Below are 109,104 nucleotides of genomic sequence, written 5' to 3'. Positions count from 1 at the left end.
AAAAAAATCGAGATTGGCCTCCACCCCCGGGACCCTGCCTCCTCCCTGATGGTAAGTGGCGGGAAGGACCCTGTGCGCTGCCGCCCAATGTGTGCCCGCGCACACTGTGCGGAGGCGCGCATTGGACGCAGGGCCGGCGAGGGGGCGCCGGGGCCGTCCGCGCCCCCGGCTGCGCCTAATCGAACCCCGCCGCCCGCCGCGCTCAAAGCGGCTTGCGGGTTGCCTTCGGTTCTTTCGCTTGGGAATGCTTCGCACTCAGGCCCGCTTGCGCTTGGCCTGGCTTTTGACGTTGGGCTCGATCGGGCGCTTTCGGCACTGCTCCACAAGCTCAACGTGGCTGGCTTCGATGATGAGGGGCGCCAGCCCGCCGAATTTCGACGTATCGAGACGCAACGCTCGGCCGGAGTCAACCCGCTCGACGACGCCCTGTGCGCCAGCCGCGGGCCCGGCGATCAGCCTCACGACGTCGCCAAGGCGGATTTTGGTTGGCTCGACGATTGTTCCCCTGTTCGGGATTCCCTTGTAGAATTCAATCATTGCGTCAGATATGACGACAGGCCTCTCGCCATCCTTGCAGCGCATGACGCTCTGAGCAAAAGGCATGTTGGAAAGTGCGTCGCATAGCCCCTTCGTCATAGTCACGCGCACAAAAATAAGCTGCCCGAAGCGCGAAACCTTGCGAATCAACTTGTCCTTTTTCAGCACTCCCCCAGCGACGGTGCGCCGCTGCGCGCGGTACACGTCGACGAGGTGCAAGACCTCAACGTCTTTTCCGAAGGGGCCGAAGGCGGCGTGAAGCGAAACCGCCAGCTCAAACTCCTTTTCCGGGATCGCCTCGACGACATACCAGGCTGGCTCGATGGCGGCCCGCTCCCAAAACGTCTTGTTGCGAATTGCGGAAACGTCTTCCCAGCTCTTGGAACGGTCAAGGGTTCCAGCTTGCTCCAATGCCATGATGGTCTCGCATGGTTTTGTTTTTGTGGTTACGCGAAGACGCGCCGCTGAAAACCGCCCGCGGCCTGGAGGCGAAGATCTCTCGCTGCTACGCCGCAGGGCCGTCCCGCTGCCCAGGCCTGCTTGCGTCGCCCGCGGGCCGGGGCGGCCACTCGCTCGGCATGAACCTGCCAAAGCCGCGGCGCGTTTGCAGCGCGATCAGCCGAGCCCGTCCCTCAGCGTCGCGCTTGATCGAGGCCGAGCCTTGTGCGGCGAGATAGGTTTCCCATGCCCGCCACTGGGCCGAATGCGCCGCGATCCACACGCTTGGCGTCGCCGCAGTGTCGGGCGCCGCCTTGAACGCCTGCCATCCCTTGCGATGCAACCAGTTCTCGGCCGTCATGCGCTTGCGGCCCTGGCGCGCCGCCAAATCGAGATAGCTGCGCGCCCATTTCACGGCGAGTTCTTGCTCGGCCACGGTTAGGCGCGAGAATTTGCGCTGCGCCGGGTGCACCAAATCCGTGGAGTCGAAGGGCCAGATTTTTTGAAAAGCCTGGAACAGCGAAGCGTCCCCCACGCCCCCCTTGGGGGGAGGGGGGGAATATGACGGTTTAAGTGACGGTTCTTCCTTATATGCAACCCCGGGATTCCCGGGGTAACCACCCGGGATTTCCGGGGCTGCCCCCCCATAGGCAACCCCGGGATTCGCGGGGTCGCCCCCGGGGGCAACCCCGGGATTTACGGGGTTGCCCTTGCAGGCGCTCGGCGCGGCGTTTCCGTCGATTTCACTGTCGTCGTCGCTTTGATTATCTTCTACTTGCGCTATACCTTCCTGCCAGCCTGAATCGATCGCGTAGGCGCGCGCTTTATCATCGAACAGCAAGACATATTCCGACGAGCGCCGACCTCCGCCGGGCGATGACCGCCAGCGTTCGGCGCGATAGACCAGGCCCGCGGCGATCAACGCTTTGATGGCGGCGCGCACCGCGTCCTCGCCGAGCCCCGTGTCGTCTTCGATCCGCTCGATCGTCGGCCAGGATTCGCCGCGCTGTCCGGCGAAGTCGGCGAGGCGAATAAGGACCAATTTGGCGCTCCCGCGCAGCCCGCGCACCTTCCACGCCCAGGTAATGACGTCCGTGCTCATTGATCCGCCTCGTCTCCGCCTCGGGCGGGCTTGGCGCGCGTTACTCCGGTCGCCTGCATAAGTTCGCGGAGAGCCGTCTCATTGTCGCGCGCCCAATTAAGCAGCGCTTCCGTGGCGTCGAGACAATCGGCGATGTATTCACGTTGACTCTCGCTCGAGGGGGCCTTTTCGATCCCCCTCAAAACGCGCCGCGCAACGCCTATCGCCGTTACCTGCTCGCCGAGCTTAATCTTTCTTGTCATGAGACTTTTACTTTGAGGTCGAGAAGCTTTTCGAGAGAACCGAGGTCGAGATGGCGGAAGGAGGTTATCGGATAGGCCCAATGGCACTGCCGGCAACAGAAGAAGCGCCAGAAACCGGGCTCCGGTTCATAGCTCTCGCCGATGCCGTGGCCCTCGAGCTCGACGCAGGCGACGCGGCCGGTCTTCCGCGCCCACTCTTTCGAGAGCGGGAGCATGCGCGCGACCGCGTAATATTGGCCCTTCTGGACGCCCGGCAGACCGAGCATCGCTGGTATGTCGACGATCGCGGCGACGATCGTTCCGGGAGGGGTATGGGGCGAGATCATGGGCGCAGGCTCACGACATTGTCGGGGTTGTCGTCGCCGGCGGGGATCTCGTAAGCCGCGACCTCGCCATCTTCATCGCGCGTCAAGCGGACGCGCACGCCGTCCTTCTCGACCGTGATTGATCCATGGTCGGGAACGAAGTTCTTGAGCGCTTCGACAACGGATTCGCGCGCCAAAATATCCACGCCGATTTGATTGACGGCGCGAAACAAGGGCGGGTCGGTGACGATTCCGATGGCCGACAAGTAGAGATCGGTTATCGCCTGTTCGTCCTGGTAATCGCCGGCCTTTTTTTTCCGGGCCGCGATACACTTGCGGACGCCCTTCGGATCGAAGCCTTCCGCCTTCGCTTCGGCCATGACTTGCTTCTGATCGTCGGCGATCGCCGCCTTTTCCTCGGCCAGCTTCTCATAACGCTCGACGAAGTAGCGCAACCGTTCGGCGCTTTCCGAATTCATCCGGTTCGTTTCGTCCATGATCGGCCCCGTTATTTTTGGCTACGCTGCGCAAGCGCCGATCGGCCGGGCGGCGGATCGCCCATAAGCCCTGAGCCGACGTCGCGGCGCTTCGGCGGCGAGGCGTGTTTAAGGGCAGCGCCGACTTTGCTCGCGGGCGAGGCGGGGGGCGGCGGGGTCGGCTTCCCCCCGCAGAGCGCGGCGATGGCGGAGGGCATGGGAGCCGACCTCTCCGCGACCGGAGGCGCCTTGGCGGCCTTCGCGAATTCGTCCGGCAGGGTTAGGACAAGCCCCCCCTCGGTGACGCGCCACTTTGCTTCTGTCGGCTCCCGTGCCTCATTTGGCCACGACGTTACGACGCCGACCGACAGGCGCATGACGCCCTTGAATTCCGCCGCCTCATATTGGCCCCGCACAGCGTCCGCGACGATCCGCACGCCGTTTGCGCTGGAGCCGGCGATTTGGACCCTGAATCGCGGGCCGTTCGTCCGAATCCACTCTGCGGCTTCCCGGCGGAGCGAGATATAGGCGCGCGCCTTCTTTCCGGGCCCGTGCGGGCCGCGCGCCACGGAAAGCCGCACGGTCACGTCGGGCTTTTGCTCCGCGGCGTCCGGCTTTTCCAGATCCTGCCAGTCGTCGTCATCGAAATCGGTCATCTCGCGTCCTTTCGAAGGTTACAGGCCAGCCTCATTTCCCCAGGCGTCCCAACCGGGACGGGGCGGGCCACGCCGGTTGAGTTCGATCTTGGGGAGGTTGGGGAAATAGCTCTCGATGATCTCGGCGAAGAGTTCCGGCTTCGCGCTATGGGCGCCGACGGACGCATGCTGGAGCGCCGGAAATTGATCGCCCATGGCCGGCGAGGGGACATCGCCGCGCGTGGCGATCAAAAGTTCTTCGGCATTGTCGCGCACCCAATAGCCGGTGCCGATCTTGTCCTTGCCCCAGACGAAGCGGGACTTGTATTCGAAGCCCCAGGCCTCAATAAGTTTGAAGCCAGCCGCAAGCATTGGGCAAGTAACCCATAAGAAGAGAGCGCAATCGTCGGCGGCGATCGACTTGACGTCGCGCGACATAATCTCTTCGAGTGTCGACGTCGGATAATGGTTGTCGGCCGCGCGATCGAGGCCCGACTCGGCCGAGTAGACTTCGAAGCGCCATTCCGGGTCCGCGTAAATGACGCCGTAGCGTTTGTCGGGGAGGGCGCGTTGCGCCTCGGCAAGTTGTACTTCGCGCTCGGCGCGCTTCGCCTTCTTCTCCGCCTGGCGCTCGGCGCGGGAGCCCTGCATCGCCTTCGCGGCCTCGGCCTTGCGATCGGCAACGAGGCGTTCGAAGGACGCGGGGTCGACGCGGGCGAGGTCCTGCCAGCGGGCGGATTGCTTCGGTGAGACCCCAATGTCACCAAGTTTCAAAATACCCTCGGGGTATTTTGATCGTCGATTCCCGCCGCGTCGAACGCGCTCCCCGCTCTTCGCCATGACCACGAGCAGCTCGCCGGCGCGCCGCTCGGCCCGGAGCCGCAGCGCGGTCACATGTTCGAGCAGCTCCGTATCCTTGGCCTGCCTTGCATAAAGCTCGAGCGCGTGCGCCATGTCGCGAACCCGCTTCACTTCGTCGACGCGCGTCGCGGCGGCGAGGGCCTCGCGCGCGGCTTCGTAGCGGGCGAGGGCGGTCGCGCTCATGGCGTTGCCCCGCGGGTGGCGACGACGCCTTTCGCCTTGGCGCGATTGAGCGCGTCAAGCACGGCATGTTGCGAGACGCCGAGCGCCGCGGCGGTTTCGCGCTGCGACAGCCCCTTGCGGCGCAAGGCGACCGCCTCGCGCTGCGCCGGCGTCAAGACGCGCACCTCATCGTCGGCGATAAAGTCGCCGACAATGTCGCAAATTTCGTCGAAGGTGAGCGCGCCGGCCTGAGACGGCTGTTCGAACGCGGTCTGACTCATTGGCGCAAGCTTTCGTCCGTGAGGGACTCGAGATCGAGCGCGTCGAAAAGATTGTCTCGGGTGACTACGGCGAGGACGCGCCGGCGCAATTCGTCGGCGCCGATCTTCCGTTTAGCCGCGGCCGCCTTGAACGCTGTGGCGAGATCGCGAGGAACGCCGACAATTTGCCCCGCAGGCATGCGGCCTTCGCGTCTGATGGCGCGCGGGTCGTTTTCAGAGCGCGCCTTTTCGATGATGGCGCGCGCCGTGCGATATTTTACGCCGCACCGCAAGGCCGCGTCGCGACGCGACAACCCTTGCGCCGTCAGTTCGAGCATGTGCTCGCGGATGGCCATTTGGCGCGCTTTGAGATCGTCTTTTCGCACGTTGTTTTCTCCGCAGGAAAACCGGGCGAGACGATCGACGTCGCGACGGCCCGGTTGAATCTCGACTGCGACGCAACGCGCGCGGGTTTTGAACGGAAACCGCGCTTTGGAAAACCACTCTCAAAAAGGGGCCGCAGCGTTGCGCCGCGACCCAAGTTTGAGGGGAACGCCCAAGGAGGGCGGGTAGCGCGAAAACTCTGGACTGCTTTCTCGCTACGCTATCCGCGCGGGAGTGACGCCGCGCGAAACTCGACTAGGCGGCTTCGATGGCGTCTTCGGTCCACCAGACCTGTTGCTGCCGGCCATCAGCGGCCTTGTAACGGATAAGATAATCGTTCGCGGCGGCCAATGATTCAGACCGGCCGACGACCGTTCCAGACTCGCCGGATTCGACCAGTTTGACGACTTGGCGCAGGCTGTATTTGAAGCCGTTGTTCTCGCGTGCTTCACTGCTCATTTGCGATCTACCCTTTATTATTAAGGAAGCGCCCGGAATGTTAGCCGGGCACGGGGACGCGGGGACGCTACGCTGCGCTACTGAATGGGGGAGGGTGTCTTACTCGTCGACATTCTGCGTCAGTCCCTTGCCGCGATTAACGAGCGCGCGAACCGCTTCAAGGTGCGCTTGAATCTCGCGAGCTTCACAAAAATCAATGTCCCTGCGCCCTGCGCGAGCAATCGCCAATTCATTTTCGAGCTGCCTGATTTCGCCCTCTGCGGTGCGGATAAATTCGTCGCGCAGCTTCACGTGCAGCGCGAGGCGCAGGCCTTTGAGGCTGCCGCGATAAAGTCTTTCAAGCGTGCCCGGCGCCACTCTGAGGCGAGCCGCCACAAAGGGCCGCGCGTCACCCCGTCGCGAGAGCCCGCGCCTTCTCGCTTCACTTGTCTCGACAAAGTCGAGCCAATGGCGCGCCGGGGTCGTTTCGCAGTTGGACATTTTATCCATATCCTTTGGACACATTGAAAAGCGCTCCCATGGTAGAAACGAAGGCATGGGAGATCCTCTACACATTTACCCAGGTTATGATCTGATCGGCGGGCAGGCTGATCGGATCAATTCAACGTTCGGCTCACTCGGCGGACTTTGGTTGAAAAATAGTGGTAGAACGCCCGCGCGCGGCCGCCGACCCTCTAACACTTTTCAGGCGCTCGATTTGCTTGAAGTCATCAAGGGAGAAGCGCGTCTCAGGATCGGCGAGCAATTTAAGGCGCCATTCGCTAGGGACGCCGCGAGACCGCCATTTAAAGATGGCCGCGCGCGTCGCGCCGAGGCGCTCGGCGGCGGCTTCGATCCTTTCTCGCAACGAAAGCAGGTTAGAGGTCATGCCTTAAAAATTGGACAATACGTCCAAATTGTCAAGTAGGACAAATTGGCCAATTTAGATTGGACGGTATGTCTAATGACATTGGACATAATGTCTAATAATTTCAACTACATGAGTGAAGAAAACGAAGAATATGCCTTCAACGAGGCATTGCGCGCCCGTGTTAGAGCACTTCGTGATTCAAAGGGCTGGACGGCCGAGCAGATGGCCGACGCTCTGGGCATTCCGGCCGAACGGTATAGGAAATATGAAAGTCGAAGCCCTATACCTCAGTATCTTATCCCAAGGATCGCCTTGATCATGGACAGAAGCATCGAATACGTTTTGACCGGAAAGGATCGAAGGGTGCAGTCGCCCGCGCGCCCCTTTCCGGCCCAAGGAGTAAAGCGCGCCTGACGAGCGATAGGGCGCGCGGACACCGTAAGACTTGGGCTAGTTGCGAAAGGTGTCAGGCGTGGGCTTGCAGGATCAGGCTCAGTGATTCGCATTGTTTATTTCACAGAAGGCGTTTGCACCTCTGGCTGTCTGGGCCGCCCCCCAAGACGCTTGTTATGATCGCAATCTCAGTCATGGCAACAACGTTTAACGAGTCTGGGGCAGGCATTGCTGTCCTACCTGTGCGACAAGTGTGGATTCGAGACGCGCAGGGCGTTCTAGACCGTCATCATCCGCCCCAACTCTAGCCGAACAAGGCCGCGGCCCAGCCCGCGGCTTTTTCGTTGCCCAATCGCAGGATAGTTCAGGATCGCAAAAGCGTCGCCGATGTTAATTGGACAAGTTGTCCTTGACACGCTGGACAAATCGTCCAATTATTCCTCCGTTCGCTGCCCCGGCGATGGAGCTTTCACATGGGCGAGACACACCCAACCATCAAACTAACGAAGGGCCAGAGGGCCGCCCTAGCAGCGATCGCCGCGGGCTCAGGTTCTTTCCATCGTCTCATTGGTGGGCGGCTTGAGGCAATGGGCCTCGCCTATCCAATCGCCGGCCTCCAAAACTTCATCAGCAACTGCAATCAGCGAACCGCCTGGGGCTGGACGCTGACGGACGCCGGCGCGATGGCGCTGACTCCGACGAAGCCGCGGGCAAAAAGCCGCGAACCCAAGACCGACCGCTGCGCCGTCATGGCCGACGCCTGGACCCGATGGCGCGACGCGAAACGCCGCGGCTGGCATCTCACAGAAATTGACCGCTGGACCTGGCGGCGCTGCTTGAGGCTCGCCTGGGCCGCGGCGCGCCAGCGGCGAGACGAGATCGCCGCCTATCACGCCAAGCCCCGGAACGGTTGGGCGCAGGACGTTCCATTTCCGATTGTCGCGTAATTCGGTCGCGTAACGCCGCTCGCCGCGGGCGCATCGCGCGGTTTGCTTTCATTTCGCGCCGTTTCTTCTGGAGCCTGAGCTCATGTCAGCAAAAGAGTTAATCCGCCACGCACTTGAAGCCTTCATTGGCCCGCTGCGGCCGACCATCAAGGTCACGATCCTCGCGCCAGAGCTCGTCGAGTTCGTTGAAAACGAGGTTCGGCCCTTAATCGAGATTGTTGATACCGAGCGACATCTCGCCACGCGTCGCGCCGCCCTTAATGGAGCCTGGGCCGTTTTGTTCTTCGGCCTTTTGGCGACGAGTTGGGAGGCGGCGCTGCTTTGGTTCCTCGGCCCATGACCCCCGCCGTCGTCTGGATCGGTGTCGCCACCCTCGCGATCGTCCTCAAGGTCATCTTCCTTTGGGCGATTTACGAAGACGAGCGCCTCAAGCGGCAAGAGCGCCGCAACGTCAATTCCAAGAAGCCGGGCCCGCCCAAATGAACCTAGAATCGCTTCCCCTTTCCGCGATAACGCGGATTTCGCCGCTCAACCCCCGCCTCGAGGAAGACGACGTCTCGCAGCTCGCCGCGACGATCAAAGCCGCCGGCTTGCAATATCCGCTGCTCGTCATTCCACGCCCCGACGCGCCGGGAGAATATGAGGTTATCGACGGCGGCCGCCGCTGGCGCGCGCTCAAGAGTTACCTGAGCGACGCCGAGGAAATCCCCGTCGAGATCCACGAAGGCGACGAGCACTCGGCCCGCCGCGCAACGCTCGCCCTTTCGATCACGCCGCGCGCCCTGCATCCCGTCGCCGAGTTCGAGGCCTTCGCCAAACTGGTCGATGCCGGCTTCGACGTCCCGGCGATCGCCAGGGACTTCGCGCTGACCGAGCGACACGTCAAGCAACGGCTTGCGCTCGGCAACCTAGCCCCCTGCGTTCGGGAGGCGTGGCGCAAGGGCGAAATCTCGATGGACAGCGCGGAGGCTTTCACGATCGCGCCGATCGGGGCCCAGGAGGCGCTTTTCAATTCGTGGACGGGCACCGTCTACGCGACGCGCCTGCGCCAGCCTTACGAAATCCGTAAGGCGTTGCGCGGCGACGCTATGGAGGCGACGAGTCCGGTCGCGCGCTATCTCAACGCTGACCCCGCGCGGCTCGACGCCTACCGGGCCGCGGGCGGGCGGATCGACGAGGATCTGTTTTCGGAAGAGGTCGGCCTGCGCGACAAACCGATCGCCGACAAGGTTGCGCGCGAGCTGCTCCAAGCGCAGGCCGACAAGCTCGCGCGGGAAGAGGGCTGGGGATCGGCGCTTGTCGAGATCGACGGCTTTGCCCTCGAGCGCAGACAAGTGGACGCGGCCTTCGACGACGCCGTCGAGCTGACCGAAACGGAAAAGGCTTGCATCGAGAATATCGAAGCGGAAATCGAGGAGGCCGCTGGCGAGGCCGAAAGCGCAGCGCTAGAGGCCGAGCGAGACGAAATTCTCGTTGCCGCGCTGCTCCGCGAGATACCGCCGAACGAACGCGCCTCGTTGGGCGTCGCCGCGACCATTGACTGGTATGGGGTTCCGAGTTTCACGCGCGGCGTCAGGCCGCCGGCGGCAGAGTCGGGAGAGGTCCTCGAGGACGGCGCCCAGCGGGGAGAGGGTGAGGGGTCGCAGGAGGAAGACGACGAGGCTGCGGCGCCAGCGAATGCCACGGGCAAGGGCAAGGGCAAGCCGGCCCCCGGGCCCTTCGCGGAGCCGGGGAAGGCGCTGCGTCCCGTTATCGAGGCGGCCGTCTCCAAGGCCCTGCGGGACGCCACGGCGCGCCGGGTCGACCTCGCGCTCATGTTCACAGTCGCCGCTCTCGGCTCGCAATATGGCGTGAGCGGGATCTCAGGCCTTCGACCGCTCGCGATGGCCGATGACGACGACTGCGAGCTGTTGGCCCGCATTTCCGAGCAGAGCTTCGCCGAGGCGCTCGCCGAGTGCGCCGCGGCCTCGACGGCCGATCTGACCGTCGCATTCGCCCGCCTCATTGGCCATGCTTTCAATGCGGCAGGCGCGAGCATCGAGGCGATGACGGCGCTTGTCGGCGCGGCCCGCGCTCGAGGCGCCAACATGGTTTCGGCCTTCGGCGCGGCGATCGACCGCAAGGGCTTTTTCGAAGCTGCGCCGAAAGCGCAGGTCCTCAAGATCGTCGCCGGCCTGATCGGCGAAGGCGAGGCGAAGCACTGCAAGAGCATGGATCGAACCAAGCTCGCGGAATATGTGGCGAAGCTGTCTCTGGACAAAGGCCATCTGCCGAGCCCCTTCGCCGACTGGTCGCGCCTCCCCGAGCTACAGCACGCCGCCGGCGAGGCGATGTTCGTTCCCGGGGAGACCCCGCTCGCGGACGCCATGGTCCAGGCGATCGCCGCCGACGAGAAGGCGCCGAAGGCCGCCCGCGAGGCTCCCAGAAAGACGGCGGCCAGGAAGCCGGCGGCGAAGAAGCCGGCCCAGAGGACCGCGCCGAAGAAGGCCGCGGCCAAACCTTCCCGCAAAACGCCCGCGGTCAAGCGCCGCGCTGCAAAGAAAGGAGCCAGGCGATGAAGAAGCCCGCATTCCCGCGCACACCGATAGAGCGGATCGCGCCGGCGCTCGACGTGATGCTTGTGGCGTTCAGCGTCTACGTCGCGAGCTCAGTCATCTACGCGCCGCAACTGGTCGAAAAGGCCCGCGCGACGCACGCGGTCCTTAAATGCTCGGCCGCGCTCTCCTGCGAGTTTCGGATCGTGACGCAAGAGCGGAGGGCCACGCAATGATCGCGCCGGCCCCAACCGACTCGGGCGATCGTGACGCCATTGTCGCTTTGCGCCCCCGCGCGCTGGGCAAGCGCGAGGCTGCGAAATATCTCGGCGTGTCGACGCGGACAATCGAGCGCATGCTCGCCGCCGACGAGATCGAGGGCAAAGCCATGCGCGGGATTGTCTTGATTTCGGTCGAGTCGCTCGACGCATTTTTCGATCGCCTGCCCAGGGCGCGGGAGGCGAAAGAGCAATGAGCGCGAGGTCCGCGATCGAATGGACCGACGCCACCTGGAACCCGATTGCGGGTTGCTCGATCGTCTCGCCGGGTTGCAAGAATTGCTACGCCATGGGAATGGCGGCGCGGCTTGAAGCCATGTCGATCGCGCACGAGGAAAACCATGGGGGCAACCCAGGACCTCTCGCATATTATCGCGGCCTGATAGAAGAACGCACGCCGGCGCCCCGGTGTGGACCGGCAAGATCGCGATCGCGCCGGAGCCGAAGTTTTTGGAGCCGCTGCGCTGGAAGAAGCCGCGCCGCGTCTTCGTCAACTCCATGTCGGACTTGTTTCACGAGAGCGTCGCCGACGAGACGGTCGACCGCGTCTTCGCGGTGATGGCGCTTTGCCCGCAACATACGTTTCAAATATTGACCAAGCGGCCGGCGCTGATGCGGAAATATTTCGAGGGAAGGCGGAAAAATTTCTCCCGCGCCTCGGACGCTCTAATGTCGATTTCTACCGGGCAGGGCGAAGATGAAATTCAATCCGCCGCCGACTGGCTCGATATTTTTGACGCCGGCGGCCGGCCGCTCCCCAACGTCTGGCTCGGCGTCACGACCGAGCGCCAGCAAGAGGCCGACGAGCGGATTCCGGAGCTGCTCGCGACGCCGGCGGCCGTGCGGTTCGTTTCGATTGAGCCCATGCTGGGCCCTGTCGACTTGATGGATATTCCTTGGCCGGATAGCCGGCCGCGCTTCCCCGAAACGGACGATCTGTCCGACGGCCGATCGGCGCTGCACTCGGTTGAAGGCGCGCGCCTTGATTGGGTGATCTGCGGCGGCGAGTCCGGCCCGAACGCGCGACCCATGGACCCGGACTCGCCGCGCACGCTGCGCGATCAATGCGCGGCCGCCGGCGTTCCCTTCTTCTTCAAGCAATGGGGCGAATTCATCGCAGGCGAAGAGATCAAGGACGCCAGTGGGTTTCGCGTCGAGTTCGGCGACGGCAGCGCCTTCCGCGTCACGAGCGACGGTGAAGACATCCTTTTAAATTGCGCCAGAGATCACAAAGGCAAGCCCGAAAAGATTTGGAAGAACTATTTCGCGAGCGGCGACGGCCGTCTCTTACGCCGCGCGTCAAAGCATTTGCGGCTGCTCGACGGCGTCGAGCATAGCGCCTTTCCAGCTCCGTTGATGGAACCGGCGGAAGGAGCGAAGCAGTCATGACAGCGCGGAACGCATTGCTCGCCGCCTTGCTCATCGGCGCCTACTTCGTCGCCCTCTATTGGCTCGCGGACGCCGTGGATCCGCGTTGCAGAAGGGCTGTGCCCAGCGACGGCCCCGCCCTCGAAATCGAGCGGATGTTCCCCAAGGACTGCCGCGCCCGGGCAGGCGGAGCCAAATGACGATTCGCCCCGTCAGACTAAAAGTGAAGCGCGCCAAGGGCTTTAACCTGCAGAAGGCCTCGCAGTGGGCGAATGGGTTGCGCGCCGTACTCGTGACGCGGCCGGGTCCGTTTGGCAACCCGTTCTCTATTGGCGGCTTCTACAAGGTGCTACGGCCAGGCGAAGACCCGAAGTTCCCGGACTGGAAGACGGCGACGACAAGCCGAGAACGCGCCGACGCGACCTTCACACATGTACAGGACGCCGCGACGGCTGTCGCGCTCTACCGTGACTATCTCGGAACGTGGGGAGCGCCGAAGGGGATCGACCAACTCCGAGGGCTCAACCTGGCCTGTTATTGCCGCGTGTGCGAGCGGCACGCGCATAAAGGCAAGCCATTCGACGAAGATTGCGCAGATTGCGCGCCCTGCCACGCCGACGTGCTCGGGCGGCTGACCAACGGCATGCGCTGCGAAGGGCTTTAGAGAGAGGGAAGCAGATGGAGAAATCAGACATTGCGGCAAGCCGGGACAAGGTCCTCGCGAGAATCGACCAGAGGATTGCGAACGCCCCGAACGTCGAGGCTGCTTCGTGCTGCAAGCTGGCAAAGGCAATGACGAACGCCATCTTCGACGCCCTCGAGCAATATTTTGAAGAAAGCGCAGAAGGCGAGTCGGATAGCGAGACGTTCGCAAAATTCGTCGAGATCATAACGCCGCGCGCCATGGCTTTGAGCGCCATTTCGCTGGTTGGCTGTGCGACGCCGGAGCACTTCGTGGCGGAATCGGCGGCGCTGCTCAACCTGGAATTTTCCCATTTCGTGGCGGACACGTTGCGTCAGTGGACCCTGCGACAGGGCGAGGCCGGCGACGCTTTGCTCCAATAGAGAGAGGGTTTCAGCCAATGACTAACAGTCAACGGCCTTGGCACTGTCCAGCTGATGCAGGGTCCCCCGACGTCCTATATCGGGACGCAGGGAACTCGGGTGCGGGGCTTAAGGGTTAACTTTGGCCGGCGATTGTGAACATAGGAGCCACACAAGAAGAGGGGCGCTTGCCATGCTTGAGTGCACGGCCATCTACGGATGGTTTGACGACCCTACCCAATCCAAGCCCACATACGACCCACCAAGAGACGCGCCATGTCTTTTCTGCGGGCTGCCGATCCGCGCGGACGATGTCCGAACGCACAGCTTAATGTATAGCGGTGACAGCAAAAGCTACTTTTACAGAACCCACCGGACATGCGCCGAGCAAGACGGAACGCATACAGCTATGGACGGCGTTGTCCTTGACATGATTTCTAACGCTGGAAACTAAAATGCCGCCGAGCCAACTGACCCGGCGGCGCTTAGTCAATACCTCACGGGCACTCAGGGAGAGCCAACAAATTGTTGGGCTCATAACCGTCAGGCTGGGTCTTCAGGTATTTACGCCCAGCGTGAACTGCGACGATAACCCACACAGATCTCCCGCCGGTGTGCACGTAATAGCTAGTCGGATCGCGCTCGACGTTTGCGATCGCAACAGCCTCAGTATCGCTCCAGTGGTAGCCTCCAGAAATCCCACCAATGGCTTGAATGCGTTCATGTGGGTTGTAATGGCCGCTGCGTTTACGAATGCACGTCACTTGCTTCATGTGCGAGTTCTTTCTTAAAAAAAGAACCGCCTTGACTACCGATAGCCTTTGACTCACAATGAGCCGCACTAAATGCAATCGATCCGCAGGCGGTCCAAGCTACGCGGATTACAAGGGAAGCCGGGGCGGGAACCCCGGCTTTTCCTTTGCCTAAGTCGAATCGGAGTATTCGTCGGTTTTTTTTCTTCGTCAAGTTATGGTTGTGAACATTTATCGAACCATACTAGGTCTTGAATTTCGGCCTTCCGGGACTATGCGATTGCCCTGCGGCCGCTTCTCCTTCGATCCCCGCGTGCGGCTCGAGAAAACCGCTAGTTTCCCCAGAGATGAAGCTTGCGATCTCCGCACCCCACCATTCCATGAGCCGCCGGCGCTCGTCGAAATAATCCGCCCGATGATAGGCGCGCCGCACGTCGGAAGCGTCTTGGTGCGCGAGCTGGCGCTCGATCGCGTCATACGGCCAAAGGCCCGAATGATTAGCGAGCGTCGAAAACGACGAGCGGAAGCCGTGCGCCGTCACCTCGTCTTGACCGAACCCCATTGCGCGCAGCGCGACGTTAAAGGCCCCATCAGAGAGGGGTCGCCCGGGGCGGGGCGAGGGTAGGATGAAGGGCGAGGGCGGACGGATGCGGCCGTTTTCGTCGGCCAGGCGGCGGAGGATTTCGAGGGCGGGCGTCGAGAGCGGCGCCCGGTGCGGCTCGCGCATTTTCATTCGACCCGTCGGGATCTCCCACTCGCCCCGCTCGAGATCGAATTCCGGCCATTGCGCGAGCCGCAACTCGCCGGGCCGGGCCGCGGTCAGGGCGAGCAACATGAGCCCGTCGCGCACGATCGAGGGTTTTTCGCCATGATAGGCGGAGATGGCGCGCATGAGGCGGCCGAAGCCCTCCCGGTCGACGATCGCGGCCCGGCTTTTGGGCCTGGGGGCGATCAGCGCGCCCTTGAGAAGCGCCGTCGGATCGTGCTCGACCAGGCCGAGCGCAGCCCCAAACCGGAAAATCCGCGAGATCGTCGACTTGAGCCGCGCCGCCGTCTCCAGCTTGCCGAATTGCTCCCATGGCTTGAGCAAGGCGAAGACGGCAGGGGCTTTGACGGCGGCGATCGGAAGATCATCGAGCGGGCCCATTTGCGCGCAGAGCCATTGCGCCTTTTCGCGGGTCGAAAGGGCCGCGTGCGAGCGCTCGAGTTGGTCGAGCCATTGCGCCTTGACGGCCCCGAACAAGGCATCCGGCGCGGCCGCCGGCGGCGCGCCATCGGCCCAACCGCGAATGTCGACGCGCGCCCGATCGGCGGCGTCGCGGGCCTCGCGCAGACTCATGTCGGGATAGCGCCCGAGCGTGCGGCCAATGTCCTTTCCCTTGACGCTCACATAGAGCCGCCAGGTTTTGACGCCGCGCGGCGTGATCCAAAGCGCCAGGCCGCGCCCGTCAGAGAGCTTGACAATCTTTTGTGGGTCGGGCTTGGCGTTCTTGACCTGGGGGTCGGTGAGGGCCATGGCGCGTTCTCCCGCCGCTCCGGTAACACCGGTAACGAAATGTTTCGCTACCGGCCTATTACCGGGATTCCGTTGGCTTGGATAGGCGGAGGATGGCGGGGATTGGCGGGGAGTGCGGCCCAAAAATCCGGGCGAAGCGTTTGCTTTTACAATCGCTTATGGCGTGGATTGGCGGGGCTTGGCGGGCTTGGGCGAGGCTGGAAAAAAGTGGTCTTGGTGCCCCTGGCCGGAGTCGAACCAGCACTCCTTGCGGAACTCGATTTTGAGTCGAGCGCGTCTACCAATTCCGCCACAGGGGCTCAGGCGCGACCGGAATCAGCCGACCGGGGCGCGAGCGGGCGGATATTAGCGGGGCGGAAGGGGCCGTCAAGCGGCGCGCTCGCCTTCTTTAAGTTAAACTTTTCATGCTATGGCCTCTGCAAACGCGCCAGATGGCCTCGAGGAAAAATGAAAAAGCTTTACGACTGGACCATGTCGCTTGCCGCCAGCAAGCACGCGCCGCTTGCGCTCGGGGCCATCGCTTTCGCAGAGAGCTCGTTCTTCCCCGTGCCGCCCGACGTGATCCTCGTGCCGATGACCCTCGCCGAGCCCAAGAAGGCTTGGCATTACGCCATTCTGTGCACCATCGCTTCGGTCGCGGGCGGGGCCTTGGGCTATGCCTTTGGCTCGCTCTTCTACGACACCATCGGCCAGTGGCTGATCAACCTCTATGGCTATGGCGAGAAGATGGAGGCGCTGCGCGCCTTCTACGCCCAATGGGGCGCGATCTTCATTCTCGTGAAGGGCTTCACGCCCATTCCTTATAAGCTCGTGACGATCGTCTCGGGCCTGCTGGCGTATAATTTCCCGCTGTTCATCGCGCTCTCGATCATTACGCGCGGGGCGCGGTTTTTCGTGTTGGCGGCGGCGATCAATCGCTTTGGCGATCCCATCCGCGACAAGCTCGAGAGCCATTTCGGCCTCTTCGTCGGTTCGCTTGCCGTGGTGGTGGTGGCGGGCTTCGCGCTCGCCTCGAAGATGTTCTGAAGCGTGACGACGGTTTTTACGAGCCAGCGCCATCTCGCCGCGGCGATCTTTGCCGTTTCCGCCGTGACGATCGCCGGCGCCTGGACCTATGAATGGCTCGGCTCTCCGCCCTGCGAGCTTTGCGTCAAGGAACGCATTCCCTATTACGCCGCCTTCGCGCTCGCGCCGCTCGCCGCTTTTGCGGCGCAGGCGGGCAGGGCGGGGCTCGCCCGCAGCGCCTTTGCGCTCATGGCGCTGCTGTTTCTCGCCGACGCCGCTCTCTCGATCTATCACTCGGGCGTGGAGTGGAAGCTTTTTCCCGGCCCCTCGGACTGTTCCGGCGCGCTCAGCACGGCCGGCTCGATGGACGATTTCATGAAGCAGCTCAAGAGCGTCAAGGTCGTGCGCTGCGACGAGCCGGCGGTTTATGCGCTGGGCCTCACGCTCGCCAACTGGAACGTCGTCATCACGGCGGCGCTCGCCTGGCTCGCGGCGGCGGGCGCGAGATCCCGCTAGCCGATAATCCGCGCGCTGCGCTCCCAGCCGCCGTCGCCGGTGGCGGCGCGGACGATCGCCTTGGCGATTTTCTCGCCGCCCGCCGAGGAGGGTTCGATCGGGTTGGCGTAATCCGCCGCGGCGCTGCAGACGAGACGCAAGTCGATGATCGTGAGCCCATGCTCGACGCCGATGCGAATGATCGCATCGTTGAACGGCGACAGCGCCGTGCGGGCGACGTGCTGAAATTCGCGGTCGGGGAAATTGCCGGAATAGATCGTGCAAATCGACGCGTGCCGGTCGACGTGGAGGCAGCTGTCGAGCATCACGCGGTAGGCGTCCTCGAAAGTGCGCGCGGCGTCGCCGATCATCGCGACCGCCTGGACGCTCCTTGTCACCGGCGAGTCGAGCAGCGGGATGAGATCGAGCACGTCGTTTCCGCCGACGCTCACGATCAGCCGGTCGACGTCGGCCGGGAGCCGGGAGAGTTGCCCGGCGATCCCGTCGATCCTTGCGCCGTCCACGGCGGCGAGCGTCGCCCGCCAGCCAATCGGAATACGCTTCCTCACCTGCTTGATGACCGCCGGTCCGCCGACCGTATAGGCTTCGTTGTCGAAGATGGAGTCGCCGACGAGAGCGAGATGCGCCATTTCCTGTGATCGCCTTGCGCCGCCGCCCCAGCCCTGGTGACGATATAGGGCGCGCGGCGTCAGCCGCCTTCCGCAGCGAGCCGCGCTCGCGCCCGCAGCTTCTCGGTCTCGCTCTTCAACTGGCCGCAGGCGGCGAGAATGTCGCGGCCGCGCGGCGTGCGCACGGGGCTGGCGTAGCCGGCGTTGAAGACGATGTCGGAGAAGCGCTCGATCGTCTCCCAGTCGGAACATTCATAGGGCGCGCCGGGCCAGGGGTTGAAGGGAATGAGATTGATCTTCGCCGGCACGCCCTTGAGAAGCCGCACCAGTTCGCGCGCCTCGGCGGGGCTGTCGTTGACGCCCTTGAGCATCACATATTCGAAGGTGATGCGGCGGGCGTTGCTGGCGCCGGGGTAGTCGCGGCACGCCTGCAACAGCTCGGCAATGGGATATTTCTTGTTGAGCGGCACGAGTTCATTTCGCAAGTCGTCGCGGACGGCGTGCAGCGAAATGGCGAGCGCCGGACCGCAGTCCATTCCGAGCCGCTCGATCTGCGGCACGACGCCCGAGGTCGAGACGGTGATGCGGCGCTTGGAGAGCGACAGCCCGTCGCCGTCGGCCATGATCTCGATCGCCGCCATGACGTTCTCGATGTTGTAGAGCGGCTCGCCCATGCCCATGAAGACGATGTTGGAGACGGCGCGCACGCCTTCGCCTGAAGGGACGAGCCCGTCGGTCGGCCGCTCGCGCTCCGGGAAGTCGCCGAGCCGCTGGCGCGCGACGAGAAGCTGGCCGACGATTTCGGCCGTGGTCAGATTGCGCACGAGCTTCTGCGTGCCCGTGTGGCAGAAGCTGCAGTTGAGCGTGCAGCCGACCTGCGAGGAGACGCAGAGCGTGCCGCGGTCGCTCTCCGGGATGTAAACGCACTCGACCTCGGCGCCTTTATCTTGCGCATCGAGCGGAGCGAGGCGGAGCAGCCATTTGCGCGTGCCGTCGACGGAAATCTGCTCCTCGACGATTTCGGGCAGAGCGAGATCGAAAGAGTCGTCGAGCGTCGCGCGCAGCGCCTTCGAGATGTTTAGCATCTCGTCGAAGCCGCGGGCGCCGCGGAAATAGACCCAGTGCCAGAGCTGGGAGACCCGCATCCGGATTTCCCGCTCGGGCAGGCCCAACGCGCGCAACGCGTCGGCCATGCCGGCGCGGGTCATTCCGGCAAGCGACGCCTTGCCGGAGAGCTTGGCGGCGACGGCGGTGTGTGACAAAGTCATATTCGATCCCTGGAGCGTAGCGCTCTAATTTGGCTCCGGCGCCGGCGGCCGGGCGAGCCCGCGACGAAAAGATGCGCATTTCCGCCCGTTTTATCCAGGGTAAGGAATAGACGAAACTGCCTGAGCGCAAAATCCTCATAGCGACCTTCGGGTCGCTTGGCGACATCCATCCTTTCGTCGCCCTGGGCCATGCATTGGCGCGGGAGGGTTTCACGCCGGTAATCGCCACCAGCGCAGTCTATGCGGCGTATATTGCGGGCGAGGGGCTCGCCTTCGTCCCGATCCGGCCCGACGCCGAAGATTTGATGGGTCGGCTCGGCATGGACCTGAGCGACATCGCCCGCAAGATGGCGGAAGATGACAAGTTTCTGTTCGATTCGCTGATTTTTCCTCATCTTCGCGAGAGCTACCAAGACCTCCTGGCCGCCGCCGACGGCGTCGAGGCCATTGTGTCGCACAGCCTCGCCTTTGCGGCGCGCCTCGTCGCCGAGGCGACGGGGGCGCCGCTCATCACCGTGCTGCTGTCGCCGATGATGCTCTATTCGGCCTACGACCCGCCGCTCGGGTCGCGGGCGCCGCTGCGCCGCGCCCCGGCCTGGCCGATCGAGATCGCCTTCAACCGCCTGCTGTTGTGGTCCCTGGCCCAGGCCGTGGCCTTCTGGGCCGAACCGCTTCGGCGGCTGCGCCGCGAACTGGGGCTGCGCCCCCGCTACGGGCTCGATCTGTTGCTCGGGTCGAAGTCGTCGAGCGCCGTCATCGGACTGTTCAGCCCCGTCCTGGCGCCCGCGCAGCCCGATCACGGCTCGCGCACGCTGATCGCCGGCCATACCTTCCACGACCGCTATCTGGGGGCGGGGGAGCTTGCGGCGGATCTTGCGGATTTCCTTGACGCCGGGGAGGCGCCCATTGTTTTCACGCTCGGCAGTTTCGTGACCCTCGCCCGAAAGGATTACTACCGCGAATGCATGCGCGTTGCGTCGCGGCTCGGGCGACGCGCCGTTTTGCTTGTCCACGAAGACGAGGTCGCGGATCTCGGCGCCGATCTCCCCGCCGGCGCGTTCGTCGCCGCCTATGCCCCGCATTCGCGCATCTTCCCGTGCGCCGCCGCCGTCGTCCATCACGGCGGCATCGGCACCGTCGGGCAGGTGATGCGCGCCGGACGCCCGCAGGTCGTCACGCCCTTCCTCGGCGATCAGTTCGACAACGCCGAGCGGCTGGCGCGGCTGGGAGTCGCGGAGATCGTGGACGGTAAGACGGCGACGGCCGACGGCCTCTGCCGCGCGCTCTCGCGCCTCGACGACGGCCACGCGACGCGGGCCGAAGAATTGGCGGATGGCGTGCGGAAAGAGGACGGGGCCGCGGCCGCCGCCGCCCGTATTGCGGGCCTGGTGCGCAGCGAGCGTCTGACGCAGCCGCTGGCGTCATGTTGAGGGGCGCGACCCTGCTGGCGTCGATGGCGCTCGCTGGCGCGACGGCGGCGCAGGACTCGCTGCGTCTCGCGCCAGGCGCCAGCGCGGTCATCCAGTTCAAGGAGAACCCGTCGACAGGCTATGTCTGGCGGATCGACGAAGCCGCGGGCGCCGGGCTCGACGCGGTGGCGATCGTTGACGGCGGGCGCCGCCCCGGCGCCCGTCTGCCCGGCGCGCCGGGAACGCATCGCTGGACGGTCCGTGCGCTGAAGCCGGGCGTGGCGATCATCCCATTCGCCTATCAGCGGCCGTGGGAGCCGGCCCCGGTCGAAACGCGGCGCATTCGGGTCGTTATCGCCCCGTAAAGTCTATTTGCGGCGACGCAAAGGAAAGGCGCTGTCGTCGTAGAGCGGGCGAATCTGCTTGCCGAAATAGTGCGTGTCGTTGATCTCGAGCGTGGACCCCTGGAGAATTTCCGGCGCGAGGTCTTCGATGGCGAAGCGGATCGCCTCGGCCGCCTGGTCGAAGCGCCGGAAAACGAGCGCCTTCTGCTTTCGATGGGCGCTCTTGGCGTAGTAAAGCGACGCCTGCTCGAAATAGTCGCTCGCTTCCATGCAGCCTCCGGGGGATCAGCTCGCCCGTTCCAGCGCGCCTTCCAAAACGACGCGCTCCTGCCCGTCTCGTTCCGACCGAATGCGATATTGCAGGCCCTGTCCGCCGTCGGGCAGATGGCGCGTCACGCGGAAGTGGCCCCGCTCGCCGGAGGGGCTCGGCCGATACGCCACAATGACGCCGACCTCGAATTTGTGGGTAGGGACGGCGGTGGGCCGGGCCCGACGATAGCGCTCGCGCGCATTGATGTAATCAGTCGTCATTGGCCGCCTCTTTCTGTCTGGGGAGTAGGCCCGGCGCCGTCACTTCTTGGTGCGGTCCTGGGCTTTCATCTTCTCGATCGTGACCCAGGGCGCGCCGACGCTCGATGCGGGGGCGCTCCCTGTCTTCTCCTTCTTCGGCTTTTTCGCTTCGCGATTGCCGCGGCGTTGCCCTTTGGACATGTCCGCCCTGCCTTTTCATCCGAGAGACAGACGTCGGTGGAAGCGGCAAGGCCGCCGCTTCCGATGTTTGAGGCTGTCGCTTGGCAGCCCGCTCGCGCCGGCCTTAGCTCTGCAGCTGGAGCATGTCGGCGGAGAATTTGCCGCTGCGCTTGTCGACGAACAGCTCGTAGCCGACCTTCTGACCCTCCGCGAGGGACGGAAGACCGGCGCGCTCGATCGCGCTGATGTGCACGAAAACGTCCGGCCCGCCGGCTTCCGGCTGAATGAAGCCGAAGCCCTTATTGGAGTTGAACCACTTTACAGTGCCAGTTTGCATGGAACGTCCTTTCCAGGAACAGTTGTGCGGCAGCGTCCGCCGCCGCGGTAGATCGAAGTTCTGGAGAGGAAGACACAAGCCGACGCGCCAAATGGCGTGAAAGAAAGTAAGATCGTCCGGCCGAAACCCGATATATTGAATATAGACGAGGCTCCGCGGAATACAATTGCCGCTGTCGTTTTATTTTTCTCGCCAGCCTTGTGGGCCCTGATTCTTCTTGATGGCTCCCGCGATCTTGTCTGCCGCCACGGCGAAGACGCCGCGGCGACCTTAAGTGGCTGTCACCAATAGACCTGCGCCCGCGCCTCGAAGAGATTCGAATGCGCGCCGTTGATAAAGGCCCCCTGGCGCGCCGGGACGCCCGACGCAAAGAGGAAATAGTCGTTGAGCGGGGCCGAGGCGTGCAGAACGTGGGTCCAGTTGAGTTGAAAGTGGAATCCATTGTCGGGATACCAGTTCAGTCCCAGCGTGGCGTTCTCCTGGCGGCCGCCGACGACGCCGGCGTTTGCAATCGCGCTCGCGGCCGCTGGATTTGGCGCGACCAGGGTCGTGTAAGCGAGCATGTTGGAAAGACCCGTTCCCGAGTAGGGCCCGCTATTGAGATCGAGGGCGCTGAAGCGGGCGGCGAGGCCCAGGGCGCCGACGCCGCCCTCGCTCAACGGGTGTTTGATTTTGATCTGCGTGAAATTGGCGCCGATCTTGTCGCTGACGTTATAGGCGGCGGCGCGCTCCTCGCCGGTCACATACCATTGGCCGTAGACATAGTAGCCGCTGAAATAATGCGATGCGCCGCCCGGCGCGAAAGCGCCCGCGAGACGGGAGAGCGCAATGTTGGTCTCGTTGCGATTGACCCGCTGGCCGAGATATTCGGCCTGCAAAGAGAATGGTCCATGCGCGGCGGACAATTCGACGCCAAAAGCCTCGACATTGTTCACGCAATGACCCGAAGCCGCCGTCGCCACGCCCGGGAAGGCGACGGTTCCGCAGGAGAGATCGGGCGTCCCGAGCAGGCCCTGGTTGAGGATGTAATTTTCGGAGCGAATGCGGTTGCCAAGCCGCAGCACACGATCGTCGGAGAGGCCCGTCGCGCTGTTGGGCTGATGGTAGCGGCCCGAGACGCCGACATGCAGCAAGTCGTGCTCGTCCTTGATCGGCGCGTAGGTCAGGCGGCCGGTCAGGTCGAAATATTGCCCGCCGCCGGTCGCGACCCATCCCGAGCGGGCGGGGAGGCCGAAGGGCGTGGCCGTCGCCAGCGCCGGATTGGTGTTGAGGTCTTCGAAGCTGGTCGTGAAAATTCCGCCCTTCGCCGACCAATTGTCGCCATAGGCGCCGATCGCCGCGCCGAGATGGCGGCTCGGCGCGATCGCCTCCACCGCCATGGCGCGTTCGATGAAGTCGCGAAATCGAGACGAGGCGGTGAACTCGAGGCTGAACGGCTCGAAATAGCTGCCGACGTGGATGAAGGCGGGGTCCTTGGTGAAGGGCAGGTTGAGCGCGGGGTGCTGAAAGGCGATGTAGAAATCGCGGATGCCGCCCTGCACCGGCGCGTTCAACGGCGCGCCATATTGCCCGCCGGCGAAGTCGTATTGCAATTTGTAGAACCAGCATTTCGCGGCCTTTCCCTCGACTTCGAGGCGCACCTGCCGCACGCCGGCCTGTCCGGACCAGCCGTTGAGCGGCTGCGTCGCGGCGCCGCCGTCGAACTGCATGCGGCCGCCGATCTTGAAGCTGTAGGCCTTGTCCGCCGTTTCGGCGTAAAGGCCATTCTTGAAGGAGACGAAGACCGGGGGCGGTGCGGGCGATCCGCTGGCGGCGCCGGCGTTGACGACATTCGCGGCGGCCGCCTGCGCCTCCCCAGCCTGCTCCTTCGCCTTGCGCGCCTCGCGCCGCAGCTTGGCGATCTCGGCTTCGAGCGGCCGCAATTTGGAGACCTGCGACTCCAGGGCGCGCAGCCGCGCCTCGATCGCCTCTGAATCCGTGGCGGCCTGGGCGAGCGTCGAAGCGACGACTGCGCCGCCGATCATCGAAACCGACAGGCGTCTGGGCGATAGACGTCGAGCCATGCAATTCTTCTCCGAAAGACAATCCAGAGAGGAGCTATGGCAAACGGCGGCTTCGCTAGTTTTTCCGCGAAAACCTCTTTGTTTATGGGTCTTTTCTCGCCTGTGAACAGGCGAAACGCCAGCGGGGATTATGTTTCCGAAGAATGGCGGCCCGCCTTCATCGCCTCCTCGAGCCGCATCGTCGCCGAGCCGGGCTTCGCCGGCTTCTGCTGGCTTTCATGGGGCGCCCAGCCGGAAATCCAGACGATCTCGAAGCTCGCCCGCACGCGTCCGTCGGGATCGGAGAAGCGCTCGGCGTAGATTTGCGCCGCGCGCGCCAGCACGTCGCGGCGCAGCGGCTTCGACGCGCGTTTCGCCAGGACATTGGCTGCGCCCATGGCGCGCAGGTCGGCCATCAGGCCGAGCGCCGAGTCGTAGCGCAGGGTGAAGCTGTCGACGTCCGAGACCGGCAAGGCGAAGCCGGCGCGTTGCAACAGGCCGCCCATGTCCCGCACGTCGACGAAAGGCGAGACGCGCGGGCTGGCGCCGCCGGTGATCTCTTCCTCCGCCTGCGCCAGCGCGACGCGCAGCTCGACGAGGCTCGCGCCGCCCGGCAGACAGGCGAGAAACAGGCCGTCCGGCGCGAGGATGCGGCGCACCTGAGCGAGCACGCCCGGCAGGTCGTTGACCCACTGCAGCGCCATGCCGCAGACCACCAGATCGAAGGAGGCGGGCGCAAAGGGCAGGGCCTCTTCATCCGCGATCACGTCGCCGCCGTCGCGGCTCGCACGCAGCGGCGCAGCGCGTCCGCTCGCGACGATCGCCTGCGCGAAATGCTCAGCCGGCGCGCCGAGGTCGAGCGAGCGCGGGAATTCGCGTTTGACCGTCAGGAGCCGGTCGAGCAGATCGTCGGCCGCCCGCGCCACAAGAAAGTCCGGCGCCCCCCGGGCGATGGCGCGGCGCAGCCGCCGGCGCAGGAGAGCGCGGTCGAAAATATGCGGAGGCGAAGGCTGATTGGTCATGGCTTTGTCCATCGCGCTCGCCGAACAACCCGGCAAGCGCCTTGGCGCGAAGGGTTTGCGCGCTTCATCTAGGTAGATATCGGTCGGGGATCGCGCCGTCGGCGCAGCTCCCGAAGGTTTTAAGGTTAAGCCCTAACCGCAAGTTGCGGAACGCTTGGACAGCATGGAGCCAAAGCCAACATGCTGCGTTAGTCATCCGCTTCTTGCGTTCAGTAAAAGGTGTGTTCCATGCGTACCGCGTTCTCTCGAGTTATCCCTCCGCTCTTCGCCGCCGTCGCCGCGCTTGGCGCCGCCGTCCTCCCGCAATCGGCTTCCGCCCGCGACACCGTCTCCTTCTCCCCCGAGGTCGAGCCCGGCACGATCGTCATCAGCGCGAGCCAGCGCAGGCTCTTCTACGTCGTGCGCCCCGGCGTCGCCATCCGCTATCCGGTCGCCGTGCCCAAGCGCGGCAAGGAATGGTCGGGCTATGCTTCCGTGGATGGCAAATATCTTCAGCCGGACTGGTCGCCGCCGTCCATCGTGAGGGCCGATCATCCGGAACTGCCCAGCCTGATTCGCGGCGGCTCGCCGCGCAATCCGATGGGAGTCGCGGCCTTGACGCTCGACCGCGGCGAGGTCGCGATTCACGGCACCTCGGCCAAGATGCGCGCCTCGATCGGCACGGCCGCGTCGTACGGCTGCATCCGTATGCTGAACGAGGACGTCGCTGACCTTTACTCCCGCGTGAACGTTGGCTCGCCCGTGTTGATGCGGCCCTGATCGACCGCCTGGCTGGCGCGATGGAGGCTTCCTCGCGCCAGCCTGAAGTAAAGGCCGACTTCTCCAAAGATTTTTGTCGCGCCGCTTGCGTGTATCTGTGGAATGAAGCGTGCAGCCCATGGACGGGGCTGGGCGAATCCCGCAGTCTGCGCCCGAGTTGACGCGCGCTTCGCGTCTGAACCGTCACGCGTTTCTGAGGCAGGTGGAGTATATTGGCTCGAGCGCTTGATTCGTCGGCCGCGAAAGCTCTTCTCGAAAGGAGGCGCTTGTTAGCCTTTGGTCTCGTGATGCGTCGCCCCCCTCAAGTTCGTTACGTCGCCGCGTCCTGCTGACACCCCGATGAAGGTTGGCTCATGCTGATCGCTAGAGAAAAAGAAACGGAACGCGCCGAGCATCCGGTGGATGTTGTGGAGCAACTCGCCGCCACAAACGACTGGATCTTCGACCGTGAGGACGAAGACGAAATTTCCATCGCCGTCACGGGCGCCTGGACCGAATATCAGGTGGCTTTCACCTGGCTTCCGCACATCGAGACGCTACATGTCAGCTGCGCCTTCGACCTCAAGGCGCCAGAGCGGCGTCGGAGCGACGTCATGGCGCTCGTCAATGCGATCAATGAGCAGATGTGGATCGGCCATTTCGATTTCTGGCCGCAGGAAGGCGTCGCGATGCATCGTCACGGCCTGATCCTGTCCGGCGGCGCGCAGCCCTCCGCATCTCAATGCGCGGCGCTGCTCGACAACGCATTGACCGCCTGCGAACGCTATTATCAGGCGTTCCAATTCGTGCTCTGGGCCGGCAAATCGGCGCGCGAGGCGCTGGACGCCGCCAATTTCGAGACGAAGGGGGAGGCGTGAATCCGAGGCTGAAGGGCGCCTCCGTTGCATTGATCGGGGCAGGCAACATGGGCCTCGCCATGCTCGAGGGCTGGGTCAACGAGGGCCTTTCCGGCAAGGACGTCGCCGTCGTCGACCCGAACCCGTCCCAGCGCCTGCGCGATTTTTGCGCCGCCAAGGGATTCCTGTTGGCTGCGGCGCCGGGCTCTGACGCATCGCCGCGCGACGCCGTCGTTCTCGCCGTAAAGCCGCAAGCGCTGGACGCGGGGGCAGGGGCGGCCGCACCCTTCGTCGGAGAGGGTTCCGTCGTCGTGTCCATTCTTGCGGGAAAGCGCATCGAGGACATTGCGGCGCGTCTGCCCGCCGCCAAAGCGATTGTGCGCGCCATGCCGAACACGCCGGCCGCCATCGGGCGCGGCATGACGGGCGCTTTCGCCAGCGCCGCAACGCGCGAGGACCAGCGGCTGCTCGCCGACGCGCTGTTGCGCGCGGCGGGGCAGGTCGAATGGGTGGACAGCGAAGGGCTGATCGACGCTGTGACGGCGGTGTCCGGCTCCGGCCCGGCCTATGTGTTCCTTCTCGTCGAGTGCCTCGCCGCCGCGGGGGTCGAGGCCGGTCTGCCCAAAGCCTTAGCCGAACGGCTGGCGCGCGTCACGATCGAGGGCGCTGGCGAGCTGCTCCATCGCCAATCGGAAACCAGCGCCGAGACGCTGCGCCAGCGTGTGACCTCTCCCGGCGGCACGACTGCCGCCGCTCTGGGCGTGCTGATGGCCGACGATGGCCTGGCGCCGCTCATGGCCAGGGCCGTGGCGGCCGCCAGGAAACGCGCCTCGGAGCTTTCGGGCTGAAAAACATGCGCTCGGCGTGATCCTGGATCGAAAAGGACGCCAAGACGGCGCTTTTTCGCCTTGCCCCATTGCGGCCCGGCAATAGATTAGCGAAAGAGACGAAAACCGACATCGGAGACCATGATGAGCACTCGAAACAGGGTGATCGACGCCGCGCTGAAGCTTGCGGCCCGCCGCGATTTCGGGGACGTCAGCCTGACCGACATCGCCCAGGAGGCGGAGATTTCACTCGCGGATCTGCGCGACCTCTTCCCCTCGAAGGGCGCGATCGTGGGCGGCTTCTCGCGCCGCATCGACCGGCAGGTGCTGGATGAATTCTCGGGCCTGAACTCTCACGACCCGGCGCGCGACCGGCTCTACGACGTGTTGCGCAAGCGGCTCGAGGCGCTGGAGCCTCACCGCGACGCTCTTTCCAGCATCGGCCGCTGGGCGGCGCGCGATCCGCTGACCGCGGCGGCGCTCAATCGCGAGACCGTCAACTCCATGCGCTTCATGCTGGAGGCCGCCGACATCGACTGCGACGGCCCGGTGGGCTCGCTCAAGCTTCAAGGGCTCGCCATGGCGTGGGGCCGGGTGCTGGACGCCTGGTTCGAGAACGGCTTCTCCTTCGCGCTCGAGACGCTCGATCGGGAAATCGCGCGCGGCGAGCGCTACGTCGAGCATGTCGAGGATTTCGCCCGCATCACGCGGCCATTCACCGACATGGCGAACAGGCTGTTTGAATTGGGCGGCATGCGACGCCGTCACGGGCACGCGGCGGACGACGACCACCCGCACTCGCACGCCTGAAGCGGCCGCCTCGAGGCTCCTGCTCCCGGACGCGGCGAGAGGGGCGCTCGTTCAGATCGGCAGCGTCACCGTCGCCCGCAGTCCGCCCAGCGGGCTGCGGTCCAGGTCGATCTCCCCGCCATGGGAGCGGGCGATGTCGCGGGCGATGGCGAGACCGAGGCCGGAATTGCCATTGTCCTGATTGCGCGACTCGTCGAGGCGATAGAAGGGCCGGAAGGCGTCCTCGCGCCGCTCGACCGGAATGCCGGGTCCGTCGTCGTCGATGTGGATGGTCATCGTCTCTCCGTCATTCTCGAGAGAGAACTCCAGCTTCTGTCCATAACGCTGGGCGTTGCCGACCAAATTGGCGAGCAGGCGCTTGATCGCCGCTGGCCGGGCGTCGAGCGTCGGGTCGCCGTCGACCTTCATCGTCACGCCGATGCCGCGCCGTTCCGTGTCGGCTTTCAGCTCCTCGAGGATCATCCGCATGTCGGTCGCCGCCGAAGCCTCGCCGCCGTCGCCGCGGGCGAAGGCGAGATAGGCTTCGACCATCCGCTCCATTTCGTCGACGTCCGTGCGCATCTCGCGCGCTTCGTTGCTCTCGCCCATGAGCGCCAGCGAGAGTTTGAAGCGCGTGATGATCGTGCGCAGGTCATGCGAGACGCCGTTGAGCATCGTCGTGCGCTGCTCGATGGCGCGCTCGACGCGCCGCTTCATCTCCAGAAAGGCGGCGCCGGCCTGGCGCACTTCTCGCGCGCCGCGCGGGCTGAACTGCACGTCGCGGCCCTTGCCGAACTCCTCCGCCGCCTGCGCCAGCCGCAGGATGGGGCGGATCTGATTGCGCAGAAAAGAGGTGGCGATGGCGAGGATGATGATGGAGGCGATCGCCATCCACATGAAGAAAATATAGGAGTTCGAGGCGTAGGCGTGGGTGCGCGTGACCAGCATCCGAAGCGTCGCGTCGTCGAGGGCGACGCGGATTTCGATCAGATTGCCCGGCACATTCGTGTTGATCCAATAGGGCTGCAGGAGCTTGCGTGAGAGCTCCCGGCTCAGCGCCTTGTCGAGCAAGGCGAAGAGCGACGACTTCGTCACAGGCGGCGGCAGCGGCTCCCTGGGGAGGATCGACAGCTCCATGTTGAGATCGAGCGCCGCAATGCGCCGCAACTGGCTGTGCTCGGCGTCATCCGGGAAGGTCCGGTAAACATCGACAACCGCCGCCGCCTGACGGGCGACGCCCGCGGAGAGGCGATAGGTCACGACCTCCCAGTGGCGCTCCATGAAGACATAAGCGACCGCAGACTGCAGCAGCACGACAGGCAGGATGACAATGAGCAAGGCGCGCGCATAAAGGCCCTTCGGCATGCGCGCGTGCAGCCAGTCGGCGAAATTGCGCCACAGTTGGCGCGGCGCGGACAGGACGTCGTTGATCACAAGCGACATGAAAGCCTCTAGCCTTGCATTTTGAGCGGCGGCTCGACGAGCAGCCGGTAGCCTTGGCCGCGCACCGTCTGCAAATGCCGAGGCGCGTTGGGGTCGGTCTCGATCTTGCGGCGCAGGCGCGCAATCTCGACGTCGACCGTCCGCTCGGCGGCGCTGTGCTCGCAGGCGCGACTCGACAGAGTCTGCCGCGAGACAATGGCGCCGGCATGTTGAACAAGCGTCTGCAACAGGTCCCGCTCGCGCGTCGTGAGTCGAACGGGGTCGCCGGCGCGCGTGAGTTCGCCCCGCGCCGGATTATAGGCGAAGGGGCCGAAACGAACCAAGGGATCCGCCGCCTCGGCGCGCCGCGCGCGGCGCAGGATGCTCGCGATTCGCAGGGACAATTCGCGCGGATCGAAGGGCTTGGCGAGGTAGTCGTCCACGCCGGCCTCCAGCCCCTCGACGCGATTTGCGGTCTCGGCGAGGGCGGTGAGCATCAGGATCGGGGCCGAGCGCAAAGGCTCCGGCCCGTCGCGAAGCCGCGCGGCGAAGGCCGTGCCGCTCTCGCCCGGCATCATCACATCGAGCACGATGAGGTCGAAGGCGAAGTCGCGCAGCCGCTCCGACGCTTCTCGCGTATCGGCCGCCGACGACACGAGATAGCCCTCGCCGACGAGATAGCGCGCGAGCAGCGAGCGGATGCGCTTGTCGTCGTCGACGACGAGGATGTGGGCGCCTTTCGACGGAGCGGCGCGCGTCGCGGCGACGCTCATGATCGCGCGCTCCGGCCAATGTCGAGACGGCCGAGATGGGCGCGCACGCGCGCGCGCTCCTCGGGGTCGAGCATGGCGAAGAGAAACTCCGCCGCCGCGCCACGGGTCTCCGCCGGAAGCGATTCGAGCACGCGGCGGAAGCGCGCCGATTGCAGCGCGGCCAATTCGCGGGCGAGCTGGCCGCCGCGCGGGGTGGGGTAAAGCAGCCGCTGGCGCCGGTCCGCCGCGCCGGCGCGCGCCTCGACGAAGCCGGCGTCGAGGAGCTGCTTGAGGACGCGGTTCAAGCTCTGCTTGGTGATCTTGAGAATGTCGAGCAGCGAGGCGATCGTCAGGCCCGGCCGGCGGCTGACGAAATGCAGCACCCGGTGATGGGCGCGGCCGAAGCCGTAATTCTCGAGCAGCCGGTCGGCGTCGCCGACGAAGTCGCGATAGGCGAAGAAAAACAGCTCGACGAGATCGAGCGCCTCGGCGTCGTCCTCCAGAGGCGGCGCCGCGCGCGCGCCGCGGATCGGTTCGACGGCGCCTTCAGCGCCCCGCGCCGCGGTTTTTCGCTGCAAAAGCTCGCTCAAACGCCGGCTCCGGGCTGGTCTTTCCGTAACACGCCTTTACGTCAGCTATATTGACATATTTCCGACCGATGGCTAGTGCTGACGCGCAGCGTCCACGCGGCCCTTCGGCCCCTTCCGGACGTGGCATTCCCGGAGCCTGCCATGAGTGTCCCGCCCTTCGATCAGCGCGACGGATTCATTTGGTATAACGGCGCGCTGGTTCCCTGGCGCGACGCCAAGCTGCATGTTCTCTCGCATGGCCTCCATTACGGCTCCTGCGTCTTCGAGGGCGAGCGCGCCTATGGCGGCAAGATCTTCAAGTCCACCGAACATTCGGAGCGGTTCAAGCGCTCGGCGGAAATTCTCGATTTCGAGATTCCCTATTCGGTCGAGGAGCTCGACGCCGCCAAGGACGAGACGCTCAAGGCCAATAACCTCCTGAACTCCTATGTCCGGCCCGTGGCCTGGCGCGGCAGCGAGATGATGGCGGTCGCCGCCCAGCACTCGACGATTCACGTCGCCATTGCGGTGTGGGACTGGCCGAGCATGTTCGACATCGCGACGAAGATGAAGGGCATCAAGCTCGACATCGCCGAATATCGCCGGCCCGATCCGCAGACGGCGCCTTCCATGGCCAAGGCGGCGGGGCTTTATATGATCTGCACCATTTCGAAACATCGCGCCGAGCGGCGCGGCTACGCCGACGCGTTGATGCTCGACTGGCAGGGGCGGGTGGCGGAATGCACCGGCGCCAATGTCTTCTTTGTGAAGGACGGCGCGCTGCATACGCCGATCGCCGACTGCTTTCTCGACGGCATCACGCGCCGCACCGTCATCGACCTCGCCAAGCAGCGCGGCGTCGAGGTGATCGAGCGCCGCATCATGCCGGAAGAGATGGCGAGCTTCGAGGAATGCTTCATCTGCGGCACGGGTGCGGAAGTCACGCCGGTCGCAGAGGTCGGACCTTACCCTTTCGTTCCCGGCGCGCTCTCCCGCGCGCTCGTCGAGGACTACGACAAGGCGGTCAACGCCTGATCCTTCGGCGTCGATCCTGAAGATTCGAGCGGCGGCCTCGAGGGCCGCCGCATTTTTTTAGTAAAGCACGCATTGGCAGCGCTGCCGCAGCCCGCGATAGGGCGAGTAGCCGGCGTTGTAATAGCCGCCATACGCCGGGGTCGGCGCGTAATATCCGCGCGCGTAGGGGCGATAGACGGGGGAGGGCGCGTAGCGGCGCCCATAGGGCGCGGGATAGCCGCCGCTGACATAGACGTCGGCGGCGCTATAGGCGGCGCGGCGATAGGGTCCGCCGCCATAGCCGCCGGCCGGATATTGATAGCCGCCATAGTAATAGCCCTGATCGTAGCCGACCGCGCCGGCCGCGACGCCGACTCCTACCCCGACGCTGGCCCCAAGTCCCCCATAGCTCTGACCGTAGCCGCCATAGGCATAGCCGGGCGCGGGCGCATAGCCGCCGCCGAAGAAGGGCTGCTCAAAATCCTGCGCTTGCGCCGCCGCGCTCGCCGCGACGAGACCAATGACGACCGCAACCATCATGGGTTTCACACTTATTCTTGCACGCATACGACTCACTCCTGGTTGTCTCGCAATTCAGTGACGGCTGTCGCGGCGCGCGCCAGTGCGCATCCCGTGCCGATAATCGGGGAGATGGATGACGTGTGGGTTAGGCCGCTCGACTCCAGCCGCTTCGCCGGCGATCTTTCTGAACGAATATCCGTCGCCGTCTTCCGACGCGCGCGCCGGCGTCAGACGGCTGTAGCCGTCATCGCCGTAGAACACGCCGCCGCCGCCATAGAAGCCGCCGTCGCGGCGGCGGTTGTCGAAATGGTTATAGGTGAAGACATTGGCGGGGCCGCCGCCGCCCACGTAGCCGCCGCCGTACTCGCCGCCGTAATAACCCCCGCCCACGAAAGGGGCGGCGTGGGTATAGCCGCGCCAGTTGCCGCCATTCCAGCCTGCGGCGCCAACCGGCCCCTGACCGGGCGCATAAGCGCCAGGGCCGACGCCGGGAAGCGCCGATGGCGGCGGCGGCCCGCCGCCGCCATGACCGCCTTCGCCAACGCCGCCTGCCTGCGCCAAGCCGAGCCCCGGCGGCGTCAATGCGCAGGCCAGTGCGAGCGCGCGGAGTCCCAATTTAAAACACATGACCGACGCCCTTCCTGTCGGATCGAACCGAACTGGGACGCTTTGCGTCGAAACGGTCCGAAAGACGCGCGCGCGGCGCGCGCCGACAGGGAAGGGGGCAAGCTTCGTTCCCCGCGGGGCGGCGGTTAGCGGATGGCTAATCCGCTCGAGTTGCGAAAATGCATCGAGAGGCCTGCGAATCTGTTACGTTCAGGTTGGGTTGCACGCCGCACCGGCCGAGGCGCCTCGTTTGAAGGAAGCAGGATGAAAAAGGTTCTGATCATCACGGCGCTCGCCGCTTCGTCCGTTTTCGCCGCCATGCCCGACGCGGGCGCCGTGGTTTGCGCGCGCGGCGTCTATCGCGCCGGCTGCGCGGGGCCGAACGGCGCGGTCGGCGTGCGGCGGGGCTTCTACGGTCCCGCATATGGCGGAGCTGTCTATCGCGGCCCCTACGGCGGCGGAGCTGTCGTGCGCGGCCCCTATGGCGGCGCGGTTTATCGCCGTTGGTGACGCGAGGGCCGCTTCAGTTATCACACGCAATGCTGCGCGGCCGCTTGTATCGGGGGTAGGGGCTCCCCTGGAGGCGGATGCAGAGCCGCTTGCGCGTTGAACTTTTCCAGCGCCCGCCTCAAGAGCGTGTCTCCCGGTGTGCTCGTACAATGCCCCGGGAAACACTGGCGAACCTGTTGCGACAGGCTTTGCGTAACGGCGTAACCATCACCGCCAACTTACGTTGGCCCCGTTCAGACTTGTGGTTGCGCGTGAAGCCGCGCCGGCAATCACCGCGAAACGCGCGCCTTGATCGCATGTTCGGCGAGCGTCTTGCCGAGCGACCACACTGCCGAAGGAGCATTGTGCGCCTCGGCGACGACGGCGTCGAAGGAGGATTCGATCCAGTCGCAATCCGCGTCCGTAAGCGTCAACGGCGGCAGCAGCTTGATCGTGTGATTGCCGTGGCCGGCGACCTGGGTGAGCACTTTGTGGTCGCGGAACAGCGGAATGGAGATGAGCTGGCAGAACAGGCCCGAATTCACCGTCTCGAGCAGGTTCCACGCGGCCTTGAGCTTGAACGATTTCGGCGGCCCGAACTCCACGCCGATCATCAGCCCCTTGCCGCGCGCATCGCAGACGAGCTCATAGCGTTCGGCCATCTTCCTGAAGGAGGCAAGCAGGCGCGCGCCTTTCTCGGCGGAATTCTCGACCACGCGTTCATTCGCGAGGACCTCGAGAGTCGCCACGCCCGCCGCCATGGCCAGATCGTTCTTGCTGAACGTCGATCCATGGACCACGGCGCGATCCATGCGGTCGAAGACCTTGTCGAAGACCCATTTGCGGGTGATCACCGCCCCGACCGGCACATGGCCGCCCGACAAGGCCTTGGCGATGACGATCATGTCCGGCTCGACGCCGGGATAATGGTCGATCGCGAAAAATTGGCCAGTGCGGCCGAGTCCGGTCTGGATTTCGTCGGCGACGAAGAGCGTGCCGTATTTGCGGCAGAGCGCCTGCACGCCGGCGAGGTAAGAGTCGGAGGGAATGTTCACGCCCTTGCCCTGAATGGGCTCGACGAAGAAGGCGGCGATATCGCGTCCGGCGAGCGCGCGCTCGAGCGCCGGCAGATCGTCGAACGGAATTTCCTGCGCGTTGGGCAAAAGCGGCCCGAAGCCTTTTTTGAAAATATCGTCGCCGTTCATCGACAACGAGCCATAGGTGAGGCCGTGGAACGAATGCGCGCAATGCAGAATCCCGGGTCGGCCTGTCGCCGCGCGGGCGAATTTGATCGCCGCTTCAACCGATTCCGCGCCGGAATTGGCGAAGAAAACCTTGTCCAGATAGGGCGCGCGCGCGACGAGCTTCTCAGCCAGAACGCCGGCGAGAGTCGAGACGTCGAGCTGCACCAGATTGGCGAATTCGCCGTCGAGAACGCTGATCAGCGCCTCCCGCACGGCAGGATGGTTTCGTCCGAGCGCGAAGACGCCCCAGCCGCTGAGCAGATCGAGGTAGCGGTCGCCCTTGCGATCCCATAAATAAGCGCCGAGGCCGCGCGTAAAGCCGACGTCATAGCCGATCGTCTTGAGAACGCGCACCCACATTTCGTTGAGATATTTGGAATGGAGCGCGAAACGCTCGTCCTCCCGGGCCGCGACGAGCGCCGCGAGATCATAAGGAGAGGCGCCGTGCGCGCCCTTCTCGGCGGAAGCGCTCGACGGCGCGGTCGACAGGTCGGTCATGCGACGGCTCCAGGTGAGACGGGAAAAAACGGGCGCCGGCGGTTCAATGGCCCTCGTACGCCTGTGTTTCGATTGCGCGCTCCGCGCAATTTGTCAAATTCGACGGGCGGGGCGGCTGTGGCCAATTCACGCACCGGATACGGATTTTTTCGGGCCGGCGCCTACGGTCGAGCCTGCCGCCGCAGCTTCGCGCCTGGATACGGGCGCAAAACCGTTTTGGTTTGAATCTGTTGCGGCCATCTCGCGGGAAAGCGAGCTATAACAAGGGTGTGCTCGCAGCACGTGTATCCACAGCGATTCGCGCTTTGTTAAAAAATCTCTGGTTGGATGGCGGGCTGTCGATGTTATCTTGCCCCCAGTGATTCATTTGGCACGCAGAGATTCGAGTTTGTGATTGCTCGCCGTCTGCGCCGGTCGAATGCTCTGGATCAGCACTGGGGGAGTTGGTCGGTTGGGAGCGAAGGTAACATTTGAGGACGAGTTGGGCGCTGCGCCCGCCGCCGAAGGCGAAGAGGGCCTCGAGTTAGTCGAGGTCGCAGGCCGAATAAAATGGTTCGATGTCGCCAAGGGCTACGGCTTCGTCGTTCCGGACGATGGTTCGCCGGACATCCTCTTGCATGTGACCATTCTCCGTCGCAGCGGGTTGCAGACCGCTTTCGAAGGCGCGCGCGTCGTGTGCGAGGCGCAGAAGCGCGCCAAGGGCATGCAGGTGTTCCGCGTCCTGGCGATGGACGAGTCGACGGCCGTGCATCCGGCGCAGTCCTGTGCGGGACGCACCCATGTGCAGGTCAAGCCGACGAGCGGCTATGAAATTGCTATTGTGAAGTGGTTCAACCGCGTGAAGGGCTTCGGCTTCCTTACCCGCGGGGAGGGGACGGAGGACATCTTCCTGCACATGGAGACGGTGCGCCGCTTCGGCATGACCGAGCTGAAGCCTGGCGACAGCCTTCTCGTCCGCTACGGCGACGGCCCCAAGGGGCTCATGGCCGCCGAGGTTCGTCCGCTCGAGGCGAAAAGCCCCTCTCATTGACCTCGTGGCCCTTCGGCGGCTTTATACGCACGTTGACAGCAGCCGGAGAACCGTAATGAGACTTTGGCGTTTCGCCGCCACGGGACGCGCCGTATCGATTTTCGCAGGCCTATGGGTGGCGTTCTCCCTCTTCTTCGCAGCGGCGGGCGCGAGCGCCGAGACGGCCCTGCAGCGGTTGGAGTTCGTGACGGAGAGCGGACCGCATATCTTCAAAGTGGAACTGGCGGATTCGCCCGACGAGCGGGCCAAGGGCCTGATGTTCCGCCGCGCCATGCCGGACGACCAGGGCATGCTCTTCGATTTCCACACCGAGACGCCCATCATGATGTGGATGAAGAACACTTATATTCCGCTCGACATGGTGTTCGTTTCGAAAAAGGGGGTCGTCATGAAAATAGCGGCCGACGCGACGCCCATGTCCGAGGAAGTCATTTATGGCGGCGAGGCTTACGCCGTGATCGAACTCAACGCCGGCGCCGCCAAGAAGATCGGCCTGAAGCCCGGCGACGCCGTTCGGCACCCGGCGTTCAGGAATTGAAGCCGCCTTGTGAGGAAAACCGCCGCATGATAGGCGACGGGTCTGGGACGATTGGCACCAAGTCCGGCGGGGTATAGCGCAGCCTGGTAGCGCGGAAGTTTTGGGTACTTCAGGTCGCAGGTTCGAATCCTGCTGCCCCGACCATCCTTCATCACTGACGCCGGCGTCACTCGGACGGCCGGATCTGTGCGGCTCCCCGCGGCGTGCGGGGGCGATGGCGCCGCCGCGCCCGCCGCCCGTCCTCGCCTCCCGAAAAGCTGAAACTATACTTTAAGTCCGGCCCGTATTTTTGACACATCCTGGGCCGTAATTTATTTCAACGCAGATTTGTTCAAGGATAGCTGCAGCTTAGCCATTCAGCCAAGCGCCCGCTGCCCTCGTCTAGCAAAATAATATCGAGCAGGCGTCCGCAGTTCTGCTTCGAAACAGGCGGAATTTACTTGGGAACGATTACCCGATCCTCGGCGGCATACCGCATTCGTCCGATCGCCCGCCCGGCCTCCCTCGCCTCAGGCCAGCGCATCGGCGCCGCCGAGAAGCCAGGTTCACATCCACTGGCCTACCGACCGGAAATCGACGGCCTCCGCGCGCTGGCTGTCGTGCCCGTCATTCTGTTTCACGCTGGCTTCGACGTCGTCAAAGGAGGCTTCGTCGGCGTCGACGTCTTCTTTGTGATCAGCGGCTATCTGATCACCTCGATCATCATGACGGAATGGCTTGCGGGCCGCTTTTCGATCGTGAATTTTTACGAACGGCGCGTTCGCCGCATCATCCCGGCCTTGCTGTTCATGCTGGCGGCTACCCTGCCGGCGGCCTGGATTCTGCTGACCCCGCAGGAAATGACGGCCTTTTCGAAAAGCCTCATCTCCGTCTGCCTGTTCAGCTCGAACATCTTCTTCAGCGAGACGAGCGGCTATTTCGACTCCGCCTCGGAGCTGAAACCGCTGCTTCATACCTGGAGTCTGGCGGTCGAAGAGCAGTTCTATCTGTTCTTTCCGTTTCTTCTGACCCTGGCCTTGCCCAAGGGCGCGAGGCGAGCGGCTTACATGCTCATCGCCCTCGCCGTCGCCAGTCTGCTCTTGGCCGATTGGGCGTTGGCGAGATATCCCTCGGCCGCCTTTTACCTGCTGCCGACCCGAGCATGGGAATTGTTCATTGGGTCGCTTGCCGCTTTTTATCTGAGCGAACCGCGACCCCGCCCGAAAATCCTCGAGGAGCTTTTCGGCCTGTCCGGCCTGATGATGATCCTTTACGGCGTCTTTGCTTATGGCAGGCAAACGCCGTTTCCGGGCTTCTATGCGCTCACGCCGACGATCGGGGCGGCGCTCATCATCGTCTTCGCGAGGAGCCACACGCTCGTCGGCAAACTTCTCGGCGCGCGCGGCTTCGTTGCGGTCGGCCTCGTGAGCTATAGCGCTTACCTCTGGCATCAGCCTCTGCTCGCCTTCGCCCGCAATATCCATTTCGGGGGCCTGACGACGGTCTCGGCCGCCGCCGTCGTCCTCGCGACTTTTCCTATCGCCTACTTCTCTTGGCGCTTCGTCGAACGGCCGTTCCGGACGCGCGGCTTTCTCAATCGTCCGCAAGTCTTCTCCGCGAGTTTTTCCGCGGGCCTGCTTCTCCTGGCTTTCGGCGTCTCGGGCGTGCTCCACAAGGGCTTTGACGCGAGATATGACGAAGCCCGCAGAGAATTGCTGAGGCATTTCGACAATAGCCCGCCCGACTGGAGCTATTTCTCGGCCGAGAAAATTCCGGCGGAGTTCCGCCTGCAGTGCGATTTCTATGATTTCGAGTCCCACCGAGCCGGGCTCATCACCACGGCCCCGAAAAACGCCATTTCCGACGAATGCTTTGAACGGGATCATAAGTTTGCAAAGGCCGTTTTCATTTGGGGCGACAGCCACGCGCAGCAGCTCCATCCGGGCCTGAAGCGGGCGCTGCCGGACGACTGGCAGATCCTCCAGGTCGCGAGTTCGGGATGTACGCCGGGGCTCGCCTCAGCGGGGAGCGCCAGCCAATACTGTCAGCAGTCGAACTGGTTCGCTTTGGGTCAGATTGCGCGATCGAAGCCCGACGTCGTCGTCGTCGCCCATAATGGCGTGCACCCGCCGGAAACCATGTTCGACCTGGCGGATCATCTAAAAAAGATTGGCGCCAAAAAGGTTGTGTTCGTGGGTTCGGTCCCGCATTGGAAGCATCCGCTGCCTGTCGTCGTGGCGACAAGACTGTGGCCGCAAACGCCGAGATTCAGCTCGCTCGAATCCGACGATAAATTCATCTTCTATGACCGATATCTCAAAGAGAAGCTGTCCGGGGCGCCGTTCCAATATGTGAGCGCGATCGACGTGTTTTGTCGCGACGGCGGCTGCCTGACATATGTGGGAAACGACCGGACGGCGGGGCTCACCGCGGCGGATGACGCGCATCTGACCGTCGCCGCGTCAGAATATCTCGCAAGACAGTCTCTCGCCGCGGCGGTTGTCGCCGATCAGCCCACCCGACACGCGGGAAAATGACGCGCTCACGCGAGCCTAAACGGCCGGTCGGCCATGGACGGCTGCAAATCGATCCTTCAATTTCAGAAACGGCCGTTCGAAGCCCATATAGCTTGCCGCCGCCATCGCGAATGTCGCGGCGAACGCCACCGCCGTGAGCGCAACGCAAGCCGCCGCGCTTGCCGTTGACGGATCGACGCCAAAGCGCTCCAAAAGGTTGCCCGCCAGATAAATCCCAAAAACGTGGAAGACATACAGGCCGAAGCTGATCGTGCCTGCAAAGGTCGCCCAGCGCAGGCTCAAGACGCGGCCGAGAGGACGCCACGAATGCGCCAGCGCCACCAACGCCCCGCACATGATCGCCGCCGCCGGGAATACGAGAATCTGGCTCGTGGCGGATTGCTCCATGAGCGGGAGCGCAAAAAACCCCGACGCAGCTCCGAGGCCCGCGGCAAGGGCGTAAAGGGGCGGGATATCCTTGACGAAAATCGAGAGCAGCATCCCGAGAAGCACCGAGTCCGGGCGCAGGAAGGGCAACACCCACGCGGGCAGATAGCCAACGCCGGAGAGAACCGCGGCTATCCGCAGCAACGTGCACAAGCCCCACACGATCGCCGCGCCAATCAAGAAGCGACGGGTCCCATATTTTTGATAGGCCAGGAAAGCAAAGGGAATAACCAGATAGATCTGGAACTCGAAACTCAGCGTCCACAATTGCGGGCTGAAGGGAATGGGGGAGTAGCCGTCGAAGGCCGTGACAAGGTTGTCCGCCCCCGCCATTAATCCGACCAGACGAAAGATTGCGTCTTTCGAATAGGCGCCTGTCCAGATGATCATGGCGGCGGGGAAGGCGGCCATGAGCGGGTAAATCCGCAGGAAGCGACGAAGATAAAAACGCTTCACATCGATAAAGCCGGCCTTGCGGACCTCGGCCTCGAACAAGTGAAAAAACAGAAAGGCCGAGATGACGAAAAACAGCTCGACGCCCACCCATCCCCGTTTCTGGAAAGCCTCCATGCCCAGAAAAGCCATTGAGACGGGAAGATGGTGGATAAAGACGGCGAGGAAAGCCAAGAGCCTCAGGCCATCCAAAGACGAAATATACAGCAGCCCCGTTTCGTTGGTTTGGGGAGCCGCGCGCAGTCTCTCGAGCATTATACGCAAGCGCCTGTAGAGAACCTTGAACCATTCGCAGAGAAGGCGCTTTCCGCCGATTTGCAAGCTTGATGTTAGCGCATCGTCGCCCCGGGAGCCACCGGGCGTTCCGGCGTCAATCTGAGCTTATCCATGCCGGGGAGCGTGAACGTAACATTATTGGAGAGCTTGACTTTGACGAGGATGCTATCGTTACGCTTCGACAAATCCTCTCGCCGCCGTAAAGACAGCGGGACGAAATCACGACTGTGAGGAACGATGGGTTCTGAGGGAACCGCAGTTCACGCCACTTCGCGCGTCGGCTCAGGCGTTCGCCTGGGGCGGAACGTGCAGATCGGCCCCTTTTCCTTTCTCGACGGCGACATGTCGGTCGGCGAGGGCGCGCGTCTTTGCGGCGGCGTCGTCTTTGACGGCGGGCTGAGGATCGGCGCCCATTGCCATATCGAGCCGGGCGTCACGTTGACTCGCGGCGCGAAGACCTCCAGCGGCGCGGCGCCGGTGGTGATCGAGGACAGGGTCTATATTGGCGCCGGCAGCGTCCTGTCGGAAGGCGTGCGGATCGGGATGGGCGCCCGGATCGCGGCGGGGACCGTCGTCACGCGCGACGTTCCGCCTTACGCCCTCGTCAGCGGCAATCCGGCCGTGATCGAGGGCTACGTCCAATCCGAAGCGCAGGGGCCGATTCCGGAATTGGGCGCAAGTCCCCAAAGGACGGTCGGCGCGCATCGCTGCTCCGTTACGGGCGTCGCGATCTACAATCTGCGCCGTCACGAAGATTTGCGCGGGGCCTTGTGCGCGGGGGAGTTCCCGCGCGACATCCCTTTCCAGCCCAAGCGTTATTTCCTTGTCTTCGACGTGCCGTCGTCCGAGACGCGCGGCGAGCACGCCCATCGCGTCTGCGAGCAATATCTGACCTGCGTCAACGGATCGATCGCCGTCGTCGTCGACGACGGCCGGCACAGAGAGGAAATCACGCTGGACCATCCGACCCAGGGCCTTTACATCCCCCCCGGCGTGTGGGGCATTCAATATAAGTTTTCCTCCGACGCGGTGCTGCTCGTCTTTGCCTCGCACGAATACGACCCCGCCGATTACATTCGTAATTATTCAGAGTTTCTTGCAGAGCGGGGCGTGAGCCGGTGATACCATTCCTCGACGTCAAGGCGGCCTATACGGAACTCAAGGGCGAGATCGACCAAGCGATCGCCCGCGTCCTCGACTCGGGCCATTACATTCTGGGCGAGGAAGTCGCAGCGTTCGAAGCTGAATTCGCAGCCTATGCCGGCGCGGCGCATTGCGTTGGCGTGGGCAACGGGCTCGACGCGTTGACGCTCGCCTTCAAGGCTCTGGACATTGGCCCGGGCGACGAGGTCATCGTTCCGTCCAACACCTATATCGCCACCTGGCTCGCGGTCTCCTCATCCGGCGCAACGCCTGTGCCCGTCGAGCCCGACCCCGTCACCCATTGCCTCGATCCGGATCGTGTGGCGGCCTCGGTCACGGAGCGCACCCGCGCGCTTTGCCCCGTGCATCTTTACGGACATCCCGCCGATCTTCCCAGGCTCAAGGAAATCTGCGCCCGCTACGGCCTCAAGATGGTCGAGGACGCCGCGCAGGCCCATGGCGCGCGGATTGGCGAACGACGGATTGGCGGCGACGGCGATGTCGTCGCCTGGAGTTTCTATCCCGGCAAAAACCTGGGCGCGCTCGGCGACGGCGGCGCGGTGACGACAAATGACGCCGACGTCGCGAAACGGATCGCGATGCTGCGCAATTATGGGTCGTCGGTCAAATATGTGAACCTCGAGAAGGGTATGAACAGCCGCCTCGACCCGCTTCAGGCGGCCATCCTGCGGGTCAAGCTTCCCTATCTCGACGCGTGGAACGGCCGCCGCCAGGAGATCGCCCGGCGTTACGAGGCGGGCCTCGCGGGTCTGCCGATTGGCCTGCCCTCGAGCGCGCCGGGCATGACTCACGCCTGGCATCTTTATGTCGTCACCTCGCCGAAGCGCGACCTCTTGCAGGAGCGGCTCGCGACAAGCGGCGTGGGGACGCTCGTGCATTACCCCATTCCGCCGTTTCGGCAGCAAGCCTATGGCGAGATGGCTCCCCTTGCGCAGAAATGGCCGGTCGCCGACCGCCTTGCAAAGGAAGCGCTAAGTCTGCCCATGGGACCGCATCTGAGCTTCGACGATGTCGACCGGGTGACCGTCGCACTGCGCGCGGCCGTGGCGGAAAGCTGAAGAAGGGCGCCAGAGCACAGATGAAATCGGTCTCCATTCTCATCCCTGCCTACAAGCCGTCGCATTTCCGCATGTGCCTGACGAGCGCCATCGCCCAGAGCTGGGAGAACAGGGAGATCATCGTTTCGGACGATTGCCCGACCGACGCCATTCAAAACATCGTCTCGGAGTTCAGCGCGCATGTGACCTATCTGCGCAATCCGAGTCCGGGCTGCTGGGGGATCAACAATCTGCAGCATCTCATGTCGGTCGCGCAGGGCGATTACATCAAGTTCCTCTTCGACGACGATATTCTGCACCCGTTTTGCACCCAGTATCTCGTGGAGGCGCTGGAGGCGGCGTCCGACAGGAACGCGACGCTCGCCTTTTCGCCCCGCCGAACCATCGATAATGAAAATCACCCGATCGAGCTCATCAACCCCTTCGGGATCGCGTCGACGACGGTCATCGACGGTCGCGACATCCTCCGGCAAATGGCGCGGACTCTGCTGAACCAGATCGGGGAATTCACCACCGTGCTGTTCAGGAAGCAGGATCTCGTCGAGCCGGACGGAAGCGTCGCCTTCATGACAATCGACGGGACGCTGTGTCCCGGCCTCGCCGACGTCGCCGTCTTCGCCCATCTCTGCGCGAAGGGGAATGCCGTCGTCACGCCCGACACGCTGTCTTATTTCCGCGTCCATCCCGCCTCGAACAGCAATCCGGACAAGAACGGCAACTGGCCCAATCTGATCACCGATTGGCGTCTGGTCATCGACCTCGCCGCTAGGAAGGGCGTCATCGACGCCGCCGAACTCTACGCCGCCTACGCCCATCTCGTCGGCCACATAAAAGCCTGGCGTCACGCCTACCCGGAATTCGGCGCGGCCTTCGATCGGGCTCTGACGGATATTGCCGTCGCGGCGCCGACGCTTGCGATCAGCCCGAGGGAGCAAAGCGCATTAGCGGCCGCGGCCCGCGGCTCGGAGGCGCAACGCAAGGGCTTCCTGTCGCGATTACGCGACATCGTCCCCTGACGTTTTAGAGCGCGCCCGCATGTTCATCCATCCCTTGTCCGATTGTCAGTCCGTCTCGATCGGCCCCGGCAGCCGAATCTGGCAGTTCTGCGTCATCCTGCCGGGCGCGCGCATTGGGGCCGGCTGCAACGTCAACGCCCACTGCTTCGTCGAGAACGACGTGGTGATCGGCGACAATGTGACGGTAAAAAGCGGCGTCTATCTCTGGGACGGCGTGCGGCTCGAGGACAATGTCTTCGTCGGCCCGAACGTCACCTTCACCAATGACATGTTCCCGCGTTCCAAGGCCTATCCCGAGAAATTCGCCCGGACGATCGTCCGGCGCGGCGCCTCGATCGGCGCTGGCGCGACCATATTGCCGGGCGTGGAGATTGGCGAAGAGGCGATGGTCGGCGCCGGAACCGTCGTTTCCAGCAATGTGCCGCCGCGGGCGGTCGTCGTCGGCAATCCGATGCGCATTTTGCGTTACCTGGATTGACGCTTTAGCTCGGACGGCGCGGGGAGGGGCGCCTTTTGACTTCATCGGCGGTCGCCCCCTAGAATCCGTGAGAGCCTGCCGATGTGCGGCTCCCTGCGGCAGGTCACGTTGGCGCCGTAAGGCGGGCGCATGATGCGCGAACGAAAATCCGGTTGAAAAATCTCCTCGGCTGATTACGAAGGAGGCGAGAGTTTTCGCCTCTGACGGGGCAATGACCGAAGCGGCGTCGGCCGCTCCTTCGGGGAAACAAGAGGTTGAAATGACGGCTCGCATCTATCGTCAGTCGCCGAGCGTGACCCAGTCCGGTCCGGGACCGGAGAAGCCCTGGCGTCTCGTGTTCGACCCCGAACTGCCGCGCTCCATTGAACCGCTGATGGGCTGGACCAGCTCGGGGGACATGAAACAGCAGATCCGCTTGCGTTTCGCCACCAAGGAGGAGGCGGTGGCCTACGCCGAGCGCGCGGGCCTTCCCTATCGGGTCGAGGAGCCCAAGCCCGACAACGCGTCCCGCCGCACCGCGTCATACGCGGACAATTTCAAGACGACCCGCATCGGTTTGTGGACGCATTGAGAGACGCCCTCCTGGCCCCGTAGCTCAGCCGGATAGAGCAACCGCCTTCTAAGCGGTAGGTCGCAGGTTCGAATCCTGCCGGGGTCGCCAGCGTGATTCGCGCCGTCGCCGCCGCCGTGGGCAAGGGCGGAGAACAGGGATGACGCGCCTATCCGCGAAGGATCGACGCCTGCGGTCCAGATTGGAAGGGAAGGGCGAGGATGCAGCTTCGTGTCGCGGTCTCCATCGTCGCCTTGGGGCTTGCGTTTGTCCTGGCTCCCGCGCCGGGCGAAGCGCAAGGACTGCTCGAATTCCTTTTCGGACCCGATCCGACGCCGCAGCAGGCTGCGCCGCCGCCGGCGCCTCGCCGCGCCAGGGTGCAGGGGACGGTCGGCTTCGCCAAGCGGGAGGGGGCGCCGGCCGGCTCGGGCTTTGCATCCGATCCGAGGGCCGGCGGCTTTTGCGTGCGAACCTGCGACGGCTACTTTTTTCCGCTGATCAAATCGACCCGCGCGACGCGCCAGCAGTCGTGCGAACTCGCCTGTCCCTCGGCCGAGATGGACGTTTACGACGGCTCGACGATCGAGAGCGCGCGCAACCGCAAGGGACAGCGCTATTCGGCGATGCCGCGCGCCTTCGCCTTCCGCGACCGCGCGTCGGGCGCCTGCGCCTGCAACGACCCCAGAACCTCCGAGGCCTATTTCGAACGAACGGCGAAGGACGATCCGACTCTGCAGAACGGCGACATTCTCGTGGAGACGGACGGCGCCCTCGTCTACAGCGGCTCGAAACTCGTGCCGCTCAGCGCCGCCGCCATGTCGTCCAACGCGCGCGATCGGCTGCGCGCCATGCTCCGCCGCAACCCGGCGGCGACGCCCGCCCTCACCGGGACCATCGCGCCGGCGCCGCCCGCGCTCGAGGTCAGCAAGGACGATCCGACGGGGAGCACGGCCCCGCAGCAGGCGACGCCCTAAAATTCCGGCTTTACAGAGAGCCGAGGCGCGGCTATCCCGCCAGGGCCTTGCATGACAGTTTTGTGACGGGCGAATTCACGAGCCCGAGTCGGGCGGAGGGGGCAAATGCTGTCTTGGTTTCAGGCCCTGATGCCGCGCGAAGAAGGTTTCTTCGACCTCTTCGAACGACATGCGGAGACCCTCGTCGCGGGGGCCGGGGCGCTGCGCCAGTTGCTCGACGGCGGGAACGGCTATCTGGGCTGCTGCCAGGAAATCCGCCGGCAGGAACACGCCGCCGACGACATCACCCGCGAGGTGCTGCTCGCCGTCCGCCGCACCTTCATCACGCCTTTCGACCGTAGCGACATTCGCGATCTCATCGTCGCGATGGACGACACCATCGACCAGATGCACCAGACGGCGAAAGCCACGCAGCTCTACGAATTCCACGAATTCGACGCCTCGATGCGGCGCATCGGCGACATCATTGTCCAATCGGCGGAAATGACGCGGGACGCGCTGCCGCTGCTGCGCGCGATGCGTCAGAACGCCGCCAAGCTCAACGCCTTCAGCGAGGAGATCACCCGCATCGAGGACGAAGCCGACGCCCTGCACGACCAGGGGCTCAAGGAGCTGTTTCGCCTGCATCGCACGAGCGATCCCATGGCCTTTGTCGTCGGCTCGGAGATTTATGGCCACCTCGAAAAGGTGGTCGACGGGTTTGAGGATGTCGCCAATCGGGTGACCGGCATCGTCATCGAGCACAGCTGAGGAGACGAGGCGTGGCCGAGCTCCCGCTCTCTCTCTTCGCGCTCATCGGCGTCGCGCTGGCCTTCGACTTTCTCAACGGCTTGCACGACGCCGCCAATTCCATCGCCACCATCGTCTCGACGCGCGTGCTGCGGCCGCACTACGCCGTGTTCTGGGCGGCGTTTTTCAACTTCGTGGCGTTTCTGTTCTTCGGCCTCCATGTTGCGCAGACGGTCGGGGCCGGCATCATCTCGCCGCAGATCGTCGACGATAAGGTGATCTTCGGCGCGCTGATGGGCGCCATCTCCTGGAACCTCATCACCTGGGCCCTCGGCATCCCCTCGTCGAGCTCGCATGCGCTGGTCGGCGGCCTCGTCGGCGCGGGCGTCGCCAAGACCGGAACGAGCGCCATCGTCTGGAGCGGCCTCATCAAGACCGGCTCGGCCATTGTGCTTTCGCCGGCGCTCGGCTTCGTGCTGGCGCTGCTGCTGATCCTCGCCGTCTCGTGGATTTTCGTGCGCAGCTCGCCGCTTGCCGTGGATACGCTGTTTCGCTCCCTGCAATTTCTTTCTGCTTCGCTTTACTCGCTCGGGCACGGCGGCAATGATGCCCAGAAGACGATGGGCGTCATCGCCGTGCTGCTTTATTCGCACGGCGTCTATGGCGGCGAGTTCCATGTCCCTTTCTGGGTGGTGCTGACGTGCCAGGCGGCGATGGGGCTGGGCACGCTCTTCGGCGGCTGGCGAATCGTGCACACCATGGGCTCCAAGATCACCCGGCTGACCCCAATGCAAGGCTTCTGCGCCGAGACTGGCGGCGCGATCACCCTATTTCTCGCCACGGGTCTCGGCATTCCGGTGTCGACGACGCACACCATCACCGGCGCGATCGTCGGCGTCGGCGCGGCGCGGCGGGTCTCGGCGGTCAGGTGGAGCGTCGCCAAGGATATCGTCGTGGCCTGGATCGTAACCATGCCGATGTCGGCTTTCATCGCCGCGGCTTTCTACACCGGCGCGAGTTTCTTTGGATGAAGCAGGCGAAGAAGGCGCCGAAAGCAAAGAAAAAGAGCGACCGGCCTTTAACGCCCCGTCTCCAATACGCAGCCCTGCCGTGGCGCGTGACGGAGGAGCATGGCGTCGAAATCCTCCTCGCCACCTCGCGCGACACGAAACGCTGGGTCATTCCCAAAGGCTGGCCGATGAAGGGTCGTAAGCCCCATATCGTCGCCGCCATCGAGGCGCAGCAGGAGGCGGGCCTTCACGGCAAGGTCGAGAAATCCAAGCTCGGCGAGTTCGAATATGAAAAGCGGATGAAAGGCGGCGGCTTCGTCGACTGTCGCGTCGAGGTCTACGCGCTGCGGGTGGAGGCCCAGCGCAAGAAATGGCCCGAAAAAGGCCAGCGGGTGACCTATTGGTTTCCCTATGCGGTCGCGGCCGAACAGGTGGACGAACCAGACTTGCGCGACCTCATGCTGGCCTTCGGGAAGTCGGCGAAACGATAGCGGGGCGATTGAGTCCCGCCCCTCATTCCGCAGGCCCCGACAGGCAGTCTCGCAGGCGCGCGAACCCTGCCTCCAGGTCTTCCTTGAGATCCGCGACATCCTCGAGGCCGATCGAGAAGCGCAGCGCCGGGCCTTCGGGCGCCCAGCGCGTCGCGGTCCGATACGGGGCGCAGTTGAAGGGGAGGACGAGGCTCTCGTAGCCGCCCCAGGAGAAGCCGATCCCGAACAGCTCGAGCCCGTCGACGAAGGCCTCGGCCGCCTGCTTTGGCGTCGGCTTCAAAATGATCGAAAAGACCCCCGAGGAGCCGGAAAAGTCCCGCTTCCACAGCGCGTGGCCGGGATGGCTCGGCAAGGCCGGATGCAGCACCCGCGCGACTTCCGGGCGCGCTTCGAGCCATTGCGCGACGTCGAAGGCGGCGCGCCCCTGTTCCTTGAGCCGCAGCGCCATGGTCCGCATGCCGCGCAAGGCGAGGGAGGCGTCGTCAGGGCTCGCGCCCATGGCGAAGAGATTGAACGTGTGACGCAGCCGCTTCGCCCATTTGGCGTTGGCGGAGACGAGGCCGAGAAGAATGTCCGAATGGCCGGAGAGATATTTGGTGCCGGCTTCAATCGCGAGGTCGCAGCCGCGCTCATGGGGCGGGAAGAGGAGAGGCGTCGCCCAGGTGTTGTCGATGATGACGCAGACGCCGCGCGCGCGCGCCGCCGCGGCGATGGCGGGGACGTCCTGGATCTCCATGCTTTGGGACCCCGGCGACTCCATGAGCACCGCCGTGGTCTCCTCCCGGATCAAGCCGGCGACGTCGGAGCCGATCGTCGGATCGTAATATTCCGTCGTCACGCCAAAGCGCGCGAGGAAGCCGTCGCAGAACGCGCGAGTCGGCGAATAGGCCGAATCGGTCACGAGAAGATGCGCGCCGGCCTTGGTCGCGGTGAGCAAAGCGAGCGCGATTGCGGCGAGCCCCGAAGGGACGAGCGCCGTATCGGCCGCTCCAGCGATCTCGCTCCACGCCTCTTCGAGCGCGCGGGTGGTGGGCGTGCCCTTGGTTCCGTACGTGTAAGGCTGGCGTAATCCTTCCAGATCCGCCACGGTCGGGAACAGCACCGTCGAGCCGCGGTAGACGGGCGGATTGACGAAACCGAAATGCTCGAAAGGGGCGCGGCCCGCCTGCGTCAGCAGCGTCGCCATTCGCCTTTTCGATTTGCCGCCTTCGTCGCTCGCCATTGTCTTCCGTCCACGCGCCGCCTGCGCAAAAACTAATCTAGAGGCGCTTCGAATACGAGCGCGGCGACACGCGTTATCCCCCACCGGCGGCTTGGTCCGGCCGCGTCGGCGGCGCCTGCGCCAGGAGCCGGGAGCTGCGCAAGTGGTTGATTTTCGTCGAAAGCGTCCCAATTTCACAAGCAGGGTTCGGATAATGAAGGACGAAGGCCATGCCGACCGGAACGCAGAAAACCATCCCCCCTGACGCCCTGATCGCCGCGCTGTTTTTGCCGCTTCTCTTTCTTGTGCTTTTTTACCTTCACCTGAATGATTACACCCCAGCTGGGGTCCTCGGCAGCTTCGCCCAATTCGCCGGTCTCTAGACGCTAAACCGCGAGGCAAACCCGCGGGCCGTCGCGAGAATGCGCCGCCCGCGGCGGTCCGGGCGGTCGGCCGCTGTTTTGCGAGGCCGGAAAGCCCTTGCCATCCAATGGCCGGAGTTGTGAGATTTGACGCGCACGCCCCTTTGGTTTTCGAGCGCCAGCCAGCCGAGCCCGTCGATGATCGCCCGACGCTTTTTTCTCGCGGTCGCCCTGCCGATCATGCTTGCGCTCGCGGGGCAGGGCGCCAGCGCGCAGACGGACCTGGGGCCGACTCTCACGCAAGTGCTGCGGCGGGGCTATCTCTCCTGCGGCGTCACGGAGACGGCGGGCTTCGCCCAGCCCGACGCAGGGGGCGTCTGGCGCGGTTTCGACGTCGATCTCTGCCGCGCCGTTGCGGCGGCGATTTTCGACGACCCGGCCAAGGTGCGGTTTCTCGGCCTCGGCGCGAAAGACCGCGTCTCCTCCTTGCAGTCTGGCTGGGTGGACCTGCTCGCCAGCGCCGCGCCCTGGACGCAGTCGCGCGACGCTCAGCGCATCGTCTATGCGGGCGTCTCTTTCTACGACGGGCAAGGCTTCCTGGTCCGCCGTCAACGCAGCTTCGCCTCGGCGCAGGATCTGGCCGACGTCGCGGTCTGCGTTCAGCAGGGCACGTCGCACGAACTGGAGCTCACCGATTTTTTCCGCGCGCGCAAGACGCCCTACGCCCCAAAGCTTTTCCCGACATTCGAGGAGGCCGCCGCGGGCTACGCCAAGAGCCAATGCGATGCGCTCACGGCCGACGTTTCGACTCTCTACGCGGTTCGGGCGAAGCTAGCCGATCCTGACGAGCACGACGTTCTCCCCGACCTTCTGACCAAGGCGCCGCATAGCCCCATCGTGCGGCAAGGGGACGACCAGTGGCTGGCGGTCGTGCGCTGGGCGCTGTTCGCGATGATCGACGCCGAAGAGCTGCGGGTCTCCATGGCCAATGTCGACGCCGCGTTGAAGTCGGAAGACCCGCGCATCCGCTATCTGCTGGGCGTCGAGGGCGATCGCGGCGCGGGCCTCGGCCTTTCCGGCGACTGGCCCTATCGCATCATCAAGCATGTCGGCAATTACGCGGACGTTTTCGAGCGCAATCTCGGCCAAGCCTCGCCGCTCGGCATGGAGCGGCGCGTGAACGCGCTGTGGACCAAGGGCGGGCTGATGTATGCGCCGGCGGTGAGATAGGCGGCGAGAGACCTCTAGCTTCAGATCCTCACCCGCGCCCACCACTCTGTGAGGGCCTCGCGGGAGGGCGCCACGTCTTCGGCGAGCGGGCCGGCGAAGCGCCGCCATTCCTCGCGGAAATGCGGCGAGACCGCCGCAATGACGGGAATCCGCGCCGTCATCGCCGCCCGGAAGGCGTCGCAAAGTCCGCCGCGCTCGGCTTCCTGCTTGGAGAATTTGCTGACGACGATCAGATCGGCGCCCGCGCGCGCCGCGCGCTCGACGGCGGCGCAGGCCAGCGCCAGCTCGCCGGCGTCGAGATTGCAGGCGACCGACCCTGGCCCAAGGTCCTGCGAGATCACAAACTCGGCTTCGGACGCGACGTCGCGCAGGAAGATGCGCGACCGGCCCGAGGCGTCCGCGCCGCGCATCTGGGTCACGCCGCCGACGCGCAGGCCGGTCTCGGCCATCTCGAGGGCGAAACGCCGCATCAGTGACTGCACCATTTCGCTCTCTTGGGCGGGGAGGGCGGCGATTGGGGTGGGAGGCAGGCGGTCGCGTTCCATCAGGACCCCTTTTTCTTAGGCGTTTCAGCGCCGCAGGCCTTTGGCGGGCGCCGCGCCGGCACTTGTTTTGTATCGGACGAAACCGATTTTATAGTATCGTTACGAACAAGCGACGTGAACATCCGTGGCCGATGACCACAAACAGGCGCCAGCGACGCGTCCGGCAGGCAAGGACAGCGCCATAGACGCCTTCCTCGACAAGGCGCGCGGAGTCTCCGAGCCGAGCGCCCGGGGCCGGCTGATCTTCGCGCTCGACGCCACCATGAGCCGCCAGCCGACCTGGGACGTGGCGCAATCCATTCAGGGCGAAATGTTTCGAACGACCGCCCGGCAAGGCGGCCTCGACGTGCAGCTCGTTTATTTCCGCGGCTTCAGCGAGTGCCGGGCGTCCCGCTTCGTCTCGCAGGGCGACGGGCTCGGCGCGCTGATGGCCCGCATCTCCTGCCAGGCCGGCAAGACGCAGATCGGCCGCGTCCTGAGCCACGCCCTGGACGAGACGCGCGCACGGCGGGTGGGCGCGCTCGTCTATGTCGGCGACGCCATGGAGGAGAACCTCGACCATCTCGCCGCTCTTGCGGGGGAGCTCGGGCTCCTCGGGCTCAAGGCCTTCCTGTTTCAGGAGGGCGACGATCCGACGGTCAAGGCCGCCTATCGCGAGATTGCGCGCCTGACCGGCGGCGCTTACGCCGCCTTTGATCTTTCCGCGCCGCGGCGGCTCGCGGAACTGCTCGGGGCCGCCGCCGCTTATGCCGTAGGGGGCCTGCCGGAACTCGAAAAACGCGCGGGGCGGGGCGAAGCCGCCGCGCAGCTGCTGCTGTCGCAGATGGGGTCACGATAAGCCATGCCTGTCCTCTTGGGAATTTTCGCGCTTGCACTGGGGCTTTATGCGCTCAATGCCTACACGCGGGTCTCCCCCGCGTTTCTCGCGCGGCTGATCAGGCGGGGCGGCGGGTTTTTCCTGATGGCGGTCGGCGGGCTGCTTCTGGCGCGCGGGCGCCTCGACTTCGGCCTTGGCCTCGCCGCCGCCGGACTGTGGCTGATGGGGCTCGGATCGCGCGCCGGCATGCGCAATGTCGGCGCGGGCGGGGGTGGCGTCTCGCGCGTCCGCTCGGCCATGATCGAGATGGAGCTCGATCACGCCACCGGCGCGATCCGCGGCATGATTCTCGTCGGCAAGGACGAGGGCAAGCGGCTCGACGCCTTGACCCGGCCGGCGCTGCTCGAGCTCTACAACATCTGCCTGCGCGACGACCCGGACGGCGCGCGCCTGCTAGAGGCGTATATGGACCGCCGCTTTACCGGATGGCGTGCGGCAGGCGATCCGCACCGTGACGCGGGGAGCGGCGGCGAAACGCGCGCGCGTCGCTCGGGCACGATTACCGAGGATGAAGCCTACGAAATCCTCGGGCTGAAAAAGGGCGCGGCGGCCGCCGACATCGCGCGGGCCCACCGCGATCTGATGAAGAAGCTTCATCCAGACCTTGGCGGGACGACGGATCTGGCTGCGCGGGTAAATGAAGCTAAGGACGTCCTGATGCGGCGCCACCATTAGGCGGCGGCGCGCGGGTTCGTCATGATCCCAGGTCGCGGACATGGCGGAGGCCCTTAGTTCTTCGTCGTGAAGCAGGCGAAGCCGGATTTTTTCAGAGCCTTGCAGGCCGACTGCGCGCTTTGTTCCTCGAGGCCGGCGAAGCGGGCGCGCCAGAGCGTCTCATTGCCTTTCTGCACCTTCTCCGTGAAGGCCCGCGCCGTGGGCGGAAATCCTTGAAGCTGGCTGCGGGCGCGCGAGAGCAGCTGGTTGGCCTTGTCCGGGTCCTCGGCGGCGCCGATCTGGATCATCCAACCGGGCCGGTTCGGCCGCGCCGCGTCGGCCTTGGCGACGCTGGTGGTCGAGCGGATCGCGGACGGCGTGGTCGTGGCGACGGTGATCTCCTTGCCTTTGGCGGCGCGGCTCGACGTCGAGCCGTCAATGGCGAGTTGCTGCTTGGCGGCGTCCTTGCCGTGTCCCTTTTTCGCGACGGGCTCTTCGACGACCCGCTTCTGAACGCCGGAGACGAACGCCGGGCGAATTTGCGCGGGCTTTTCGGCGGCCGGCCTTTCGATGGCTTTCTCCCGCAGCGGAACCGCGACAGCCGGCACGGGAGCGGAATCGGCGTGACGCAATGCGCGGGGAGCGACGGTTCCGACCTCATCCGGATCGGTCGCCGGCTCATCGGCGTAAGCGAGCCGCTCGGGCTGGCGCGCGACCGCCGGCTCGGCGACAGGTTCGGCGACGGCGACGCGACGCTCGGCCGGACGCTCAATTGCCGCCGGCGCCTCGGCGACCTCATCCGCGGCGGCGTTGTCCTCGGTGATCGCCGCCGCCGTGCGCACGGACGAGCCGCCGCCGATGTGCTGCTCGATCAGATTCGCCATGATGTGGTCGCGGCCGGCAGCCGTGGCGCCGCCCATGACGACCGCGACGATATGATGATTGCCGCGCCGGACCGAGGTCAGCAGATTGAAGCCAGACGCGCGGGTGTAGCCGGTCTTGATCCCGTCCATGCCCTCGACGCGGCCGAGCAGATGGTTGTGGTTGCCGTGCAGCGCGCCATTGTAGGCGAAGCTGTGGATGGAGAAATAGCGATAGTAGCGGGGGAAGCGGTCCTGAATCGCCCGGCCCAGAACCGAGAGGTCATAGGCCGTGGTGATCTGGGCCGGGTCAGGCAGGCCCGAGGCGTTGGCGTAATGCGTGTTGCGCATGCCGAGCGCATGCGCTTTCCGGGTCATCATCTGCGCGAAGCTGCGCTCGTCGCCGCCAATATTCTCGGCGATGGCGCAGGCGATGTCGTTTGCGGACTTGGTGACGACCGCCTTGATGGCGTTCTCGACGCTGATCGTCTCGCCCGGCTGCAGGCCGAGTTTGGAGGGAGCCTGGGCGGCAGCATGGGCGGAAATCATCAGCGGCGTATCGAGCCGCAGACGGCCTTTCTCCAGCTGCTCGAACAGCAGGTAAAGCGTCATCACTTTGGTCACTGACGCCGGGTGACGCAGCTCGTGTTCATTCCGGGCGTAGAGCGTCTCGCCACTGTTGCCGTCGACGACAATGGCCGCAAAACCGCGATGCTCGCCGATGATCTCGCCGCCGCCGCCCGAGGTTGACGCGGAGAAGCGGTGGCTGCGCTCGTGGCGGGCATAGACGCGATGGTGGGAGAAGTGATGGTGGAAAGCGTGATAGGACCGATGGCCGTGACGGCGCGCTTCGGCGGGGATCGCCGTGACGGCGATGAAAGCCATGATGGCCGCGAAGATCGCGGCGAGAGAGCGGGGCAGAGCCAGGCGGTCCAGCAAACTCGATTTCGACATTGGTACGCGCCCCTTACGGAACTGGCACTGGCGTGGGCGACAAGCTGAAGGCCACAGTCGCAAAAACGCTACAGTTCTTCAGGGTAAGAGAATGCGGTTACTCAGGGGTTAAGCTTTTCTGTAAATCTGACGCGGGTTTTTGCGCCGCAACAATTCTGTTGACGAAGTTTTGTGCAGCGCATATATTTTCAATGTTAGCCGGCGCGTACGCCGCGCCGCCAGGGGGCGGCGTAACGAGGATTCCGCGCCATTATTAAGAGGACGAATCCCATGGTCGCCAATTTCGATAGCGTGCAGCAGATCGGAAAAGAGCAGTTCGAGGCTGTTTCCGCAGCCGCTGCGGCGGTCACGAAGGGCTGGCAGAGCATTGCGGCCGAGACGACCGACTATTCCAAGAAATCGTTCGAGAAGAGCCGTCTGCTTGCTGAAAAGCTTATTGCGGTGAAGAAGATGGATGAGGCCTTCGCGCTTCAGACCGACTTCGCCAAGACCGCCTACGAGGATTTCGTCGCCGAGGCGAGCAAGATCGGCGAGCTTTACGCCTCCATCGCCAAGGATGTCTTCAAGCCGTTCGAGTCGGTGACGAAGACCTTCACGCCGGCCGAGTAACACAATCGGCGCCCTTTCGTCCGGGGCGGCGCCAGCGGATTTCAGCCCGGCGAGGGAAGCCTCGCCGGGCTTCGCTTTTTGGCAGGCCCGAGATGCGAGACAGACCTTGGCGGGAGGCTCGTGAGGCCAAGTGTCTGTGAAGGCCCAAGTGTCTGTGAAGGCCCAAGTGTCTGAGGCGCTTGCCGAAGCCCCTCATGCTGAGGAGCCGCCGAAGGCGGCGTCTCGAAGCAGCAGGGGCGTCCGCCGCTATTTCTCCGTTTTCCGCGCCTGTGGACGCGCGAACTCTATTGTTTCGGCTGGTCCCGCAAGTCATTAGACTCCTGGCATGAGCGCGGGAAACGCTGGCTTCGTCCACCTCCATCTCCACACCGCTTTTTCGCTCCGCGAGGGGGCGCTGACGATCGGCAAGCTGATCGATCTCGCCGCGCGGGACGAACAGGCGGCGCTCGCCGTCACCGACACCAATAATCTCTTCGCGGCCTTGGAATTTTCCGAAAAGGTGGCCAAGGCCGGCATTCAGCCCATCGCCGGCGTGCAGCTGCGCGTGGATTTCGGCGACGCGAAGACCTCCGGCCCGGCGGGGCGCGACGAGGGCAAGGGCAATATCGTCCTGCTCGCCAAGTCCGAGACCGGCTATCTCAATCTCATGCGCGTCGCCTCGCGCGCCTATCTCGACACCGCGGCGGGCGACGAACCCCATGTGACGCTCGCGGTGCTGGCCGAAGACGCGGCCGAGCTGATTGCGCTCACCGGCGGGCCCGACGGGCCGCTCGACCGCATGTTTGCGGCAGGGCAGGCGGAGATCGCCAAGGCGCGGCTGGAGACGCTGCTCGGCTTGTATGGCGATCGACTCTATGTCGAACTCCAGCGCCACAAGCTTCCGATCGAGCAGGAGGTCGAGCCGCAACTTCTCGACCTGGCCTATCGCCGGGGCGCGCCGCTGGTCGCGACCAACGAGCCTTATTTTGCCGCGCGCGGCGATTTCGAGGCCCATGACGCGCTGCTCTGCATCGCAGAGGGCACGGTGACGAGCGTCGCCGACCGGCGCCGGGTGACGCCCGAGCATTATTTCAAGACGCGCGGCGAGATGCGCGCGTTGTTCGCGGATCTCGAGGAAGCCACGGCCAATACGATCGAAATCGCGCGCCGCGTCAGCTTCCGCCCGAAGACCCGCAAGCCGATCATGCCGCGCTTCTTGAGCGACGCGCCGGACGATCGCTCCTTGACCGAGGTGGAGGCCGCGGAGCTTCGCCGCCAGGCGACCGAGGGGCTCATGGCGCGGCTCGCGGCCCACGGCCCGGCCGAGGGTTTCACCCGCGACGACTATTCGGCCCGCCTCGACTTCGAGCTCTCGACGATCGAGAAGATGGGGTTTCCCGGCTATTTTCTGATCGTCTCCGATTTCATCAAATACGCCAAGGCGCAGGGGATTCCGGTGGGGCCGGGGCGCGGCTCGGGCGCGGGCTCGCTCGTCGCCTATGCGCTGACCATCACCGATCTCGACCCGCTGCGCTTCGGGCTTTTCTTCGAGCGCTTCCTCAATCCCGAGCGCGTGTCGATGCCGGACTTCGACATCGACTTCTGCCAGACGCGGCGCGGGGAGGTGATCGACTATGTCCGCGACCGCTACGGGGCCGACCGGGTGGCGCAGATCATCACCTTTGGCTCCTTCCTCGCCCGCGGCGTCCTGCGCAGCGTCGGCCGCGTGCTCGAAATGCCGCTCGGCCAGGTCGACAAGCTCGCCAAGCTCGTGCCCCAGAACCCGGCGAAGCCCGTAACGCTCGCGGAAGCCCTCGCCGGCGAGCAGAAGCTGAGAGAGGCCGCCGAACAGGACGAGCGGGTGGCGCGGCTCTTCAAAATCGCCGGGGCGCTCGAAGGACTCTATTCCAACGCCTCTACTCACGCCGCCGGCGTGGTGATTGGCGATCGGCCGCTGCACGAGGTGACGCCGCTCTACCGCGACCCGAAATCCGACATGCCGGCGACCCAGTTCAACATGAAATGGGTGGAGCCTGCGGGCCTCATCAAATTCGACTTCCTGGGCCTGAAGACCCTGACGGTGCTGGCCATGGCGGGCCAGCTCGCCCGCCGCCGCGATCCGGACTTCGACCTCGCCAAGGTTCCGCTCGACGACAAGGAAACCTACGCCATGCTCGGGCGCGGCGAGACCGTGGGCGTGTTCCAGCTTGAAAGCGCCGGCATGCGCAAGGCGCTGGTGGAGATGCACGCCGATCGCTTCGAGGACATCATCGCCCTCGTCGCGCTCTACCGGCCGGGCCCGATGGCCAATATCCCCACTTATTGCGCGGTCAAGCTCGGCGACGAGGAGGCGGATTACTACCACCCGAAGATCGAGCCCATTCTGAAGGAGACCTTCGGCGTCATCATCTATCAGGAACAGGTGATGCAGATCGCCCAGGTGCTCTCCGGCTACACGCTGGGCGAAGCCGACATGCTCCGCCGCGCCATGGGCAAGAAGATCAAGGCCGAGATGGACGCCCAGCGCGAACGCTTCGTCAAAGGCGCGGTCGAGCGGGAGGTGAAGGCCGATCGCGCCAATTTCATCTTCGACCTGCTCGCCAAATTCGCCGACTACGGGTTCAACAAGTCGCACGCCGCAGCCTATGCGCTGATCGCCTATCAGACCGCCTGGTTCAAGGCCCATTATCCGGCGGAGTTCCTCGCCGCCTCCATGACCTTCGACAAGAGCCAGACCGACAAGCTGGCCGAGTTCCGGGACGAGGCGCGCCGGCTCGGCATCGCCGTCGAACCGCCGTCGATCAAGCGCTCGGGCGTCGATTTCGACGTCGCTCCCGGCGCCGAGGGCCAGCTCACGATCCGCTATGCGCTCTCCGCCATCAAGGGCGTCGGCGAGGGGCAGGCTGAATCGATCGTCCGCGCGCGCGGCGACCGCCCCTTCACGAGCCTCTCGGACTTCGCGCGCCGGATCAATCCACGCGAAGTGAACAAGAAGGTGCTCGAAAATCTCGCCGCCTGCGGGGCCTTCGACGAGCTGGAGCCCAATCGCGCCCGCGCCTTCGCCGCCATCGAGGCCGTCCTCGCCACCGCCAACCGCCATGCCGAGGACCGCAAGGCCGGGCAGAACGCCCTCTTTGGCGAGGCCGAGGCGGACGACCTCGTGCTGCCCAAGGTCCCGCATTGGTCGGCAGGGGAGAGGCTGCGGCGCGAGTATGAAGCGGCGGGGTTCTTCCTCTCCGGCCACCCGCTCGATTCCTATGCGAGCCTCCTACCCAAATTGAGAGTGTCGCGATGGGCGGAATTCGTCCTTGACGTGAAGAAAGGCGCCACCGCCGGGCGGCTCGCGGCGGTGGTTCTGGACCGCGCCGAGCGCCGCACCAAGTCCGGCTCCAAGATGGGCATCGTCCAGCTCTCGGACACGTCTGGCCAGTACGAGGCCATTCTCTTCCAGGAGGGGCTCAACCAGTATCGCGACGCGCTGGAGAAGGGCGCAGCGGTTCTGATCACGCTTTCCGCCGCGGTCGAGGGCGACGACGTGCGCGCCCGCATCGTCACAGTCGAGCCGCTGGCTGCCGCCGCGTCCCGCGCGCATCGCGGTTTGCGGGTCATCGTCGGGGATCAGGAGCCGATCAGCGGGATCAAGAGCAAGATTGTTGGAAAGGGGGAGGGCGAAGTCTCCGTCCTGATCAGGCGGGAGATTGCGCCCGAAGAGATCGAAATTCGTCTGCCTGGCGGCTATCCGGTCACTGCCGAGATCGCCGCCGCCCTCCGGGAGATCCCGGGCGTGCTGGAGGTCGAATATCTTTGATCATCCTTTGCATGAAGTTCATGCTCTAGAAGAAGTTTAAGTCACAAACTATTGTTTTTAAAGCGGATAAATATCTTGATCCTCTTTCTCAAGTCCCCGCAGCTAAATATTGCGTTGCGTGCGGCGTTCCACGGTCGGCGGGGATCCTAAGATCGCCCGCGCCGGCGCCGGGGGCAACGCGGTCGGTACGGCCTTTCATGGATTGGTCCCGAAGCGGCGACGACGCTTCCGCAGATGCTTCTGTTCAAGCGGAACGCGGCGGCGCGTCGGACGTTAATGGTCGCGCCGCCGCGTCTGGACGAGGCGCTCCCCGGGGGACAATCATGGACGATTTGCTGGACGCAGCGCTTGGCGCTTCAGCGTCCTCTCCGCACGTACAGTTCGCCGCCTTTGTGCTGATCGGTCTCGCCGTCGGCTGGGTTCTCGTCTGCGCGCGGCCGCTGCGACTGAGAGCCTTATCGCCGGCGGTCGCCATCATGGGCGTCTGCGGCGCCTGGCTCGGCAGTGAAGCCGCCTGCCTGTTAGGGCAGGTCCCGCGGGGCGGTGGAGTCGCGCTGGCCGGCGGTCTGATCGGCGCCGCCGCCTTGTGCTACGCTTGGCGTCGGCGGCATCCCGAGCGGCCTGACGGACCGGATCACATTGCTCTTGGCCGGTTCAGCGCCTAGATAAAGGCGCAGGGGGAGGCTCCCTGTGCCCGTCATCGATCTTTTGAATAACGATCCGCGTCCCAGAACCGGCGCGCTGCGTCACCCCGAAAAAGCGGCGCGGCCGGACCAGCCCGTGTTGCGCAAGCCGCCGTGGATCAGGGTAAAGGCGCCGGGCTCGAAAGCCTGGGCCGAAACCAGCGCGCTGCTGAAGGGCGCCGGCCTCGCGACGGTCTGCCAGGAAGCCGCCTGTCCCAACATTGGCGAATGCTGGGAGAAGAAGCACGCGACCTTCATGATCATGGGGGAGGTGTGCACCCGCGCCTGCGCCTTCTGCAACGTCGCGACCGGACTGCCGGCGCCGCTCGACGCGGACGAGCCGGGCAGGGTGGCGGAGGCGACAAAAGCCCTCGGGCTTTCCCATGTCGTCGTCACGTCGGTCGACCGCGATGACTTGGCGGACGGCGGCGCCGACCACTTTGCCAGAACCATCCTGGCGATCCGGGCGTCGTGTCCCGGCACGACGATCGAGGTGCTCACGCCCGATTTCCTGCGCAAGGACGGCGCGCTGGAGCGCGTGGTCGCGGCGGGGCCCGATGTCTTCAACCACAATCTCGAAACCGTGCCGTCTCTTTATGTGACTGTTCGCCCTGGCGCGCGCTACTTCCACTCCCTGCGTCTGCTGCAGCGCGCCAAGGAGCTGAACCCGCAGCTTTTCACCAAATCCGGGCTGATGCTCGGCCTCGGCGAGACCCGCAACGAGGTCATGCAGGTCATGGACGACATGCGCTCGGCCGAGATCGACTTCATCACGCTGGGCCAATATCTCCAGCCGACCCGCAAGCACCACCCGGTCGCCCGTTTCGTCACGCCGGAGGAGTTCGAAGCCTATAAGGCGCTCGCCTTCGCAAAGGGCTTTGCCTATGTCGCCGCCTCGCCGCTGACGCGCTCGTCGCATCACGCGGGCGAGGATTTCGAGCGGCTGCGGTTGGCGCGCGCCGCGTCGCGGGCGGCGGACGGCGCGGGCCGCTGAGCCGCCGCGCCCCGCCTTAAACCTTACTTGATGGTCCCTTTGCGGAATGGCCCAAAGCCCGCGTCTAACTCGGTTTGAGGCCATTTCATTAACTTGACCGTGACCTTTGGCGCCTAGGGTGCATCGAAGCCGCATACTGACGGCTGAAGCTGATACGGAGCTTGCGAAAATGAACGGGTTCAAAAAGTTTATGGCCGACGATTCTGGCGCGACGGCGATCGAATACGGCCTGTTGTCGGCGCTGCTCGGCGTCGCCATCATCTCCGCGTCCAGGACCTTGGGCACCAAACTCTCGGCGACCTTCGCCAATATCACGGGCAATCTGTAGCTCTCGCTCGATCGTCAAGCTGCGGGCTCGGGAGTCCCCTTGGCCGGCAGACCATGAGACGGTGGCCGCGAAGCTGCGGGGGACGGTTACGGAAACGCGCAGAAGCGACGGTCGCACCGCGGAGCGCGCAGTTCCGCGAGAGCCGTCGCCTGCGACACTCACTGTCTCGCCCCGCGCTGAAGGCCAGTCCGGGCCTTCAGCGGGGGTCGGCGAACGCGAAGCCGCTCGGCCGGGATAGGAGCAGGGGGCGGCCCGAGCCTATGCGCGGGCTGGATCCGCTTGCGCCCCCGCGCCCGCCTTCGGGGCGGTCGTCGCGACGAATTCGCCATCGTCGGACTCAGCGCGCCGGCGACGTTTCCTCCGGCGCTGAAATCGCTTAAAACCCCGATCTTATGAAAAGCTTCCGCACGCGCCGCCACGCCGCCCACAGCGCCGCCGACATGTTCGCGCTTGTTTGCGACATCGAGACCTATCCACAGTTCGTGCCGCTCTGCGAAGCGATGAAGGTCCGACGGCGCACCGAGGTCGCGCCGGGGGTCGTCGAGCTCGTGGCTGAGATGCAAGTCGGATTCAAGGCGATTTGCGAGCGCTACACCAGCCGCGTGACCTGCGACTCGAACAAGCTCGAGGTAAAGGTCGGCTATATCGACGGACCGTTCCGTAAGCTCGACAATCGATGGTGCTTCCGCGAGGAGGCGCCGGGCCCCGACGGCAAGCCGCGCTCGATCATCGACTTTTTCATCGCCTATGAGTTCAAGAGCATGGCGCTCGGGCTCGTCATGGGCGCCATGTTCGACAAGGCTTTTCAAAAATACGCCGACGCTTTCGTAAAGCGCGCCGACCAGATTTACGGACGGCGCTAGCCGAGCCGCGTGTTCCGCTCGTAGCGTTGGCCCAAGCTGGAGCTGCGTCCCCAGCTCCTGGCTTTTATGTTTTACGTAATTGCACGCCAATTTATGGAAAACATAAAGCGCCGCCTACGCTGCCCTCATCCGCGTCCGGGGGGAGGCCGGGTAAGGCGGGGCGCGTGTGCGCCTCTCAATCCTGCGCAGGTTTCGTGCGCAACGCCTTGACGCCGCCGCGCAGCTTCTTGCCCTCGAGCCGGCGGATCTTCGAGCCGAGCGTTGGTTTTGTCTTGCGCCGAGGCGGCGGCGGCGGGGCGGCCGCTTCACGGATCAATTCGAGAAGACGCTCCAGCGCATCGGCCCGGTTGCGCTCCTGCGTCCGATGGCGCTGCGCCTCGATGACGATGACGCCGTCCTTGGTGAGCCGCGCGCCCGCCAGACGCTCGAGCCGCGCCTTGACGCCTTCGGAAAGACTGGGCGATCGCCTCACGTCGAAGCGCAGGCGCACGGCGGTCTCGACCTTCTGCACATTCTGTCCGCCCGGCCCCGAGGCGCGCAGAAACTCGAGTGAGATTTCCCAGTCTTCGAGCCAGAGGGATGGGGTGACGCGGATCATCATGTCGATGCCTTTCGGGCGGTCGTGCGTGACGTATCGGCGATCGGCGGCAATGGATTGTCAAGATCGACGACTGTTCTAACGTCCGTTCAAACAAGCGTGGATATTACAAACGTTATAACGCGCGGTTTGGCGGACAATCGGCAGCCGTCTGGCCGGCCCGTCGCGAACTGGATCGCCACGGTGGGCTTAGCTTTCCGGTCGATGGGAGGCGCAGGCAGGACCGAGCTTAGCCCTCCGGCAGCCGTACGGTCGCGATGGCCAGAGCCGCGATCCCCTCGCCGCGGCCGGTAAACCCGAGCTTCTCCGTCGTCGTCGCCTTGATCGCCACGCGGCCGATGTCGAGCCCCATGATCCGCGCCAGGCTGGCCCGGATCGCCTCGCGATGCGGGCCGATCTTCGGCGCCTCGCAGACGACCGTCGCGTCGATATGGGCGATCATCCCGCCGCGTTCGCGCACGAGCCTGCAGGCGTGGACAAGAAAGATTTCGGAAGCGGCGCCTTTCCATTGCGGATCCGAGGGCGGGAAATGCGCCCCAATGTCGCCCTCGGCAATCGCGCCGAGCACGGCGTCGGTGACGGCGTGCATCAGAACGTCGGCGTCCGAATGTCCCGCGAGCGCATGGCTGTGGGGGATGGCGACGCCACCGAGCCAGACCTTGTCGCCCGCGGCGAAGGCGTGGACGTCATAGCCCTGGCCCATGCGCACGTCGGGCAGGTCGGCGAGGGAAGGGGCTTTGAGCTGTTCCATGGCGCGGGCGAAATCCTGTGGCGTCGTGAGTTTGAAATTCTGCGGGTCGCCGTCGAAGACGTGAACGGCGCAACCGGCCGCCTCGGCGATCATGGCGTCGTCGGTATATTCGCGCCCGCCGGCCGCGGCGGCGCGATGGGCGGCGAGGATCAGCGAAAAGCGGAACGCCTGGGGGGTTTGCACGGCGCGCATCCGCGCCCGGTCCGGCGTCGCGACCACGAAACCATTGGCGTCGACCTCCTTCACCGTATCGTTGAGCGGCGCGCCCGGAACGGCGGCGCCATGCGCGCGCGCGGCTTCAATGGCGCGGGCGACGAGCCCGGGGTCGGCGAAGGGGCGCGCGGCGTCGTGAACGAGCACGATCTCGGGCTCGCCTTCTCGGCCGATGGCCTCAAGTCCGTTGCGGACGCTCTCCTGCCGCAACGCGCCGCCAAGCGCGGGCGCCGAGAGCGCGGCGCGCGCCGATGCGGCGAGTTCCGAGACGGTCTCGGCGTAGAGCGCCTGGTCGTCCGGATGAATGACGACTGTCAATCTTGCGGCCGGCGCGGCGGCGTGCATCGCCTCCAGCGTGCGCGCGAGCACGCTCTTGCCGGCGAGCTTGCGATATTGCTTGGGTAGGCCTTGGCCGGCGCGTGAACCGCGCCCGCCGGCGACGACGAGAATAGAGAGTTCGGTTCGAGCGGCCATCGCCGCTCTGTGTCGCTTTTCTCACGTCGCGTCAAATGCCCGTCTCAGAAGCGCGGCAGGGGTGACAAAAAGTCATGTTGCAAGTGCGAAGAGCGCTGCTTATGCTGTGTGCAAGATGAATAATGCCGAAATAATGGGCTCCGATGCGGCCCAGCCTGAGTTGCGGGTTGGCGCCATTAGGCTTTCCGGGCGCGCTTTCCTCGCGCCCATGGCGGGTGTGACTGACCCGGCCATGCGGCGGATCGCCGAACGCTACGGCGCCAGCGTCACCGTCAGCGAAATGATCACCGCGGCCGGAGTCGCGCGCGGCGACCGCGAGACCGCGCTGCGGCTTGGCCAGTCTGGCGATACAAATTCGGCGCCGCGCGTGATTCAGATCGCCGCGCGCACTCCGTCGGAGATCGCCGTCGCGGCGAAGCATGCGGAGGACGCCGGCGCCGATTGGGTGGACATCAATATGGGCTGCCCGTGCAAGCGTGTGACCGGCGGGCTCGCCGGCGCCGCGCTTATGCGCGACCTCGACCAGGCGGCGGCGCTCATTGCCGCGGCGCGGGCCGCGATCCGCGCGCCGATCAGCGTGAAGATGCGGCTCGGCTGGGATGACGCCGCGCGAAACGCCCCGGAACTTGCGCGCCGCGCCGAAGCCGAAGGGGCCGCGCTCGTCACCGTACATGGCCGCACCCGCCAGCAGTTCTATACCGGCGCCGCCAACTGGTCGGCGATCGCCGAGGTCAAGCGGGCCGTGTCGATTCCGGTTGTCGCCAACGGCGATTGCCGGAGCCCCGAGGACGCCGCCGCAATGCTGAAGGCCTCGCGCGCCGACGCTGTCATGATCGGCCGCGCCGCGCAGGGACGCCCCTGGCTCGTCGGCGATGTCGCGCATTACCTTGCGACTGGCCGGCTCCGGGCGACGCCGGCGTTCGAGGCGCGGGGCGAGGCGGCGCGCGCGCATCTCGACGGGCTGTTGAGTCAGATGGGCGCCGTGCCGGGGCTGCGTCACGCCCGCAAACACCTCGCCGCCTATGTCGACGACGCCTTCGGCGCCGCCGGCGCGCAGATCGCCGATCTGCGCCGCGCGCTCGTGACGGCCAATTGCCCACAGGAGGCGTTCCGCCTGATCGACGCCATCTTTACTTCAGGTATGCAAGAGGCCGCCGCATGAGCCTGTCGGATCGCTCCGGACGCGACGACGCCCGCCACAAGGAATTCGCCCCGCTCAAGATTATCGACGAGCGCGGCCGCAGCTGCGTGCTCGAGGCGCTCCCCAACGCCATTCTCACCGTCTCCCGCGAGGGGGTCATCGAAGACGCCAACGCGGCCGCCGAGTCTTTTTTCGAATTGGGCAAGCCGCTGCTCATCGGCCAGAAGATCGAGCGACTGCTGCCCTTCGGCTCGCCGCTCATCACGCTGATCCAGCATGTTCGCGACCGCGGCGCGGCGATCAACGAATATAAAGTCGACCTCGGCCGGCCCGGGCAGGAAGGCGACCGCCGCGTCGACGTGCATTGCGCGCCGCTGGCGGACGTCGAGGGTTTGGTGCTGGTCGTGCTGCAGGAACGTACAATTGCCGACAAAATAGACAGGCAGCTCAGCCACCGCGGGGCAGTTCGCTCAGTTTCCGGGCTAGCTTCCATGCTCGCGCATGAAATCAAGAATCCGCTGTCGGGCATCCGCGGCGCGGCTCAACTCCTAGAAAGCGGCCTCTCCGACGCGGACCGGGCGCTGACGCGGCTGATCTGCGAGGAAACCGACCGCATTGTCCGGCTCGTCGACCGAATGGAGGTCTTTTCCGACGCCCGGCCACTCAAGCGCGAGCGCGTCAATATTCATTCGGTGCTGGATCATGTGAAGCAGGTGGCGCAGAGCGGCTTCGCGCGGCGGATCAGATTTGTGGAGAATTACGACCCGTCGCTGCCGCCGGTGCACGCCAATCGCGACCAGCTCATTCAGGCCTTCCTCAATCTCGTCAAGAACGCCGCGGAGGCGATTGGCCACGACGCGGTGGATGGCGAAATTGAGCTGTCGACCGCGTTTCGCCCCGGGGTGAGCCTGCGCGCGCTCGGCGCAAGGAGCCCCGTCGGGCTGCCGCTCGAGTTCTGCGTGCGCGACAACGGCCCGGGCGTGCCGGACGATATCGCCGCGCATCTCTTTGATCCCTTTGTGACCACAAAAGCGTCCGGGACTGGCCTCGGTCTTGCACTGGTCGCCAAGATCGTCAACGACCACGGCGGCGTTATTGAATGCGACTCCCTTCCCAGACGCACGACCTTTCGAATCCTGATGCCGATGTATCGCGCCAAACAGGCGGAGCAGCAGGGGGACAGGCGTTCATGAGGATTTGCGTTCGCAGGAGAATGCTTTGATGACGAGAGGCGAAATACTGGTCGCCGACGACGACGCCGCCATTCGCACCGTCGTTGCGCAAGCGCTGTCGCGGGCGGGTTACGAGGTCCGCACCACCGGCACGGCCGCAACCTTGTGGCGCTGGGTGCAATCCGGCGAGGGCGATCTCGTCGTCACGGACGTGGTGATGCCGGACGAAAACGCCTTCGAGCTTCTGCCCCGCATCAAGAAGCTCAGGCCCGAGCTGCCCATCATCGTCATGAGCGCGCAAAACACCTTCATGACCGCGATCCGCGCGTCCGAGCGGGGAGCCTATGACTATCTACCCAAGCCCTTCGACCTGAAGGAGCTTGTCGGCATCGTCGGGCGCGCCATGGCCGAGCCGCGCAAGAGCGGCGAGGAGGAGCGCCCCGAGGAGATGGAGGGCATGCCCCTCGTCGGGCGCTCGCCGGCGATGCAGGAGATCTACCGCTCGCTCGCGCGGCTGATGCAGACCGATCTGACCGTGATGATCAACGGCGAGTCGGGCACCGGCAAGGAGCTCGTGGCCCGCGCGCTGCACGATTACGGCAAGCGCAAGAAGGGTCCCTTCGTCGCCGTCAACATGGCGGCGATCCCGCGCGATCTCATCGAAAGCGAGCTGTTTGGCCATGAGAAGGGCGCCTTCACCGGCGCCAATCAGCGCTCCGCCGGCCGCTTCGAACAGGCGGAGGGCGGCACGCTCTTCCTCGACGAGATCGGCGACATGCCGATGGAGGCGCAAACGCGCCTTCTGCGCGTGCTTCAGCAGGGCGAATATACGACGGTCGGCGGCCGCACGCCGATCAAGACCAACGTCCGCATCATCGCCGCGACCAACAAGGACCTGCGCATTCTGATCCAGCAGGGCCTGTTCCGCGAAGACCTTTACTTCCGGCTCAACGTCGTGCCGCTGCGACTGCCGCCGCTGCGCGAGCGCACCGAAGATATCCCCGACCTCGTGCATCACTTCTTCAAGGTGGCGGCGAGCGAGGGCCTGCCGCAGAAATATATCGAGCAGGCGGCGCTCGACCGGATGAAGAAATATCGCTGGCCCGGCAATATTCGCGAATTGGAGAACCTGATCCGCCGCCTCGCCGCGCTGCATCCGCAGGAAGTGATTTCCGACGCGCTGGTCGAGGCCGAGCTCGACCATGAGCTGCGCCAGACGGTTGCGGAAAAGCCCACAGGCAATGGCGCCGCGGCGCAGCGCGAGCTGGAGAGCGGACAGACGCTCTCGACCTCGGTCGAGCAGCATCTCGCCAAGCTGTTCCGTGATTGCGGCGACGGCTTGCCGCCGCCGGGGCTTTATCACCGAGTCATCCGGGAGATCGAAATCCCGTTGATCTCCGCCGCCTTGGCGGCGACGCGCGGCAATCAGATCAAGGCTGCCGAGCTTCTCGGCCTGAACCGCAACACCTTGCGCAAGAAAGTCAACGACCTCGATATCCGGCTGATGCGCTCCCCGCGCTGACGGCGCTCGGCTTGCAAGCCCCGACCTTCTTTTGCAGAGGGCCGAGGCTAGACTTTCATCGAGGCGGAGAGCGACCCGCCTCGTTAAAGGCCACGATCCGCCCCCACTCCCGCGAAGCGGGGCTGGCCGAGGCGGGGGCGCTGTCAATCTCCGGAGCCGAAAATCACCTGTGCAAAGCGTAGTTATGTCCGTTGCACATTTGCAACAGTGACGCCTCCGGCATATAGTTTTCGCCATGGAGCAGGCCGGCGAACAGGCGCTTACCGATAACGGCAAGGTTGCGGGTCCTCGCGCCTGGTTCGGACCCGTCGTGGTTGTCGGCGCGGTCGGCTGCGCGCTCGCCACATTTCTGGTGACGGCCAAAGTGGGCGTGGTGTCGCCCACCGACGACCGGCTGATCGCCCTGCTTGTCGCCAATGGCGTTTTCCTCACCGTCCTGCTGGTGATGGTGATCGCCAAGGCGACGCGGCTCTACCGCGTCTGGCGACGGGGCGAAGCGGCGGCGCGGCTGCATGTGCGCATCGTCGGCGTTTTTTCGGTCATCGCCCTCATCCCGGCGATCCTCCTCGCCATCGCCGGCTCGATAACCCTGGAGCGCGCGCTCAATCCCGCCTTCATGTCGAGCGTAAAGGTCTTCGTCCACAATACGGCGCAGGCGGCGCAGGCCTTCCAGTCGAGCCAGTGTCAGGCGCTGCTGCAGGAGGCGCAGTTGACCGCCTCCGATCTCGACCGGGCGCGGGTGCTGTTCATCACCGACCGCAATTACTTCCGCCAGATTTTCGCGTCGCGCGCCAATTTCCTGGGCTTCTCGGTCGCCGCGCTGGTCAAGTCCAACGGCGAGATCATCGACCGCGTCGACGTCTCCAAAAACGCCTCGGCCATCATTATCGCCCCGCCTCAGTCGGAATTCGACAATGCGCGCAAGGGCGAGCCGCTCTGTCTGATGATCGACGACGGGAAGAGCTTCGTCGCGCTGCGAGCGCTGAGCGCCTTCGAGAACACCTTTCTTTACGTGACCCGGCCGATCGACCCCTTTGCGGTCGAATTCCCCAAGCAGGCCGACATGCTCATCAACCGCTACGACGAGTTCGACAGCTACCGCGCCGAGGTGCAGCGCGCCTTTGTGCAGATGTATGCGCTGCTGACGACCGTCATGCTGCTGTCGTCGATCTGGTTCGGGCTCGATTTCGCCGACCGACTCGTGTCGCCGATCCGCACCCTCATCGCCGCGACCGATCAGGTCTCGTCGGGCAATCTCGGCGTTCGGGTCAAGGTCGCCCGCACCCACGGCGAACTGGCCAGGCTCGGCGACGTCTTCAATAATATGACGACAGAGCTCAACCTTCAGCAGCGCCGGCTGCTCGAGGCCAACCGGCTCAACGACGAGCGCCGCGAATTCACCGAGGCGGTTCTCGCCGGCGTGCCGGCGGCGGTGATGGGCGTCGACGCCGACGGCGTCGTCACCATCTTGAACCGCACGGCCGAGGAGCTGTCGCTCAACGACGCCAAGGGGCAGGCGACGGTCGGCGCGAGCATCGCCGAGGTCATGCCCGAGATCGCGCCGCTCCTGACCGACGCCATGGAGCTGTTTCCGCGCGCGGTTCAGAGCCAGATCACCATCAAGCGCGGCGCGGCGGAGCGAACCTTCAATATCCGCGTCACCTCAGCCCGGCGGGCCGGGGAGGGCCATCCGAGCTTCGTCGTGACGCTGGACGACATAACCGATCTCGTCACGGCGCAGCGCACCTCGGCCTGGGCCGACGTCGCGCGCCGCATCGCTCATGAGATCAAAAATCCGCTGACGCCGATCCAGCTCTCCGCCGAACGCCTCAAGCGCAAGTATGGCAAGCTCATCCAGCAGGATCGGGAGATATTCGACCAGTGCACCGACACGATCGTGCGCCAGGTCGACGACATCAAGCGCATGGTCGACGAGTTCTCCTCTTTCGCGCGCATGCCCAAGGCGCGGCCGGAGCGGGACGACCTCAATGAATGCGTGCGTCAGGTGGCCTTTCTGATGCGCGTCGGCAACGCCGACATCGACATCGTCGAGACCCACGCGGATACGCCGCTCTACGCGCAGTTCGACCGGCGGCTGCTGTCCCAAGCGCTCACCAACATTATCAAGAACGCGACGGAAGGCATCGCCGCCCGCGAAGAGCCGGACGCGGCCGACAAGGGACGGGTGGAGATCAAGGTTTCGCGCCGCGACGGCATGGCCGAGATCGACGTCATCGACAATGGAAAGGGCTTCCCGGCGATGAACCGTCAGCGGCTGCTCGAGCCGTATATGACGACGCGCGCCGACGGCACAGGCCTCGGCCTGCCTATTGTCGCCAAGATCATAGAGGATCACGGCGGGCGGCTGGAGCTCCTCGATGCGCCGTCGGGTCGGGGGGCATGCGTGCGGCTCATCCTGCCGCTGGCCGACAGCGTCGAAAACCAGCCTGAGACCGAAATATCTACTGAAACGAGCGGGGCCTGATGGCGAGCGACATTCTTATCGTCGACGACGAAGCAGACATTCGTGAATTGGTCGCAGGCATTTTAGGCGACGAAGGTCATGGGACGCGGACCGCCAAGGACGCCGACGAGGCGCTGGCGGCGGTCGCTGCGCGGCGGCCGCATCTGATTTTCCTCGATATCTGGCTGCAAGGCTCGCGGCTCGACGGGTTGCAGGTGCTGGAGCAGATTCAAAAGCAGCACAAGGGCCTTCCCGTGGTCATGATTTCCGGCCACGGCAACATCGAGACCGCGGTCAGCGCCATCAAGATCGGCGCTTACGACTTCATCGAGAAGCCGTTCAAGGCGGACCGTCTCGTGCTCGTCGCCGAGCGCGCGCTCGAGGCCTATCAGCTGCGCCGCGAACTCTCGGCGTTGCGCCAGCGGGCCGGGGCCTTCGACCGCATCGTCGGCTCGTCGCCGGCGGCGAATCAGCTTCAGCAGCTCATCGCCCGCGTCGCGCCGGTGAACTCCCGCGTGCTCATCACCGGCGCTCCCGGCACGGGAAAGGAGCTGGCGGCGCGGTGCATCCACGACGCCTCGCAGCGCGCCGGCGGGCCCTTCGTGGTCATCAATTCCGCGACGATTACGCCGGAAAACATGGAGATCGAGCTCTTTGGGCGCGAAGGGGCGGACGGCGAGCGCAAGATCGGCGCGCTGGAAGAGGCGCACGGCGGCACGCTGTTCCTCGACGAGATCGCCGACATGCCCAAGGACACGCAGGCCAAGATCCTGCGCGTGCTGGTCGACCAGACCTTCCAGCGCGTCGGCGGCTCCACCAAGGTTCAGGTGGACGTGCGCGTGATTTCGTCCTCGGCGCGGGACCTCGCGTCGGCCATAGAGGAGGGGACGCTCCGCGAGGACCTGTTCCATCGACTTGCGGTTGTGCCGATCCGGGTGCCGTCCCTCGCCGAGCGGCGGGAGGACATTCCCGCCCTCATCGACTACTTCATGGAGAACATGTCGCTCGCCTCCGGCATGCCGCGGCGCAAAATCGCCGAGGACGCGCTTGCGGTCCTTCAGTTGCATGACTGGCCAGGAAACATTCGGCAGTTGAAGAACAACGTCGAGCGTCTGATGATTCTCACCGCCGGAGAGCCGGGCGCCGCGATCACGGCCGAGATGCTGCCGGCCGACGTCGGCGAACTTGTCCCGGCCACGCCGGCGGGCGTAAGGGGCGAAAAGCTGATGAGCCTGCCGCTGCGAGAAGCCCGCGAAGTCTTCGAGCGCGAATATCTCGTCGCTCAGCTCAACCGCTTTTCCGGCAATATTTCACGAACCGCCGAATTTATCGGCATGGAGCGCTCGGCCCTCCACAGGAAGCTGAAGTCGCTCGAGATAGACTAATAAAATCAAGTTTTTTTGCAAAGCTCCTCATCCTCTTCATGAGGATGAGGAGAGGTGAGCGAATGGCCCCGTCGCAGGTTGGCGCCGGCCTCGAGCCCGAGGCGACCTGCGGTACGGGCGATCGCCAAGCCCCAGAGGGGCGACCGCCTGGAACGCGGGGCCGGCGCGGCAAGGAACAGCTTTCAGCGCGCTGAGGTTGTCGCTCTCGAGCTTGGCTGATATTCCAACTGGTGGCTGCGGCTATGTTTGGCGGCTATGTTTATAGGCCTCAACTGCAGGCGCGGGGTCCCGCTCCCACGGTGCGGCAACCCGCGCCTTGTGCCCGATTCCGCCTTGCGCTCTGTCAATCGAAGGGTTCTAATGCGCGCCTGCGGAGGCCAAAAATCAAACGATAACCGGGGGGCGGCCTCAAACCGCTCGGCTCAATCAAAAAACAACAGGAAAGCCGATGTCGTCGGAGCGTTCGCAAAATCTTCAGGATACATTTCTGAATTTCGTTCGGAAAAACAAAGTTCCGCTCACCATCTTCCTCGTCAATGGGGTGAAATTGCAGGGCATTGTCACCTGGTTCGACAATTTCTGCCTGTTGCTGCGGCGCGATGGTCACTCGCAACTCGTCTATAAGCACGCCATATCGACCATCATGCCGGGTCATCCGATCCAGATGTTCGAGCCGGGCGACGACGAGGCGCCCGCGGAGAAGCAGCGGTAGAGATTTTGAACGAGGAACAAACAGGAAATGAACGCGCGTCGGGCCACGGCCAGACGCGCGCGATCGTGGTTGGCCCCTATCCGACGCGGGGGCCGGCGGCGCTCTCGCGGGACGCGCAGGCGCGTCTGTCGGAAGCCGTGGGGCTGGCCCAGGCCATCGACCTCGACATTGTCGGCGAGATTCCAATTGCGCTGAGCGAGGTGCGTCCGGCCACTTATCTCGGCAAGGGCAAGGTTGAGGAGATCGCCGAAGCCGTCAAGGAAAAGGAGGCGGGGCTCGTCAGCATGGACTGCCAGCTTTCGCCCGTGCAGCAGCGTAATCTCGAAAAGGCCTGGGACGCAAAAGTCATCGACCGCACCGGGCTCATCCTCGAGATCTTCGGGCAACGCGCCCGCACCAAGGAGGGTTCGCTCCAGGTCGAACTCGCCCATCTCGCCTATCAAAAGTCCCGGCTCGTGCGCTCCTGGACCCATCTCGAACGCCAGCGCGGCGGCTTCGGCTTCCTCGGCGGTCCCGGCGAGACCCAGATCGAGACCGACCGCCGCCTGATCGAGGAGCGGATGCGCCGCATCGAGCACGACCTCGACAAGGTGAAGCGCACCCGCGGCCTGCACCGCAAGACGCGGCGCGAAGTGCCTTATCCGGTCGTCGCCCTCGTCGGCTACACCAACGCGGGCAAGTCAACGCTGTTCAACCGCCTCACAAAGGCGGAGGTGCTGGCGCAGGACATGCTCTTCGCCACGCTCGACCCAACGTTGCGGCAAATCCGCCTGCCGCATGGGGCCCGGGTGCTGCTCTCCGACACTGTTGGCTTCATCTCCGACCTGCCGACCATGCTCGTCTCCGCCTTCCGCGCGACGCTGGAGGAGGTGACGCTCGCCGACGTCATTTTGCATGTGCGGGACGTATCCCATGAGGATTCCGAGGCCCAGGCCCGCGACGTCGAGGCCATTCTCGAAGAATTGGGGCTGAAAGGCGAGGCGGAGGGGCGGATTATCGAAGTATGGAACAAGATCGACGCGCTCGATCAGGAACGTTGCGAGGCGCTGAAACTTGCCTCGCGCGGCTATGAACCGGGACGGCGCCCCGCAATGGTGTCGGCGCTCACGGGCGAAGGCCTCGATATGCTGCTGGCGCGCATCGAGAACCTGCTCGCGGAAAGCCGCATGACGCTTGCGCTGGAGCTTGCGCCGGAAGACGGGCAGGGGCTCGCCTGGCTGCACGCCCACGCGGAAGTTTTGTCGCGCGAAACGCGTGAAGACGGCGGCTCTCGGCTCGTGGTGCGCGTCGCGCCCGAGCGGGCGGAGGAGGTCAGGCGTCGCTATGGCGCGGCGGCGCCAGCGGAAAGAGGCGGGTAGCGCCCATGCACTGGCTCTATCTCGGGGTCGCCATCGTCTCCGAAGTCATTGCGTCGTCGGCGCTTCCAGCGTCGGGCGGCTTTCGACAACCGTTGCCGACGCTCGTCGTCGTCGCGGGTTACGTGGCGGCCTTTTATTTTCTGTCGCTCACGCTGGAGGCCATACCGCTCGGCGTCGCCTATGCGGTCTGGTCGGGCGTCGGGCTTGCTCTGATCTCGCTCGCGGGCTGGGTGTTCTATCGGCAAAGCCTCGGGGCGGCCGAATTACTCGGCATCCTGCTCATCGGCGCGGGGGTCGTGGTCCTGAAATTCGGCGGCAAGGCCGGCGCATGAATTAGCCCCGCGCCGGGAGCATGCGCCGCAGCGTGCCGTCCTTCAGCAGATAGTGATGCGCGAGCGCCGCTGCGGCGTGCGCCATCACGAGCACGATCAGAAGATGCGCCAGAAACTCGTGAATTTCTTTTGAATTGTGCTTGAGCTCGCGGTTCTTGGGCCAGGGCGAGGGGATGTCGGAGAGGCCGAACAAGGTCAGCGCCTCGCCGCCATGGAACAGCGTGACGACGCCAACGACGGGCACTGCGAGGAGCAAAGCGTAAAGAGCGAGGTGGAGGGCCTTGGCGGCGATCTGCGCCGTGGGGCCGAAGCGCGTCGGCTCGGCGGCCGGGACGGGAGCAATGAATCGCCAAGTCACCCGCAGCGCCAGCAGGAGAACAATCGACTCGCCGAGAATGACATGCACGAATTCGCCCGTGTGACGGATGGGTCCGCGCGGCAACTCGTCGCCCACCAGGCCAAGCGTCCAGGCCGCGAAGACGCAGAAGACCGTGAGCCAGTGGAAGGCCTGTGCAGGCGGGCTGTATCGTGACTCATTGCTCATTTGGGGCGGCCGTCTTTCAAGCGATTGGCTGGCCTTAGCGCGGCCACGGGCGGAAATTATGGCGCCGCCGTCAGGCGCCCTTCTTTTCCAGTCGCTTGGCCTCGGTCCACAGCGCCTCCATGTCATCGAGCGAAGCGGCGTCGGGCGTCACGCCCTGTTCCGCGAGACGCCGTTCGATATGGTGGAAGCGCCGCTCGAATTTGGCGTTGGCGCCGCGAAGGGCCTGTTCCGGATCGACGTCGGCGTGTCGCGCGAGATTGGCGACGACGAAAAGCAGATCTCCGATTTCCTCTTCGAGCGCCTGTGGATCGATGGCGGGATCGGAAAGTTCGGCCGCGACTTCTTCCGTCTCCTCGCGGATTTTGCCGAGGACATGCGCTGCGTTGTTCCAGTCGAAGCCGACCTTGGACGCCTTGCGCTGGAGTTTCACCGCGCGGGTGAGAGCGGGCAGGGCGAGCGGAACGCCGTCGAGCAGGCTCTCGGGCGCCGAGGCGGCCTTGGCGGCTTTCTCGGCCGCTTTGATCTCATCCCATTGCGCCGTAACGCCCTCGGCGGTCAACGCGTCGGTTTGCGCAAAAACATGCGGATGGCGGCGGATGAGCTTTTCACAAATGGCGGCCACGACATCGGGAAAGGCGAAGGCGCCCTGCTCCTGCGCCATGCGCGCATGAAAAACGACCTGCAACAGCAGGTCGCCGAGCTCGTCCTTGAGTTCGTCGAGATCGCCGCGCTCGATTGCGTCGGCCACCTCATAAGCTTCTTCGACCGTATAGGGCGCGATGGAGCGGAAATCCTGCTCGAGATCCCAGGGGCAGCCGGTTCCCGGCGTGCGCAGGGCGGCCATGATCTCGATGAGGCGCGAAATGTCGCCGGACATGTCTTTCCCACAAAAAGAAAACGCCGCGTCGCCCTTCGCGGGAACGCGGCGTCGGATCGGATCAGTCGGGGCGCTCAGTCCAGCGTAATGGACAGCGCCTCGCGGCCCTTGGCGGTGTCGACAACCTGCATGGTCACCGGCTGGCCTTCCAGCAGGCGGTTCACGCCCGAGGGGCCGAGGATCGAGATATGGACGAAGACGTCCTTACCGCCGTCGTTCGACTGAACGAAGCCGAAGCCCTTGGTCTCGTCGAACCATTTGACCTTGCCGGAGACCGGCACGGCGGTCGACGGATCGGGCGCCTGGCGGCGGGGGCGGGGGCTGTCAAATCCGCCGCCGCGCGGGGGCGGGGGCGCGCGCTCGGCGGCGCCGGCGAGATCGACGTCGAGAATGCGGGAGACCTGCTGGCCCTTGACGGAGCTCGTCACCTGCACCTGCAGCTTCGCGCCCGGGGGCAGCGAATCATAGCCCGCAGCCTGGACGGCGCCGATGTGGAGAAAGGCGTCGCCGGTGCCGTTGGCCAGCTCGACAAAGCCGAAGCCTTTGTCCGCCTTGAACCACTTCACAATGGCGTCCACCGCTGGCTCGTTGCTCATCACCGGGGGCGCCATATCCGGGAATCCGCCGCCGCCAAACTGCGACCGCGGCGAACGGCTGGGGCGCGGGGCGTCATAGCCATACGGCCCATCGTCATCGAACCCGCGCTTGCGGGGTCCCCGGAAGTCTCTACCTTTGCTCATGTCTACCTGCTCGTCTCCGCCAAAAACGGCAAGACTTTTATGTCAAACGCGTGCGCCCAAGCGTCACCATCCGGGCGCGCAATCTGCGTCCGTTTCGAAACGATGGGATGTTGCCAGTTGAATGCCATATAGTCCCGCGCGGGAAGCCTTTTACCAGATAACAGCCCATGCTGGCCAGAATTTTTAATGGGCTCATCGAAAAAACCCTAGGAAATGCTTCATGTGCGGCCAGGCTCGCGCCCATTTCGCGAGGCTTTCGGCCCTCTGCGCGCAACCCAAACGCCGCGTCGGGCGGCGGCCGCACATGTCCTTCGGCGCGCCTGAACGCTTAGCGCGCGCAGGGGCGATGGGCAAAAGCCGAAATCGTCGAATCGCATAATCGATATTATGGAACTAAAACGCCTGGGATGAATGCGGGGACAAGTCACGCCTCGACCCGCAGCCCGTCATAGGCCGGCTCGACATTGGCCGGCAGCGTCGCGGCAAGCGCGTCGTAATCGAGATCGACGTGCAGGTCGGTCAGGATGGCGCGACGCGGCCGATACTGGTCGATGAGCGCCAGCGCCTGTTCGACTGAAAGATGGGTGCCATGCCGCTGCCAGCGCAAGGCGTCGATGATCCACAGGTCGAGGCCCTCCAGAAAGCGGGCGCTTTCCGGCGGGATCGCGTGAAGGTCCGGCGTATAGGCGATGTTTCCGAACCGGAACCCCAGCGCGTCCATGTCGCCATGGTCGAGCCGGAACGGCGTCGCCTCAATCGGCCCGCCCGGACCCTCGATCGTCACCGGCCGGCCGGGATGCAGGCGATGCTCCGTCATCAGCGGCGGGTAAAAGCTGTTGGCGGGGGTGACGAAGATGTAGCCGAACTTATGGGTGACGTCGCGCGACGTCGGCTCGTCCATATAGGCCGGAATGCGTCGGCCGTTGCGGATGACGAGCCCGCGCAGGTCGTCGATGCCATGCGTATGGTCGGCGTGCGGATGGGTGTAGAGGACCGCGTCGAGGCGGATGACGTCGGCGGCGACGAGCTGCTCGCGCAGGTCGGGTCCGGTATCGACCAGCACCTGCGTGCCGTCCTGCGCATGGCCGCGCGTAACCAGGATCGAACAGCGGCGACGGCGGTTTTTTGGGTTTTCCGGATTGCACTTGCCCCAGCCCTGCCCGACGCGCGGCACGCCGCCGGATGAACTGCAGCCGAGAATCGTGACCGCCAGCGTCACGCGGGGGCCTCCAGCGGCGGCATTTTCGAGAAGAGCCGCAGCGCGTTTTCGGTCGTCGCTTGCGCAAATTCGGCCTCTGAGACGCCCTTGAGTTCGGCCAGCAGCCTGGCTGTGTCAGCGACGAAAGCCGGCTCGTTGCGCTTGCCCCGATGCGGGACCGGCGCAAGGAACGGCGCGTCGGTCTCGACGAGCATTCGCTCTAAGGGCGTCGCCTTCGCCGTTTCGCGCAGCTCGGCCGAATTCTTGAAAGTCACGACGCCGGAATATGAAATGTAGAGCCCGAGCCGGATCGCCGTCTCGGCCAGCGCGCGGCTCGAGGTGAAGCAATGGAGCAGGGCCGGGAAGGCCCCCTTCCCCATTTCCTCCTCGAGGATCGCCGCGCAGTCCGCGTCGGCGTCGCGCGTATGGATGACGAGCGGCAGGCCCGTCTCGCGCGCGGCGGCGATATGGGTGCGGAAAACGCGCTGCGCGACGTCGCGGGGCGCGTGATCGTAATGGTAGTCGAGCCCGGCCTCGCCGAGCCCGACGCATTTCGGATGGCGCGACAGCTCGACGAGCTGTTCGAGCGTCGGCTCGGCTTCCTCGTGGGAGTGGTGCGGATGGGTCCCGACGGTGCAGTAGACCTCCGGATAGGCTTCGGCGACGGCCTTGACCCGGTCGAAGCGCGAGAGATGCGTTGATATGGTGATCATCCGGCCGACCCCCCGCGCTCTTGCGCGCGCGACGATATCCGCCTGTTCGGGGGCAAAATCCGGAAAGTCGAGATGGCAATGGGTGTCGATGAGCATGGTGTCGCGTCGTTAGTTTCCTGATTGCGCCGCGCGCCAGCCGCCCTTGGCGCAGATCGCGCTGTTCGAAGACCAGTCGCCCGCGCCGACCCCGCCCGTCAAGCGCCCGCGCACAGTGGCGGTCACGCCGAAGACCTTCAAGTTCACCGAGACGGCTCCGTTGTCGGCCACACGGCCGGTCGCCGTGCCGGGGAGGCCCGCGAGCTTGACGACCTGCCCGCCCTGCATCAGCGCGACCAGCCTCGTGCTTTTCACCGGGCAGAAAAAGTTCGCTGCCGTCGCGTGGATGACCCACTGGCCGTCGAAGCCGGCCCTGGGCGCGACGGCGGCCTTTGCGGGACCGGCCTGCGCCGGATGCGCGAGGGCTGCGAGAAGACTTGCGCCAATGGCGCTGCGGTTCACGTGCTTGAGCATGGGGACGCCTCTCCCGCGACGTGGCTGGCCTCTCAGGACAAATAGCGTCTTTCCGGGTCTGGCGTCATCTGCAGGCGCCCGTCGCATAACCCTTTCCGTCGCGCAGCGAGCCGGCGACGCGGGCGACAATGGGGTCGAAGGCGGCCTTGGCGGCGGCGGGATAGTCGAGCGAGACGCTGTTCCAAACCGTTCCGCTGCAGCCTAGAAGCGACTTCCGGTAAAAGATGCGATCGCCTTTGCGGCCGGAGACGACGAGCCGGTCCCTGCCCTGGCTTCTGTAGTCGATCGTCTCACCAGCCTGTGGCTTCAGTTTCAAGGCGATTTCTTCGCTGATCGACGGGAGCACGGCGAAGCCGCCGGAAACGATGATTTCAGCAAAGCCGTCCGGCGAAGAAAAGACTCGGCCGTCGTCATTTTCCGGCGCTGCGCCCATGCGCCAGCCGGTAGGCACGTCGGCCGTCACGCCAAATCGGTCGTTGTGATAGCGCCGAAAGCTCTCGGCCTGGGCGGCCGCGCTCATGAAAGCCATGAGCGCGACGAGAAGGAGCCTCACGCCCGCACCGCGTCGAAGAGGATAGCCTGCAGCGGCATATGCGCCGGAGAACCGAATTCCGCGGCGTAACGCTCCGCAAGCGTCGCGACGACGGCTTCCGGGTCTGCGTCGCCGCGCGCGCGGATCTGCTCGATCAGGGGACTGCCGAAGACGAGGCCCCGCGCAAAGGCGGCGACGTCCAAAATCTCCTGAAGATGCGGCAGGACGTAGACGGCAAGATGCGAAAAGCCCGCCCCGATCAGCGCCTCTTTGGTCGGGTCGATCTCCGGGCAGGAAAACGGCGTTTGCAGGAATTTCGGCGGATCGTCTGGAAAAAAGTGCGCGACAACCTCCAGCCCGATGCGCGCGAAGGGATTGTAGCGGGGCGCGTCCCAGACGCTGAAGAGATAGCGCCCATGGGGCTCCAGCACGCGCCACGCTTCGCGATGGGCTGCGTCCTTGTCGGGAAAAAACATCAGGCCGAACTGGCAAACCAGGCAGTCGAAGGCGCCGTCGGGAAAAGGCAGCGCCAGCGCGTCGCCGACGCCGAAATCCACTTGTTCGCCGGGCGCGAACTTCTCCTGCGCAATCTCGAGCATGGGCGCGTTGAGGTCGGTCGCGGTCAAAGCGGCCTGCGGGTGCAGAACGTCCCGAAGCTTGCGCGTCACGACGCCCGTGCCGGCGGCGACTTCGAGCACGGACCGAGGCGCGTGCAGCGCAGCCCGATGGGCGATGTCTTGCGCATAATGCGCGAAGAGGACCGGGCCGAGGCCGCGGTCGTATTGCAACGGGATGTCGCCGACGAAGCGGGCCGGTTCGGTCATGCCGCGCCCTCTTCCGTCTCCACAAACCTCGGGAACACCGGCGCGGGCGGCGGCAGCGGCGCGCCCTCCTGGAGCGCATTGGCCGCGTCGGCGTGGGCGAAGTCACGCGAATCGGGGCCGACGCCGAGAAGGTCGAGGAGCTTGCCGGCGGCTTCCGGGATGAAGGGCTGCAGCGGGATCGCCAGCCGGCGCAGCGTCTCGGCCGTCACATAGAGGATCGTCTCCATGCGGGCGGGATCAGTCTTCTTCTTCGCCCAGGGCTCCTCGCCCGCGAAATAGCGGTTGGCCTCCGCCACCACCCGGAAAATCTCGGCGAGCGCATGGTGCGGCGCATAGTCGTTCATCGCCGCGCGCGCCTTGTCGAGCGCAAAGGCCGCCTGGGCGAGAATGTCTTTGTCGGCCTCGCTCAGGGCGCCCTTCTTCGGGACGGCGCCGGCGCAGTTCTTATTGATCATCGACAGCGAACGCTGCGCGAGATTGCCGAGGTCGTTGGCGAGATCGGCGTTGATGCGCATGACGATTCCTTCATGCGAATAATTGCCGTCCTGGCCGAAGGGGATCTCGCGCAGGAAGAAATAGCGCAGCTGATCGACGCCGTAGCGATCGGCGAGCTCGATCGGATCGACCACATTGCCGACCGACTTCGACATCTTCTCGCCGCGCGAGAACAGAAACCCGTGCACGACGATCTGCTTGGGCAGCGGCGCCGCGGCCGACATGAGAAAGGCCGGCCAGTAGATGGCGTGGAAGCGGGTGATGTCCTTGCCGATGACATGCGCGTCCGCTGGCCAGAAGCCGCTCTTGTCGCCCTCCCCGGTCAGAAAGCCCGTCGCCGTGATGTAATTGGTGAGCGCGTCCACCCAGACATACATCACATGGTTCGCGGTAGTCTGCGGGCTCGGCGGAATGGGAATGCCCCAGTCGAAGGTCGTGCGCGAGACCGACAGATCGGAGAGGCCGCGCTTCACGAAGGCGACGATCTCGTTCCGGTAATGCTCGGGCGTGACGAACTCGGGGTGGGCCTCGTAATGGGCGAGGAGCTTCTCGGCATAGGCCGAGAGCCGAAAGAACCAGCTCTCCTCCTCCACCCATTCGACGGGCGTGCCGGTCGGCGCGAATTTCTTGCCGTCGCGCTCGGTCAATTCGCTCTCGTCGTAATAGGCTTCGTCGCGGACGGAATACCAGCCCGAGTATTTCGACAGATAGATGTCGCCATTGGCCTCCATGCGCCGCCAGATCTCGAGCACCGTTTGCTTATGGCGCGCCGAGGTCGTGCGCACGATGTCGTCGGCGCGCGCGTTCAGCGCCTCGCCCATGCGGGCGAATTGCGCCGCCGTGCGGTCGGCGAGCCCCTGCGGGGTGAGCCCCTCCTTCTCGGCCGTCCGCTGCATCTTCTGGCCATGCTCGTCCATGCCGGTGACGAACAGCACGTCGTAGCCGTCGAGCCGCTTGAAGCGCGCGAAGGCGTCGGTGGCGATGCGCTCATAGGCGTGGCCGATGTGGGGCGCGCCATTCGCGTAGGGAATAGCGGTCGTGATCATGTAAGTGGGGCGCTCAGACATGCGGGCCGAGATAGCGCGCTTTTGCGAAGCGGGGAAGTCGCGGCCTTCGCCATTGCCGCGCAAAAAGCCGGCGCCTGCCTCGAGCCTGGCGGCGTCGGCGGCCGGGCGGGCGCGTCTTCATCGCCTTGAAACAGTCGCCGGATTAAGCCTCGGGAGCAGGGACGAAGCTCATCCGATTCGACTCCCCTTCCGCTGGGCGGCGCGTTATGTTTTGCAGGAACTCGAAGGAAAACGTCATGAGCATGTCCAGGTCGCCGAGGGACATTGCGCGACGGCTCAGCAAGAAAAGCCGGGCCGGAAGCGACAAGGGCGACGGCTGGCGGCGCGAGACCTTCACCCTGCCCCGCACGGACGCCCGCGCCAAAGCGCGCGAATGGTTCGACCGCTATCCGAAAGCCGCCTATATGACCGAAATCGAATTCTGGCGGGAGCTCGACGACGGCCGAATCGAATTCGTCATGCGCCGGCTGCCAAGCGCCGACTGATCCACAGAAAAGCGGCGACGGCCGCGATCGCGACCAGCCACCAGCCGAAGACATAGGTTCCCGTCGCGTCCCGCAGCGCGCCGAAGGCCGGCGGCGTCAACACGACGACAATCTGGTTGATCGCCAAAGCGACGCCGATCATCAGGCCAACCGCCCCGCGCGGCGCGGCTTCGGCGACGAGCGCGATCCACGGGCCGAACCAGCCATAGCCGAAAAAGCCGAGCCAGGCGGCGATCAGCGCCACCGCCCAGAGCGGCGCGCCGGGCGCCGCGATCAGCGCCGCCAGCCCGACCAGAATCGCGGCCATGCTCATGACGAGCGTGAACTCGCGCCCCCGCCGGCTGCGGTCGCTCCACGCCGCGAGCGCGACACGGCCGAGGGCGCCGAAGAATTGCGCCAGGAACAGAAGCCTTACGCCGGTCTCGACCGGAATGTCGAAGCGGTCGCGCAGATCGAGCGGCAGATAGACCGTGATGCAGAACTGCACGCTGACGAGCGTCACGCCGGGGAGCGCGATGGGCGGCAGGCGCGGGGCCAGTTCCTGAAGCCGCGACCGCCAAAGCTCCGTCTTTCGATGGCGTTCGGGCAGGGGCTCGGGCGGCGAGCGGTAGAGAAAGGCGAAGAGAAGCCCGGTTCCGAGCGCGGCGAGGGCGCCGAGATCGAAGGCCGCGCGCCAGCCGTGGCGTTCGGCCGCGACGGGCAGGAGCAAGGCGCCGAGCGCCGCCCCCAGCGGCAGGCCGGCCTGCCTGACGCCCAAGGCGAAGCCGCGGGCGTCGGCCGGAAACCAGGCGGCGACGACTTTTCCGCCGCCGGGCTGCACCGTGCAGTAGCCGATGCTGGCGACAAAGAGCCAGAACAGGATGTCCGCATAGGTCTCCCCGCGCCCCGCCACGAACAGCGCGGCGGCGACCATGGTCGCCCCCAACCCGACGATGAGCCGCTCGCTGAAATGGTCGAGCAGCATGCCCGCGACGATGAAGCCGACGATGGGGGTCGTCTGGGCGGCGGACATGGCGAGGCCGACCTCGGCGGCGTCGAGGCCGAACGCCGCCTGCAGCGCCGGACCGAGCGCGCCGAGCCCCTGCACCAGGAAGCAGCCGCCGACCTGCGCCAACGTGGCGAGGGCGAGAACGACCCAGCGATAGGGCGAGAGGGGTCCGTGCAAGAGGGGTCTCCAAAGGTGGAGCTAAACAACGGCCGCCCCCTCCTCGCAAGCTTGAAAGCGAAGGCGCCTTGCCCTTCCCCGCCCGACCCTTATAGTCCCCGCGTCCTCCCAGGCTGGAAAGGTTTGATGACGATCGAGAGCCTTCGCATCGGCACGCGCGGCAGCCCGCTGGCGCTCGCCCAGACCCATATGGTTCGCGCGCTGCTCGCCAAGGCGCATGGCGTCGCGGAGGATCATATCGCCGTCGAAATCATCAAGACGACCGGCGACATGATCCAGGACCGCCCCCTCTCCGAATCCGGCGGCAAGGGCCTCTTCACCAAGGAACTGGACGTCGCGCTGATCGCCGGGACGATCGACTTCGCGGTGCATTCCTCCAAGGACCTCCCGACGCATCTTCCGTCCGAGATCGTGATCGCCGGCTATCTGCCGCGCGAGGATGTGCGCGACGCCTGGATCGGCCGCAATGGCGCGACCATCGACGCCCTGCCGCCGGGCGCTGTCGTCGGCACCGCCTCGCTGCGTCGCGCGGCGCAAGTGAAACGCCGCCGGCCGGACCTGCAAACGACTCTGCTGCGCGGCAATGTCCATACGCGCCTCGCCAAGGTTGAAAGCGGCGAGGTGGACGCGACCCTGCTGGCGCTCGCCGGGTTGAAGCGGCTGGGCCTCGCCGACCGCGCGACGGCGCTGCTGCCGCTGCAGGATTTCCCGCCTGCCGTCGGACAAGGCGCAATCGGGATTACGGCGCGCGCCAAGGACCCCAAGACGCGCGCCGCCTTGGCGCCCATTCTCGACGAGGCGACGGCGCTGGCGCTCGCGGCGGAGCGCGCCTTTCTCGCCGCCCTCGACGGCTCCTGCCGCACGCCGATCGCCGGCCATGCGACTGTCGAGAATGGCGAACTCTCGTTCTACGGCGAGGTTTTGAAATCCGACGGCAGCGAGGTCTGGACGACGCGCCGCAAGGGCCGCGCGATCGACGCGGCGATGCTTGGCGCCGACGCCGGCAATGAAATCGTTCTGAAGCTGCCCCATGGCCTCGCGGGGCTCATGTGACCTGCGCGCTCGTGCTGCGCGCGCGGGAGGACGCCGCGCGCACGGCCGCGAAATTGCGGGAGATGGGCTACACGCCCCTGCTCTCTCCGGTGCTGGAGATCGTCGCGACCGGCGCGCCGATTCCGGCCGGAGCCTATGACGCCGTGCTGGCGTCGAGCGCCAAGGGGATCGAATGCGCAGGCCCTGCAGCGGAAGCTTTCAAGTCATTGCCGCTGCATGTCGTCGGCGCGAAAACGGCCGATGCGGCGCGGGCGCGGGGCTGGCGGCTGGACATCGTCGACGGAAACGCGGCGGCGGTTTTGCCGCTGCTCGTAAAACGTTATACGCATCCGGCGCATTTCCTCTATCTCGCGGGCCGCGACCGCCAGCCCGCGCTGGAAGCGGGTTTGCGCGCCGGCGGTCACACGATTACCGCCGTAAATGTCTATGAAGCCCGCGCCGCCGCGCGCCTGTCGGACGACGCCCGCGTCGCGATCGAGGCCGGAACGATCCATCTGGCGCTTCACTACTCACGACGCAGCGCCGAGATTTTCCTTGATCTCGTCGCAGCGGCAGGGCTGACGCCGGGCCTCAACCGGATGGCCCATGCAGCCCTGTCGAACGATGTCGCAACGCCGCTGCGCGACGCCGGCCTCGATCCGGTGGTCGCCGCAAAGCCAGACGAGGCCGGGTTGCTCGACGCGGCGAAAGGCGCGCTGCCTGGTTTACGCATCACGTAAATAAGCGTTACGCATTGCGTATCAGAGCGTTCTTACTCGGGGCGTAATTATCCATGCCAAGAGTCGCCGTGCGGCATTGGAGAGCGGGAGTCGCGTGCGACGTTGGAGAGCGGCTGGAAATGAGGCGAACGTCGCTTCGGCGCGCCCCACGCCCGACGGCGTCGGCAACCCCGCGACTCCCGGTCTGGTTTGGACGAACCCGTCAGTGTGCGACGTCCGCTGGCTGCCGTTCTAACGCTCGTTCAAACGAACACTTGTTATAACGAAATGAGCCAGGCTCAGTTCTCGATCAGCGCCCAGCCGATCAGAACCATCACGGGCCCGACGAGATTTTCGTGCGCGACCTTGCCGGGGAGGTCCGCGATCGTTCCGCGGATGATCCGCTCGTCCGGCGTCGAGGCGCGCTCGACCAGGAAGGCTGGCGTGTCATGGGCCATTCCCTCCTCCAAAAGCCGGCGGGAAAGCGCGGGGAGCGTGCGGTTGCCCATATAGACCGCCGTGGTGGCGCGGCGATCGGCGAGCGCGCCCCAGTCGAAATCCTCTGGGAACTCGCCGTCCTTGGTGTGGGCGGTGATGAACTGCACGCGCCGCGCCGTCTCGCGGCTCGTGAGCGACGCCCCGAGCGCGGCCGCGCCCGCGCAGGCGGCGGTGACGCCGGGAATGATCTCGATCGAAAAACCGGCTCCGCGCAGCGCCGCGATTTCCTCGTTGGCGCGGCCGAAAATCAGCGGATCGCCGCCCTTGAGCCGCACGACATTCTTGCCCGCCCGGGCAAGGTCGACGAGCAGGCCCGTGATCTCCTCCTGGCGCACCGAAGGCGCATAGCCGCGCTTGCCGACATTGATGCGCGTCGCTTCGCGGCGGGCGAAGTCGAGGATGCTCGCGGGCACGAGGTCGTCGAAGAGCACCACATCGGCGCCCGCGAGCGCCCGCATGCCCTTGAGCGTCATCAATTCTGGATCGCCCGGCCCTGCTCCGACGAGCGTCACCCGTCCGCGCGCCATATCGTCGCCGGCCGCGCGCGCCTCGGCGAGCAGCGCGTCGCGGTCGGCCTCGGCCGGCGCCCGCTCAATGTCGTTGAAGGCCAGCCGCGTGAAGCGGCGCCAGAAGTCGCGTCGCGCCAGAAAGTCGAGGCCGGAGGACAAGACCTGCGGCCGCCAGTCCTGCGCCGCCTTGGCCCATGCGGCGAAGGTCGCCGGCACGAGCGACTCGATGCGTCCGCGCACCGCCTGGGCGAAGACCGGAGAGGCGCCGCCGGTCGAGACGCCGATCACCAGCGGCGAGCGGTTGACGATCGCCCCCATGATGAAGTCGCTCATCGCCGGCCGGTCGGCAAGATTGAGCGCCACCCCCGCCGCATCCGCCGCCTGGCGGGCGGCGTCGGCCTCGGCGTCGTCCAAGGTCGCGCCAAAGGCGAGCGCCGCGCCCTCGAAGTCCGCCGGCCCCGCGGCGCGCGCGTGGAGCTGCACATTGTCCCTGCCATTGGCGATCTCGAGGAGCTTCTCGCACGGATCGCGGGCAAAGACGTCGACCTGCGCGCCCGTGGCCGCCGCGAGATCGACCTTCCAGGCCGCCCCCTCGCCGTCTCCGATCACCACGACCCGCTTGCCGGCGAGGGGATAGAACACCGGCAGCGTCTCGAGCGGCTGCATCAGATTGGAAGAAACTTCGTCGGGTTTACGCGTCACGGTCGGGCCTGTGTGCTGGACGGCACACGCATAGCCCATCCCGCGGCGCCGCAAAAGGCCGGCCGCGGGAGCAACGGCGCCGCGCCCCCTCCGCCGTAAGCGGAGGAGGACGCTCGCGCTCAGCGACGGCAAAGAGGGCGAACCGCCCGTTCATCTCCTATCGCGACGGCGCTAAACACTATCGTATCTCGCGCAAGGCACCTGGATTGGACGCGTCACCCTGACGGTGCTGAACGGCCGATAGTAGCGACAAGAATGGCTCCAGCCGTCCTCCGATCTCCGATCGCTGAACAGGAAGGATTTATTGTCGACAGCCAGCCCCGCGTGGAACGAAATCAGCCCGACAAGGATCAAGAAGAACGCCCCGCGTTTCAGCATAGCTCGAGCCTCCGCCGGGGAGTTTCGTGGCGGGTCCTTAACTTTTGGTTGCTTTTGGGGCTTTGCACACCCGCAATATCTTGCTCGTCCGGCCGAGCGTAAGCCGCGCGCAGCGCCACCGCCCGGTCGGGCGCTTAGTTGCTTTTTCCGAACAAGACCGCGATCGCCTTTGCCTGCAACTCGCGATTGTGGCCGATCGCGTTTTCGAGGCTGACGCCGCCGCTCGGCACAACGACGCCGGCTTTGGCGAGATCGGCGACGGCTTGCTCGGTCGAACGTCCCGACAGCGGCGCAACCTTGGCGAGGGGCGCGCTGACGATCGCCCGCATCGCCAGGACCGGCGGCGGGAGGCGCTTCTCGCCGCTCCAGGAGAAAAACGAGCCGGCCAAAACGATCAGGCTGAAAGCGATGACGCCGCGGCTGAATGCGCCCGACAGAAAATACCGCTTGAAAGCGGCCCAATTGGCGATGGCGTGCGCGGCGACGCCGCCGACCATCACCAGCCCAACCCACTCATGCGCCAGCTTATTCAGGCCCATCTCGGCATGGAAGAACATCAAGAGGCCGGTCACGCTCATCAGGCTGAAGGCGCCGATGGTGAGGGGCGTCGCCCATTCCCGGGAGATTTGCATCAGGCTTTCCTCTATCGCCGGAGAGGAAGGCGATTAAGCGCTCCTCTCCCGCATCAGAACTTCGCGTTGACCGTCACATAAGCGGAACGCGGCGCGCCGGGCATGATGTTGTTGTTGTTGTGCGCCGAGGCGTAATAATAGGCCCCGAGAATATTCTCCACATTGACCTGCCCATAAATGTTGTCCGTGAGTCTGACATAGACGGCGCCGTCCCAGCGGGCGTAGCCGGGAATGATAACCGCATTGTCGAGCGCCGCGAAGAATTTGCTGTTGTAAATCACGCCGCTGCCCAGTCCCAGAACGCCCGGCGCAAGGCCGATGAGCGACGAGACGTCGTATTTGTTCCAAAACGAGAAGGTGTTCTGCGGCACCGAAGGCACGACCTTGCCGCGCTCGGTGAAAAAGACGCCGCTGCCAGTCCCCGCGAGCGCGATGTTGCGGTCGGAGCTCGTCACATAAGCGTGCTGATTGCCGTAGCCGAGCGAGACTTCCCATTCCTTGGTGAGATAACCGACGAGGCTCACTTCGCCGCCGACCGTGCGCGTATTGGTGAGCACATTGTAGAAGGCGTTGACGGCGATCGGCTGATTGGTGCGGTTGAGATTATACAAGGCGCCGGTGAAGAGCAGCGTCGGCGTGATCTCCGCCTTGAAGCCCGCTTCGGCGTTCTCGAAGCCTTGCGGTTGCAACGTGGCGGACGACACCGTCAGCGTGTTGAACTGATCTCCCGCCGCCGGCAGGAAGGAACGCGAATAGGAGCCGTAGAGCGAGAGCTGCTCGAAGGGATGGAACACGAGACCGACGCGCGGCGACCAGCGGCTCGTGTTGCTGTAGATCGTTTGACCGCGGTAATTGTCGAAGGTCGGATTTGTCCCGGCGAAGTTATTGACGAATTTCAGATTGAAATTGTCGAAGCGCACGCCCGCGATAATGTCGATATATTTCGTGAGCGTGATCTGATCCTGCACATAGCCCGCCGCCAGATCGAGATCGGTATGACGGCGGAACGCGCCCGTCCCGTTGGCGTTGTTGAACACGACGGGGACGAATACGGTCGGCGCGCCAAACGAGGTGTTAATGTTCGCCGACCCATTGAAGGGGTTGAGCCAGCGCGCATTGTTGCGGTTGGTGTCCGACTTTTGATTGCCGAACTCCATGCCCGCGAGCAGGACATGCTTGACCTCCGGCGCCATGACGAGCGTGTAGGTCAGATCAGTCTGATTGAAGATGTTCTGGCGGGGGGTCTCGTTGTTATAGCCTGAGAGCTGCACGCAAGGCGGCAGCGCCCCGGCGCAGGCGGCGTTGAGGATGACGCCGCTATTGGCGAAAGTGTTCTGATAGAACTTGGCGTAATTGGCGAAAACAGTCTGGTTCTTGATGTTCAGGCCGAAGTCCGTCGTGTGGTCGATCATCAGCGCGGCGCGATCGACGTCGGTCTTCGCGTAATTGACGGTCGGGTTGCCGAAGAATGTCGAGCGCCATGTCGGCGCCGGATAGCCGGGGAAAAGATAGCCCAGGCCTTGGCTCTGCGCCCTGACGGCGAAGGGGGCCAGGTTGAAGTTCGCGGACGGAATGCCGCGGTCCACCGTGCGATAATCGAAATAATGCTCGTAGCTGAGCGTGATAAACGTCTTGTCGAGAGGCCTCCAGGTGAAGGTCGGATTGACGCCCCACCGCCGCATGTTGAAAAAGTCGCGGTAGCTGTACGACTGTTCGAAGAGGCCATTGAGGCGGAAAGCGAGTTGATCGTTGATCGCCTGCCCGACGTCGAAGGTGACGCGCTTGCGGCCGAAGCTGCCGGTGCTGATCTGCACGTCGCGCCGCAGCACGCCGTCGGCCTTCTTGGTGACGCGGTTGACGACGCCGCCGCCGCCGCCGCGCCCGAAGATCAGGGCGCTCGGGCCCTTGAGCACCTCGACCGCCTGTATGTTGTAGAGGTCGCGGTAATATTCGGCGTCGTCGCGCACGCCGTCCGTGTAGAAGTCGGCGGTCGTCGGCTGGCCGCGAATGGTGATCTGGTCGCGCTGCCCCTCGCCCTGAGCGACCGTCACGCCCGGCACATAGGTCAACGCCTGATTGAGCGTCAGGCTGTTGCGGTCTTCGAGCTGCTGCTTGGTGAGGATCGTGATCGACTGCGGAATGTCGAGAATTGGGGTGTTCGTCTTTGTCGCCGTCGACGTGCCGCCCGCGAAATAGCCATGCACGTCCGTCGGCCCGCGCCCGACCTGGACGCCCGCGGGAATGAAGGAGCCCGTTCCGGTCCCCGCGCCGGAGCCGGGCTGGGGCGCCGCCACGACGGAGGGCGCCGCCTGAACGGGCCTGGTCGCGCGCGGGCCCGTCGACGTCGCCGTCCGGCGGGCGCCGCCGACGTTGATGGTCGGCAGAGATTGCTGAGCCCAGGCGCTATCGGCGAAAGCCAGCACGGCGGAAAGCGCATAGAGGCTAACGAGCGACCGTCTGACGGGCTTGGGCGGCAGCAATGCGAACATCATGAAAGGCTCCTCGAAAGCATGCGCCCGACCCTCCGCCTGAGACGGGAGCGTAATTGCTTCCAAGTATTGCTGTGAACGGTTTGCGGTCAATCCAAAGGTCAAAACCTTGGAAAGATTGTAAATTTGTAGCAGTAATTGAGCTAAACCCAACCATATCCTGTGTTAGAAATGTTCCGTTTCGAACAATACTATTTTTTCTTGACTGTTGCATAAATGAAACAAAAAAAGCGGCCCTGAATCAGGGCCGCTTCTCTTCGTAGATAGACTGGGCTTGCGATTACTTCTTGCCCTCGGCGCTAAACTGCGCGAGATAGGCCCAGACGTTTTCCTGATCGGCGTCGTTGGCGAGGCCCTGGAAAATCATCTTGGTCCCGGGCACCTTGGCCTTCGGGTTCTTGATGAACTCCTTGAAGCTGGCCTCATCCCAGGTGATGCCCGAGCCTTTCATGGGCTCCGAGTAATTGTAGCCCTCGACCGAGCCAGCCTTGCGGCCGTTCAGGCCGTTGAGTTGCGGCGCGACCGCGTTCTTGGCGCCTTCGCCGACCTGATGGCAGGCTTTGCACTTGGCGAAGACCTTTTCGCCCGCGGCGGCGTCGCCAGCGGCGGAGGCCTGGCCGACGGAGGCGGCGAAAGCGACGCTCGCAGCGAACGTCAGCAGGGAAATCGTCTTCATCCTTGTTCCTTTCCTCTCTTGGCGTTCGCTTACGGGCGATCGCCTTAATTCTTGAAACGCGCCTTGCCAAAGGTCAGCGCCGCAGCGGCGCTCTTTAGACGGGTTGGAAACTACAACGAAGCGCCCGCCCGACACAATACGCCACTCTGCTAGGCGACGGCGCAACCTAGCGGGCGGCAGCTGAATGCGTGCTGAACCAGCAGCCAAGCCTTTCACGTCACGCGTCGCAAGGTGAGATTGACCCGCGCGCCGAGGCCCGCGAGCTGTTGCGGGAGCGGCGTGAGAATCGACGGCAGAATGCGGTCGACGCCGTGAAAGACGCGGCGCGCCGGGCCGGAGAGAACGAGCGCGTCGCCACCCGACAATGTAAAGGCGACCGTCTTGTCCCCACGTTTCTGGCCGCCCAATCGGAAGCGGCAGTCTGCGCCGAGCGAAAAGGAAAGAATCGGCGCGTCGAAATCGCTTTCGTCGCGATCCTGATGCAAACTCATTTTGGCGTTGTCGGAATAGACGTTGATGAGACAGGCCTCGGGCGGCTTCGGATAGCCCGTCAGCGCCGCCCAGGCGTCGAGCAGCATCGAGGGGATCGGCGGCCAGGGCGCGCCGGTTTCGGGATGCGCAGGCTCATAGCGATAGCCCCGATCCCTGTCGCTCATCCAGCCGAGCGGCCCGCAATTGGTCATGCGCACCGACATCGGCAGGCCGGATTTCGGCATGCGCGAAACGAAGAGCGGCGCGCGGGCGATCACCGCGGCGATCTCGAAGGCGAGCCGCTCCTGCGCGGCGGCGTCGAGCCAGCGGGGATAATGAATGGCGCCGGGCCCGTGTTCGAGCAAGGGCTTGGTCTCTTCTCGCCCGTGGGAGGGTCAGGGCTCCAGCACCGTCTTCGACGCCACCGTCGAATCGGCGTTGAGTCGGTAGATGAGGGGCACGCCCGTCGCGAGTTCGAGAGTCGGAATGCTTTCCGGCGTCATCTGCTCCAGCACCATGCAGAGCGCGCGCAGCGAATTGCCATGGGCGGCGACAAGCGCGCGCTCGCCGCGCATCACCGGCGGCAGGATGCGCTGCACATAGAAGGGCACGACGCGGGCCACCGTGTCCTTGAGGCTTTCGCCGCCCGGCGGCGGCACGTCATAGGAGCGCCGCCAAAGCCGCACCTGCTCCTCACCCCATTTCTCGCGCGCCTCGTCCTTGTTGAGTCCGGAGAGGTCGCCGTAATGGCGCTCGTTGAGCGCGCGGTCCTTCACGGTGGGCACGTTGGACTGGCCGAGTTCTTCGAAGATGAGTTGCAGCGTATGCTGCGCGCGCAGCAGCGACGAGGTGAAGCCGATGCTGAACAGGAGATCGAGCTTGCGCAACTCGCGTCCGGCGCGGCGCGCCTCTTCTTCGCCGAGCGGCGTCAGGTCGGGATTCTTCCAGCCCGTGAAAAGGTTCTTGGCGTTCCATTCGCTCTGGCCGTGCCGGACGAGGACGAGTGTGCGATTCATGCTCATAGACTGCTCGAGACTTTAGGCGCCGGTGAGGCCGAGCACGTCGGCCATGGAGTAAAGTCCCGGCGCCTTGCCCCGGGTCCAGAGCGCCGCCGCGAGGGCGCCGCGCGCAAAGATGCCGCGATCCTCGGCGCGATGCGAGAATTCGATCCGCTCGCCCATGCCCGCGAAAATTACCGTGTGATCGCCCACGACCGTGCCGCCGCGCAGCGCCGCGAAGCCGATGTCGCCGGGCTTGCGCGGGCCGGTCACGCCGTCGCGGCCGCGCGCGCTATGTTCGGCGAGATCGATCCCCCTGCCCCGCGCCACCGCCTCGCCGAGCAGCAAGGCGGTGCCCGAGGGCGCGTCCACCTTCAGCTTGTGGTGCATCTCGACAATTTCGGCGTCCCAGGCGGGGCCAAGCGCCCGCGCCGCCTTCTCGACGAGGCCGGCGAGAAGATTGACGCCGAGGCTCATATTGCCGGAGCGCACGACGACCGTCTCGCGCGCCTCCTCGGCGATCCGCGCGAGATCCTCCGCCGACAGTCCCGTCGTGCCGATGACATGGGCGACACGCGCCTTGGCGGCCGCTGTGGCGATAGCCGCCGTCGCCGCCGGCGTGGAAAAGTCGATGACGGCGTCGGCTTCCGACAGCGCCGCGGCGACGTCGCTCGTGACTGGAACGCCCGTCGGCGGCAATCCGAAGGCGGCGCCGCTGTCCGCCCCGAGCGACGCAGCCCCGTCGGCCTCCAGCGCCGCGACCAGCCGCACGCCCAGCGTGTCGGGGATGGTTTGCGTCAGCATACGGCCCATGCGGCCCGCGGCGCCCACCACGACCAGACGCAAATCACTCATCCTTCAAAGCCCTCGCCTGTGGCGCTCCATCGGAGTTCGTCTGTTGCGGCCCGCGACGGGACGCTCGCTCCAGCGCCTTGTTTGGACACGCTTTCGCCCACGACCCGTTGGGGCGGAAAACGCTTCTACGCGCGAACAGGCGACTGAGGCCTTCTGGCGCGTTCCCTCCTATACAGACCGGCGCCCGGGAAGAGAAGCCTTCCTATTGTCGCGGCGGCTCGTAATTCCTACCCGTACGGGCGGCTACTTTTTCGGCCGGAAGGCTTTCACGCGGGCCGGATCGGTTTCGATATAGGCTGCGCCGATGAGGTCGAGACAATAGGGCACGGCCGGCATCACGGCGTTGAGACAAAGCTCGATGGCGGCGGGCTTGCCGGGCAGATTGACGACCAGGCATTTGCCGCGATGCGCCGCCACCTGCCGCGAGAGAATGGCGGTGGGGGTCTGCGCCAGCGAGACCTGCCGCATCAATTCGCCGAACCCCGGCAGTTCGCGTGGACAGGCGGCGAGGGTCGCTTCCGGGGTAAGGTCGCGCGGGCTCGGGCCGGTGCCGCCGGTCGTAACGATGAGATCGCAGCCGACGACGTCGGCCAGTTCGATCAGCGTGTCGCGAACGCTCTCGAAGCCGTCCGGAATGATGCGCCGCTCGATGCGGAAGGGCGTGGTCAGGACGGCTGACAGATAGGCCTCGATCGCCGGGCCGCTTTCGTCCTTATAGACGCCGGCGCTGGCGCGGTCGGAGGCGGTGACGACGCCAATGACGGCCTCTCGTTTGATGTCGGTCATGTGAGAATCTCCCGCCGCCCTTTTGGCGCCTCGCGGGCGGCTTGTCAGCCCGCCGCGCCCGCCGCGCCTGACGCGCCGACAGAGTTTTCTTCTTGGCGGAACAAAAGAGCTTGACGCCAAGAGGAACGCGCGTGGCGCTCAATATCAGCCAGAACAACGTTACGCTTTGCCACATTTGCTAGGGCAATACGTCAAATTTCTTGGATGTTTTCGCCATGATTGACCGATAGAGACGCTCCCGTCTCATCTCCCGCATTGTCAGTTCGATCGGAATACATCTGCCTCACCAAATGGAGGCGCATGTATTTCTTCTGACTCGTGGGGTTATACAGGAGTAGACTACCGAATGAAGCGTATCTCTGTTGTGGGCGTCCTGCTTGGTCTAATGACTTTTCCCGCCGCGGCGGAAGTTCTTTCCGCGAGCGGCCCAGGCGCTGATCCACAACAACAGCAGGCGTCCGAGGGTCACTACGGCAAAGCGAATCCGGGCGTTCCCGGCCATGTCATGCCCGAGGGCGCCCGCGCTTTCGTCGCCAACGCATCCTACTATGGCGGCGGTCCACGCCGGTTCGAGCCGAACACGCATACGGCGAGCGGCGAGCGTTTCAATCAATGGGGCCTGACCGCCGCCCATCGCACCTTGCCGCTGGGCACACGGCTGCTGGTGACGCACCAAGGCCGCTCCGTTGTGGTTCGCGTCAACGACCGCGGACCGGCGGCCTGGACGGGCCGCAGCCTCGATCTGTCGCGCGGCGCCGCATCGCGCATCGGACTGATTTCCAATGGCACGGGCCCTGTGCTGGTGCAGGTTCTAAACGGCGGCTGAGCGGCGACCGCCTAGATTATCAGGCGCCCGGCTTCGCGGAGCCGGGCGCCTTCTTCGGTCCGCTGGCTGAACCGCTGGAGAGCCCGGCTCAGACGAACATTCCGAAGATGCCGGACAGTATGGTGAAGACAATGACCGTCGCGGCCACGATCCCGACCTCGGTGGTGCCCCAGAGCGCCAGGATCAGGCCGAGGACCGCGCCGGCCGCGGCGCAGATGATGACATTCGGGGTGATGGCGAAGTCGAAACTCCGCATGCCGGTATATTTATCCTTCGGCAGGTTGGTTTCATGATTGGCCATGGACAGTCCCTCCTCCATGACGCGCGAGCAAGGGCGCGCCGAATAACCGAAGGGTCACGCAACGCCTCGAGGCGAGACAGACGGTTTGTGGTCAATCTGAGCGCGTTCTTCGCCAAGCCCCTGGCGCGCGGACTTGTGCTTCGCCGGCGCGTGGCGAATTTCGAGCCCTGATGCTAGATTCCACCCATGAGCACGCCAAAACAGACGCCGCCGACAATGACGGTCGAAGAGTTTCTCGCCTGGGCTGAAGGCCGCACCGGTCGCTATGAACTCATCGGCGGCGAAATCGTCGCCCAGGCGTCAGAGCGCGCCAAGCACTGGAAGATCAAGCTCGCGACTCATGTGGCCTTGCTCGATGCAGTAAAAGCGAAAGCTTGTGGATGCCACGTGGTGCCGGATGGGGGGACTGTACGCATCGACACATCGACGGCTTACGAGCCGGATGGAATGGTGTATTGCGGACCTGAAGTCCACGGCGAGTCGATGATCGTCGAAAATCCACTCATCGTGGTCGAAGTCCTTTCGCCAACAACGGGCCGTAACGACAAGAGTCGCAAGCTTGCCGACTATTTCCGCGTGCCGAGCATCGTGCATTACTTGCTCATCGACGCGGATGCGCCGCTGATCATCCATCACCAGCGGCGTTCGGACGGAGATATACTGACCCACATCGTTCGCGAAGGCGTCGTGACGCTCGATCCGCCGGGAATCACGCTGTCCCTCGCGGACATTTACGCGAGCGGCTGACGCTCGCGGCGCCTCTCACCGGGCGACATAAATCTCCGCGCCCTTCTCCAGAAACTCCTCCGCCTTCTCCGCGAGGCCCTTCTCGCGTTCGGCGATGGCGGCCGCTTCCTTGCGCAGGTCCTGCGTGATCTGCATGGAGCAGAACTTCGGGCCGCACATGGAGCAGAAATGCGCGACCTTGTGCGCCTCCTTGGGCAGGGTCTCGTCGTGGAACTCGCGCGCCGTGTCGGGATCGAGGCCGATCTCGAACTGGTCGGACCAGCGGAAGTCGAAGCGCGCGCGGCTCATGGCGTCGTCGCGCTCGCGCGCCGCCGGATGGCCCTTGGCGAGGTCCGCCGCATGCGCGGCGATGCGATAGGTGATGACGCCGGTCTTCACGTCGTCGCGGTCGGGGAGGCCCAGATGCTCCTTCGGCGTGACGTAGCAGAGCATCGCCGTGCCGAACCAGCCGATCATCGCCGCGCCGATCCCGGAGGTGATGTGGTCGTAGCCCGGCGCAATGTCGGTGACGAGCGGCCCGAGCGTATAGAACGGCGCCTCGCCGCAGGCCTTGAGCTGCTTGTCCATATTGGCCTTGATCTTGTGCATCGGCACATGGCCGGGGCCTTCGATCATGACCTGGCAGCCCTTCTCCCAGGCGATCTTCGTGAGTTCGCCGAGCGTCTCCAGTTCGGCGAATTGCGCCGCGTCATTGGCGTCGGCGTTGGAGCCCGGGCGCAACCCGTCGCCCAGCGAGAAGGAGACGTCATATTTGCGCATGATGTCGCAAATCTCGTCGAAGCGCTCGTAGAGGAAGCTCTCCTTGTGCTTGGAGAGGCACCAGCGCGCCATGATCGAACCGCCGCGCGAGACGATGCCGGTGACGCGGCTTGCCGTCAAAGGCACATAGGCGAGACGAACGCCAGCGTGGATGGTGAAGTAATCGACGCCCTGCTCCGCCTGCTCGATCAACGTGTCCTTGAAGACCTCCCAATCGAGCTTCAGCGCGTCGCCGCCGACCTTTTCCAGGGCCTGATAGATCGGCACGGTGCCGATCGGCACGGCGGCGTTGCGGATGATCCAGTCGCGGATGTTGTGGATATTGCGGCCGGTGGAGAGGTCCATCACCGTGTCTGCGCCCCAGCGCGACGCCCAGACCATTTTCTCGACCTCTTCCGCGACGGAAGAGGTCACGGCCGAATTGCCGATATTCGCGTTGACCTTCACCAGGAAGTTGCGGCCGATGACGACGGGCTCCAGCTCCGGGTGATTGACGTTGGCCGGAATGATGGCGCGCCCGCGCGCGATCTCGGAACGCACGAATTCGGGCGTCACGAATTCCGGAATATCCGCGCCGAAGCTCTCGCCGTCGGCGATGCGCGCTTTCGCGACGTCGAGCGCGCGCTCACGGCAGAGGTTCTCGCGATGCGCGACATAGATCATCTCTTCCGTGACGATCCCCGCGCGGGCGAATTCGAGCTGGGTGACAGGCTCTGAGCCGGCCGCGCGATAGAGCTTGCGCTCGGCGGGGCAAGCCGGGACCAGCCGGTCGCCTTCCGCGAAGCCATTATCCTCGGGCTTGGTCTCACGCCCCTGATAGATCTCGAGCCCCGCGCGTGTCGAAAGCCAGGGCCGCGCCGCCGGCAGGCCCGCCGAGAGGTCGGGGGTGAAATTCTCGCAGCCATAGGGGCCGGACGGATCATACACGCGCAGCGGCGGCTCGCCGGAGGACGGATCGAGCGGGATCTCGCGGTAGGGAACGCGAATGTCAGGGCGTCCGGCGGGCGAGGAATAGACCTTGCGCGACTTGCCGATCGGGCCGGTGGTGACGGTCAGGGGCGTGCGTTTGTCGTGCAGGTTCATGGTCGCGCTCCAGTAATCGCGCTCCGTCAAGGGGAGCGGATTGGAAGGATGATGCAGACGAAGCGCGGAATCCGGCTTGAAGGGCGCGAGCCGCCCTGCCCCTGGCATTCCCTCCGCCGGCATGACCCGGATCAGGTTCGATGGGTGCTTCTCAGCCGCGACGCGCGGCGCCCCTCGCCAATGGGCGGAAGCTAGCGCGTCGAGTTCACGGGGGCAAGGCGCCGCCGCGCAGGCCGAGCCGTCCTGCGGGCCGGGGGCGGCGTCACATTTCTTTTTTGTAACTGTGCTTCGCCTTGGGGCGCGAGCGTGAGGCTCTGTCGAACCAACTCCTCCGGCCAACCGAGAGCTGCCATGAAAAAGTTTCTGTTTCTCTTCGCGATTCTGCCCACCCTGGCCTACGCCGGCGACGACGCCGTCGACTGCGCCAAGAAAAACGACGGCTCGGTGAAATGTGACGTCAAGAAGGACCAGGTCGTCGTCGACGCCATTGTGGTCAACGGCGGCGATTGCCCCGTGGCCGAAAACGACAAGGTTCTCCATCACGCCTACAAGATCGGCGAGAAATTTACGGTGCCCGCCAAGAGCGACAGCCCCTTGCCGGGCTTTGGCGGCTGCAGCTATGTCCGCGCCGTCACGATCAAAACCAACGACGGCAAGCAGAAGACCTTCGCCCCCTTGTAAGCAGTTGAGCGCAAGATGGCCGCGCCCCCCTCGCGGCCATTTTCTTTTGTCTCGGGGAGGCTTTCTCGGCGCGCCGAAGCCGCGCTAGTTTCCGGCCACAGCGAATCGCCGTCCGGGAGCCGCATGACCCATCCCAGCCTGCCGGGCCTGACTTCCGAAGAGGCCGCCCGGCGCCTCGTGGAATATGGGCCCAACGCCCCTCCCGAGGCGCCCCGGCGCGGCATTCTGCAAATTGCGCTCCGCACGCTGAAAGAACCTATGTTCTTCCTGTTGGCTGCGGCGGCGACCCTCTACCTTTTCGTGGGCGATCTGGGCGAAGGCCTGTTCATGGTCGCCGGCGCGGCCGCCTCTATTTCGCTCGTCGTCATTCAGGAGTTGCGCAGCGAACGCGCGCTGGAGGCGCTGCAGAGACTCGCCGAACCCATGGCGCATGTCCGGCGCGACGGAGTCGAGCAGCGCATACCGGCGCGGGATCTCGTGCCGGGTGACATTGTCCTGATCGGCGAGGGTCAGCGCATTCCAGCCGACGCCCTGCTTGTTGCGGGCGACGCGCTGGTCATCGACGAATCCATTCTCACGGGCGAATCGGCGCCGGTCACGAAGACCTTGGCGGGGGACGGCGCGACGCTGGATTTCCCCGATCCGGGGGGCGACGGCACGCCCTTCGTCTATGCAGGCTCGATGATCGTGCGCGGCTCGGGCGTTGCGCGCGTCGGGCGCACCGGCGCGCTGACGGCCGTCGGCGGCCTTGGCGCCTCGCTTGCCGCGATCAAGGGCGAGCCGAGCCCGCTCCAGAAGCGGACGGGCGAGCTGGTCGCGCGGCTCGGCGCCTTTGCGCTTTTCTTCTGCGCGCTGGTCATTCTCTCCTATGGGCTCGTGCACGGCGACTGGTTCGAAGGCGCCATCGCCGGCATCACGCTCGCCATCGGCCTGCTGCCGGAAGAATTTCCGATGGTGCTGGCGATCTTTCTTGCGCTTGGCGCCTTCCGGCTGGCGCGCCGCAATGTGCTGGTACGCCGTTCGTCGGTGACGGAGACGCTGGGCTCCACCTCGCTGCTCTGCGTCGACAAGACTGGCACGCTCACCGAAAACCGCATGACGGTCGCAGCGCTCTACACGGGGGGCGCCGTCGAGCCCGTTCCGGACTCGCCCGACGCCGATGAGCATCGGCTCATCCGCGCGGCGCTGCGCGCCTCCTCGGAAAACCCGGTCGATCCGATGGACCGCGCGGTGCACGCGCTCGCCGAGCGGCTCGAAATCCCGGCGGGCGGCGCGGTCATCGAGAGCTTTCCGATCCGGCCGGAGCTTCTCGCCTTCACCCAGTCCTGGCGGGTCGAGGGCGGCGCGCTCAAGGCCGCCAAAGGCGCGCCTGAAGCCATTCTGCGGCTCGCGGATGCGGACGCCCCGACCCACGCGCGCTACAGCGCCGTCGTGGAAGAGATGGCGCGCGACGGGATGCGGGTGCTCGCCGTCGCCGAGACCGAGCCGGTCGTGAGCGATCTCGACGCGGCGCCTTATGTCCTGAGGGGCCTCGTCGCCTTCGAGGACCCCATCCGCGACGACGTTCCGCAGGCGGTGGCGGCCGCGCGGCGGGCGGGCGTTTCGGTCGCCATGATTACCGGCGACTATCCCGCCACAGCGCTCGCCATCGCCCGCGACGCCGGCATCGACGCGACCGGCGGGGTGCTGACCGGCGCGGAGGTCGCCGCGACGCCTGTGGAAGACATCGCGCAGAAAATCCGAGATGTGCGCGTCTTCGCCCGCGTCATGCCGACAAACAAGCTGGCCCTCGTCGAAGCCTTCAAGGCCGCCGGCCATATCGTCGCCATGACAGGCGACGGCGTCAACGACGGCCCTGCCCTCGCCGCGGCCCATATCGGCGTCGCCATGGGCCAGCGCGGCTCCGACGTCGCGCGCGAGGCGGCGCATATCGTGCTCCTCGACGACCGCTTCGCCTCGATCATCGCGGGCATCGAGCTCGGCCGGCGCATCTCGAGCAATCTGCGCAAGGCGCTGACCTATGTCACCGCGATCCACATCCCGATCGCTGGCCTCGCCCTCGCGCCCATTCTGATGGGCCTGCCGCCGATGCTGCTGCCGGCGCATGTTGTGCTGATGGAGCTGATCATCGACCCGACCTGTTCGCTCGCCTTCGAGGCGGAACCCGGCGAAAAAGACGCCATGCTCAAACCGCCCCGCCCGCAGAGCGAGCCGCTGTTCGGGTTGCGGGACCTGATTTTCGGGGCGGTTCAGGGTTTCGCGGTCTTCCTCGCGGTTCTCAGCATTTACGTCCTGGCGGTCAGTTTCGGCGTCGATGAAGCGCAAAGCCGCGGCCTCGCCTTCGCCACGCTGATCCTCGGCAATCTGTCGCTCGCCCTGTCGGACGCTCTGCCGAAGGGCGTCTCGCCCTTCGCACGTGAGAATGTGTTCTTCTGGGTCATTGCGACAGTGGCGCTCTCGGTCGTCGCGGCTGGCCTCTATTTCCCGCCGCTTGCCGCCCTGCTGCGCTTCGCCCCGCCGCCGCCCGAGGATCTCGCTTTGGCGGCGCTTCTCGGGATGAGCGCGGGCGGGTGGTCTGGGTTGTGGCGGCGGCTCGCGTTGTCAGGCTGATTTAGAAAAGCGGGCGTTTGCATTTCCGCCGCGCCGGCTGGTATGGGCTTTGCCTCGCCCGCTGCGGCGCAACCAACGGACACCACGTGACAGCCGAGAATCGCAAATCGCTCTCCATCATCGTCTCCAAAGGGACGCTCGACTGGGCCTATCCGCCCTTCATCCTGGCGACGACCGCGGCCGCCATGGATATGGACGCGACGCTGTTCTTCACCTTCTACGGCCTGGGCCTGTTGAAAAAGCAGCTCGATCTCGAAGTCTCGCCGCTCGGCAATCCGGCGATGAAGATGCCGGTCGGCGGCCTGCATCTCGGCATGCCCAATCTCGTCGCGGCGCTCCCCGGCGTCACCGCCGGCGCCACCGCGATGATGAAGAACATGATCGCCAAGAAGGGCGTCGCCAGCATCGAAGAATTGCGCGACATCGCGCTCGAAAGCGGCGTCAGGCTCGTCGCCTGCCAGATGACCATGGACCTTTTCGAGTTCAAGAAGGAAGACATGATCGAGGGCGTCTGCTTCGGCGGCGCGGCGACCTATCTCGAAGAGGCCGTAAAGGCCGACGTCAATCTTTTCATCTAGGACCCCCGATGACAGACCGGACCTTGGACGCGCGCGGCCTCAATTGTCCTCTGCCAATTTTGCGCACCAAGAAAGCGCTGAAGGAGATCGCGGTCGGCGAGACGCTCGAAGTGCTCGCGACCGACCCTGGCTCGATGGCTGATTTCGCAGCGTTTGCGCGCCAGACCGGGGACGAGCTGGTGAGCGCCGAAGAACTCGACGGCCATTTCCGTTACGTGCTGCGGCGCAACAGCTGACTTGTTGCGCGGATGTCGCACGGCAGGCTTTTCCTTTGAAGCGCGCCGTTCCGCCTTGCGTAAGGCCCGGAGATTAGGCTGATCTTCACCATAAGGTTTGCCTAGCCCTGGCCCACGCCATGCGTATGTATTTTTTGCGCTCCGTCGCGCATGTTCTTCTGATTTTCCTTTTCGCCGACGCCGACGCCGCTGTCGCCGCGGACGGCTATTTCCTGATTGGCTACGGCCCGCGCCAGAAAGCGCTTGCGGGCGCGGGGGCCGCCGATCAACGCGACGCCATGGCGCTGTCGGTCAATCCCGCCGGCATTGTCGGGTTGAGGCGCCAGTTCCAGCTCGGCATGACGGTCATCAACGCCGAGCGCGGCTATTACACGAGCGGACCGACCCGCGTGATCGCGGCCGGCTATGTGGAAAGCGGCCGCCCCTGGTTCCCGGTGCCGAACAGCGGCTACATCCGTCCGATCGACGACAATTCCGCCTGGAGCGTCGTGAGTTACGCCAATGGCGGCATCAACACCTCCTTCGGCTGGGGGAATTGGCGGGCGCCGAGGGGCGGTCTTTTCGGCGGCGGCTTCGCGGGGGTCGATCTGCAACAATCTTTCACCAGCGTCGGCTACGCGCGCCGTTTTCCGACGCCGCTGGGCGAGGTGACCCTCGGCGTCGCGCCGACGCTCGCCGTGCAGATGCTCAATGTGCAGGGCGCGGGGGCCTTCACCCCCTATTCCTCCAATCCCTATCGGCTGTCGGACATGGGCTACGATTGGTCCTGGGGCGGCGGCCTGCGCGCCGGCCTCACTTGGGCCGTGACCGACAACGCCCGCTTCGGCTTCTCGGCCTCGACGCCCCTGTGGATGACCCGTTTCGAGAAATATGCGGGCCTGCTCACCCAGGGCGGCAATTTCGACATTCCGGCCACCATGCAGGCGGGCGTGGCCTACGATCTCTTGCCCAATCTCACCGCCATGCTCGATTGGCGGCATGTCTTCTATTCGGCGGTTCCCTCGCTCGGCAATCCGTCCAATCCCCTCACCTACGGATCATTGGGATCGGAGAATGGGCCAGGGTTCGACTGGACCGACGTCGACTCCGGAGCGGTTGGCCTGGAGTGGCGCTATTCGCCGGCGCTGACGCTGCGCACCGGCTACCACTACAGCTCAAACCCGTTGCGGTGGCGCTCGGTGACAGTGAATGCGCTGTCGCCGATCATCAACCGCCATCACGCGGCGATCGGGGCCAATTACGCCGCGACTCCCAATTCCGCCTTCGATTTCGCCTTTGTCTACGGCTTCAAGAATTCCTTCACCGGCGTGGAGTGGATTCCGCAGCAGCCGACCCTGCCCTTCGGCTCCGCCAATCCGCGCGCGACGATCACACCCTGGGCGCAGGGCTGGGAATTGACGCTCGGCTATGACTACAAATGGGATCAGGGCGACGATTCGCTCGTCCCGCTGCATTTTTGAGAGGGATGCGGCGCCGCCCCTCGTGCTTCGAGACGCCGCCTTCGGCGGCTCCTCATGCTTCGAGACGCCGCCTTCGGCGGCTCCTCAGCATGAGGGGCTCTTGCATCAACCTCTTAGGCCTCATCCTGAGGAGCGCGCGAAGCGCGCGTCCAAAAGGGCGTCAGAGGCTCTTGCATCAACCACTTAGGCCTCATCCTGAGGAGCGCGCGAAGCGCGCGTCTAAAAGGGCGTCAGAGGCTCTTGCATCAATCACTTAGGCCTCATCCTGAGGAGCGCGCGAAGCGCGCGTCTCGAAGGACGAGGCCGCCTCGCCCCATAATGACGAAGCGGTTCACCCCACGACGATATTGGGCGAGGCGCGATGCTTGGTCGTCTCCAGCAGCGTTTTCACCTTGGCGGCGAGATTGAGATAGACCGCCGCCTGCGGGCTGTTGGGCTCGGCGCCGACGACGGGCTTTCCGGCATCCGACGTCTCGCGGATCTTCATGTCGAGCGGCGCCTCGCCGAGGAAGGGCACGCCGAGCTTTTCCGCGTCGTGACGCGCGCCGCCATGGGAGAAGATTTCCGAGCGGCCGCCGCAATGGGGGCAGAGGAAATAGCTCATATTCTCGATGATTCCGAGAATGGGCGCCTCGACCTTCTGGAACATCGCGACGGCGCGGCGCGCGTCGATGAGCGCAAGGTCCTGCGGCGTCGAGACGATCACGGCGCCGGCGATCGGCGTCTGCTGCGCCATGGTGAGCTGCACGTCGCCGGTGCCGGGGGGCATGTCGACGACCAGTGCGTCGAGGTCGCCCCAGGCGACTTCGCCGAGCAGTTGCGTCAGAGCCTGCGCGACCATCGGCCCGCGCCAGACCATGGGCGTGTCCTCGTCGACGAGGAAGCCCATGGACATGATCTTGATCCCATAGGCCTCGAGCGGCGCGAGCTTGCCGCCCTCGACCTTCGGCTTTTCGTGCAAGCCGAAGAGCCGCGGCGCCGAAGGGCCGTAAATGTCGGCGTCGAGCAACCCGACGCGCCAGCCCTGCGCCGCGAGACCCAGCGCCAGATTGGCTGAGGTCGTGGATTTTCCGACGCCGCCCTTACCCGACGCCACGACGACGATGTAGCGGATCTTGTCGAGCGTCGGCGACATGCCGCGGCGCTGCGGCGGCGGCGGCGCGGCGTGGGAATGGCCATGATGGTCATGCCCGGCGGCCCCGGCCGCGCGCTCGGCGGTGAGCGTCACGATGGCGGCTTCGACGCCGGGCAGCGCCCTGATGGCCTTCTCGGCGTTGACGCGCGCGGCCTCCCAGCCCTCCGGCTTGGCCGGGTCGCCGGACAAAGAGACGAAAGCCTTGGCGCCGGAGAGATTGACGCCGCTCACCGTCTTGGCCAGCGACACGCCGCCGGGGCCGTAGAGATTTTCGAGGGCTTTGAGAATGTCAGCTTCCGTCGCCACAGGCCGCTCCTTGGCTGTTTAGAGTAATTCTAGACAAGGATATGCCGCTAAATCCCGCCCGCGTCCACGCGTAATTAAAGCGGATTGGCGCAACCGCAGCCCTGCGCCTGCACCGGCGGGCATGGAGCGTCGCCATAGGAGCAAAAGACGCAGCAGTCGCCAGGCTTCGGGGTCAGGCGCATCCCGCAGGCCGGGCAATCATAGACGACGACGCAGGCGTCCATCGGCATGGCCAGCACCTCGGAGTGGCCGCAGCGCGGGCATGTGACCGACGACTCGCGTTTCATGCGAAGAGCCCCATCGGCTGCTCGATGAGGGCTTTGAACGCCGCCAGCAGCTCGGCGCCGAGCGCGCCGTCCACCGCGCGGTGGTCGCAGGAGAGCGTCACGCTCATGATATTCGCCACCACCGGCGCGCCGTTCTTCACGACCATGCGCGGCTCGCCCTTGCCAACAGCGAGGATCGTCGACTGCGGCGGGTTGATCACCGCCGAGAAACTCCTGATCCCATACATGCCCAGATTGGAGACGGCTGAAACGCCGCCCTCATACTCCTGCGGCTTGAGCTTGCGCTCGCGCGCTCGGGCGGCGAGCTCCTTCACCTCTTCGGAAATTTCGAGAACGGTCTTCGCCTGCGCGTTGCGGATGATGGGCGTAATGAGCCCGCCGGGGATGGCGACCGCGACCCCGATGTCGGAGGCTTTGTGCTTCAGCATCGACTCGGGCGTGTAAGTGACATTCGCTTCTGGCACGCGCTGGAGCGCGAGCGCCAGCGCCTTCACGACGTAATCGTTGACGGAGGTCTTCCACTCGGGCGCCCCGTCCGCGCGCTTCGGCGCGGCGGCGTTGAAGTCCTCGCGGACCTTCAGCAGCGCGTCGATCTCGCAGTCGACGTCGAGATAGAAATGCGGAACGTTCTGGATCGATTCCGTTAAGCGCCGGGCGATCGCCTTGCGCATCGAATCGTGCGGAACTTCCTCGAAGGACCCCGGCTCGTAGAATTTGCGGGTCGTCGCGGCTGACGGCCCCTCCGCAAGCGCAACCGGCCGCGCTTCGGCCGCCGGCGCGGGCTTGCGGGCGCCGCCGCCGGCGAGCGCGCCTTTCACGTCGCGCTCGATGACGCGGCCATGCGGGCCGGAGCCCGTAACCGCGGAGAGGTCCAGCCCTGCCTCCTTCGCCAGGCGCCGCGCGAGCGGCGAGGCGAAGATGCGCGGCGCGCCGCTGTCGGGAGTCACGAGCGCCATGGGTTTAGTCCCTGTAGAGAACGGCCTTGGCGGCCGCGACCACGTCGGCGACGCTCGGCAGCGCGAGCTTTTCGAGATTGGCCGCGTAAGGCATGGGCACGTCCTTGCCGGTCACGCGCAGGACCGGCGCGTCGAGATAGTCGAACGCCTCCTGCTGCACGCGCGTCGCGATCTCGGCGGAAATTCCGCATTGCGACCAGCCCTCTTCGATGGCGACGCAGCGGCCTGTTTTCTTCACGGACTCGATGATCGTGGCGCTGTCCATCGGCCGCAGCGTGCGCAGGTCGATGACTTCCGCCTCGATCCCTTCCTTCGCGAGCTCATCGGCGGCGGCGAGCGCATAGGTCATGCCGATCGAGAAAGAGACCAGAGTCACGTCTGTTCCCGGCCGCGCAATGCGCGCCTTGCCGATCGGCAGCACGAAGTCCTCGAGCGCCGGCACTTCGGACGTCTTGCCGTAGAGAATTTCATTCTCGAGGAAGACGACCGGATTGTTGTCGCGGATCGCCGCCTTGAGCAGGCCCTTGGCGTCGCTGGCGTTCGACGGCGCGATGACGATGAGCCCCGGCACCTGCGCATACCAGGCCGAATAATCCTGGCTGTGCTGGGCGCCGACGCGCGCCGCCGCGCCATTCGGTCCGCGGAAGACGATGGCGCTGTTGATCTGCCCGCCCGACATGTAGAGCGTCTTCGCCGCAGAATTGACGACGTGGTCGATGGCCTGCATCGAGAAATTGAAGGTCATGAATTCGACGATCGGACGCAGACCCGCGAAAGCCGCGCCGACGCCGATGCCGGTGAAGCCATATTCGGTGATCGGCGTGTCGCGCACGCGCATCGGGCCAAATTCCTGCAACAGCCCCTGCGTGACTTTGTAGGCGCCCTGATACTCCCCGACCTCCTCGCCCATGATGAAGACATTGGGGTCGCGGCGCATTTCCTCGGCCATGGCGTCGCGTAGCGCTTCGCGCATGGTCATCGGAATCATGGTCGTGCCGGCCGGCACTTCCGGCGCCGCGCTGACGGTCGGCGGCGCGGCGACGCTGACCGGCTTTGGCGCGGGCGCGGCGGCCTCTTTCGCCGCCTCGATGCGCGCTTCATTCGCTTCGCCCGCCTCGTCCTGCGGCGCGCTCGGCGGCGTTGGCGGCTTGGCTTCCGGGGGCGCGGCGACGGCCGAAGCGTCCTCGCCCTCGCCGGCGATCACCGCAATCGGCGTATTGACGGCGACATTCTCGGTGCCGCCGGGGACGAGGATGCGCGCCAGCACGCCCTCGTCGACCGCCTCGACCTCCATGGTCGCCTTGTCGGTCTCGATCTCGGCGATGACGTCGCCGGCCTTGACTTCATCGCCTTCGCTTTTCAGCCATTTGGCGAGCTTGCCCTGCTCCATGGTGGGCGACAGGGCGGGCATGAGGACATTGACGGTCATTTGGTCACCGCATCGCGCCGTTGGGGACATTGACGGCGCGGGTTGGGGTCAATCAATCCCTTCCCGCAACGAGGAGGGATGAACCGCATCATCGTGTCGAACATCGACAAACCTTCTCCGCAATCGCCCGGGGCCGTTCCCGGTCCCTCGCCTGCCCTCAAAAAAGTCACGCCAGCACGTCCGTATAAAGTTCGGACGGATCCGGCTCCTTGTCGCTCATGGCAAAATCCGCGGCTTCCGCGACGATCTTGCGAACATTCGCGTCGATCTTCTTCAATTCGTCCTCGCTGACCCCGTCGGCGAGCAGACGCAGGCGCACCTGTTCGATCGGATCGTGCTCCTCGCGCATCTTCTGCACTTCTTCCTTGGAGCGATATTTGGCCGGGTCCGACATGGAGTGGCCCCGGTACCGATAAGTCTGCACCTCGAGCAGATAGGGACCCTTGCCCGAGCGGCACCAGTCGAGCGCCTCGGCCGCCGCCGCGCGCACGACCCGCACGTCCATCCCGTCCACCTGCCGGCCCGGGATGCCGAAGGCGGCGCCGCGCATGGCGAAATCCGTCTGCGCCGCGGCGCGGGTCAGCGAGGTGCCCATGGCGTATCGATTGTTTTCGACGATGAAGAGCACCGGCAGCTTCCACAGCGCCGCGATGTTGAAGGTCTCGTAGACCTGGCCCTGGTTGGCCGCGCCCTCGCCGAAGAAGGTCAGCGACACCCGGCCGTCGCCGCGATAGAGATTGGCGAAAGCGACGCCCGCGCCGATCGGCGCCGGCGCGCCGACGATTCCGTGCCCGCCGAAGAAGCTCTTCTCCCGCGAGAACATGTGCATCGAGCCGCCCTTGCCCTTGGAATAGCCCCCGCGCTTGCCCGCGAGTTCGGCCATCACGCCCTTGGCGTCCATTCCGCTCGCGAGCATGTGGCCGTGGTCGCGGTAGCTCGTGGTGAATTCATCCCCGTCGCGCGCCGCCATTTTGGCGCCGACGACCACGGCCTCCTGGCCGATGTAGAGGTGACAGAAGCCGGCGATGACGCCCATGCCATAGAGCTGCCCGGCCTTCTCCTCGAATCGGCGGATCAGCAGCATGTCGCGCAGGGCGCGCAGCTCTTCCTCTCGGGTGAAGGGTGCAACGGATTGAGCGGCGTTCGCGCCGTCGCCTGCAGTCGCCATCGGCTGTTCTCGGCCTCCCAACCGTTATGTGGAGAACGAGCGGAACAATACCAGAGTCGCCGTTCAAAGACGAGCGCCCCCGCCCGCCGGCTACCTGAGGCTGCGGCTTATTTGGCGTCGAGCTGCGTCTGCAGCTCTTCGGCGAAAGCCATGATGCGCTTGGCGTTGGCTCCGAAATCGTGACGCCCGTAGCGGGAGGCGGCGCGCAGATCGATGCGGGTCTGTCCCGGCAGCGGCTTCAGGCGAACGGTCACATCCTCGTCGAGGCCCATGACCAGCGTCTTGTCGACGAAATCTGCATGTCCTTCGCCGGTCCGGCCGCCCGGCGCGCGCTGGTCCACGACCTTCCAGCCGATGGCTTTCGCGGTCTTGAGGACCAGCGCGAAGGCTTCGTCGGCGTCGAGATCGACAACGATGGGCTCGACGTCGGGATAGGCGGGACGCTGCGCCTCGCGCGCTTTCCCGGGCAGCCCCTTGGGCTGGAAGCCGCCCCGCGCCGCATAGGCGTCTTTGGACAGAGAGAAATAAGGCGGGTTCGAGATATCGGTGGAAATGTCGGAGAGCACCGGCAGACGCACCGCCTCGAAGGCGAGATAGGCGGGATAAGCGACCGTGGCCAACGCGATGAAGGCCCCGCCGAAGGCCGCCCCCGTCCCGCGCCGCCCGGTGTTCCAGATGCTGACCGAGGCCGCGCCGACGAGCAGCAGCGCGACGAGGGCCAAGGCCACCGCGGCGCCGAGCGAGGCCAGCGCGGAGAC

At 65.1% G+C, this 109,104-nt stretch carries 121 protein-coding genes, 3 tRNA genes, 1 pseudogene and 1 riboswitch (1 of these 126 only partly in view); of the genes and pseudogenes, 65 read left to right on the top strand and 60 right to left on the bottom strand.

Annotated elements, in window-relative coordinates:
• Positions 1–255 precede the first annotated feature (255 nt).
• The 11 genes from nusG to ACETII_RS18575 form a co-directional block, all read right to left on the bottom strand.
• Positions 256–756 (bottom strand): transcription termination/antitermination protein NusG, encoded by a 501-nt coding sequence (gene nusG, locus ACETII_RS18625; RefSeq protein ID WP_472786510.1) that lies wholly within the window; start codon positions 754–756, stop codon positions 256–258.
• A gap of 286 nt (positions 757–1,042) precedes the next feature.
• Positions 1,043–2,077, bottom strand: a complete 1,035-nt coding sequence (locus ACETII_RS18620) for a helix-turn-helix domain-containing protein (protein ID WP_472786509.1) — start codon at positions 2,075–2,077, stop codon at positions 1,043–1,045.
• Positions 2,074–2,319 carry a hypothetical protein gene (locus tag ACETII_RS18615; protein ID WP_472786508.1) on the bottom strand — a complete coding sequence of 82 codons (246 nt, stop codon included), beginning with the start codon at positions 2,317–2,319 and terminating at the stop codon, positions 2,074–2,076. Before ACETII_RS18615 ends, ACETII_RS18620 begins: the two co-directional genes overlap by 4 nt.
• Complete coding sequence (locus ACETII_RS18610; protein ID WP_472786507.1) at positions 2,316–2,645, bottom strand: hypothetical protein; 330 nt, start codon at positions 2,643–2,645, stop codon at positions 2,316–2,318. The genes ACETII_RS18615 and ACETII_RS18610 overlap by 4 nt, the downstream gene beginning before the upstream one ends.
• A complete protein-coding gene (locus ACETII_RS18605; RefSeq protein ID WP_472786506.1) occupies positions 2,642–3,121 on the bottom strand; it encodes a DUF2312 domain-containing protein in 480 nt (159 codons plus the stop codon). Before ACETII_RS18605 ends, ACETII_RS18610 begins: the two co-directional genes overlap by 4 nt.
• An 11-nt stretch (positions 3,122–3,132) precedes the next feature.
• On the bottom strand, positions 3,133–3,756 hold the full coding sequence (locus tag ACETII_RS18600; RefSeq protein WP_472786505.1) for a hypothetical protein: 624 nt from the start codon (positions 3,754–3,756) through the stop codon (positions 3,133–3,135).
• 18 nt (positions 3,757–3,774) lie between these two features.
• Positions 3,775–4,779 (bottom strand): MT-A70 family methyltransferase, encoded by a 1,005-nt coding sequence (locus tag ACETII_RS18595; protein WP_472786504.1) that lies wholly within the window; start codon positions 4,777–4,779, stop codon positions 3,775–3,777.
• Positions 4,776–5,039 (bottom strand): sigma factor-like helix-turn-helix DNA-binding protein, encoded by a 264-nt coding sequence (locus tag ACETII_RS18590; RefSeq protein ID WP_472786503.1) that lies wholly within the window; start codon positions 5,037–5,039, stop codon positions 4,776–4,778. Before ACETII_RS18590 ends, ACETII_RS18595 begins: the two co-directional genes overlap by 4 nt.
• Positions 5,036–5,374, bottom strand: coding sequence for a hypothetical protein (locus ACETII_RS18585; protein ID WP_472786502.1), 339 nt, complete (start codon positions 5,372–5,374; stop codon positions 5,036–5,038). Before ACETII_RS18585 ends, ACETII_RS18590 begins: the two co-directional genes overlap by 4 nt.
• A 283-nt stretch (positions 5,375–5,657) precedes the next feature.
• Positions 5,658–5,861, bottom strand: a complete 204-nt coding sequence (locus tag ACETII_RS18580) for a hypothetical protein (protein ID WP_472786501.1) — start codon at positions 5,859–5,861, stop codon at positions 5,658–5,660.
• Positions 5,862–5,960: 99 nt separating this feature from the next.
• Positions 5,961–6,218 (bottom strand): hypothetical protein, encoded by a 258-nt coding sequence (locus ACETII_RS18575; RefSeq protein WP_472786500.1) that lies wholly within the window; start codon positions 6,216–6,218, stop codon positions 5,961–5,963.
• A 178-nt stretch (positions 6,219–6,396) separates the two neighbouring features.
• On the opposite strand from ACETII_RS18575, the gene ACETII_RS18570 reads away from it, so the two are divergent.
• The 13 genes from ACETII_RS18570 (at position 6,397) to ACETII_RS18510 (ending at position 13,296) form a co-directional block, all read left to right on the top strand.
• Positions 6,397–6,768 (top strand): hypothetical protein, encoded by a 372-nt coding sequence (locus ACETII_RS18570; RefSeq protein WP_472786499.1) that lies wholly within the window; start codon positions 6,397–6,399, stop codon positions 6,766–6,768.
• Positions 6,769–6,819: 51 nt separating this feature from the next.
• On the top strand, positions 6,820–7,125 hold the full coding sequence (locus tag ACETII_RS18565) for a helix-turn-helix domain-containing protein (RefSeq protein WP_472786498.1): 306 nt from the start codon (positions 6,820–6,822) through the stop codon (positions 7,123–7,125).
• A 566-nt stretch (positions 7,126–7,691) separates the two neighbouring features.
• Positions 7,692–8,051 (top strand): hypothetical protein, encoded by a 360-nt coding sequence (locus ACETII_RS18560; RefSeq protein WP_472786497.1) that lies wholly within the window; start codon positions 7,692–7,694, stop codon positions 8,049–8,051.
• 82 nt (positions 8,052–8,133) lie between these two features.
• The gene (locus ACETII_RS18555; RefSeq protein ID WP_472786496.1) at positions 8,134–8,391 is read left to right on the top strand and encodes a hypothetical protein; all 258 of its coding nucleotides are present in this window, start codon (positions 8,134–8,136) and stop codon (positions 8,389–8,391) included.
• The gene (locus ACETII_RS18550) at positions 8,388–8,534 is read left to right on the top strand and encodes a hypothetical protein (RefSeq protein WP_472786495.1); all 147 of its coding nucleotides are present in this window, start codon (positions 8,388–8,390) and stop codon (positions 8,532–8,534) included. Before ACETII_RS18555 ends, ACETII_RS18550 begins: the two co-directional genes overlap by 4 nt.
• The gene (locus ACETII_RS18545; protein WP_472786494.1) at positions 8,531–10,609 is read left to right on the top strand and encodes a ParB/RepB/Spo0J family partition protein; all 2,079 of its coding nucleotides are present in this window, start codon (positions 8,531–8,533) and stop codon (positions 10,607–10,609) included. The genes ACETII_RS18550 and ACETII_RS18545 overlap by 4 nt, the downstream gene beginning before the upstream one ends.
• Complete coding sequence (locus ACETII_RS18540; RefSeq protein WP_472786493.1) at positions 10,606–10,821, top strand: hypothetical protein; 216 nt, start codon at positions 10,606–10,608, stop codon at positions 10,819–10,821. Before ACETII_RS18545 ends, ACETII_RS18540 begins: the two co-directional genes overlap by 4 nt.
• Positions 10,818–11,060 (top strand): helix-turn-helix domain-containing protein, encoded by a 243-nt coding sequence (locus ACETII_RS18535; RefSeq protein WP_472786492.1) that lies wholly within the window; start codon positions 10,818–10,820, stop codon positions 11,058–11,060. Before ACETII_RS18540 ends, ACETII_RS18535 begins: the two co-directional genes overlap by 4 nt.
• On the top strand, positions 11,057–11,422 hold the full coding sequence (locus ACETII_RS18530; RefSeq protein WP_472786491.1) for a DUF5131 family protein: 366 nt from the start codon (positions 11,057–11,059) through the stop codon (positions 11,420–11,422). Before ACETII_RS18535 ends, ACETII_RS18530 begins: the two co-directional genes overlap by 4 nt.
• Positions 11,314–12,252: a phage Gp37/Gp68 family protein gene (locus ACETII_RS18525; protein ID WP_472786490.1), complete on the top strand. Its 939-nt coding sequence runs from the start codon at positions 11,314–11,316 to the stop codon at positions 12,250–12,252. The genes ACETII_RS18530 and ACETII_RS18525 overlap by 109 nt, the downstream gene beginning before the upstream one ends.
• Positions 12,249–12,431, top strand: a complete 183-nt coding sequence (locus tag ACETII_RS18520) for a hypothetical protein (protein WP_472786489.1) — start codon at positions 12,249–12,251, stop codon at positions 12,429–12,431. Before ACETII_RS18525 ends, ACETII_RS18520 begins: the two co-directional genes overlap by 4 nt.
• The gene (locus tag ACETII_RS18515) at positions 12,428–12,895 is read left to right on the top strand and encodes a DUF4326 domain-containing protein (RefSeq protein ID WP_472786488.1); all 468 of its coding nucleotides are present in this window, start codon (positions 12,428–12,430) and stop codon (positions 12,893–12,895) included. Before ACETII_RS18520 ends, ACETII_RS18515 begins: the two co-directional genes overlap by 4 nt.
• Before the next feature lie 128 nt (positions 12,896–13,023).
• A complete protein-coding gene (locus ACETII_RS18510) occupies positions 13,024–13,296 on the top strand; it encodes a hypothetical protein (RefSeq protein ID WP_472786487.1) in 273 nt (90 codons plus the stop codon).
• Between the two features lie 476 nt (positions 13,297–13,772).
• Here the strand turns inward: ACETII_RS18510 and ACETII_RS18505 are convergent, their stop codons facing one another.
• The 3 genes from ACETII_RS18505 to ACETII_RS18495 form a co-directional block, all read right to left on the bottom strand.
• Positions 13,773–14,048, bottom strand: coding sequence for a DUF3892 domain-containing protein (locus tag ACETII_RS18505; protein ID WP_472786486.1), 276 nt, complete (start codon positions 14,046–14,048; stop codon positions 13,773–13,775).
• A 223-nt stretch (positions 14,049–14,271) separates the two neighbouring features.
• A complete protein-coding gene (locus ACETII_RS18500; RefSeq protein WP_472786485.1) occupies positions 14,272–15,543 on the bottom strand; it encodes a tyrosine-type recombinase/integrase in 1,272 nt (423 codons plus the stop codon).
• 214 nt (positions 15,544–15,757) lie between these two features.
• Positions 15,758–15,842, bottom strand: a tRNA-Leu gene (locus tag ACETII_RS18495).
• 148 nt (positions 15,843–15,990) lie between these two features.
• Between ACETII_RS18495 and ACETII_RS18490 the strand changes: the two genes are divergently transcribed.
• The gene (locus ACETII_RS18490; RefSeq protein WP_472786484.1) at positions 15,991–16,569 is read left to right on the top strand and encodes a YqaA family protein; all 579 of its coding nucleotides are present in this window, start codon (positions 15,991–15,993) and stop codon (positions 16,567–16,569) included.
• Between the two features lie 3 nt (positions 16,570–16,572).
• Positions 16,573–17,064: a disulfide bond formation protein B gene (locus ACETII_RS18485; RefSeq protein WP_472786483.1), complete on the top strand. Its 492-nt coding sequence runs from the start codon at positions 16,573–16,575 to the stop codon at positions 17,062–17,064.
• On the opposite strand, the gene ACETII_RS18480 is transcribed toward ACETII_RS18485, so the two are convergent.
• Together ACETII_RS18480 and rlmN are read right to left on the bottom strand one after the other, a co-directional pair.
• Entirely contained in the window at positions 17,061–17,693 is a 633-nt protein-coding gene (locus ACETII_RS18480) for an SGNH/GDSL hydrolase family protein (RefSeq protein WP_363348485.1), read from the bottom strand. The two genes, ACETII_RS18485 and ACETII_RS18480, sit on opposite strands and share 4 nt — an antisense overlap.
• A 59-nt stretch (positions 17,694–17,752) precedes the next feature.
• On the bottom strand, positions 17,753–18,940 hold the full coding sequence (gene rlmN / locus ACETII_RS18475) for a dual-specificity RNA methyltransferase RlmN (protein WP_363348483.1): 1,188 nt from the start codon (positions 18,938–18,940) through the stop codon (positions 17,753–17,755).
• 194 nt (positions 18,941–19,134) lie between these two features.
• On the opposite strand from rlmN, the gene ACETII_RS18470 reads away from it, so the two are divergent.
• Positions 19,135–20,370: a glycosyltransferase gene (locus ACETII_RS18470; RefSeq protein WP_472786482.1), complete on the top strand. Its 1,236-nt coding sequence runs from the start codon at positions 19,135–19,137 to the stop codon at positions 20,368–20,370.
• Complete coding sequence (locus ACETII_RS18465; protein WP_472786481.1) at positions 20,364–20,714, top strand: protease inhibitor I42 family protein; 351 nt, start codon at positions 20,364–20,366, stop codon at positions 20,712–20,714. Before ACETII_RS18470 ends, ACETII_RS18465 begins: the two co-directional genes overlap by 7 nt.
• Positions 20,715–20,717: 3 nt before the next feature.
• On the opposite strand, the gene ACETII_RS18460 is transcribed toward ACETII_RS18465, so the two are convergent.
• The 6 genes from ACETII_RS18460 to ACETII_RS18435 form a co-directional block, all read right to left on the bottom strand.
• The gene (locus ACETII_RS18460; RefSeq protein WP_363348477.1) at positions 20,718–20,963 is read right to left on the bottom strand and encodes a hypothetical protein; all 246 of its coding nucleotides are present in this window, start codon (positions 20,961–20,963) and stop codon (positions 20,718–20,720) included.
• 15 nt (positions 20,964–20,978) lie between these two features.
• Positions 20,979–21,224, bottom strand: a complete 246-nt coding sequence (locus ACETII_RS18455; protein WP_363348475.1) for a hypothetical protein — start codon at positions 21,222–21,224, stop codon at positions 20,979–20,981.
• A gap of 39 nt (positions 21,225–21,263) precedes the next feature.
• On the bottom strand, positions 21,264–21,404 hold the full coding sequence (locus tag ACETII_RS18450) for a hypothetical protein (RefSeq protein ID WP_363348473.1): 141 nt from the start codon (positions 21,402–21,404) through the stop codon (positions 21,264–21,266).
• 103 nt (positions 21,405–21,507) lie between these two features.
• The gene (locus tag ACETII_RS18445) at positions 21,508–21,720 is read right to left on the bottom strand and encodes a cold-shock protein (RefSeq protein ID WP_363348471.1); all 213 of its coding nucleotides are present in this window, start codon (positions 21,718–21,720) and stop codon (positions 21,508–21,510) included.
• Positions 21,721–22,001: 281 nt separating this feature from the next.
• The gene (locus tag ACETII_RS18440; protein ID WP_472786480.1) at positions 22,002–23,783 is read right to left on the bottom strand and encodes an OprO/OprP family phosphate-selective porin; all 1,782 of its coding nucleotides are present in this window, start codon (positions 23,781–23,783) and stop codon (positions 22,002–22,004) included.
• A 128-nt stretch (positions 23,784–23,911) separates the two neighbouring features.
• Positions 23,912–24,784, bottom strand: coding sequence for a methyltransferase domain-containing protein (locus ACETII_RS18435; RefSeq protein ID WP_363348467.1), 873 nt, complete (start codon positions 24,782–24,784; stop codon positions 23,912–23,914).
• 228 nt (positions 24,785–25,012) lie between these two features.
• Here ACETII_RS18435 and ACETII_RS18430 point away from each other — a divergent pair, with 228 nt between their 5' ends.
• The 4 genes from ACETII_RS18430 to ACETII_RS18415 all read left to right on the top strand — a co-directional run bounded on the left by ACETII_RS18430 (position 25,013) and on the right by ACETII_RS18415 (position 28,016).
• A complete protein-coding gene (locus ACETII_RS18430; RefSeq protein ID WP_472786479.1) occupies positions 25,013–25,543 on the top strand; it encodes a L,D-transpeptidase in 531 nt (176 codons plus the stop codon).
• Positions 25,544–25,896: 353 nt separating this feature from the next.
• Positions 25,897–26,400, top strand: coding sequence for a type III secretion system chaperone family protein (locus tag ACETII_RS18425; protein ID WP_472786478.1), 504 nt, complete (start codon positions 25,897–25,899; stop codon positions 26,398–26,400).
• Positions 26,397–27,227 (top strand): pyrroline-5-carboxylate reductase, encoded by an 831-nt coding sequence (gene proC / locus ACETII_RS18420; protein ID WP_472786477.1) that lies wholly within the window; start codon positions 26,397–26,399, stop codon positions 27,225–27,227. The genes ACETII_RS18425 and proC overlap by 4 nt, the downstream gene beginning before the upstream one ends.
• 120 nt (positions 27,228–27,347) lie before the next feature.
• Positions 27,348–28,016 carry a TetR family transcriptional regulator gene (locus ACETII_RS18415; protein ID WP_472786476.1) on the top strand — a complete coding sequence of 223 codons (669 nt, stop codon included), beginning with the start codon at positions 27,348–27,350 and terminating at the stop codon, positions 28,014–28,016.
• 51 nt (positions 28,017–28,067) lie between these two features.
• On the opposite strand, the gene ACETII_RS18410 is transcribed toward ACETII_RS18415, so the two are convergent.
• The 3 genes from ACETII_RS18410 to ACETII_RS18400 are packed head-to-tail and all read right to left on the bottom strand — an operon-like array spanning position 28,068 to position 30,699.
• Positions 28,068–29,438 (bottom strand): ATP-binding protein, encoded by a 1,371-nt coding sequence (locus tag ACETII_RS18410; protein ID WP_472786475.1) that lies wholly within the window; start codon positions 29,436–29,438, stop codon positions 28,068–28,070.
• Positions 29,439–29,446: 8 nt separating this feature from the next.
• Positions 29,447–30,190 carry a response regulator transcription factor gene (locus ACETII_RS18405; protein WP_363348454.1) on the bottom strand — a complete coding sequence of 248 codons (744 nt, stop codon included), beginning with the start codon at positions 30,188–30,190 and terminating at the stop codon, positions 29,447–29,449.
• A complete protein-coding gene (locus ACETII_RS18400) occupies positions 30,187–30,699 on the bottom strand; it encodes a MarR family winged helix-turn-helix transcriptional regulator (protein WP_363351389.1) in 513 nt (170 codons plus the stop codon). Before ACETII_RS18400 ends, ACETII_RS18405 begins: the two co-directional genes overlap by 4 nt.
• Positions 30,700–30,900: 201 nt before the next feature.
• Between ACETII_RS18400 and ACETII_RS18395 the strand changes: the two genes are divergently transcribed.
• Positions 30,901–31,773, top strand: coding sequence for a branched-chain amino acid aminotransferase (locus tag ACETII_RS18395; protein ID WP_472786474.1), 873 nt, complete (start codon positions 30,901–30,903; stop codon positions 31,771–31,773).
• Between the two features lie 57 nt (positions 31,774–31,830).
• Here ACETII_RS18395 and ACETII_RS18390 read toward each other — a convergent pair whose 3' ends face one another.
• Together ACETII_RS18390 and ACETII_RS18385 are read right to left on the bottom strand one after the other, a co-directional pair.
• Positions 31,831–32,292, bottom strand: coding sequence for a hypothetical protein (locus ACETII_RS18390; protein ID WP_472786473.1), 462 nt, complete (start codon positions 32,290–32,292; stop codon positions 31,831–31,833).
• A gap of 54 nt (positions 32,293–32,346) precedes the next feature.
• Positions 32,347–32,901 (bottom strand): hypothetical protein, encoded by a 555-nt coding sequence (locus ACETII_RS18385; RefSeq protein ID WP_472786472.1) that lies wholly within the window; start codon positions 32,899–32,901, stop codon positions 32,347–32,349.
• 243 nt (positions 32,902–33,144) lie between these two features.
• Here ACETII_RS18385 and ACETII_RS18380 point away from each other — a divergent pair, with 243 nt between their 5' ends.
• The gene (locus ACETII_RS18380; RefSeq protein WP_363348446.1) at positions 33,145–33,390 is read left to right on the top strand and encodes a hypothetical protein; all 246 of its coding nucleotides are present in this window, start codon (positions 33,145–33,147) and stop codon (positions 33,388–33,390) included.
• Positions 33,391–33,659: 269 nt separating this feature from the next.
• On the opposite strand, the gene ACETII_RS18375 is transcribed toward ACETII_RS18380, so the two are convergent.
• Positions 33,660–35,111 (bottom strand): aspartate aminotransferase family protein, encoded by a 1,452-nt coding sequence (locus tag ACETII_RS18375; RefSeq protein ID WP_472786471.1) that lies wholly within the window; start codon positions 35,109–35,111, stop codon positions 33,660–33,662.
• A 418-nt stretch (positions 35,112–35,529) separates the two neighbouring features.
• Between ACETII_RS18375 and ACETII_RS18370 the strand changes: the two genes are divergently transcribed.
• The 4 genes from ACETII_RS18370 (at position 35,530) to ACETII_RS18355 (ending at position 39,195) form a co-directional block, all read left to right on the top strand.
• A complete protein-coding gene (locus tag ACETII_RS18370; RefSeq protein ID WP_363348442.1) occupies positions 35,530–36,141 on the top strand; it encodes a cold-shock protein in 612 nt (203 codons plus the stop codon).
• 55 nt (positions 36,142–36,196) lie between these two features.
• Positions 36,197–36,679, top strand: a complete 483-nt coding sequence (locus tag ACETII_RS18365) for a DUF192 domain-containing protein (RefSeq protein ID WP_472786470.1) — start codon at positions 36,197–36,199, stop codon at positions 36,677–36,679.
• A 67-nt stretch (positions 36,680–36,746) separates the two neighbouring features.
• Positions 36,747–36,823: transfer RNA gene (locus tag ACETII_RS18360), tRNA-Pro, on the top strand.
• Between the two features lie 296 nt (positions 36,824–37,119).
• A complete protein-coding gene (locus tag ACETII_RS18355; protein WP_472786469.1) occupies positions 37,120–39,195 on the top strand; it encodes an acyltransferase family protein in 2,076 nt (691 codons plus the stop codon).
• A gap of 15 nt (positions 39,196–39,210) precedes the next feature.
• On the opposite strand, the gene ACETII_RS18350 is transcribed toward ACETII_RS18355, so the two are convergent.
• Entirely contained in the window at positions 39,211–40,329 is a 1,119-nt protein-coding gene (locus ACETII_RS18350) for an acyltransferase family protein (RefSeq protein ID WP_472786468.1), read from the bottom strand.
• Positions 40,330–40,656: 327 nt separating this feature from the next.
• On the opposite strand from ACETII_RS18350, the gene ACETII_RS18345 reads away from it, so the two are divergent.
• The 10 genes from ACETII_RS18345 (at position 40,657) to ACETII_RS18300 (ending at position 47,820) form a co-directional block, all read left to right on the top strand.
• Positions 40,657–41,472 (top strand): WxcM-like domain-containing protein, encoded by an 816-nt coding sequence (locus ACETII_RS18345; RefSeq protein ID WP_472786467.1) that lies wholly within the window; start codon positions 40,657–40,659, stop codon positions 41,470–41,472.
• A complete protein-coding gene (locus ACETII_RS18340; RefSeq protein ID WP_472786466.1) occupies positions 41,469–42,572 on the top strand; it encodes a DegT/DnrJ/EryC1/StrS family aminotransferase in 1,104 nt (367 codons plus the stop codon). Before ACETII_RS18345 ends, ACETII_RS18340 begins: the two co-directional genes overlap by 4 nt.
• A gap of 20 nt (positions 42,573–42,592) precedes the next feature.
• Entirely contained in the window at positions 42,593–43,588 is a 996-nt protein-coding gene (locus tag ACETII_RS18335) for a glycosyltransferase family 2 protein (protein WP_472786465.1), read from the top strand.
• 19 nt (positions 43,589–43,607) lie between these two features.
• Positions 43,608–44,066, top strand: coding sequence for an acyltransferase (locus ACETII_RS18330; RefSeq protein ID WP_363348426.1), 459 nt, complete (start codon positions 43,608–43,610; stop codon positions 44,064–44,066).
• A gap of 259 nt (positions 44,067–44,325) precedes the next feature.
• Positions 44,326–44,637 carry an ETC complex I subunit gene (locus tag ACETII_RS18325; RefSeq protein WP_363348424.1) on the top strand — a complete coding sequence of 104 codons (312 nt, stop codon included), beginning with the start codon at positions 44,326–44,328 and terminating at the stop codon, positions 44,635–44,637.
• A 13-nt stretch (positions 44,638–44,650) separates the two neighbouring features.
• Positions 44,651–44,727: transfer RNA gene (locus ACETII_RS18320), tRNA-Arg, on the top strand.
• Positions 44,728–44,837: 110 nt separating this feature from the next.
• Positions 44,838–45,590, top strand: coding sequence for a DUF2865 domain-containing protein (locus tag ACETII_RS18315; RefSeq protein WP_472786464.1), 753 nt, complete (start codon positions 44,838–44,840; stop codon positions 45,588–45,590).
• A gap of 105 nt (positions 45,591–45,695) precedes the next feature.
• Entirely contained in the window at positions 45,696–46,340 is a 645-nt protein-coding gene (locus tag ACETII_RS18310; RefSeq protein WP_363348419.1) for a DUF47 domain-containing protein, read from the top strand.
• Between the two features lie 11 nt (positions 46,341–46,351).
• Entirely contained in the window at positions 46,352–47,350 is a 999-nt protein-coding gene (locus tag ACETII_RS18305; RefSeq protein ID WP_472786463.1) for an inorganic phosphate transporter, read from the top strand.
• Complete coding sequence (locus ACETII_RS18300) at positions 47,347–47,820, top strand: NUDIX hydrolase (protein ID WP_363348414.1); 474 nt, start codon at positions 47,347–47,349, stop codon at positions 47,818–47,820. The genes ACETII_RS18305 and ACETII_RS18300 overlap by 4 nt, the downstream gene beginning before the upstream one ends.
• A 22-nt stretch (positions 47,821–47,842) precedes the next feature.
• Here the strand turns inward: ACETII_RS18300 and metC are convergent, their stop codons facing one another.
• Positions 47,843–49,042: a cystathionine beta-lyase gene (metC, locus tag ACETII_RS18295; protein WP_472786462.1), complete on the bottom strand. Its 1,200-nt coding sequence runs from the start codon at positions 49,040–49,042 to the stop codon at positions 47,843–47,845.
• 209 nt (positions 49,043–49,251) lie between these two features.
• Here metC and ACETII_RS18290 point away from each other — a divergent pair, with 209 nt between their 5' ends.
• Together ACETII_RS18290 and ACETII_RS18285 are read left to right on the top strand one after the other, a co-directional pair.
• Positions 49,252–49,404, top strand: a complete 153-nt coding sequence (locus ACETII_RS18290; RefSeq protein WP_363348410.1) for a hypothetical protein — start codon at positions 49,252–49,254, stop codon at positions 49,402–49,404.
• Between the two features lie 177 nt (positions 49,405–49,581).
• Complete coding sequence (locus ACETII_RS18285) at positions 49,582–50,613, top strand: amino acid ABC transporter substrate-binding protein (protein ID WP_472788189.1); 1,032 nt, start codon at positions 49,582–49,584, stop codon at positions 50,611–50,613.
• Positions 50,614–50,633: 20 nt separating this feature from the next.
• Here ACETII_RS18285 and ACETII_RS18280 read toward each other — a convergent pair whose 3' ends face one another.
• Entirely contained in the window at positions 50,634–51,158 is a 525-nt protein-coding gene (locus ACETII_RS18280) for a DUF2478 domain-containing protein (RefSeq protein WP_363348406.1), read from the bottom strand.
• A gap of 124 nt (positions 51,159–51,282) precedes the next feature.
• On the opposite strand from ACETII_RS18280, the gene ACETII_RS18275 reads away from it, so the two are divergent.
• Together ACETII_RS18275 and ACETII_RS18270 are read left to right on the top strand one after the other, a co-directional pair.
• Positions 51,283–51,996: a VWA domain-containing protein gene (locus ACETII_RS18275; RefSeq protein WP_472786461.1), complete on the top strand. Its 714-nt coding sequence runs from the start codon at positions 51,283–51,285 to the stop codon at positions 51,994–51,996.
• A 3-nt stretch (positions 51,997–51,999) separates the two neighbouring features.
• Positions 52,000–52,710 carry a DnaJ domain-containing protein gene (locus tag ACETII_RS18270; RefSeq protein WP_472786460.1) on the top strand — a complete coding sequence of 237 codons (711 nt, stop codon included), beginning with the start codon at positions 52,000–52,002 and terminating at the stop codon, positions 52,708–52,710.
• Positions 52,711–52,763: 53 nt separating this feature from the next.
• Here ACETII_RS18270 and ACETII_RS18265 read toward each other — a convergent pair whose 3' ends face one another.
• Entirely contained in the window at positions 52,764–54,503 is a 1,740-nt protein-coding gene (locus ACETII_RS18265; RefSeq protein ID WP_472786459.1) for a serine hydrolase, read from the bottom strand.
• Positions 54,504–54,773: 270 nt separating this feature from the next.
• On the opposite strand from ACETII_RS18265, the gene ACETII_RS18260 reads away from it, so the two are divergent.
• From ACETII_RS18260 to ACETII_RS18235, 6 genes are all read left to right on the top strand, one after another.
• Positions 54,774–55,112 (top strand): phasin family protein, encoded by a 339-nt coding sequence (locus ACETII_RS18260; RefSeq protein ID WP_363348398.1) that lies wholly within the window; start codon positions 54,774–54,776, stop codon positions 55,110–55,112.
• Positions 55,113–55,437: 325 nt separating this feature from the next.
• Positions 55,438–58,899, top strand: coding sequence for a DNA polymerase III subunit alpha (gene dnaE, locus ACETII_RS18255; protein ID WP_472786458.1), 3,462 nt, complete (start codon positions 55,438–55,440; stop codon positions 58,897–58,899).
• 323 nt (positions 58,900–59,222) lie between these two features.
• Positions 59,223–59,564 (top strand): hypothetical protein, encoded by a 342-nt coding sequence (locus ACETII_RS18250; RefSeq protein ID WP_363348394.1) that lies wholly within the window; start codon positions 59,223–59,225, stop codon positions 59,562–59,564.
• Between the two features lie 25 nt (positions 59,565–59,589).
• The gene (lipA, locus tag ACETII_RS18245; RefSeq protein ID WP_472786457.1) at positions 59,590–60,576 is read left to right on the top strand and encodes a lipoyl synthase; all 987 of its coding nucleotides are present in this window, start codon (positions 59,590–59,592) and stop codon (positions 60,574–60,576) included.
• Positions 60,577–60,745: 169 nt separating this feature from the next.
• Positions 60,746–60,904 (top strand): Flp family type IVb pilin, encoded by a 159-nt coding sequence (locus ACETII_RS18240; protein WP_472786456.1) that lies wholly within the window; start codon positions 60,746–60,748, stop codon positions 60,902–60,904.
• Positions 60,905–61,296: 392 nt separating this feature from the next.
• Positions 61,297–61,767 carry a type II toxin-antitoxin system RatA family toxin gene (locus tag ACETII_RS18235; protein WP_363348388.1) on the top strand — a complete coding sequence of 157 codons (471 nt, stop codon included), beginning with the start codon at positions 61,297–61,299 and terminating at the stop codon, positions 61,765–61,767.
• Positions 61,768–61,942: 175 nt separating this feature from the next.
• Here the strand turns inward: ACETII_RS18235 and arfB are convergent, their stop codons facing one another.
• On the bottom strand, positions 61,943–62,365 hold the full coding sequence (gene arfB, locus ACETII_RS18230; protein ID WP_472788188.1) for an alternative ribosome rescue aminoacyl-tRNA hydrolase ArfB: 423 nt from the start codon (positions 62,363–62,365) through the stop codon (positions 61,943–61,945).
• A gap of 229 nt (positions 62,366–62,594) precedes the next feature.
• A complete protein-coding gene (locus ACETII_RS18225) occupies positions 62,595–63,803 on the bottom strand; it encodes a bifunctional 2-C-methyl-D-erythritol 4-phosphate cytidylyltransferase/2-C-methyl-D-erythritol 2,4-cyclodiphosphate synthase (RefSeq protein ID WP_472786455.1) in 1,209 nt (402 codons plus the stop codon).
• A 115-nt stretch (positions 63,804–63,918) separates the two neighbouring features.
• On the opposite strand from ACETII_RS18225, the gene dusB reads away from it, so the two are divergent.
• From dusB to ACETII_RS18185, 8 genes are all read left to right on the top strand, one after another.
• On the top strand, positions 63,919–64,965 hold the full coding sequence (gene dusB / locus ACETII_RS18220) for a tRNA dihydrouridine synthase DusB (RefSeq protein WP_472786454.1): 1,047 nt from the start codon (positions 63,919–63,921) through the stop codon (positions 64,963–64,965).
• Positions 64,962–66,137, top strand: coding sequence for a two-component system sensor histidine kinase NtrB (locus ACETII_RS18215; RefSeq protein ID WP_472786453.1), 1,176 nt, complete (start codon positions 64,962–64,964; stop codon positions 66,135–66,137). Before dusB ends, ACETII_RS18215 begins: the two co-directional genes overlap by 4 nt.
• Before the next feature lie 28 nt (positions 66,138–66,165).
• Positions 66,166–67,638, top strand: coding sequence for a nitrogen regulation protein NR(I) (gene ntrC, locus ACETII_RS18210; protein WP_472786452.1), 1,473 nt, complete (start codon positions 66,166–66,168; stop codon positions 67,636–67,638).
• A gap of 235 nt (positions 67,639–67,873) precedes the next feature.
• Positions 67,874–70,123 (top strand): sensor histidine kinase NtrY-like, encoded by a 2,250-nt coding sequence (locus tag ACETII_RS18205; protein WP_472786451.1) that lies wholly within the window; start codon positions 67,874–67,876, stop codon positions 70,121–70,123.
• Complete coding sequence (gene ntrX / locus ACETII_RS18200; RefSeq protein WP_472786450.1) at positions 70,123–71,487, top strand: nitrogen assimilation response regulator NtrX; 1,365 nt, start codon at positions 70,123–70,125, stop codon at positions 71,485–71,487. Before ACETII_RS18205 ends, ntrX begins: the two co-directional genes overlap by 1 nt.
• A 448-nt stretch (positions 71,488–71,935) precedes the next feature.
• Entirely contained in the window at positions 71,936–72,199 is a 264-nt protein-coding gene (hfq, locus tag ACETII_RS18195) for an RNA chaperone Hfq (RefSeq protein ID WP_363348374.1), read from the top strand.
• Positions 72,200–72,204: 5 nt separating this feature from the next.
• Positions 72,205–73,557, top strand: a complete 1,353-nt coding sequence (gene hflX, locus ACETII_RS18190; protein WP_472786449.1) for a GTPase HflX — start codon at positions 72,205–72,207, stop codon at positions 73,555–73,557.
• A 5-nt stretch (positions 73,558–73,562) separates the two neighbouring features.
• Positions 73,563–73,889, top strand: a complete 327-nt coding sequence (locus ACETII_RS18185; protein WP_363348370.1) for a DMT family transporter — start codon at positions 73,563–73,565, stop codon at positions 73,887–73,889.
• A gap of 1 nt (position 73,890) precedes the next feature.
• Here the strand turns inward: ACETII_RS18185 and ACETII_RS18180 are convergent, their stop codons facing one another.
• From ACETII_RS18180 to metG, 9 genes are all read right to left on the bottom strand, one after another.
• On the bottom strand, positions 73,891–74,433 hold the full coding sequence (locus ACETII_RS18180; protein ID WP_472786448.1) for a cytochrome b: 543 nt from the start codon (positions 74,431–74,433) through the stop codon (positions 73,891–73,893).
• 70 nt (positions 74,434–74,503) lie between these two features.
• Positions 74,504–75,310 carry a nucleoside triphosphate pyrophosphohydrolase gene (gene mazG / locus ACETII_RS18175; RefSeq protein ID WP_472786447.1) on the bottom strand — a complete coding sequence of 269 codons (807 nt, stop codon included), beginning with the start codon at positions 75,308–75,310 and terminating at the stop codon, positions 74,504–74,506.
• Between the two features lie 74 nt (positions 75,311–75,384).
• The gene (locus tag ACETII_RS18170; RefSeq protein ID WP_363348364.1) at positions 75,385–76,050 is read right to left on the bottom strand and encodes a cold-shock protein; all 666 of its coding nucleotides are present in this window, start codon (positions 76,048–76,050) and stop codon (positions 75,385–75,387) included.
• Between the two features lie 424 nt (positions 76,051–76,474).
• Complete coding sequence (locus ACETII_RS18165) at positions 76,475–77,269, bottom strand: MBL fold metallo-hydrolase (RefSeq protein WP_472786446.1); 795 nt, start codon at positions 77,267–77,269, stop codon at positions 76,475–76,477.
• Positions 77,266–78,057, bottom strand: a complete 792-nt coding sequence (locus ACETII_RS18160; protein ID WP_472786445.1) for a TatD family hydrolase — start codon at positions 78,055–78,057, stop codon at positions 77,266–77,268. Before ACETII_RS18160 ends, ACETII_RS18165 begins: the two co-directional genes overlap by 4 nt.
• A 12-nt stretch (positions 78,058–78,069) precedes the next feature.
• Positions 78,070–78,471 (bottom strand): hypothetical protein, encoded by a 402-nt coding sequence (locus tag ACETII_RS18155; protein ID WP_472786444.1) that lies wholly within the window; start codon positions 78,469–78,471, stop codon positions 78,070–78,072.
• Positions 78,472–78,535: 64 nt separating this feature from the next.
• Complete coding sequence (locus ACETII_RS18150; RefSeq protein WP_472786443.1) at positions 78,536–79,024, bottom strand: hypothetical protein; 489 nt, start codon at positions 79,022–79,024, stop codon at positions 78,536–78,538.
• Positions 79,021–79,827 carry a class I SAM-dependent methyltransferase gene (locus ACETII_RS18145; protein ID WP_472786442.1) on the bottom strand — a complete coding sequence of 269 codons (807 nt, stop codon included), beginning with the start codon at positions 79,825–79,827 and terminating at the stop codon, positions 79,021–79,023. The genes ACETII_RS18150 and ACETII_RS18145 overlap by 4 nt, the downstream gene beginning before the upstream one ends.
• A complete protein-coding gene (metG, locus tag ACETII_RS18140; RefSeq protein ID WP_472786441.1) occupies positions 79,824–81,389 on the bottom strand; it encodes a methionine--tRNA ligase in 1,566 nt (521 codons plus the stop codon). The genes ACETII_RS18145 and metG overlap by 4 nt, the downstream gene beginning before the upstream one ends.
• Before the next feature lie 242 nt (positions 81,390–81,631).
• Between metG and ACETII_RS18135 the strand changes: the two genes are divergently transcribed.
• Positions 81,632–81,874 (top strand): hypothetical protein, encoded by a 243-nt coding sequence (locus tag ACETII_RS18135; RefSeq protein ID WP_405044886.1) that lies wholly within the window; start codon positions 81,632–81,634, stop codon positions 81,872–81,874.
• Here ACETII_RS18135 and ACETII_RS18130 read toward each other — a convergent pair.
• Positions 81,846–83,039 (bottom strand): MFS transporter, encoded by a 1,194-nt coding sequence (locus ACETII_RS18130; protein ID WP_472786440.1) that lies wholly within the window; start codon positions 83,037–83,039, stop codon positions 81,846–81,848. The genes ACETII_RS18135 and ACETII_RS18130 overlap by 29 nt on opposite strands.
• Positions 83,040–83,165: 126 nt before the next feature.
• Between ACETII_RS18130 and hemC the strand changes: the two genes are divergently transcribed.
• Both hemC and ACETII_RS18120 read left to right on the top strand, forming a co-directional pair.
• Positions 83,166–84,092, top strand: a complete 927-nt coding sequence (gene hemC / locus ACETII_RS18125) for a hydroxymethylbilane synthase (RefSeq protein ID WP_472786439.1) — start codon at positions 83,166–83,168, stop codon at positions 84,090–84,092.
• Positions 84,089–84,811: a uroporphyrinogen-III synthase gene (locus ACETII_RS18120; protein WP_472786438.1), complete on the top strand. Its 723-nt coding sequence runs from the start codon at positions 84,089–84,091 to the stop codon at positions 84,809–84,811. The genes hemC and ACETII_RS18120 overlap by 4 nt, the downstream gene beginning before the upstream one ends.
• A 278-nt stretch (positions 84,812–85,089) precedes the next feature.
• Here the strand turns inward: ACETII_RS18120 and cysG are convergent, their stop codons facing one another.
• From cysG to mog, 8 genes are all read right to left on the bottom strand, one after another.
• On the bottom strand, positions 85,090–86,499 hold the full coding sequence (gene cysG / locus ACETII_RS18115) for a siroheme synthase CysG (protein WP_472786437.1): 1,410 nt from the start codon (positions 86,497–86,499) through the stop codon (positions 85,090–85,092).
• A gap of 512 nt (positions 86,500–87,011) precedes the next feature.
• Entirely contained in the window at positions 87,012–87,509 is a 498-nt protein-coding gene (locus tag ACETII_RS18110) for a DUF4405 domain-containing protein (RefSeq protein ID WP_472786436.1), read from the bottom strand.
• A 53-nt stretch (positions 87,510–87,562) separates the two neighbouring features.
• Positions 87,563–90,001, bottom strand: a complete 2,439-nt coding sequence (locus tag ACETII_RS18105; RefSeq protein ID WP_472786435.1) for a TonB-dependent receptor — start codon at positions 89,999–90,001, stop codon at positions 87,563–87,565.
• A 277-nt stretch (positions 90,002–90,278) separates the two neighbouring features.
• Positions 90,279–90,674, bottom strand: a complete 396-nt coding sequence (locus ACETII_RS18100) for a cytochrome c-554 (protein WP_363348336.1) — start codon at positions 90,672–90,674, stop codon at positions 90,279–90,281.
• A gap of 212 nt (positions 90,675–90,886) precedes the next feature.
• Complete coding sequence (locus ACETII_RS18095) at positions 90,887–91,510, bottom strand: alpha-ketoglutarate-dependent dioxygenase AlkB family protein (RefSeq protein ID WP_472786434.1); 624 nt, start codon at positions 91,508–91,510, stop codon at positions 90,887–90,889.
• Positions 91,511–91,540: 30 nt separating this feature from the next.
• Entirely contained in the window at positions 91,541–92,167 is a 627-nt protein-coding gene (locus ACETII_RS18090; protein WP_363348332.1) for a 2,3-bisphosphoglycerate-dependent phosphoglycerate mutase, read from the bottom strand.
• A 15-nt stretch (positions 92,168–92,182) separates the two neighbouring features.
• Positions 92,183–92,998, bottom strand: coding sequence for a 4-hydroxy-tetrahydrodipicolinate reductase (gene dapB / locus ACETII_RS18085; protein WP_472786433.1), 816 nt, complete (start codon positions 92,996–92,998; stop codon positions 92,183–92,185).
• Positions 92,999–93,241: 243 nt separating this feature from the next.
• Positions 93,242–93,784: a molybdopterin adenylyltransferase gene (gene mog, locus ACETII_RS18080; protein WP_472786432.1), complete on the bottom strand. Its 543-nt coding sequence runs from the start codon at positions 93,782–93,784 to the stop codon at positions 93,242–93,244.
• Between the two features lie 346 nt (positions 93,785–94,130).
• On the opposite strand from mog, the gene ACETII_RS18075 reads away from it, so the two are divergent.
• The gene (locus ACETII_RS18075) at positions 94,131–94,610 is read left to right on the top strand and encodes a septal ring lytic transglycosylase RlpA family protein (RefSeq protein ID WP_405044822.1); all 480 of its coding nucleotides are present in this window, start codon (positions 94,131–94,133) and stop codon (positions 94,608–94,610) included.
• 88 nt (positions 94,611–94,698) lie between these two features.
• On the opposite strand, the gene ACETII_RS18070 is transcribed toward ACETII_RS18075, so the two are convergent.
• Positions 94,699–94,911 (bottom strand): hypothetical protein, encoded by a 213-nt coding sequence (locus ACETII_RS18070; RefSeq protein ID WP_363348326.1) that lies wholly within the window; start codon positions 94,909–94,911, stop codon positions 94,699–94,701.
• A gap of 216 nt (positions 94,912–95,127) precedes the next feature.
• Here ACETII_RS18070 and ACETII_RS18065 point away from each other — a divergent pair, with 216 nt between their 5' ends.
• Complete coding sequence (locus tag ACETII_RS18065) at positions 95,128–95,658, top strand: Uma2 family endonuclease (RefSeq protein WP_472786431.1); 531 nt, start codon at positions 95,128–95,130, stop codon at positions 95,656–95,658.
• Between the two features lie 15 nt (positions 95,659–95,673).
• Here the strand turns inward: ACETII_RS18065 and thiC are convergent, their stop codons facing one another.
• A complete protein-coding gene (thiC, locus tag ACETII_RS18060) occupies positions 95,674–97,500 on the bottom strand; it encodes a phosphomethylpyrimidine synthase ThiC (protein ID WP_472788187.1) in 1,827 nt (608 codons plus the stop codon).
• A 90-nt stretch (positions 97,501–97,590) separates the two neighbouring features.
• Positions 97,591–97,685, bottom strand: a riboswitch (TPP riboswitch).
• Positions 97,686–97,851: 166 nt separating this feature from the next.
• Here thiC and ACETII_RS18055 point away from each other — a divergent pair.
• The 5 genes from ACETII_RS18055 to ACETII_RS18035 all read left to right on the top strand — a co-directional run bounded on the left by ACETII_RS18055 (position 97,852) and on the right by ACETII_RS18035 (position 103,065).
• Positions 97,852–98,181, top strand: coding sequence for a hypothetical protein (locus ACETII_RS18055; protein WP_363348320.1), 330 nt, complete (start codon positions 97,852–97,854; stop codon positions 98,179–98,181).
• 123 nt (positions 98,182–98,304) lie between these two features.
• Positions 98,305–100,791 carry a cation-translocating P-type ATPase gene (locus ACETII_RS18050; RefSeq protein ID WP_472786430.1) on the top strand — a complete coding sequence of 829 codons (2,487 nt, stop codon included), beginning with the start codon at positions 98,305–98,307 and terminating at the stop codon, positions 100,789–100,791.
• Between the two features lie 86 nt (positions 100,792–100,877).
• Positions 100,878–101,369, top strand: a complete 492-nt coding sequence (dsrE2, locus tag ACETII_RS18045) for a sulfur carrier protein DsrE2 (RefSeq protein ID WP_472786429.1) — start codon at positions 100,878–100,880, stop codon at positions 101,367–101,369.
• Between the two features lie 8 nt (positions 101,370–101,377).
• Positions 101,378–101,605: a sulfurtransferase TusA family protein gene (locus ACETII_RS18040; RefSeq protein WP_363348314.1), complete on the top strand. Its 228-nt coding sequence runs from the start codon at positions 101,378–101,380 to the stop codon at positions 101,603–101,605.
• 119 nt (positions 101,606–101,724) lie between these two features.
• Positions 101,725–103,065 (top strand): OmpP1/FadL family transporter, encoded by a 1,341-nt coding sequence (locus ACETII_RS18035; protein WP_472786428.1) that lies wholly within the window; start codon positions 101,725–101,727, stop codon positions 103,063–103,065.
• 331 nt (positions 103,066–103,396) lie between these two features.
• Here ACETII_RS18035 and ACETII_RS18030 read toward each other — a convergent pair whose 3' ends face one another.
• The 6 genes and pseudogenes from ACETII_RS18030 to ACETII_RS18005 form a co-directional block, all read right to left on the bottom strand.
• Positions 103,397–104,506 (bottom strand): Mrp/NBP35 family ATP-binding protein, encoded by a 1,110-nt coding sequence (locus tag ACETII_RS18030; protein WP_472786427.1) that lies wholly within the window; start codon positions 104,504–104,506, stop codon positions 103,397–103,399.
• A gap of 74 nt (positions 104,507–104,580) precedes the next feature.
• A complete protein-coding gene (locus ACETII_RS18025; protein ID WP_472786426.1) occupies positions 104,581–104,793 on the bottom strand; it encodes a GDCCVxC domain-containing (seleno)protein in 213 nt (70 codons plus the stop codon).
• Positions 104,790–105,722 (bottom strand): annotated as a pseudogene (locus tag ACETII_RS18020) (2-oxo acid dehydrogenase subunit E2); the annotation flags it as partial. The gene ACETII_RS18025 and the pseudogene ACETII_RS18020, both read right to left, overlap by 4 nt.
• A gap of 31 nt (positions 105,723–105,753) precedes the next feature.
• Positions 105,754–107,178 (bottom strand): pyruvate dehydrogenase complex E1 component subunit beta, encoded by a 1,425-nt coding sequence (locus ACETII_RS18015; RefSeq protein ID WP_472786425.1) that lies wholly within the window; start codon positions 107,176–107,178, stop codon positions 105,754–105,756.
• 166 nt (positions 107,179–107,344) lie between these two features.
• Complete coding sequence (gene pdhA / locus ACETII_RS18010) at positions 107,345–108,346, bottom strand: pyruvate dehydrogenase (acetyl-transferring) E1 component subunit alpha (protein ID WP_363348264.1); 1,002 nt, start codon at positions 108,344–108,346, stop codon at positions 107,345–107,347.
• 107 nt (positions 108,347–108,453) lie between these two features.
• Positions 108,454–109,104: the 3' portion of a DUF1499 domain-containing protein gene (locus tag ACETII_RS18005; RefSeq protein WP_363348262.1), read on the bottom strand. It continues 126 nt past the right edge of the window; only the last 651 of its 777 coding nucleotides appear in the window; the start codon falls outside the window, past its right edge; it ends in the stop codon at positions 108,454–108,456.

The sequence above is a fragment of the Methylocystis sp. NC52PC genome (genome assembly GCF_055698645.1).
This window is presented reverse-complemented; position numbering and strand designations above follow the sequence as displayed.

Excerpts from the sequence above, each read along its gene's own strand:
- ACETII_RS18620 (WP_472786509.1), bottom strand. The coding sequence starts at position 2,077 with ATGAGCACGGACGTCATTACCTGGGCGTGGAAGGTGCGCGGGCTGCGC.
- ACETII_RS18615 (WP_472786508.1), bottom strand. The coding sequence starts at position 2,319 with ATGACAAGAAAGATTAAGCTCGGCGAGCAGGTAACGGCGATAGGCGTT.
- ACETII_RS18610 (WP_472786507.1), bottom strand. The coding sequence starts at position 2,645 with ATGATCTCGCCCCATACCCCTCCCGGAACGATCGTCGCCGCGATCGTC.
- ACETII_RS18605 (WP_472786506.1), bottom strand. The coding sequence starts at position 3,121 with ATGGACGAAACGAACCGGATGAATTCGGAAAGCGCCGAACGGTTGCGC.
- ACETII_RS18600 (WP_472786505.1), bottom strand. The coding sequence starts at position 3,756 with ATGACCGATTTCGATGACGACGACTGGCAGGATCTGGAAAAGCCGGAC.
- ACETII_RS18595 (WP_472786504.1), bottom strand. The coding sequence starts at position 4,779 with ATGAGCGCGACCGCCCTCGCCCGCTACGAAGCCGCGCGCGAGGCCCTC.
- ACETII_RS18590 (WP_472786503.1), bottom strand. The coding sequence starts at position 5,039 with ATGAGTCAGACCGCGTTCGAACAGCCGTCTCAGGCCGGCGCGCTCACC.
- ACETII_RS18585 (WP_472786502.1), bottom strand. The coding sequence starts at position 5,374 with ATGGCCATCCGCGAGCACATGCTCGAACTGACGGCGCAAGGGTTGTCG.
- ACETII_RS18580 (WP_472786501.1), bottom strand. The coding sequence starts at position 5,861 with ATGAGCAGTGAAGCACGCGAGAACAACGGCTTCAAATACAGCCTGCGC.
- ACETII_RS18570 (WP_472786499.1), top strand. The coding sequence starts at position 6,397 with ATGGGAGATCCTCTACACATTTACCCAGGTTATGATCTGATCGGCGGG.
- ACETII_RS18565 (WP_472786498.1), top strand. The coding sequence starts at position 6,820 with ATGTCTAATAATTTCAACTACATGAGTGAAGAAAACGAAGAATATGCC.
- ACETII_RS18560 (WP_472786497.1), top strand. The coding sequence starts at position 7,692 with ATGGGCCTCGCCTATCCAATCGCCGGCCTCCAAAACTTCATCAGCAAC.
- ACETII_RS18555 (WP_472786496.1), top strand. The coding sequence starts at position 8,134 with ATGTCAGCAAAAGAGTTAATCCGCCACGCACTTGAAGCCTTCATTGGC.
- ACETII_RS18550 (WP_472786495.1), top strand. The coding sequence starts at position 8,388 with ATGACCCCCGCCGTCGTCTGGATCGGTGTCGCCACCCTCGCGATCGTC.
- ACETII_RS18545 (WP_472786494.1), top strand. The coding sequence starts at position 8,531 with ATGAACCTAGAATCGCTTCCCCTTTCCGCGATAACGCGGATTTCGCCG.
- ACETII_RS18540 (WP_472786493.1), top strand. The coding sequence starts at position 10,606 with ATGAAGAAGCCCGCATTCCCGCGCACACCGATAGAGCGGATCGCGCCG.
- ACETII_RS18535 (WP_472786492.1), top strand. The coding sequence starts at position 10,818 with ATGATCGCGCCGGCCCCAACCGACTCGGGCGATCGTGACGCCATTGTC.
- ACETII_RS18530 (WP_472786491.1), top strand. The coding sequence starts at position 11,057 with ATGAGCGCGAGGTCCGCGATCGAATGGACCGACGCCACCTGGAACCCG.
- ACETII_RS18520 (WP_472786489.1), top strand. The coding sequence starts at position 12,249 with ATGACAGCGCGGAACGCATTGCTCGCCGCCTTGCTCATCGGCGCCTAC.
- ACETII_RS18515 (WP_472786488.1), top strand. The coding sequence starts at position 12,428 with ATGACGATTCGCCCCGTCAGACTAAAAGTGAAGCGCGCCAAGGGCTTT.
- ACETII_RS18510 (WP_472786487.1), top strand. The coding sequence starts at position 13,024 with ATGACGAACGCCATCTTCGACGCCCTCGAGCAATATTTTGAAGAAAGC.
- ACETII_RS18505 (WP_472786486.1), bottom strand. The coding sequence starts at position 14,048 with ATGAAGCAAGTGACGTGCATTCGTAAACGCAGCGGCCATTACAACCCA.
- ACETII_RS18500 (WP_472786485.1), bottom strand. The coding sequence starts at position 15,543 with ATGGCCCTCACCGACCCCCAGGTCAAGAACGCCAAGCCCGACCCACAA.
- ACETII_RS18490 (WP_472786484.1), top strand. The coding sequence starts at position 15,991 with ATGAAAAAGCTTTACGACTGGACCATGTCGCTTGCCGCCAGCAAGCAC.
- ACETII_RS18480 (WP_363348485.1), bottom strand. The coding sequence starts at position 17,693 with ATGGCGCATCTCGCTCTCGTCGGCGACTCCATCTTCGACAACGAAGCC.
- rlmN (WP_363348483.1), bottom strand. The coding sequence starts at position 18,940 with ATGACTTTGTCACACACCGCCGTCGCCGCCAAGCTCTCCGGCAAGGCG.
- ACETII_RS18465 (WP_472786481.1), top strand. The coding sequence starts at position 20,364 with ATGTTGAGGGGCGCGACCCTGCTGGCGTCGATGGCGCTCGCTGGCGCG.
- ACETII_RS18460 (WP_363348477.1), bottom strand. The coding sequence starts at position 20,963 with ATGGAAGCGAGCGACTATTTCGAGCAGGCGTCGCTTTACTACGCCAAG.
- ACETII_RS18455 (WP_363348475.1), bottom strand. The coding sequence starts at position 21,224 with ATGACGACTGATTACATCAATGCGCGCGAGCGCTATCGTCGGGCCCGG.
- ACETII_RS18450 (WP_363348473.1), bottom strand. The coding sequence starts at position 21,404 with ATGTCCAAAGGGCAACGCCGCGGCAATCGCGAAGCGAAAAAGCCGAAG.
- ACETII_RS18445 (WP_363348471.1), bottom strand. The coding sequence starts at position 21,720 with ATGCAAACTGGCACTGTAAAGTGGTTCAACTCCAATAAGGGCTTCGGC.
- ACETII_RS18440 (WP_472786480.1), bottom strand. The coding sequence starts at position 23,783 with ATGGCTCGACGTCTATCGCCCAGACGCCTGTCGGTTTCGATGATCGGC.
- ACETII_RS18435 (WP_363348467.1), bottom strand. The coding sequence starts at position 24,784 with ATGACCAATCAGCCTTCGCCTCCGCATATTTTCGACCGCGCTCTCCTG.
- ACETII_RS18430 (WP_472786479.1), top strand. The coding sequence starts at position 25,013 with ATGCGTACCGCGTTCTCTCGAGTTATCCCTCCGCTCTTCGCCGCCGTC.
- ACETII_RS18425 (WP_472786478.1), top strand. The coding sequence starts at position 25,897 with ATGCTGATCGCTAGAGAAAAAGAAACGGAACGCGCCGAGCATCCGGTG.
- ACETII_RS18415 (WP_472786476.1), top strand. The coding sequence starts at position 27,348 with ATGATGAGCACTCGAAACAGGGTGATCGACGCCGCGCTGAAGCTTGCG.
- ACETII_RS18410 (WP_472786475.1), bottom strand. The coding sequence starts at position 29,438 with ATGTCGCTTGTGATCAACGACGTCCTGTCCGCGCCGCGCCAACTGTGG.
- ACETII_RS18405 (WP_363348454.1), bottom strand. The coding sequence starts at position 30,190 with ATGAGCGTCGCCGCGACGCGCGCCGCTCCGTCGAAAGGCGCCCACATC.
- ACETII_RS18395 (WP_472786474.1), top strand. The coding sequence starts at position 30,901 with ATGAGTGTCCCGCCCTTCGATCAGCGCGACGGATTCATTTGGTATAAC.
- ACETII_RS18390 (WP_472786473.1), bottom strand. The coding sequence starts at position 32,292 with ATGATGGTTGCGGTCGTCATTGGTCTCGTCGCGGCGAGCGCGGCGGCG.
- ACETII_RS18385 (WP_472786472.1), bottom strand. The coding sequence starts at position 32,901 with ATGTGTTTTAAATTGGGACTCCGCGCGCTCGCACTGGCCTGCGCATTG.
- ACETII_RS18380 (WP_363348446.1), top strand. The coding sequence starts at position 33,145 with ATGAAAAAGGTTCTGATCATCACGGCGCTCGCCGCTTCGTCCGTTTTC.
- ACETII_RS18375 (WP_472786471.1), bottom strand. The coding sequence starts at position 35,111 with ATGACCGACCTGTCGACCGCGCCGTCGAGCGCTTCCGCCGAGAAGGGC.
- ACETII_RS18370 (WP_363348442.1), top strand. The coding sequence starts at position 35,530 with ATGCTCTGGATCAGCACTGGGGGAGTTGGTCGGTTGGGAGCGAAGGTA.
- ACETII_RS18365 (WP_472786470.1), top strand. The coding sequence starts at position 36,197 with ATGAGACTTTGGCGTTTCGCCGCCACGGGACGCGCCGTATCGATTTTC.
- ACETII_RS18350 (WP_472786468.1), bottom strand. The coding sequence starts at position 40,329 with ATGCTCGAGAGACTGCGCGCGGCTCCCCAAACCAACGAAACGGGGCTG.
- ACETII_RS18335 (WP_472786465.1), top strand. The coding sequence starts at position 42,593 with ATGAAATCGGTCTCCATTCTCATCCCTGCCTACAAGCCGTCGCATTTC.
- ACETII_RS18330 (WP_363348426.1), top strand. The coding sequence starts at position 43,608 with ATGTTCATCCATCCCTTGTCCGATTGTCAGTCCGTCTCGATCGGCCCC.
- ACETII_RS18325 (WP_363348424.1), top strand. The coding sequence starts at position 44,326 with ATGACGGCTCGCATCTATCGTCAGTCGCCGAGCGTGACCCAGTCCGGT.
- ACETII_RS18315 (WP_472786464.1), top strand. The coding sequence starts at position 44,838 with ATGCAGCTTCGTGTCGCGGTCTCCATCGTCGCCTTGGGGCTTGCGTTT.
- ACETII_RS18310 (WP_363348419.1), top strand. The coding sequence starts at position 45,696 with ATGCTGTCTTGGTTTCAGGCCCTGATGCCGCGCGAAGAAGGTTTCTTC.
- ACETII_RS18300 (WP_363348414.1), top strand. The coding sequence starts at position 47,347 with ATGAAGCAGGCGAAGAAGGCGCCGAAAGCAAAGAAAAAGAGCGACCGG.
- metC (WP_472786462.1), bottom strand. The coding sequence starts at position 49,042 with ATGGCGAGCGACGAAGGCGGCAAATCGAAAAGGCGAATGGCGACGCTG.
- ACETII_RS18290 (WP_363348410.1), top strand. The coding sequence starts at position 49,252 with ATGCCGACCGGAACGCAGAAAACCATCCCCCCTGACGCCCTGATCGCC.
- ACETII_RS18285 (WP_472788189.1), top strand. The coding sequence starts at position 49,582 with ATGATCGCCCGACGCTTTTTTCTCGCGGTCGCCCTGCCGATCATGCTT.
- ACETII_RS18280 (WP_363348406.1), bottom strand. The coding sequence starts at position 51,158 with ATGGAACGCGACCGCCTGCCTCCCACCCCAATCGCCGCCCTCCCCGCC.
- ACETII_RS18270 (WP_472786460.1), top strand. The coding sequence starts at position 52,000 with ATGCCTGTCCTCTTGGGAATTTTCGCGCTTGCACTGGGGCTTTATGCG.
- ACETII_RS18265 (WP_472786459.1), bottom strand. The coding sequence starts at position 54,503 with ATGTCGAAATCGAGTTTGCTGGACCGCCTGGCTCTGCCCCGCTCTCTC.
- ACETII_RS18260 (WP_363348398.1), top strand. The coding sequence starts at position 54,774 with ATGGTCGCCAATTTCGATAGCGTGCAGCAGATCGGAAAAGAGCAGTTC.
- dnaE (WP_472786458.1), top strand. The coding sequence starts at position 55,438 with ATGAGCGCGGGAAACGCTGGCTTCGTCCACCTCCATCTCCACACCGCT.
- ACETII_RS18250 (WP_363348394.1), top strand. The coding sequence starts at position 59,223 with ATGGACGATTTGCTGGACGCAGCGCTTGGCGCTTCAGCGTCCTCTCCG.
- ACETII_RS18240 (WP_472786456.1), top strand. The coding sequence starts at position 60,746 with ATGAACGGGTTCAAAAAGTTTATGGCCGACGATTCTGGCGCGACGGCG.
- ACETII_RS18235 (WP_363348388.1), top strand. The coding sequence starts at position 61,297 with ATGAAAAGCTTCCGCACGCGCCGCCACGCCGCCCACAGCGCCGCCGAC.
- arfB (WP_472788188.1), bottom strand. The coding sequence starts at position 62,365 with ATGATCCGCGTCACCCCATCCCTCTGGCTCGAAGACTGGGAAATCTCA.
- ACETII_RS18225 (WP_472786455.1), bottom strand. The coding sequence starts at position 63,803 with ATGGCCGCTCGAACCGAACTCTCTATTCTCGTCGTCGCCGGCGGGCGC.
- dusB (WP_472786454.1), top strand. The coding sequence starts at position 63,919 with ATGAATAATGCCGAAATAATGGGCTCCGATGCGGCCCAGCCTGAGTTG.
- ACETII_RS18215 (WP_472786453.1), top strand. The coding sequence starts at position 64,962 with ATGAGCCTGTCGGATCGCTCCGGACGCGACGACGCCCGCCACAAGGAA.
- ntrC (WP_472786452.1), top strand. The coding sequence starts at position 66,166 with ATGACGAGAGGCGAAATACTGGTCGCCGACGACGACGCCGCCATTCGC.
- ACETII_RS18205 (WP_472786451.1), top strand. The coding sequence starts at position 67,874 with ATGGAGCAGGCCGGCGAACAGGCGCTTACCGATAACGGCAAGGTTGCG.
- ntrX (WP_472786450.1), top strand. The coding sequence starts at position 70,123 with ATGGCGAGCGACATTCTTATCGTCGACGACGAAGCAGACATTCGTGAA.
- hfq (WP_363348374.1), top strand. The coding sequence starts at position 71,936 with ATGTCGTCGGAGCGTTCGCAAAATCTTCAGGATACATTTCTGAATTTC.
- ACETII_RS18185 (WP_363348370.1), top strand. The coding sequence starts at position 73,563 with ATGCACTGGCTCTATCTCGGGGTCGCCATCGTCTCCGAAGTCATTGCG.
- ACETII_RS18180 (WP_472786448.1), bottom strand. The coding sequence starts at position 74,433 with ATGAGCAATGAGTCACGATACAGCCCGCCTGCACAGGCCTTCCACTGG.
- mazG (WP_472786447.1), bottom strand. The coding sequence starts at position 75,310 with ATGTCCGGCGACATTTCGCGCCTCATCGAGATCATGGCCGCCCTGCGC.
- ACETII_RS18170 (WP_363348364.1), bottom strand. The coding sequence starts at position 76,050 with ATGAGCAAAGGTAGAGACTTCCGGGGACCCCGCAAGCGCGGGTTCGAT.
- ACETII_RS18160 (WP_472786445.1), bottom strand. The coding sequence starts at position 78,057 with ATGCTCATCGACACCCATTGCCATCTCGACTTTCCGGATTTTGCCCCC.
- ACETII_RS18155 (WP_472786444.1), bottom strand. The coding sequence starts at position 78,471 with ATGCTCAAGCACGTGAACCGCAGCGCCATTGGCGCAAGTCTTCTCGCA.
- ACETII_RS18145 (WP_472786442.1), bottom strand. The coding sequence starts at position 79,827 with ATGACCGAACCGGCCCGCTTCGTCGGCGACATCCCGTTGCAATACGAC.
- metG (WP_472786441.1), bottom strand. The coding sequence starts at position 81,389 with ATGTCTGAGCGCCCCACTTACATGATCACGACCGCTATTCCCTACGCG.
- ACETII_RS18135 (WP_405044886.1), top strand. The coding sequence starts at position 81,632 with ATGTCCAGGTCGCCGAGGGACATTGCGCGACGGCTCAGCAAGAAAAGC.
- hemC (WP_472786439.1), top strand. The coding sequence starts at position 83,166 with ATGACGATCGAGAGCCTTCGCATCGGCACGCGCGGCAGCCCGCTGGCG.
- ACETII_RS18110 (WP_472786436.1), bottom strand. The coding sequence starts at position 87,509 with ATGCAAATCTCCCGGGAATGGGCGACGCCCCTCACCATCGGCGCCTTC.
- ACETII_RS18105 (WP_472786435.1), bottom strand. The coding sequence starts at position 90,001 with ATGATGTTCGCATTGCTGCCGCCCAAGCCCGTCAGACGGTCGCTCGTT.
- ACETII_RS18100 (WP_363348336.1), bottom strand. The coding sequence starts at position 90,674 with ATGAAGACGATTTCCCTGCTGACGTTCGCTGCGAGCGTCGCTTTCGCC.
- ACETII_RS18090 (WP_363348332.1), bottom strand. The coding sequence starts at position 92,167 with ATGAGCATGAATCGCACACTCGTCCTCGTCCGGCACGGCCAGAGCGAA.
- dapB (WP_472786433.1), bottom strand. The coding sequence starts at position 92,998 with ATGAGTGATTTGCGTCTGGTCGTGGTGGGCGCCGCGGGCCGCATGGGC.
- mog (WP_472786432.1), bottom strand. The coding sequence starts at position 93,784 with ATGACCGACATCAAACGAGAGGCCGTCATTGGCGTCGTCACCGCCTCC.
- ACETII_RS18075 (WP_405044822.1), top strand. The coding sequence starts at position 94,131 with ATGAAGCGTATCTCTGTTGTGGGCGTCCTGCTTGGTCTAATGACTTTT.
- ACETII_RS18070 (WP_363348326.1), bottom strand. The coding sequence starts at position 94,911 with ATGGCCAATCATGAAACCAACCTGCCGAAGGATAAATATACCGGCATG.
- ACETII_RS18065 (WP_472786431.1), top strand. The coding sequence starts at position 95,128 with ATGACGGTCGAAGAGTTTCTCGCCTGGGCTGAAGGCCGCACCGGTCGC.
- thiC (WP_472788187.1), bottom strand. The coding sequence starts at position 97,500 with ATGAACCTGCACGACAAACGCACGCCCCTGACCGTCACCACCGGCCCG.
- ACETII_RS18055 (WP_363348320.1), top strand. The coding sequence starts at position 97,852 with ATGAAAAAGTTTCTGTTTCTCTTCGCGATTCTGCCCACCCTGGCCTAC.
- ACETII_RS18050 (WP_472786430.1), top strand. The coding sequence starts at position 98,305 with ATGACCCATCCCAGCCTGCCGGGCCTGACTTCCGAAGAGGCCGCCCGG.
- ACETII_RS18040 (WP_363348314.1), top strand. The coding sequence starts at position 101,378 with ATGACAGACCGGACCTTGGACGCGCGCGGCCTCAATTGTCCTCTGCCA.
- ACETII_RS18035 (WP_472786428.1), top strand. The coding sequence starts at position 101,725 with ATGCGTATGTATTTTTTGCGCTCCGTCGCGCATGTTCTTCTGATTTTC.
- ACETII_RS18025 (WP_472786426.1), bottom strand. The coding sequence starts at position 104,793 with ATGAAACGCGAGTCGTCGGTCACATGCCCGCGCTGCGGCCACTCCGAG.
- ACETII_RS18015 (WP_472786425.1), bottom strand. The coding sequence starts at position 107,178 with ATGACCGTCAATGTCCTCATGCCCGCCCTGTCGCCCACCATGGAGCAG.
- pdhA (WP_363348264.1), bottom strand. The coding sequence starts at position 108,346 with ATGGCGACTGCAGGCGACGGCGCGAACGCCGCTCAATCCGTTGCACCC.